The 109834-nt window shown below is 72.8% G+C and carries 79 protein-coding genes and 2 pseudogenes; 30 read left to right on the top strand and 51 right to left on the bottom strand.

Features of this window, described 5'->3' with window-relative positions; genetic code table 11:
- Positions 1 to 111 precede the first annotated feature (111 nt).
- Positions 112 to 459: a hypothetical protein gene (locus QSK20_RS24605; protein WP_285790980.1), complete on the bottom strand. Its 348-nt coding sequence runs from the start codon at positions 457 to 459 to the stop codon at positions 112 to 114.
- 240 nt (positions 460 to 699) lie between these two features.
- Between QSK20_RS24605 and QSK20_RS24600 the strand changes: the two genes are divergently transcribed.
- Positions 700 to 1434 carry a YqjF family protein gene (locus QSK20_RS24600; RefSeq protein WP_285790979.1) on the top strand — a complete coding sequence of 245 codons (735 nt, stop codon included), beginning with the start codon at positions 700 to 702 and terminating at the stop codon, positions 1432 to 1434.
- Positions 1435 to 1483: 49 nt separating this feature from the next.
- Complete coding sequence (locus QSK20_RS24595) at positions 1484 to 1789, top strand: amphi-Trp domain-containing protein (RefSeq protein WP_285790978.1); 306 nt, start codon at positions 1484 to 1486, stop codon at positions 1787 to 1789.
- A gap of 113 nt (positions 1790 to 1902) precedes the next feature.
- On the opposite strand, the gene QSK20_RS24590 is transcribed toward QSK20_RS24595, so the two are convergent.
- Together QSK20_RS24590 and QSK20_RS24585 are read right to left on the bottom strand one after the other, a co-directional pair.
- Positions 1903 to 3684: a substrate-binding and vWA domain-containing protein gene (locus QSK20_RS24590; RefSeq protein ID WP_285790977.1), complete on the bottom strand. Its 1782-nt coding sequence runs from the start codon at positions 3682 to 3684 to the stop codon at positions 1903 to 1905.
- An 88-nt stretch (positions 3685 to 3772) separates the two neighbouring features.
- Complete coding sequence (locus tag QSK20_RS24585; RefSeq protein ID WP_285790976.1) at positions 3773 to 5083, bottom strand: serine/threonine-protein kinase; 1311 nt, start codon at positions 5081 to 5083, stop codon at positions 3773 to 3775.
- 170 nt (positions 5084 to 5253) lie between these two features.
- On the opposite strand from QSK20_RS24585, the gene QSK20_RS24580 reads away from it, so the two are divergent.
- On the top strand, positions 5254 to 6042 hold the full coding sequence (locus tag QSK20_RS24580; RefSeq protein WP_285790975.1) for an SIR2 family NAD-dependent protein deacylase: 789 nt from the start codon (positions 5254 to 5256) through the stop codon (positions 6040 to 6042).
- 112 nt (positions 6043 to 6154) lie between these two features.
- On the opposite strand, the gene QSK20_RS24575 is transcribed toward QSK20_RS24580, so the two are convergent.
- From QSK20_RS24575 to QSK20_RS24510, 14 genes are all read right to left on the bottom strand, one after another.
- Positions 6155 to 7531 (bottom strand): glycosyl hydrolase family 18 protein, encoded by a 1377-nt coding sequence (locus tag QSK20_RS24575; RefSeq protein WP_285790974.1) that lies wholly within the window; start codon positions 7529 to 7531, stop codon positions 6155 to 6157.
- A gap of 149 nt (positions 7532 to 7680) precedes the next feature.
- A complete protein-coding gene (prfH, locus tag QSK20_RS24570) occupies positions 7681 to 8337 on the bottom strand; it encodes a peptide chain release factor H (RefSeq protein WP_285790973.1) in 657 nt (218 codons plus the stop codon).
- Positions 8334 to 9533 (bottom strand): RNA ligase RtcB family protein, encoded by a 1200-nt coding sequence (locus QSK20_RS24565; protein WP_285790984.1) that lies wholly within the window; start codon positions 9531 to 9533, stop codon positions 8334 to 8336. The genes prfH and QSK20_RS24565 overlap by 4 nt, the downstream gene beginning before the upstream one ends.
- A gap of 237 nt (positions 9534 to 9770) precedes the next feature.
- Positions 9771 to 10298, bottom strand: coding sequence for a P-loop NTPase family protein (locus QSK20_RS24560; RefSeq protein WP_285790972.1), 528 nt, complete (start codon positions 10296 to 10298; stop codon positions 9771 to 9773).
- Between the two features lie 79 nt (positions 10299 to 10377).
- Positions 10378 to 11202, bottom strand: coding sequence for an ABC transporter ATP-binding protein (locus tag QSK20_RS24555; protein WP_285790971.1), 825 nt, complete (start codon positions 11200 to 11202; stop codon positions 10378 to 10380).
- The gene (locus QSK20_RS24550; protein WP_285790970.1) at positions 11199 to 12320 is read right to left on the bottom strand and encodes a FecCD family ABC transporter permease; all 1122 of its coding nucleotides are present in this window, start codon (positions 12318 to 12320) and stop codon (positions 11199 to 11201) included. The genes QSK20_RS24555 and QSK20_RS24550 overlap by 4 nt, the downstream gene beginning before the upstream one ends.
- The gene (locus QSK20_RS24545) at positions 12317 to 13468 is read right to left on the bottom strand and encodes an ABC transporter substrate-binding protein (RefSeq protein ID WP_285790969.1); all 1152 of its coding nucleotides are present in this window, start codon (positions 13466 to 13468) and stop codon (positions 12317 to 12319) included. The genes QSK20_RS24550 and QSK20_RS24545 overlap by 4 nt, the downstream gene beginning before the upstream one ends.
- A 19-nt stretch (positions 13469 to 13487) precedes the next feature.
- Complete coding sequence (locus QSK20_RS24540) at positions 13488 to 14792, bottom strand: MFS transporter (protein WP_285790968.1); 1305 nt, start codon at positions 14790 to 14792, stop codon at positions 13488 to 13490.
- Entirely contained in the window at positions 14789 to 16099 is a 1311-nt protein-coding gene (locus QSK20_RS24535) for an ATP-grasp domain-containing protein (protein ID WP_285790967.1), read from the bottom strand. The genes QSK20_RS24540 and QSK20_RS24535 overlap by 4 nt, the downstream gene beginning before the upstream one ends.
- A 9-nt stretch (positions 16100 to 16108) precedes the next feature.
- A complete protein-coding gene (locus QSK20_RS24530; protein ID WP_285790966.1) occupies positions 16109 to 17407 on the bottom strand; it encodes an aminotransferase class V-fold PLP-dependent enzyme in 1299 nt (432 codons plus the stop codon).
- Positions 17407 to 18753, bottom strand: coding sequence for a pyridoxal-phosphate dependent enzyme (locus QSK20_RS24525; protein WP_285790965.1), 1347 nt, complete (start codon positions 18751 to 18753; stop codon positions 17407 to 17409). The genes QSK20_RS24530 and QSK20_RS24525 overlap by 1 nt, the downstream gene beginning before the upstream one ends.
- Positions 18750 to 20288 (bottom strand): type III PLP-dependent enzyme domain-containing protein, encoded by a 1539-nt coding sequence (locus tag QSK20_RS24520; RefSeq protein ID WP_285790964.1) that lies wholly within the window; start codon positions 20286 to 20288, stop codon positions 18750 to 18752. Before QSK20_RS24520 ends, QSK20_RS24525 begins: the two co-directional genes overlap by 4 nt.
- Positions 20289 to 20446: 158 nt before the next feature.
- Positions 20447 to 21385: an ATP-binding protein gene (locus tag QSK20_RS24515; RefSeq protein WP_285790963.1), complete on the bottom strand. Its 939-nt coding sequence runs from the start codon at positions 21383 to 21385 to the stop codon at positions 20447 to 20449.
- Between the two features lie 62 nt (positions 21386 to 21447).
- Positions 21448 to 21852 carry a Fur family transcriptional regulator gene (locus QSK20_RS24510; RefSeq protein WP_285790962.1) on the bottom strand — a complete coding sequence of 135 codons (405 nt, stop codon included), beginning with the start codon at positions 21850 to 21852 and terminating at the stop codon, positions 21448 to 21450.
- Between the two features lie 178 nt (positions 21853 to 22030).
- Between QSK20_RS24510 and QSK20_RS24505 the strand changes: the two genes are divergently transcribed.
- Positions 22031 to 22759, top strand: a complete 729-nt coding sequence (locus QSK20_RS24505; RefSeq protein WP_285790961.1) for a SanA/YdcF family protein — start codon at positions 22031 to 22033, stop codon at positions 22757 to 22759.
- 10 nt (positions 22760 to 22769) lie between these two features.
- Here the strand turns inward: QSK20_RS24505 and QSK20_RS24500 are convergent, their stop codons facing one another.
- Positions 22770 to 23534 carry a sulfite exporter TauE/SafE family protein gene (locus QSK20_RS24500; RefSeq protein WP_285790960.1) on the bottom strand — a complete coding sequence of 255 codons (765 nt, stop codon included), beginning with the start codon at positions 23532 to 23534 and terminating at the stop codon, positions 22770 to 22772.
- A gap of 182 nt (positions 23535 to 23716) precedes the next feature.
- Between QSK20_RS24500 and QSK20_RS24495 the strand changes: the two genes are divergently transcribed.
- From QSK20_RS24495 to QSK20_RS24475, 5 genes are all read left to right on the top strand, one after another.
- Entirely contained in the window at positions 23717 to 24085 is a 369-nt protein-coding gene (locus QSK20_RS24495; RefSeq protein ID WP_285790959.1) for an SCP2 sterol-binding domain-containing protein, read from the top strand.
- Complete coding sequence (locus tag QSK20_RS24490) at positions 24078 to 26165, top strand: amylo-alpha-1,6-glucosidase (RefSeq protein ID WP_285790958.1); 2088 nt, start codon at positions 24078 to 24080, stop codon at positions 26163 to 26165. Before QSK20_RS24495 ends, QSK20_RS24490 begins: the two co-directional genes overlap by 8 nt.
- A gap of 10 nt (positions 26166 to 26175) precedes the next feature.
- Positions 26176 to 26778, top strand: a complete 603-nt coding sequence (locus QSK20_RS24485; protein WP_285790957.1) for a cysteine hydrolase family protein — start codon at positions 26176 to 26178, stop codon at positions 26776 to 26778.
- Between the two features lie 196 nt (positions 26779 to 26974).
- On the top strand, positions 26975 to 28309 hold the full coding sequence (locus QSK20_RS24480) for a PP2C family protein-serine/threonine phosphatase (RefSeq protein WP_285790956.1): 1335 nt from the start codon (positions 26975 to 26977) through the stop codon (positions 28307 to 28309).
- Between the two features lie 92 nt (positions 28310 to 28401).
- Positions 28402 to 30033 carry a PP2C family protein-serine/threonine phosphatase gene (locus tag QSK20_RS24475; protein ID WP_285790955.1) on the top strand — a complete coding sequence of 544 codons (1632 nt, stop codon included), beginning with the start codon at positions 28402 to 28404 and terminating at the stop codon, positions 30031 to 30033.
- Positions 30034 to 30157: 124 nt separating this feature from the next.
- On the opposite strand, the gene QSK20_RS24470 is transcribed toward QSK20_RS24475, so the two are convergent.
- From QSK20_RS24470 to aceA, 3 genes are all read right to left on the bottom strand, one after another.
- Entirely contained in the window at positions 30158 to 31531 is a 1374-nt protein-coding gene (locus QSK20_RS24470; protein WP_285790954.1) for a glycosyltransferase family 2 protein, read from the bottom strand.
- 336 nt (positions 31532 to 31867) lie between these two features.
- Positions 31868 to 33469: a malate synthase A gene (gene aceB, locus QSK20_RS24465; protein WP_285790953.1), complete on the bottom strand. Its 1602-nt coding sequence runs from the start codon at positions 33467 to 33469 to the stop codon at positions 31868 to 31870.
- Entirely contained in the window at positions 33466 to 34737 is a 1272-nt protein-coding gene (gene aceA / locus QSK20_RS24460) for an isocitrate lyase (RefSeq protein ID WP_285790952.1), read from the bottom strand. Before aceA ends, aceB begins: the two co-directional genes overlap by 4 nt.
- A 184-nt stretch (positions 34738 to 34921) precedes the next feature.
- Here aceA and QSK20_RS24455 point away from each other — a divergent pair, with 184 nt between their 5' ends.
- Positions 34922 to 36316: a short-chain fatty acyl-CoA regulator family protein gene (locus QSK20_RS24455; protein ID WP_285790951.1), complete on the top strand. Its 1395-nt coding sequence runs from the start codon at positions 34922 to 34924 to the stop codon at positions 36314 to 36316.
- 58 nt (positions 36317 to 36374) lie between these two features.
- On the opposite strand, the gene QSK20_RS24450 is transcribed toward QSK20_RS24455, so the two are convergent.
- A complete protein-coding gene (locus QSK20_RS24450) occupies positions 36375 to 37754 on the bottom strand; it encodes a M23 family metallopeptidase (protein WP_285790950.1) in 1380 nt (459 codons plus the stop codon).
- A gap of 218 nt (positions 37755 to 37972) precedes the next feature.
- Here QSK20_RS24450 and QSK20_RS24445 point away from each other — a divergent pair, with 218 nt between their 5' ends.
- Together QSK20_RS24445 and QSK20_RS24440 are read left to right on the top strand one after the other, a co-directional pair.
- A complete protein-coding gene (locus QSK20_RS24445; RefSeq protein ID WP_285790949.1) occupies positions 37973 to 38734 on the top strand; it encodes a M23 family metallopeptidase in 762 nt (253 codons plus the stop codon).
- A gap of 198 nt (positions 38735 to 38932) precedes the next feature.
- Entirely contained in the window at positions 38933 to 41296 is a 2364-nt protein-coding gene (locus tag QSK20_RS24440; protein WP_285790948.1) for a tetratricopeptide repeat protein, read from the top strand.
- 50 nt (positions 41297 to 41346) lie between these two features.
- Here the strand turns inward: QSK20_RS24440 and QSK20_RS24435 are convergent, their stop codons facing one another.
- The 7 genes from QSK20_RS24435 to QSK20_RS24405 form a co-directional block, all read right to left on the bottom strand.
- Positions 41347 to 44580 carry a S8 family serine peptidase gene (locus QSK20_RS24435; RefSeq protein ID WP_285790947.1) on the bottom strand — a complete coding sequence of 1078 codons (3234 nt, stop codon included), beginning with the start codon at positions 44578 to 44580 and terminating at the stop codon, positions 41347 to 41349.
- A 313-nt stretch (positions 44581 to 44893) separates the two neighbouring features.
- Complete coding sequence (locus QSK20_RS24430) at positions 44894 to 46354, bottom strand: FGGY-family carbohydrate kinase (protein ID WP_285790946.1); 1461 nt, start codon at positions 46352 to 46354, stop codon at positions 44894 to 44896.
- 97 nt (positions 46355 to 46451) lie between these two features.
- Complete coding sequence (locus QSK20_RS24425; RefSeq protein ID WP_502889001.1) at positions 46452 to 48140, bottom strand: glycoside hydrolase domain-containing protein; 1689 nt, start codon at positions 48138 to 48140, stop codon at positions 46452 to 46454.
- 128 nt (positions 48141 to 48268) lie between these two features.
- Positions 48269 to 49309 (bottom strand): hypothetical protein, encoded by a 1041-nt coding sequence (locus QSK20_RS24420; RefSeq protein ID WP_285790945.1) that lies wholly within the window; start codon positions 49307 to 49309, stop codon positions 48269 to 48271.
- Complete coding sequence (locus QSK20_RS24415) at positions 49276 to 50253, bottom strand: transporter substrate-binding domain-containing protein (protein WP_285790944.1); 978 nt, start codon at positions 50251 to 50253, stop codon at positions 49276 to 49278. Before QSK20_RS24415 ends, QSK20_RS24420 begins: the two co-directional genes overlap by 34 nt.
- Positions 50254 to 50440: 187 nt before the next feature.
- Complete coding sequence (locus tag QSK20_RS24410; RefSeq protein ID WP_285790943.1) at positions 50441 to 53080, bottom strand: discoidin domain-containing protein; 2640 nt, start codon at positions 53078 to 53080, stop codon at positions 50441 to 50443.
- Between the two features lie 167 nt (positions 53081 to 53247).
- Positions 53248 to 54474 carry an ROK family transcriptional regulator gene (locus QSK20_RS24405; RefSeq protein ID WP_285790942.1) on the bottom strand — a complete coding sequence of 409 codons (1227 nt, stop codon included), beginning with the start codon at positions 54472 to 54474 and terminating at the stop codon, positions 53248 to 53250.
- Between the two features lie 260 nt (positions 54475 to 54734).
- On the opposite strand from QSK20_RS24405, the gene QSK20_RS24400 reads away from it, so the two are divergent.
- From QSK20_RS24400 to QSK20_RS24390, 3 genes are all read left to right on the top strand, one after another.
- Positions 54735 to 56030, top strand: coding sequence for an ABC transporter substrate-binding protein (locus tag QSK20_RS24400; RefSeq protein WP_285790941.1), 1296 nt, complete (start codon positions 54735 to 54737; stop codon positions 56028 to 56030).
- A gap of 62 nt (positions 56031 to 56092) precedes the next feature.
- Positions 56093 to 57049: a carbohydrate ABC transporter permease gene (locus tag QSK20_RS24395; protein WP_285790940.1), complete on the top strand. Its 957-nt coding sequence runs from the start codon at positions 56093 to 56095 to the stop codon at positions 57047 to 57049.
- The gene (locus QSK20_RS24390) at positions 57042 to 57881 is read left to right on the top strand and encodes a carbohydrate ABC transporter permease (protein ID WP_285790939.1); all 840 of its coding nucleotides are present in this window, start codon (positions 57042 to 57044) and stop codon (positions 57879 to 57881) included. Before QSK20_RS24395 ends, QSK20_RS24390 begins: the two co-directional genes overlap by 8 nt.
- Positions 57882 to 57938: 57 nt before the next feature.
- On the opposite strand, the gene QSK20_RS24385 is transcribed toward QSK20_RS24390, so the two are convergent.
- Positions 57939 to 58880 carry an NADP-dependent oxidoreductase gene (locus tag QSK20_RS24385; protein ID WP_352232312.1) on the bottom strand — a complete coding sequence of 314 codons (942 nt, stop codon included), beginning with the start codon at positions 58878 to 58880 and terminating at the stop codon, positions 57939 to 57941.
- 102 nt (positions 58881 to 58982) lie between these two features.
- Here QSK20_RS24385 and QSK20_RS24380 point away from each other — a divergent pair, with 102 nt between their 5' ends.
- Complete coding sequence (locus QSK20_RS24380) at positions 58983 to 59957, top strand: GlxA family transcriptional regulator (protein WP_285790938.1); 975 nt, start codon at positions 58983 to 58985, stop codon at positions 59955 to 59957.
- A gap of 173 nt (positions 59958 to 60130) precedes the next feature.
- Entirely contained in the window at positions 60131 to 60724 is a 594-nt protein-coding gene (locus QSK20_RS24375; RefSeq protein WP_285790937.1) for an RDD family protein, read from the top strand.
- A gap of 5 nt (positions 60725 to 60729) precedes the next feature.
- Here the strand turns inward: QSK20_RS24375 and QSK20_RS24370 are convergent, their stop codons facing one another.
- The 3 genes from QSK20_RS24370 to QSK20_RS24360 form a co-directional block, all read right to left on the bottom strand.
- The gene (locus tag QSK20_RS24370; RefSeq protein ID WP_285790936.1) at positions 60730 to 61281 is read right to left on the bottom strand and encodes a hypothetical protein; all 552 of its coding nucleotides are present in this window, start codon (positions 61279 to 61281) and stop codon (positions 60730 to 60732) included.
- 193 nt (positions 61282 to 61474) lie between these two features.
- Positions 61475 to 63004 carry a hypothetical protein gene (locus QSK20_RS24365; protein ID WP_285790935.1) on the bottom strand — a complete coding sequence of 510 codons (1530 nt, stop codon included), beginning with the start codon at positions 63002 to 63004 and terminating at the stop codon, positions 61475 to 61477.
- A gap of 141 nt (positions 63005 to 63145) precedes the next feature.
- A complete protein-coding gene (locus QSK20_RS24360) occupies positions 63146 to 63535 on the bottom strand; it encodes a hypothetical protein (RefSeq protein ID WP_285790934.1) in 390 nt (129 codons plus the stop codon).
- Positions 63536 to 63841: 306 nt separating this feature from the next.
- Between QSK20_RS24360 and QSK20_RS24355 the strand changes: the two genes are divergently transcribed.
- The gene (locus QSK20_RS24355; protein WP_285790933.1) at positions 63842 to 65563 is read left to right on the top strand and encodes a class I adenylate-forming enzyme family protein; all 1722 of its coding nucleotides are present in this window, start codon (positions 63842 to 63844) and stop codon (positions 65561 to 65563) included.
- A 99-nt stretch (positions 65564 to 65662) separates the two neighbouring features.
- Complete coding sequence (locus tag QSK20_RS24350) at positions 65663 to 67795, top strand: MMPL family transporter (protein ID WP_285790932.1); 2133 nt, start codon at positions 65663 to 65665, stop codon at positions 67793 to 67795.
- A 73-nt stretch (positions 67796 to 67868) separates the two neighbouring features.
- Here the strand turns inward: QSK20_RS24350 and QSK20_RS32175 are convergent, their stop codons facing one another.
- Positions 67869 to 70340 (bottom strand): hypothetical protein, encoded by a 2472-nt coding sequence (locus tag QSK20_RS32175; protein ID WP_352232311.1) that lies wholly within the window; start codon positions 70338 to 70340, stop codon positions 67869 to 67871.
- A 38-nt stretch (positions 70341 to 70378) separates the two neighbouring features.
- Entirely contained in the window at positions 70379 to 72022 is a 1644-nt protein-coding gene (locus QSK20_RS24340) for a fatty acyl-AMP ligase (protein WP_285790931.1), read from the bottom strand.
- Positions 72023 to 72236: 214 nt separating this feature from the next.
- Here QSK20_RS24340 and QSK20_RS24335 point away from each other — a divergent pair.
- Positions 72237 to 77807: pseudogene (locus QSK20_RS24335) on the top strand (SDR family NAD(P)-dependent oxidoreductase); the annotation flags it as partial.
- A 198-nt stretch (positions 77808 to 78005) separates the two neighbouring features.
- Positions 78006 to 78692 (top strand): annotated as a pseudogene (locus tag QSK20_RS24330) (aminoglycoside phosphotransferase family protein); the annotation flags it as partial.
- 59 nt (positions 78693 to 78751) lie between these two features.
- On the opposite strand, the gene QSK20_RS24325 reads toward QSK20_RS24330, so the two are convergent.
- From QSK20_RS24325 to QSK20_RS24315, 3 genes are read right to left on the bottom strand one after another with little or no spacing between them, the layout of a single operon-like run.
- Positions 78752 to 79222, bottom strand: a complete 471-nt coding sequence (locus tag QSK20_RS24325; RefSeq protein WP_285790929.1) for a type II toxin-antitoxin system RatA family toxin — start codon at positions 79220 to 79222, stop codon at positions 78752 to 78754.
- A 29-nt stretch (positions 79223 to 79251) separates the two neighbouring features.
- Positions 79252 to 80277: an SDR family oxidoreductase gene (locus QSK20_RS24320; RefSeq protein WP_285790928.1), complete on the bottom strand. Its 1026-nt coding sequence runs from the start codon at positions 80275 to 80277 to the stop codon at positions 79252 to 79254.
- Positions 80274 to 81518, bottom strand: a complete 1245-nt coding sequence (locus QSK20_RS24315) for an aspartate aminotransferase family protein (RefSeq protein ID WP_285790927.1) — start codon at positions 81516 to 81518, stop codon at positions 80274 to 80276. The genes QSK20_RS24320 and QSK20_RS24315 overlap by 4 nt, the downstream gene beginning before the upstream one ends.
- Positions 81519 to 81646: 128 nt before the next feature.
- Here QSK20_RS24315 and QSK20_RS24310 point away from each other — a divergent pair, with 128 nt between their 5' ends.
- Together QSK20_RS24310 and QSK20_RS24305 are read left to right on the top strand one after the other, a co-directional pair.
- Complete coding sequence (locus tag QSK20_RS24310) at positions 81647 to 82480, top strand: enoyl-CoA hydratase-related protein (RefSeq protein WP_285790926.1); 834 nt, start codon at positions 81647 to 81649, stop codon at positions 82478 to 82480.
- Positions 82481 to 82496: 16 nt separating this feature from the next.
- Positions 82497 to 82979, top strand: coding sequence for an SRPBCC family protein (locus QSK20_RS24305; protein ID WP_285790925.1), 483 nt, complete (start codon positions 82497 to 82499; stop codon positions 82977 to 82979).
- A gap of 71 nt (positions 82980 to 83050) precedes the next feature.
- Here QSK20_RS24305 and QSK20_RS24300 read toward each other — a convergent pair whose 3' ends face one another.
- Together QSK20_RS24300 and QSK20_RS24295 are read right to left on the bottom strand one after the other, a co-directional pair.
- Positions 83051 to 83815, bottom strand: coding sequence for an ABC transporter permease (locus QSK20_RS24300; protein ID WP_285790924.1), 765 nt, complete (start codon positions 83813 to 83815; stop codon positions 83051 to 83053).
- Complete coding sequence (locus QSK20_RS24295; RefSeq protein ID WP_285790923.1) at positions 83812 to 84543, bottom strand: ABC transporter ATP-binding protein; 732 nt, start codon at positions 84541 to 84543, stop codon at positions 83812 to 83814. The genes QSK20_RS24300 and QSK20_RS24295 overlap by 4 nt, the downstream gene beginning before the upstream one ends.
- A gap of 112 nt (positions 84544 to 84655) precedes the next feature.
- Here QSK20_RS24295 and QSK20_RS24290 point away from each other — a divergent pair, with 112 nt between their 5' ends.
- Positions 84656 to 85762 (top strand): sensor histidine kinase, encoded by a 1107-nt coding sequence (locus QSK20_RS24290; RefSeq protein ID WP_285790922.1) that lies wholly within the window; start codon positions 84656 to 84658, stop codon positions 85760 to 85762.
- Positions 85759 to 86403 carry a response regulator gene (locus QSK20_RS24285; RefSeq protein ID WP_285790921.1) on the top strand — a complete coding sequence of 215 codons (645 nt, stop codon included), beginning with the start codon at positions 85759 to 85761 and terminating at the stop codon, positions 86401 to 86403. Before QSK20_RS24290 ends, QSK20_RS24285 begins: the two co-directional genes overlap by 4 nt.
- Positions 86404 to 86428: 25 nt before the next feature.
- Here the strand turns inward: QSK20_RS24285 and QSK20_RS24280 are convergent, their stop codons facing one another.
- From QSK20_RS24280 to QSK20_RS24260, 5 genes are read right to left on the bottom strand one after another with little or no spacing between them, the layout of a single operon-like run.
- Positions 86429 to 87163: an ABC transporter ATP-binding protein gene (locus QSK20_RS24280; RefSeq protein ID WP_285790920.1), complete on the bottom strand. Its 735-nt coding sequence runs from the start codon at positions 87161 to 87163 to the stop codon at positions 86429 to 86431.
- Complete coding sequence (locus tag QSK20_RS24275) at positions 87153 to 87908, bottom strand: ABC transporter ATP-binding protein (protein ID WP_285790919.1); 756 nt, start codon at positions 87906 to 87908, stop codon at positions 87153 to 87155. The genes QSK20_RS24280 and QSK20_RS24275 overlap by 11 nt, the downstream gene beginning before the upstream one ends.
- Positions 87905 to 88930 (bottom strand): branched-chain amino acid ABC transporter permease, encoded by a 1026-nt coding sequence (locus tag QSK20_RS24270; RefSeq protein WP_285790918.1) that lies wholly within the window; start codon positions 88928 to 88930, stop codon positions 87905 to 87907. The genes QSK20_RS24275 and QSK20_RS24270 overlap by 4 nt, the downstream gene beginning before the upstream one ends.
- Entirely contained in the window at positions 88927 to 89796 is an 870-nt protein-coding gene (locus QSK20_RS24265; RefSeq protein WP_285790917.1) for a branched-chain amino acid ABC transporter permease, read from the bottom strand. Before QSK20_RS24265 ends, QSK20_RS24270 begins: the two co-directional genes overlap by 4 nt.
- 13 nt (positions 89797 to 89809) lie before the next feature.
- Positions 89810 to 90967: an ABC transporter substrate-binding protein gene (locus tag QSK20_RS24260; RefSeq protein WP_285790982.1), complete on the bottom strand. Its 1158-nt coding sequence runs from the start codon at positions 90965 to 90967 to the stop codon at positions 89810 to 89812.
- A 449-nt stretch (positions 90968 to 91416) separates the two neighbouring features.
- Here QSK20_RS24260 and QSK20_RS24255 point away from each other — a divergent pair, with 449 nt between their 5' ends.
- The 4 genes from QSK20_RS24255 to QSK20_RS24240 all read left to right on the top strand — a co-directional run bounded on the left by QSK20_RS24255 (position 91417) and on the right by QSK20_RS24240 (position 99106).
- Positions 91417 to 96876: an ATP-binding protein gene (locus QSK20_RS24255; RefSeq protein WP_285790916.1), complete on the top strand. Its 5460-nt coding sequence runs from the start codon at positions 91417 to 91419 to the stop codon at positions 96874 to 96876.
- Between the two features lie 138 nt (positions 96877 to 97014).
- Positions 97015 to 97293, top strand: coding sequence for a hypothetical protein (locus QSK20_RS24250; protein WP_285790915.1), 279 nt, complete (start codon positions 97015 to 97017; stop codon positions 97291 to 97293).
- Positions 97290 to 98456, top strand: a complete 1167-nt coding sequence (locus tag QSK20_RS24245; protein WP_285790914.1) for a sensor histidine kinase — start codon at positions 97290 to 97292, stop codon at positions 98454 to 98456. The genes QSK20_RS24250 and QSK20_RS24245 overlap by 4 nt, the downstream gene beginning before the upstream one ends.
- Positions 98453 to 99106 carry a response regulator transcription factor gene (locus QSK20_RS24240; RefSeq protein ID WP_285790913.1) on the top strand — a complete coding sequence of 218 codons (654 nt, stop codon included), beginning with the start codon at positions 98453 to 98455 and terminating at the stop codon, positions 99104 to 99106. Before QSK20_RS24245 ends, QSK20_RS24240 begins: the two co-directional genes overlap by 4 nt.
- Before the next feature lie 36 nt (positions 99107 to 99142).
- Here QSK20_RS24240 and menC read toward each other — a convergent pair whose 3' ends face one another.
- From menC to QSK20_RS24210, 6 genes are all read right to left on the bottom strand, one after another.
- Entirely contained in the window at positions 99143 to 100249 is a 1107-nt protein-coding gene (gene menC / locus QSK20_RS24235; RefSeq protein WP_285790912.1) for an o-succinylbenzoate synthase, read from the bottom strand.
- Entirely contained in the window at positions 100246 to 101091 is an 846-nt protein-coding gene (locus tag QSK20_RS24230; RefSeq protein ID WP_285790911.1) for a GNAT family N-acetyltransferase, read from the bottom strand. Before QSK20_RS24230 ends, menC begins: the two co-directional genes overlap by 4 nt.
- Before the next feature lie 202 nt (positions 101092 to 101293).
- On the bottom strand, positions 101294 to 102241 hold the full coding sequence (locus QSK20_RS24225) for an SCO2521 family protein (RefSeq protein WP_285790910.1): 948 nt from the start codon (positions 102239 to 102241) through the stop codon (positions 101294 to 101296).
- A complete protein-coding gene (locus QSK20_RS24220) occupies positions 102222 to 103256 on the bottom strand; it encodes an SCO2522 family protein (RefSeq protein ID WP_285790909.1) in 1035 nt (344 codons plus the stop codon). Before QSK20_RS24220 ends, QSK20_RS24225 begins: the two co-directional genes overlap by 20 nt.
- Positions 103253 to 104188, bottom strand: a complete 936-nt coding sequence (locus QSK20_RS24215) for an SCO2523 family variant P-loop protein (RefSeq protein WP_285790908.1) — start codon at positions 104186 to 104188, stop codon at positions 103253 to 103255. Before QSK20_RS24215 ends, QSK20_RS24220 begins: the two co-directional genes overlap by 4 nt.
- 1 nt (position 104189) lies before the next feature.
- A complete protein-coding gene (locus tag QSK20_RS24210; protein ID WP_285790907.1) occupies positions 104190 to 106034 on the bottom strand; it encodes an SCO2524 family protein in 1845 nt (614 codons plus the stop codon).
- A 328-nt stretch (positions 106035 to 106362) separates the two neighbouring features.
- Between QSK20_RS24210 and QSK20_RS24205 the strand changes: the two genes are divergently transcribed.
- On the top strand, positions 106363 to 109834 hold a 3472-nt coding region (locus QSK20_RS24205), incomplete at its 3' end, for a pentapeptide repeat-containing protein (RefSeq protein WP_285790906.1).

Here is a 109834-nt window from a genome sequence, read left to right as displayed (position 1 = left end):
CGATCACCGCCCACTGCCCGTCCGTCAGCGACGACTCGTACGCCGGTTTACAGACACAGCGACACAGACGTGATCTTCGCTGACACAGTCAGCGAAGATCACACCGAGGTATCACAACACTCTCTCACGCGCCAGTTCCTCCGTGACGTGCACGAAGGCGTTCAGTCGCGGGTTCACCAGCCGCAGCCGGCGCAGGTGCGCCTCGGTCAGGTCCACCGCGGAGACACGGTTCTCCTTGCGGCCGAGCAGCGCCAGCTGCTCGTAGGCAGGCAGGAACACCAGTTCGTCAGCCGCGGGTACCGCCTTCTTGACGTCGCCGTACCGGGCGAACCGCCGGAGCAGCCAGCTCCAGTTGTCGGACGGGGAAGCAGCGCCAGCCGGCTGGGAAACCAATCCCGAGCCGGCGACAGCAGCCGCCGAGGTTCCCAGCGCGATGACGCGCCTACGGTTCAACCGCATGGAGGGGTCCTCTCAGAAAAGGTACGAAGAGTGAGGCGTGGGCGGGGGTATAGCTGCTGTCCTACTCCGCCGTGAGAGGACTGTCCATGGTCGCCTCACCTGCTGGGCAGCCCCCTGGCGAGGTTCGCCGCGCGAGGCGGGCCACCGACGCCGTCAGGAAGCGTCCGGCTACGGGGCGTCACGGAGCGGGGTGACGAGGCCGCCGGCCGGTTGGCGACGACCGCACGGCACGATGGGTACGTGGACATCGAGCCGATCGCCGCCGCGCCCGGACAGGCGTTCCGCCGGACCGTCCTGCGGCAGCGGTGGCAGGACGCCACCTTCCTGCACTGGGCGGTGGCACCGGAGGTCGTCGCGCCGCTGCTGCCCGTCGGCACCCGACCGGACACCCTCGACGGGGTCACCTACGTCGGCCTGGTCGCCTTCCGGATGGTCGGGGTGGGCCTGAAACGGGGTCCGGGGGTCCCGTACCTCGGCAGCTTCCGGGAGACCAACGTCCGGCTCTACTCCGTGGACCGCACCGGCCGGCGTGCCGTGGTGTTCCTGTCCCTCGACGCGGACCGGCTGCTCCCGGTGCTGGTCGGCCGGGCGTCCCTGCGGCTGCCGTACCTGTGGTCGGCGATGCGGCTGGACCGCGACGGCGAGCGCTACACCTATCACTGCCGACGCCGGTGGCCGGGACCGGCCGGCGCGACGAGCCGGATGACGGTCCGGGTGGGCGCCCCGGTCGACGACCCGACCCCGCTGGAGCACTTCCTCACCGCCCGCTGGGCCCTGCACACGTCGGCGTACGGACGCACCCTACGGCTGCCGAACTGGCATCCCCGTTGGCCGCTGCACCGGGCGGAGCTGCTGCATCTCGACGACGAGCTGGTCACCGCCGCCGGGCTTCCGGCACCGTCCGGCCCACCGGTGAGCGTGCTCCACTCCCCCGGCGTGCCGGCGGTGTTCGGTCCACCGGTCGTCGTCCGCTGACCGGACGCCCCCTCGCCGGCCGTCACCGGTGGAGTGGGAGCATGACGGCATGGACATCTACGAGGACGCCCGGACCGTGTCCCGGGCGGATCTGGCCGCCTGGCTGCGGCAGCTCGCGAGCCAGCTGGAGACCACCGGACAGGTCTTCTACGGCGCTGCGGGCGCCATCGCCGTCGCCGACCAGGTGCGGTGCGAGCTGGAGATCGAGCAGGAGGACCAGGACGAGTTCTCCATCGAGATCGAGTTCTCCTGGGTGAACCCGAAGGCCGCTACGGCGACCGACGCCCCCGGCGTCCGGAAGACCGAGGCCGTCACGGAGGAACCCGAGTCGGCGGAGGACACGACCGGCGAGTAGCCCACGCTCCACCGTGAACCGGCACACCTGACCCCGGATCCACGGCGGCGCACCACCCTGGCCTGAGCTGATGCCCCAGGCCAGGGTGCAACGCCCCGGACGTCCGGCGGCGGTCAGAAACTGCTGACCAGCTTGACGAACGCCTCGTCGATCTTGGTGGGGTCGGTGGCGTCGAACGCCTTGCCCGACGACGCCTTGGCGATCCGGTCCAGGGTGGCGAAGTCGGAGTCCCGGTCGAAGGCGATGCAGAAGACCTTGACCGGGCGGTCCGGGTCCAGTGTGACGTCGGTGAGCAGTCGGGCCAGGTCGTTGTCCCGGTTGTACTCGTTCTTGCCGTCGGTCAGCACGACGACGGCGTTGATCCGCTCCGGGTCGTACCGGTCGACCAGGTGCCGGTGGGCGGCCCGGACCGTCGCGTAGAGCGCGGTGCTCCCCTCGACATGCAGGCCGGCGATCCGGCCGGTGATCCGTTTCTGGTCGAAGTCGCCGAGCCGGACCTCCTCCCGGTACGGGCCCTCCGGTCGCTTCGACGTCTCGGAGGAGAACGACCAGAGCCCCACCCGGTCCTCCGAGTTGAGCAGCGCGAGCCCCTTGGCCGCCGCCGCCGAGGCGACCTGGAAGCGGGTCCGGTCACCGATCGACGCCTCCATCGATCCGGAGGTGTCCAGCGCGATCAGGATGTTGGCCTTCTTGCGCAGCGTGCTCCAGCCGTCCAGCATCGCCTCGACCACCGCCGGGTCCGGCGGCGCGAAGTAGGTCAGGCCGCTGGTCGGCTCGGTGCCGACGCTGGCCAGCAACTCCTTCGGGGCCTGGCGCTCGTGGTCCCGGAAGCCGAGGCTGCCGAAGCTGCGCTGCTGGGCGTCCTCGGTCAGGAAGGCGAGGAAGTCGGCCGCCGCCACCCGCTGCCGTTCGTCGGCGGTCGGCAGCACCACGAACGGGTGGTCCAGGTTGAAGGTGCCCTCCTTCGGGTGGACGGCGACCAGCGGGACGTTCGGCCGGCGGCCCCGCGTCTCGCCCTCCTGCTTCGGGCTCAGCTCACCCTCGTTGTAGAGGTGGACCAGTTCCTCCTGCATGACGATGGCGCTCATGTCGTCCGTGCTGGCGCCCCCACCGGCCAGGTCGGCCTCGGCGAGGTCCCGCAACAGGTCCACCACGTCGTCGCTGTAGTGCGACACGTTGGCCTCGATCCGCCGGACGAACTGGGTGACCGCCGGGTTCGTCAGGTCGGACCGGGTCAGGTCGCTGGACCGTTGCACGGCGGCGTAGTAGGTGGCGATGGTCGCCGCCAGTCCCGACGTGGAGAGGTTCGGGTTGTCCTTGCCGAAGGTGAACCGTCCCCACTCCGGCTTGCCGAAGCCGGCCCATCCCTGGCGTCCGGAGAGACCGAGGACCTCCCCCCAGCCCACCGGCCCGCGCTGACGGACCAGCTCGCCCTTGGGCTTGGGCATCGCGATCACCAGCGGGCTGTTCGCAATCGACGGGTAGGTGTCCGGGGTCTGCGGTGTCCGGCCGGCGGCCTGGTCGAGCAACCGGAGCTGGCCGGTCCACAGGCTCGACGTCGGCAGCCAGACCTGCGGCACCGGCAGGTTGGTGCCGCTCCAGCCGGCGGCCAGCGCCTCGGTGGCCTTGCCCGAGGTCAGTCCGCTGACGTGCACCTGGGCGCAGCCGCCGCCGTCGAGCGACCGGTCGCCGGTGTTGTACCGCTCGGCCAGCTCGCCCAGCAGCGCCGCCTTCTCGGTGGAGGAGTTGACCTCCAGTCTGACGGTGCAGTCGCGGGAGCGCTCGGTGTCTGTCTCCTGCTGCCGGACGAGCACGAACGCCCCGGTGATGACCACTAACCCGGCGGTGACGGCGGCGGTGTACGGCAACCACTGTCGAGTGTGGGTTGGGGCCATGGGGACGTCCTCCTCGGCGGCCGGTGCGATGGCAGTCAACCTACCGGTCCGGTGCCACCCGGATGAGGCCGGAGCCGGGCCCCTCCGGTCAGGGACGGTCGGACCGGCCGCCGAGTGCCACCGCGAGCAGCATCCGGACCAGGTAGACCACCACGAAGGTGGCCGTACCGGCCGCCACGGCCGTGGTGACCTCGCTCGACGCGACGTAACCGGCGGCGCCGCCGACCGCGCCGAGGAAGATCGCGGTCGAGATGCCCCAGGCGTCGCCGGCCTCGTGACGGAGCCGCCGTCCCCAGCCGCCACCCGCCGGGGCGGGCGGGACGGATCCACCCGGTGCCGTGGAACGGTCGGACGGCACAGACCTGGCAAGGCCCGGTGCCGTGGACCGGTCGGGAGACACCGGCCGGGCCTGCACCGCCGTCCGGTCCGTCACTGCCGGTCGTGCCGGAGTGGCGGGCGGGTCGGGTTCGGAGCGGGGCAACGGCAGCGGCTGGTTCGGCGTCGGTGCCCCGGCGGTCTCGTTGCCCACCTGGAGCACGGTCTCCCGGCGGAGCGGGGCGGTGACCCTGGCGTCCTGCCCGAGCAGCCGCATCAGCACCTGCTCGGCCTCCGGCCGGTCCCCCGGCTCCTTCGCCAGGCACTGCTGGATCACCTCGTCGAGACCCGGCGGGAGCGGTGGCAGGTCGGGCGGATCGTTCAGCACCCGGTGCATCACCGCGAAGAGCGAGTCGTTGCCGAACGGCGGCCGTCCACCTGCGGCGTAGGCGATGGTGCCGGCCCAGGCGAAGACGTCGCAGGCCGGGCCGACCGGATCGTTACGGAACCGTTCCGGGGCCATGTAGGCGGTGGTGCCCATCACCCGGCTGGTCACGGTCTCGGTGACGCCCAGGGCGCGGGCGATGCCGAAGTCGATCACCCGGGGGCCGTCCGGACCGAGCACCACGTTGTCCGGCTTCAGGTCACAGTGCACCACGTCGGCACGGTGGATCGCGGCGAGCGCGGTGGCCGTGCCGATGGCGAGCCGGTGCAGCGCGTTGCCGGCGACCGGACCGTGTTCGCGTACGTGCCGGTAGAGGGTGGGGCCCTGGATGAACTCGCTGACCACGTAGGGCTGCTCACCGTCCACGTCGGCGAAGAGCACCTGCGCGGTGCAGAAGGGGGCGACCCGGCGTGCCGCCGCGATCTCCTTCATGAACTGTGACCGGATCCGGAGGTCACTCAGGTCGGCGTTGATCATCTTGACCGCCACCCGGTGGCCCTCGTCGTCCTCGCCGAGGTAGACCACGCCCTGGCCGCCCGCGCCGAGCCGGCCGAGCAGCCGGTAGGGACCGGCGGCGACCGGATCGTGCGTCCACAGCGGCGCCAGCCCCGGCACCGGCGCGTCGGCCACTCCTGTCATCGGCGGACTCCATCAGTGTCGTTTCCCGGCCACCGGACGGCGGAGGACAGGGTTATGGTGCCACGCTCCCACCCGGTCGTGGCGGACCGCCCGCCGGCCGGCGTCCCGACCGTCGAGGAGCCCCCGCCCCGGCGGGTGGAGCCCGTCCGGTCGGACGGTAGGTTCTCCGGGTGGACGGTATCCCGGTGGGCCAGCCGGTACGTGAGGCCGCGGAACTGCTCGGACGGGCCCGGCGGGTCGTGGTGTTCACCGGGGCGGGGATGTCCGCCGAGAGCGGGGTGCCCACCTTCCGCGACGCCCTCACCGGGCTGTGGCAGCGGTACGACGCCCAGGCGCTCGCCACACCGGAGGCCTTCCAGGCAGACCCCGCCCTCGTGTGGGGCTGGTACGAGTGGCGTCGGCACGCCGTACGGCAGGCCCGACCGAACCCGGGTCACCGGGCCGTGGCCGCGATCCAGGCCCACGTCCCGGGCGCTGTCCTGATCACCCAGAACGTCGACGACCTGCACGAACGCGCCGGTTCACCCGAGGCGATCCACCTGCACGGCAGCCTGTTCGCCCCGCGCTGCTCGGCCTGCGCCCACCCGGCGCCGACGCCGGACGACACGGAGGACGAGCCGGCGGACGGCCGGCGGGTGTCCCCACCGGAGTGCGCGCGCTGCGCGGCCCCGGTCCGACCCGGCGTGGTGTGGTTCGGCGAGGCACTGCCCGGTGCGGCGCTGGAAGCGGCCGTCGAGGCGGCCTCCTCGTGCGATGTGCTGGTGACCGTCGGCACGTCCGGACTGGTCTACCCGGCGGCTGAGATTCCCCAGGTGGCTGCCCGCCTCGGCGCCGCCGTGATCCAGGTCAATCCGGAGCGGACCCCGCTGGACCCGGTCGCCGAGGTCAACCTGCGCGGTCCGGCGGCAACCGTGCTCCCCGCCCTCGTCGACGCGGCGTGGGGTGACCCGGCGGGTTAGGACGGCGTGACCGGACGGCGGCTCCGTGGCCGGAGACCTGCCTGCGGTTCGCGCGAAGCGGCCATCCTGCGGCCCCGGCCGCCGACGGGGGCGGCCGGGGTCACCGGTCAGGTCAGGCCGGCAGGCGCCACACCTGGTTGGCGCCGCCGAAGCAGTCCCAGATCTGCAACCGCGTGCCGTTGGCGGAGCTGTTGTCGGTGGCGTCCAGGCACCGGTTCGACTGCGGGTTGCGCAGCGTCCCGTTGGACTGGGCCTGCCACACCTGGGCACCGGTGCCGTTGCAGTCCCAGAGTTGGATCTTCGCCCCGTTGGCGGTGGAGGCGCTGGTGACGTCGGCGCACTTGCCGAGCGCGCGCAGGGTGCCGTCGGCCCCGACGGTCCAGGTCTGCGCGGCGGTGCCGTTGCAGTCGTAGAGCTGGACGGCGGTGCCGTTCGCGGTGCCGGCGGCGGCGACGTCCACGCACTTGCCGCCGATGCCGGTGATCGGGCCGGTGCGTCCCGGCGGCGGCGTGGTGCCACCCATGACGGTGTCGTAGATCGCGCTGACCAGGGAGGTCGAGCCGGTGGTGTCCTGGGAGAGTTCCCAGTTCATCATGCCGCCGGCGTTGGCCAGCGCCCACTGGGTCTTGCGCTTGACCGTCGGGATGCCGTTGTAGCACTGCTGGGCGCCGCCGACCGTGGTGCAGTCCCGGTTGGCGTTGGCCGGGTCCATCCCGACCAACGCGGCGTAGGTGTAGTAGCCGGGCCGGCTGTAGAAGGGCACGCCGAGCACCACCTTGCTGGCCGGCAGGCCGCGCGCCTTCCACCCGTTCACCGCGTTGATCGACCAGTCGTAGTTGGCGTGCGGGCTGCCGCCGTCGTACGCCATGATGTTCAGCCAGTCGACGTGGCCGAACACCGAGGTCGGCACACCCTGCACGTAGTAGCCCTCGCTGACGACGGCGGCGGTGAGCAGTTTGCCCCGGCTGCGCAGGGCGCCGCTCAGTTGCTGCATGAGCAGGCTGTAGTTGGTGGCCGAGGCGCCGGGGTCCGGGTACTCCCAGTCCATGTCGACGCCGTCGAGGTTGTACTGGTTGACGAAGTTGACCACGGTGTTGACGAAGGTGGTGCGGGTGGCGGAGTTGGCGGCGAGCGCCTCGAAGGCCGAGTCGTCGCCGTCGTTCCAGCCGCCGATCGCGATGGACACCTTGACGTTGTTGGCGTGCCCGAGCGACACCAGGGAGGACAGTTTGCCGGGGTTCTCCACCGGGCGCAGGGTGCCGTTGCTGTTGGGCAGCACGAAGGCGTAGTTGATGTGGGTCAGCTTGCGGTACTGGACGGTGTTGACGTCGCCGCTCCAGGACGGCATGTAGCCGACGCTCTTGAAGTTGTTCGGCAGCACGACCGCCTCGGCGGCGGTCGGGGTCACGGTGAGGGTCGCGGCCGCGGTGGCGAGGGCGAGCAGACCGGCGGCCAGGGCCGACCGGCGGCGGGGACGTGGTGAGGACATCGAGGGCCTTCCCGTGGGCGGGACGCCGTGCCGTCCCGGCCGGCGCTGGACGGCCAGCCACCGGTCGGGCGTACGGGCGGGACGGGGACGGTCTTCCTCGAGGCAGCCAAATCCTAAAGAGTATTAACTATTGCCGTCAATGACACTGGTCAATGTTTGGGGCCGGTGTCGGGCCGCTCCACCCGGATCGGGTCGCCGCGAACGAGTTCGTCGTGGATGCGCCAGCGGGCGGCGGTGCCGGCCCGGCCCGCTTCCCGGTCGTCGTGCGCGATGCGCTGCCGAAGCAGCTCCAGGGCGAGACGGCGGTTCTGGCTGAACTGCCGTTCGGTATCGACCACGACGACCAGGCCCGAGGGGCGGTGGGTCGCCCGTACCGCGGTGCTGGCCTTGTTCCGGTGCTGCCCGCCGGGTCCGCCGGTGCGGCACCCGACCACGTCGACATCCGCCTCGGTGAAGGACGTACGCGGCGCGTCGACCTCGCACGGCCGGGCGACGACGTACCAGTTCTTGCGTCCGGTGTCCGCCCGGTAGGGACTCGGCGCCTGCCAGCACAGCGTTCCGGTCCACGAGCCGACGAACGGCCCGACACCGTCGCCGGAGATCCGCAGCAGGACCGACCGGTGGGTGCCGGGCCGGTCGCCGGGGACGGTCTGGACCCGACGGGTGGTCAGGCCCTGCCGGCCGGCTTCGGTCTCCAGGCGGCGGACGAGCTGGGCGACCGCCCAGGCACACTCCTGCGGTCCCCGTCCGGCGGACAGGAGCAGGTGTTCCTCGGCCGCGCCCGGCCGGACGGCCGACCCGCTCACGACCGCCCCCGACCGCGCCGGTGGTCCCGTCGCCGGTCGGGCCGGTGGTCCCGTCGCCGGTCGGGCCGGATGTCACCCCGGGGGTGGTCGGCCGTCTTGTAGGTCACCAGCGGGACCGTCGCGACCACGGGGGTGGCCAGGCCGTGTGCGGTGAGGTCGGCGATCACCTGCTCGATCCGCTTGTACGCCGTCGGAGCCTCCTCGAAGAGCAGTTGACGGTCGCCGCAGACCACCAGCGAGCCCACCGGCGTCCGGCGCAGTTCCTCGACCGTGTGCTTGGCCCGACCCCGGCGCAGGGCGTCGGCGCGGGACATCTTGCGGCCCGCGCCGTGGGCCACCGACCAGTTGGCGTCCGGCCCGGCGTGCGCGGCCACCAGGTAGGAACAGGTGCCCCGGGTGCCGGCGACCAGGACGTCCCGGCCGTCGCCCGGGGCCGCGCCCTTGCGGTGCAGGTAGACCCCGTCGCGGATCTCGACGAGGTTGTGGCACTGGTCGACGATCGGGGCGGTCGGCCGGGCGCCCAGGGCGTGCGCGACCCGGGCGGCGATCAGCCGACGGTTGACCGAACCCCAGCGCACTGCGGCGTCGTGCCGGGCCAGGTACGCGGCGGGGTCGGCGGCGGGGCCCGCCCCGTGCCGCTCGGTGTGCGCCCGCAGGATCTGCTCCCCCAGCCCCCGGGATCCGCTGTGCACGATCAGGACGACCTGGCCGGCGGCGAGCCCGAGGCGGTCGGCGTGCCCCGGGTCGAGGACGTCCCGGACCCGGGCCAGCTCGACGAAGTGGTTGCCCCGCCCCACCGTCCCCAGCCCTTCGACGTGACCGGCGGGGATGTCGCCGTCCACCACGGACCAGGCCGGGTCGTCGGCGTCCCGGTCCGGGTCCAGGGCGTGGTCGAGGTCAGGGAACCGGTTGGCGATTTGCTCGGGCACGACGCGCTTCAGGTCGACGGGGAAGACGGCGATGCCGCAGCCGATGTCGGAGCCCACCAGATGCGGATACAACACGGTCGACGCCATCGCCGCGCCGATCGGGGCACCCTTGCCGGGGTGCAGGTCCGGCATGCCGGCGACGTGGATCATGCCGTCGAAGGCCGCCACCTGGTGGCACTGCGTGACGGCGTCGGACTCGATCCAGCTCCGGGAGCCGGCGAAGACGGTGACGGTGGCGGTTCCGGTGGTCGGGACGGACGGCGGCAGGAACCCCTGCCGGGGCTGGTGCTGCGACAAGGTGACGTTCTCTCGTTCGCGAGGAGGGGGACGGACGGCACGACGGCTCCCCCGGACGGCGCGGTTCGTGCGCGGGCGGGAGCGTCGGCTCGGCGAGGTGGTGTCCGTCAGTACGTCATGCCCCCACGGTGGCGGAGCCCGGCCCGCGCGGCAACTGGTTTAGCCCGGCCGGTCGCCGCAGGTGGCGACGACCGATTCGGCCGAGGGCTACCGGGGCAGGTCGGCCAGCCAACGGTCCAGGGCCGCCGGGGAACGGAACAGCAGCACCGGCGGCCCGGACGGGTCGGCCTGCCAGGTGCGCATCCGTCGCCGCGCCCGTCCGAACGCGGCCACGTGCCAGACCAGGACGGAGTCCCGGGAGAGCACGCTGCCCAGCGACTCCCGGTTGCCGTTGCAGATCTCCTCCCCGGTGAACAGCCGACCGAGGGTGCGACGCAGCAGCCGCCAGAAGGAGAGCCAACGCGGGTAGTCCAGGCCGACGACCAGGTCGGCGCGGGCCAGCGGCACGTCCCGCCATCCGTGGTACGCCCCGTCGAGGACCCACCGGTCCCGCCGGCAGATCTCCTCGATCCGGCTGCGCTGCTGCGGGACCGGCACCTCCACCCAGCCGGGCTGCCAGAGCAGATCGTCGACCGGATACCACGGCAGCCCGAACCGGTCGGCCAGCCGGGCGGCGAGGGTGGACTTGCCGGCCCCGTACACGCCGTAGACCAGGATGCGGGCCGGTGGGCTCATCGCGGCAGCGTACGGCACCCGGGCCAGCGGCCCCGGGACGACGGACCCGGGGCCGGGCCGGCCCCGACGCGGACCCCCGTCACGGTCGGGCGGACGCGGACGGACCGTGACCGGGCGGAACCCGGTCGGTGACCGGCGCGTGCGTGCCGGCGGGGGCGACCGCGACGTCGGTGCTGGTGGTGAGCGCCCCCACCGAGGGGTACAGCATGGTCACCAGGTCGGTGGTGACGACCTCCCGGGGCGTGCCGTCGGCCAGGAGCCGTCCCTCGCGGCCCAGCGCCACCACCCGGTCGCAGAACCACAGCACGTGGTTGGGCTCGTGGGTGCAGACCAGTACCGCCCGTCCGGCGCGGGCCAGGTCGCGCACGGTGCGCCAGACCCACATCTGGTTACCGAAGTCGAGGCTGGCGGTGGGCTCGTCGAGCAGCAGCACGTCGCAGTCCTGCGCCAGGGCACGGGCGATCAGCACGAGCTGGCGTTGCCCGCCGCTGAGCGTGTGGTAGTACCGGTCCCGGTCGGTGGCCAGGCCGACCTGCTCCAGGACCCGCTCGCAGGCCTCGACGTCGCGCCGCCGGGGGCCGAACACCCCGCCGAGGTGCGGGGTACGGCCCATCAGCACCATGTCCAGCACGGTGAACGGGAACGGGTTGGTGTGCTGCTGCGGCACGTACGACACCCGGCGGGCGACCTCGGCGGGACGCAGCCGGCCCAGGTCGGTGCCGTCGAGGGTGACGCTACCGCCGTGCCGCAGGTGCCCGAGGACGCACCGGTACAGGGTGGACTTGCCGCTGCCGTTCGGGCCGAACAGCGCGCACAGTTCCCCGGCCCGCAGGTCGAGGTCGATGCCGTCGAGCACCGGCCGCTGGCCGTAGGCGAAGGTGAGGCCCCGCACCCGGAGCGTCACGACTGCGCTCCCAGGAAGGTGGACCGGGTGCGCAGCAGGTAGACCAGGTACGGCGCCCCGAGGATGGAGGTGATGATGGTGATCGGCACCTCACCGGAGTGGATGGTGCGGGCGACGACGTCGCAGACCATGACGAAGACCGCGCCCAGGGTGGCCGACAGCGGGACGACGAAGCGGTGGTCCGGTCCGACGAGCAGCCGGGCGGCGTGCGGGACGAGCAGCCCCACCCAGGCGATGATGCCGGAGACCGAGACGGCCAGCGCGGTCAGCGCGGTGGCCAGGACGATCACCCGCCGGCGCAGTGGTTCGGGGTCGACGCCGAGGGACCGCGCCTCGTCGTCGCCGAGGCTGAGGATGTTCATCCGCCAGCCGGTCCGCCAGAGCAGCAGGCACCCGAGCACCGAGGCCGGCACCACCACGGCGACGTCGCTCCAGGTGGCCCGGTAGAAGCCACCCATGATCCAGAAGACCAGGCGGCGGAGCTGCTCGTCGGTGCCGACGTACTGGAAGAGGGCGAAGACCGCGGAGAAGAACGACCCGACCACCACCCCGGCGAGGATCAGGGTGACGGTGGGGCGTTCCCCGCGTACCCGGGAGAGGCCGTAGGTCAGTCCGACCGCGACCATGCCGAAGACGAAGGCCATCACCTGCATCGACAGCGGCAGGTCCACCATGACGGACACGCCCGCGCCGAAGGCCGCGCCGGCGCTGACCCCGAGGATGAACGGCTCCACCAGGGGATTGCGGAAGGTGCCCTGGTAGGCCGCCCCGCTACAGGCGAGGGCGGCGCCGACCGCCCCGGCGAGCAGCACCCGGGTCAGCCGCATGTCCCACACCACGGAGTCGTGGAGACTGTCGGTGCCGTCGGTCAGACCGACCCGGGCGGCGAGCACGGCCAGCACGTCGCCGACCGGAATGACGTAGGCGCCGACCATGATGGAGCCCACCGCCACCACGCCGACGAGCAGGGTGGTGGCGACGAGCAGCAGGATCCGGAGGCGGTTGCTGCGGGCGGCGGTGGGGGCGACCGCGCCGTCGCGCGGCGGGACGCCGTCCCTCCCCGGCACCGGTGTCCCGGTCACCGGGGGAAGGACGGCGCGGGAGGCGGGTGGGGTCACCGGACCTCCAGGTCCCCGACGTACTTCTGCGCCTCGATGGCCTCCCGGGCGCGCTGCTCGTCCAGGCCGTAGACCTCCCGGTAGAAGGCGACCTCCTCGGCGGCGACGTCGACGTCGGCGAACCGCTCCGGGTACGCCAGCTTGGCCATCTTCAGCAATGCGATCGGGGTCTCCACGGTGGCCCGCCACTCGTCGTAGCCGAGCGCGACCAGGCGCTTGTTCTTGATGGCCCGCATCTCGGCGAGGTTGGCCCAGTTCAGGCCGGCGTGCCGGCCGGCGTGGATCAGGGCCGGGTCGAGGTAGCCCTCGTGGCCGGCGACCACCATCGCGTCCGGGTCGAGGGCGAGCAGCTTCTCCTCGGAGACGGTGACGAAGGTGCCCGGCCCGGCCACGTTGCGGGCCCCGACGACCTCGGTGAGCAGGTACGACTGGATGCTCTTCGTACCCATCACGTTGTTGATCGTGGCGAAGTACGCCACCGGGGTGCGCTCGGCCTCGGGGATGTCCCGGGTCCGGGCGGTGATCCGGTCGATGCCGGCCTGGAGCCGTCCGACGAGCTTCGCGGCCTCCGCCTGCCGGCCGAAGACCTCGCCGGTGATGGTGATGTGCTCCCAGGCGGTGCTGATGTCCGGCTCGTCGAAGTTGGACGGCGAGAGCAGGACCACCACGGGGATGCCGAGGGACTCGATCTTGTCGATCACCTCCTGGTGCAACGTCCGGTTCTCCTGGCTGGCCACCCAGGCCTCCAGGAACACCACGTCGGGCCGGAGGCCGGCCAGGCGCTCGTAGTTGACCCCGCTCCACGGGGAGCCGAGCGCCTCGGCCCGGTCGATGGCGGGCACGAGCCTGGCGCGGTAGCCCATCTTCTTCGTGGCGGTGTCGACTCCGACGAGGGTGTCCTCGACACCGAAGATCCGCATGCTCTTGGTGATCAGCCCCTCCCACTCCAACACCACGACGCGCTCCGGGTCGACCGGCACCTCGACGGTCCGTTTCCAGTGGTCGGTGATGGAGGCCGTCTTCGCCGGCCCGGCCGAGGTGGTCGCGCTGTCGGCGCCACCGCACGCGGCGAGGGTCAGGCCGAGGACGACAGCCAGCAGCCCGGCGAGGGCCGCGCGGGGGCGACGCGCGATGTTCGGGACGTTCATCGGTACCTTTCGTGGGTCATCAGGGGACCCGCAGCGGGTCGGCCGGTCGGTCGACGACGTCGCGGGGGCGGCGTGGGGCGAGCACGCCCGGCCAGGCGGCCAGGACGGCCGCGGCGGCGGCCGCCGCGGCGCAGACCAGGAAGCCGCCGACCGCGCCGGCGGGCCCGTCCACGATCGCGCCGGTCACCGCGGAGCCGAGCGCGGCCAGGGACAGGTTGACGGTGGTCAGCCAGGTGTACGCCTCGGTGAGCATCGACGCCGGGGCGATCCGGGCCATCAGTCCGGCCTGCACGGTCATCGCCGGGGCGATCACCGCCCCGCTGAGCAGCAGCACCCCGCCGAGCACGGTGCTGTTCGGCGACAGCGCCCAGGCGGCGTACCCGACCGAGAGGCCGGCCAGCAGCCAGGTCAGCTGCCGGGTCAGCGGGGTCTGCCAGTTGCGGGCGCCGTACCAGAGGCCGGCGGCGGCGCTGCCCAGGCTCCAGACGGCGATCAGCACCCCGGTGACCGCCTCGGCGCGCTCGCCGTCGTGCTCGGCGGCGAACGCGGCCACCGCGACCGGGGACGCGCCGAAGGAGAACGCGACCCCGGCGGCGCATAACAGCAGCGCCGGCATCCGGGGCGACCGCAGCGGCCCGAGCCCCCGGGTCGGGGCGCCGGTGTGCGGGCGGAGCTGCCGCAGCGCCCGGCCCCGGGCGAGCAGCGCCGTTCCGCCGCCGGCGCAGAGGGCGGCCAGGACGATCGCGGCGGCCGGGCCGGCGACGCCGGGCCGGGCGCCGGTCAGCGCGCCGAGCGGGTCGGCGACCAGCATCGCCGCGGAGAGCAGCAGCGGGCCGACCACGAAGACCAGCTCGAACAGCGTCGACTCGGCGGCCATGGCGGTGCTGCGGACGTCCTCCCGGCCGGTGCCCTCGCCGGTGAGCACGGTCCACGCCGCGCGCAGGGCGGGGCTGGTGGCCGGGAAGAGCGCCCCGGACACGGCGGCGAGGACGCAGAGCAGCGGCACCGGCTGTCGGGTCAGGGTGGCCGCCAGCAGCAGCAGTTGGGCGGTGGCGTAGGCCGCGCCGTAGACCGGCAGCACCCGGTGCGCGCCGAAGCGGTCGGCGAGCCGGCCGCCGACCGGCGCGGTGACCGCCGTGGCGAGCGAGACCGACGCCCCGACCAGGGCGGCGTCGGCGAAGGAACCGGTGGTGGTGCGGACCAGCAGGATCCAGGCGAGCACGGTGACGCCCTGGCCGAGCCGGGCCACCACCCCACCGACGAGCAGCAGCGGCGCTCCCGGCACCCGCCACAGCTGGGTATAGCGGGCCGCCACCGCGTTCACGCGGCGCTCGCGGTGGTCTCGGGCTCCAGGTCGTAGAAGCCGTACCCGTCGAGCCAGCCGACCGTGGCCAGGTCGCGTTCGACCACCTCGGCACGGGGGTGGGCGAGGACGACCATCATCGGCTCGGTGGTGTCGTCCACGGTCAACGGCAGCCGCTGGCCGGGCCGCACCCCGATCTGGATCTCGTGCAGGCTCTCCAGCTCCCGGACCCGGTCGAGCAGCGGATAGCCGCGCAGGGTCCCGGTGACCGGGGCGGTGAGGAAGGCCATCGCCACGTGCCGGCGGAGTTGCTGGGGGTCGTCCACGGCGGCCAGGAACCCGGCCGGGTCGAGGTAGGCCTGGACGGTCCGTTCGACCTGGGACTCCCCGAGGGCCAGCAGCGCCTGGGCGGCGGTGTCCGCGCCGCACAGTCGCACCCCGACCTCGACCAGGCGGGGCCCGTCGGCGGTGAGCATGATCTCGTGGTGGGCCGGGCCGTGCCGCACGTCGAGGGCGTCGAGGACCCCGGCGGCGTACCGGACGAGGGTGTCCCGCACCGGCGCGTCGGGCGCCACCAGAACCGCGCCGCTGATCCGGTCGCGGACCCCGTTGGCGGAGATCTTGGTGTACCGCCAGACGTCGGTGGCCCGGTGCCGGCCGTCGCGGCTGACCGTGTTGACCACGTACTCGGTGCCGGCGAGGTACTCCTGCGCGACCACCGCGTCGTTGGGCAGGGAGAAGATGTTGCGGGCCCCGGCCACCGCCCGGTAGGCGGCGACCGACTCGGCCGGGGTGTCGCAGAAGGCCACCCCGTCGTTGCCGGCGCTGCGCACCGGCTTGACCACCACCCGGGCGCCCAGTTCCCGGTGCCAGTCGTCCAGTTCGTCGGCATCGGTGACGAGCAGCTGGCGGGCGGTGGGCAGCCCGGCCGCCCGGACCGCGGCGATCTGGCGGTACTTGTCCCGCCGGGCCGCGCTGTGACGCGTCCCGTTGCTGGTCAGGCCGAGCGTCTCGCTCAGCCGGTCGGCCAGCTCGACGCCCAGTTCACCGCCGGTCACGACGGCGACCGGGTCGTGGTCGGCGACCGCCTTGCCGGTCGACTCGACGTCACCGGAGTGGACGATGGTGTCGACGAAGAGCGCCTCGGCGGCCGGGTCGGCGTGCCCCTGGTACACGGCGGGGATCTCCGGGGTGCTGCGCACCCGGACGACGGCGCAGCCGGCGTCGGCGAAGGCCCGGGCCAGCCGCATGGTCGGCGCGTACACGTCGACCATCACCACGGTACGGGGGCCGGTCGGCGGTGGCGGGTTCTGTACGGACGAGGTCAATGGTGCTCCTCAGTGGTAGGACGGGGTGGTCAGGGAGGTGTCGAGGCGGGCCAGCACGTCGAGGAGCCGGTCCACCTCCTCGACGGTGTTGTAGGCGTGCAGGCTGACCCGTACCGAGTTCTCCCGCTCCCCCGCCGGGCCCTGGCAGTGCGCGTTGGCGCGCACCATCAGCCCGTGGTCGGCCAGCACGAACCCGAGGTCGGCGGCGCTGATCCCGGGGTGCCGGAAGGTCACCGGACCGTGCCGGCGCTGGACGGTCGAGTCCAGGGTCAGGCTGTCCTGGCAGCCGAGGACGCGGAGGTCGCGCAACCGGCTCAGCCCGTCGGTCAGTCGGGCGCCGAGGGCCACCGTCCAGCGGGCGATCCGCGTCACGTCGGTCGCCTCGAACCAGTCCACGGCCGCCGCCAGGCTCACCGCGCCGACGGTGTGCGGGCTGCCCTGCCAGCCCCGGTGCTCGTACCGGGGGCCACGGCGGTTGCGGGCCCAGAGCACCCCGATCCCGGGCAGCGCCATCGCCTTGTGCCCGGAGAACGCCAGGAAGTCGACGTCCAGGTCGGTCACCGAGACCGGCAGGTGTCCGACGCTCTGCGCGGCGTCCAGGCAGATCACCACGTCGTCGCCGACGAGCCGGCGGATCCGGTGCACGTTCATGTCCACCCCGTACACGTGGTGGACGTGGGTGACCGCGACGAGCCGGGTCCGTTCCCCGACCAGCGGGGCGAGCGCGGCGACGTCGTAGTCGCCGGAGGGTTCGTACGGCATCTCCACCAGGCGTACGGTGACGCCACGGCGGGCCGCCGCGTCCCGGGCCTCCTGCCAGGGGACCACGTTGGCCAGGTGGTCGGCGGCGGGCACGACGATCTCGTCGCCGTCGGCCAGGGTGTCGACGAGCCAGTCCAGGGCCACCCGGCGCAGCGCCTCGGTGGTGCCGCCGACCAGGTGCACGCCCGACCGCTCCGGGTCAGGGTCGTCGATGAGGTCGCCCACCCGGTCCCGGCACCGGCGCAGCAGCGCGGTGGTCCGGTTGGCCCACCGGTAGGTGCCCCGTCCGGCGTTGGCGTTCCCGCCGGTCAGGTAGCGCTGCACGGCGTCGAGCACCAGCTGCGGCTTCTGGGCGGTGGCGGCACTGTCCAGGTACGCCTCGTCGGTGCCGGTCAGGATGGGAAACTGGGCGCGGACGGCGCGCTGCCAGTCGGCCAGGTCGGCGAGCACCCGGTCCGGGTGCCCGGCGGGCGGCGTCGCCGGGGCCGCGTCGGTGCCCACCGCAGGCGCGCCGGAGGCGCCCGGAGTGGTCGCCGGGGCGGCCATCAGGCGCGCACCAGGGGGGCGTCGGCGTCCCGCCAGGCCACCACCCCGCCGTCGAGGCTGCGGGCGTCGGTGTGGCCCATCCGGGTCAGCAGGGCCGCGTACCGGCGGGACTTCTCCCCCACCGGGCAGGCCAGCAGGACCGGCCGGCCCCGGTCGAACGGCAGGCCCCCGCGCAGCAGCTCGTCGAAGAGCTCGTCGACGATGTTGACCGAGCCCTCGATGTGCGCGGCGGTGTAGGCGAACGTGCCCCGCAGGTCGACCACGAGCGGCTGCGCCTCGGCGATCCACTGCCGGGCGGCGGCCACGTCCACGGTGCGGGCCGCGTCCGCCTCGGCGTCGGTGACCGTGGTGACGGCGCCGACCCGGGCAGGCTGGTGGAGCAGTTCCGGGCGGCGGCGACGGACGTAGCTGAGGTAGCTCTCCACCCGGTCGCAGACGATGAACACGGCGCTGCGGCGGCGGGGATCCCGCCCGGCCGCGGCCTCGGCGGCGAGCGCGGCGTCGACCCGGCGCAGGTGGCGCACCGCCCCGGTGTACGCGCCCCCGCCGGTGGGCCCGGCCAGCACCCCGCAGCGGCGGTTGAGCGTCAGCAGGCCGTCGATCGCCTCGTCGGCGGAGACCGACTCGATGGTGTCGTAGGTGTCCGGGTCGAAGAGACCCACCTCGTGGACCTCGTCGATGTTGCGGATGCCGGGGATGAAGTCGGACTTGGCGGCGACCAGGCCGACCACGGTGACCGACGGGTCGTGCTCGCGCAGCACCCGGGCCACGCCGGTGGACGATCCGGCGGTGCCCACGCAGGCGACGAAGTAGTCCGGCACGCGCCCGTCGAGATCCTTGACGATCTCCGGCCCGGTGCCGTCGACGTGCGCCTGCGTGTTGCGGGGGTTGTAGTACTGGTCGGTGTGCAGGTACGCCGAGCCCGACTCGCTGATCGTACGGTGGATCCGGGTCAACGGGTCCTCGGTGTTCGTCGGGTCGAGGCACTCGGCCTGCCCGGGCAGTTCCTCGATGGTGGCGCCGAGCAGGAGGAGCAGGTCCTTGATCTCGGGGACCTTCATCCGGTTGGTGATGCTGGTGAACGGCAGCCCGTGCATGCCGGCGATCACCGCCAGGGCCTTCGCGGTGTTGCCGCTGGAGAGTTCGACCACGGTGGCCCCGGCCTCGCGGGCCTCGGCCAGCCGGGGCGCGGCCATCGTCCAGGCGGCCCGGTCCTTGACCGAGCCGAACGGGTTGAGCAGCTCCAGCTTGGCGTAGAGGTCGACGTGGGCGAGCCCGTGCACGGCGGGGTCGATGCGGAGCAGCGGGGTGTTGCCGATGGCGTCGGTGATGGTGTCGTATCTCATGCGGCTGCGGTCTCCTGGAGGCGCGGGCCGGGGATGTTCCGGCCGGCCGTGGTGGTGGGGGTCGGCTCGTCGGTGGACGGTCCCCGCCCGGCGTCGAGGGGCCAGTACTGCTCGTCGAGGCACCAGCGCCAGGTGCCGGCGTCCGGCCAGGCGGCCACCATCCGGGCCACCGGCTGGTGCAGGGCGTGATCGGCGCTGAAGTCCATGAAGTAGCCGGCGGTGTTGACGAAGGCGAGCAGGTCACCGGTGCGGGGCAGGGTGGGCAGGAAGACCATCCGCCGGGTGATCAGGTCGGCTTCCAGACAGAGGTTGCCCAGCAGGTAGACGGGGTGGCCGTGCGGCGCGGCATCGCCGGGCGCGACCGGGTTCGCCGGCAGCAGGACCGGGTCCATCATCACGCCGTGTTCCTCGAGGCTGACGTCCCCGGCGTTGAGGTCGAGCCGGACGAGGTGACAGCCGGCGGCGGTGGGCCGCACCTCCAGCACCCGGGCGAGCACGACGCCGCACTGGTCGACCAGCGCGCGGCCCGGCTCGACCCACAGGTCGTGCAGGTGTTCCTGGAGCAGCGTGGCGAGAGTGCGTCCGCCGAGGCCGCCGGCGCCGAGCAGCTCCGCCAGGTAGCGGTGGCCGGCGGAGGGTCGGTGTGCCGGGTAGAGACCCAGCGCCCCGCGCAGCGTGCCCGCCTCGGCCCGCCATCCGTATCCGTGGCCGCCCCAGGTCAGCTCCGGGCGGCGGCCGAGCACGGCCAGGGCCAGCTCGCTGGTCCACCGCTCCCACTGCGCGCCGTCGGCGAGGTAGTCCACGCCGAAGCCGCCGCCGACGTCGACGACCCGGGGGCGCAGGCCGTGCCGGTGCGCGTCGGCGAGGACGGTCAGGCACGCCTCCAGGGCGACGGCCTTCTCGGCCAGGCCGATGGTGTCGAGGTGGTACGCGACGCCGACCAGGTCGACCGCGTCGCGCGTCTCGGCGAGGCGGGCCAGCAGCCGGTCGACCTCGGCCAGCGGGGTGCCGAACCGGCTCGGTCGGGACAGGATGGTCGCCCCGGCCGAACTGAACGCCGACAGGCGCGCCAGGACACGGACCGGTGGCAGTCCGTGCCGGCGGACGAGCGCGACGAGGTCGTCCAGTTCGGCGGGTGAGTCCAGGTTGACGGTGATGCCGCAGCGGGCGGCGAGCCACAGGAACTCGCGGGTCTTGGGGCCGGTGGCCATCACCCGCCGGGGGGTGAAGCCCGCGCCGAGCGCGTGCTGCAACTCCCCCAGGCTCGCCACGTCGATGCCGGCGGGTGTCGCCGCCAGCCGGCGCAGCAGCGCCGAGGAGCGGTTGGCCTTGTGGGCGAAGAACACCTCGCCGCGCAGGTGGTGTCGCCGGTGCACGGCGCCGAACGCCTCGACGTTGTCGGCGATCTGGTCGGGCAGCACGACGTTGAGCGGTGAGCCCAGCGCCCGGACCAGGTCGTGCAGCAGGCGCGGCTGGCCCAGCAGCTGTTCCAGTCGGCCGTCGACCCGCGGACGCAGGTACAGCGGGGAGTCCATCGGCACATCCCTCCAATCAGTACTTGAAGACGATAATCGTTATCAACACTGAGGGGAAGTCCCGAACGGAACGACACGCCCCTCCGGTGGGCGGACGCGGCACCGCCCGCCCACCGTCGCGCCTCACCGCCGACGGCGGACCCGGGCGCGCGGGAGGGTCACGCCGGCACCGGGCCGAACTGGGCGGTGACGTCGCCGTGGGCGCTGCGGACCCAGTTCTGACCGGCGAGTCGCAGGTGCAGGGCGCGCAGCAGGGCCTCCCGCCGCTCCGGCGCCATCGGACGGACCCGGGCGTGCTCGGCGACGCACGCCAGCGGGGTGACGTCGTCGAGGTCCCCGAGGCTCGGGCACGCACCGGCCTGCCGGGCCCGGCGCAGACCGGCCTGAACGGAGAGCGCCGCCAGCGGGCTGCCACCGAGTTCCCGGGCCAGGTAGTCGCGATCGGCCTCGTCGACCACCTTGTTGCCCACCACGGCCAGCAGATCCGCCACTCCGGCCGCCGCCGCCAGCTCCCGGTAGCGCCGGGCCACCGAGACCGACTCCGGGGTCGGCTCGGCGACCACCACGATCACGTCGAACTGGGCGTGCAGCGAGTTGGCGAAGGCGTCCGTCCCGGCGACCATGTCGCAGACCACCCAGTCGCCGGCGTCGAGCCGCAGGTGGGACAGCAGGTTCTCCAGGACCGCCAGGTGCCCGTGGTAGCAGCCCGCGCCGATGTCGTCGGGTTCGTACGTGCCGACGTGCAGCACGCGCGTACGCGGATCGAGCGCTGCCGCGTGGCGGACCAGGACCGGATCGTCGGCGTCCAGGGTGACCAGCCGCGAGCCGGGGCCGGGTGGAGTGGTCGGCACGAAGTGCTCGACGCCGGCCACCCTCGGGTTGCTGCCGAGCAGATGACGCCGCACCCACCGGGCGTTGTCCGGGTGGGACAGCGCGCTCTCCGGGCCGACCTCGACTCCGAGCAGGGGCGCGAGGTGCACGTTCACGTCCGCGTCGACGGCGAGCACCCGGTGCCCGGCCGCGCGCAGGTATCCCACGAAGAGGGCGGCGAGAGTGCTCTTTCCGCTCCCACCCTTCCCAGTAAAAGCGATTCTCATTTTCATTACGGTAGGCGACGCGTAACCCGGGCCACAAGGACGACGCGCCGGGCGGCGCGGCCCTATCCGGCGCAGCCGTCGCAGGTCCCCATGATCTCCAGCGTGTGGTTGACGTCGACGAACCCGTGCCGGGCGGTGGTCCGACGCATCCAGTCCTCGACGGCGGGACCGGCGATCTCCACCGTCCGGCCACAGTGCCGGCAGACGAGGTGATGGTGGTGGGTGCGACTGCACCGGCGGTAGAGCTGCTCGCCCGAGGGCAACCGCATGGTGTCCACCTCGCCGGAGTCGACGAGCGCCTGGAGCAGGCGGTAGACGGTGGTGAGGCCGATCGGGACACCCCGGTCCCGCAGCTCGGCGTGCAGCCGCTGGGCACTGCGGAAGCCGTCGGACCCGTCGAGCAGCCGGACGAGCTCCGCCCGCTGCCGGGTGTTGCGGGCAGGGCCCGGAACCGACCTCGTCGCCACTGCCGTCCTCCCCACCCGGCCGGGGCGCCCGCCCCGCGCCACCACCCGGCACCTCCGCCGCCACCCGACGACGGCTTCATGGCAATGCTAACCAATTTCATTAGCCGGTCGGTGTCCCCCCGGGAAGGACACGCCCCGCCTACGATGGGCCGGTCGACGACCGGAGAGGACAACCGGGGTGGATACGGAAGACCCCGCCGGGGCGGCACCCGCGGACACGGTGACCCATCGGCCACAGCGCCGCCTCCGGCGCCGTCGACGACTCACCCGCCTGGCCGCCGCCGGCGTCTCGGCGCTGCTCCTCGCCAGCGCCCCCTGGGCGTGGACGAAGGTCGCCGCACACGGCCACGTGCACCCCGAGGCCACCGCTCCCGCCGTGGACGTCGTCATCGTCCTCGGCACCGGGGTGGCCCCGGACCGACACCAACCGGGCGAACGGCTGGCCGGCCGCCTCCAGACCGCCGCCGCGCTCGTCCGCGCCGGACGCGCCCACGTCGTCCTCGTGTCCGGCGACGGCAACGGCGCGTCGGGCGACGAGCCGGCGGTGATGACGTCGTACCTGGCCGGACTCGGCGTGGATCCGCGGCGGGTGGTGGCCGACCCGTTCGGGCTGGACACCTACGACACCTGCGCCCGAGCACGTCAGGTGTACGGGGTGACCCGGGCGCTGATCGTCACCCAGTCCTACCACCTGTCGCGGGCCGTGACACTGTGCCGGCACCTCGGCGTCGACGTCGACGGAGTGCCCGCCCGCTGCGCCGGATGCCCGCCCACCCTGCTCGCCGGCAAGGCGGTCCGCGACTACCTCGCCAGCCCCAAGGCGGCGTGGGACGCGGCCCGCCGCAGACCCCCGGCGGTGCCCTCACCCGAGAACCCGGGCGTCCGGGACGCGCTTCGCGGCACCTGACCGCCGGCGGTCACGGCCGCCGGAGCGCCTGCCAGAGCAGCACCAACCCGAAGGACGTCCCGAACACGACGATGAACACCCTGGTGATCTTTTCCGGGAGCTTCCGGACGAGCCGCGCACCGGCGTAGCCGCCCACGATCGTGGCCGGCGCCAGCACCGCCACCGCCGACCACTCGACGTGCCCGAGGAGGACGAACAACACCACGGCGGTGAAGGACACGGCGGCCAGGAGCAGGTTCTTGACGGCGACAGTCCGGGCGAGCGCCTCGTCCTGGAGAAAGGCCAGGCTCGCGAGCAGGACGATGCCGAAGCTGGCCCCGACGTAACCGCCGTACACCCCGCCCACGGCGACGAGCGCCTGCCGGGCCGCCGGATGCCGGCGGCGGCGACCGGCCGTGCGCGCCACCCACCCCGTCAGCCGGTTCCGCAGCGCGAAGACGGCCGAGGCGGCGAGGACGAGGAACGGCACGATCAGGTCGAAGACACGGGTCGGGGTCAGCAGGAGCAGCACCGACCCGACGACGCCGCCGAACAGCGCCGCCGGCAGGATACGGACGGCCTCCCGCCGAGCCGGCAGGTCCCGGTAGCCACCCACGACGCTCGCCACGTTCCCGGGGAACACGGCGACCGTGTTGGTCATTTTGGCGGCCAGCGGCGGTATCCCCACCCCGATCAGCGCCGAGAAGGCGACCAGGGAGCCGCCACCGGCGAACGCGTTGAGAGCCCCCGTGAGGAGACCGGCGGCGAGAAGCAGCGTGGCCTGGATGGGATCCATCAGGTGCCAGGCTAGTGCCGCCGACTACTCGCCGTGACGGTGTCCGGGCGGACCGCCGACCGGGCGCGGCCGGAAGGGCGGGCCGCCGACGGCCGGCAGGCCCGGCGCGGAGAAGTTCACCTCCTCCGGGTGAGGCGGAGACGGCTCGTCCGGGCGCAGAGTGGCCCTGAGGAGGGTTCGCCATGGCTGACGCCACCCGGGATTTCTTCCACAGCCTGGCCCGCCGGGGACACGATCCCCGGCTGAAGGCGATCGGCGCGGGCAGTGTCCGCTTCGACGTCAGCCGGGGCGGGCAGGTCGACCACTGGCTGGTCCGCATCGGCGACGGCGACGTCACCGTCTCCGAGGAGTCGACCGGAGGGGACGCCGTCGTCCGGGCCGACCGGGCGGTCTTCGACCGCATCGCCAGCGGGGAGGCGTACTTCCTGACCACCGTCCTGCGCGGCGAGGCGACCGTGGAGGGCACTCCCCGCATCTTCGCGGTGATCCGCCGGCTGTTTCCGCCGCCGCCCGCGTCGGGGGCACGACGGCGAGGAGGCGACGGTGCCTGAGGAGCACATCGGCATCCTGGACGGCACGACCTTCCTGGTGTGTGACCAGGCGGGCGACATCCTGGCCTCGCCCGACGAGCCGGTCGGCCTGTTCGCCCACGACACCCGGCTGCTGTCGAAGTGGGTGCTCACGGTCGACGGCCGGCGGCTCAGCACCCTCTCCGTCGACGACATCCACTACTTCGAGAACAAGTTCTACCTGGTCCCGGGCCACCAGGACGTCTACGTCAACAGCACCCTGTCGGTGGTGCGCCGGCACACGCTGAGCACCGGACTCCAGGAGGACCTGACCATCATCAACCACGGCGCGCACCCGGTCGACCTCACCGTCCGGGTCGACGTGGACGCCGACTTCGCCGACCTCTTCCAGGTCAAGGACGCGACGCCGCAGCGGAAGGGACGCCACTACCGTCGGGTCGACGACGAGCGGCTCGTCCTCGGCTACGAACGGGAACGGTTCCGGCGGGAGACGATCGTCTCGGTCACGAGCCCGGCGAGCCTGGACGAGGCCGGGGTGACCCTGAAGGTCCGGATCGAACCGCACAGCACGTGGCACACCCGGCTCACCGCCCTGCCCGACCTCCCCGTACCGAGAGGCCTGGACCGGCTGGTCATCCCGGGTCGTCTGGCACGGGATCCGGTGGACAAGGAACAACGGCTCATGGAGTGGCTCGGCCAGGCGCCACGGCTGCAGTCGGACTGGGAGCCCCTCAACGAGACGTACCGGCAGAGCCTGATCGACCTGGCCGCGCTGCGCTTCAGTCCCTTCCTCGCCGAGGACAAGAGCGTGCCCGCCGCCGGTCTGCCCTGGTTCATGAGCCTCTTCGGGCGGGACAGCATCCTCACCAGCCTCCAGGCGCTACCGTTCGCCCCCGACCTCGCCGCCACCACCCTGAAGGTGCTCGCCTTCCGGCAGGGCAGCCGGGTCGACGACTTCCGGGAGGAGCAACCCGGGCGGATCCTGCACGAGATGCGCTACGGCGAACTGACCGCCTTCGACGAGACCCCGCACAGCCCCTACTTCGGCAGCGCGGACGCCACTCCCCTCTTCCTCGTGCTGCTCGACGAGTACGAGCGGTGGACCGGCGACGTCGACCTCGTCCGCTCCGTCGAACAGGAGGCCCGGGCGGCGATCGACTGGATCGACGACTACGCCGACCTGACCGGCCGTGGCTACGTCGCCTACGAGCGGCGCAACACCGAGAACGGACTGGAGAACCAGTGCTGGAAGGACTCGTGGGACGGCATCTGCCACCGCGACGGCCGGCTGCCCGGCTTCCCCCGGGCGACCTGCGAGTTGCAGGGGTACGCGTACGACGCGAAGCGGCGCACCGCCCGGCTGGCCCGACGCCTGTGGGGCGACCCCGCCTACGCCAACCGGCTGGAACGGGAGGCAGCCGAACTCAAACAGCGCTTCAACCGTGACTTCTGGGTCGCCGACGGCGAGTACATGGCCCTCGCGCTCGACGGCGACGGCCGTCAGGTGGACGCCCTGTCGTCGAACATCGGACACCTGCTGTGGAGCGGCATCGTCGAGGAACAGAAGGTCCCCGCCCTGGTCCGCCACCTGATGTCCCCCGCCCTCTTCAGCGGCTGGGGGGTCCGCACCCTGGCCGAGGACCAGGGCCGCTACAACCCGATCGGCTACCACGTGGGAACCATCTGGCCGTTCGACAACTCGTTCATCGCCTGGGGCCTTCGGCGTTACGGGTACGCCGACGAGGCGGCGCGGATCGCCGCCGGAATCCTCGACGCGGCGACCTTCTACGACGGCCGGCTGCCCGAGGCATTCGCGGGATACAGCCGGAGCAGCACCAAGTACCCGGTCAACTACCCCACCGCGTGCAGCCCGCAGGCGTGGTCCGCCGGGGCGACGCTGCTGCTCCTGCGGACCATGCTCGGCCTCCGGCCGGTGGGCGAGGATCTCGTGATCAGACCGGCACTTCCAGCTAACCTCGCTTACATGGCCCTGCTCGACATACCCGGACGATGGGGACGCCTCGACGCCTTCGGGAGGGGTTCGGCCGCGTCGGAGGGGCGACGGTACCAGGCGGCGCCCCATCAGATCTCCGCTCCGTGACGGAGGGACCATGCCCGATTTCGATCCCGCCCGCACCGCCGTCGTCAACGTCCACTGGCAGCGCGAGGTCGTCAGCCCGGACGGGACGTTCGGCCCCCTCTTCGCCGAACAGGTCATCCGGCACCGCGTCGCGTCGTACGCCGCCCGGCTCGTCGCGGCGACCCGGTCCCGGGGCAGCCTGATCGTCTACACCCAGACGGTCCACCGACCCGGCTACCCCGACCTGATCGCCAACACCCCCCTCTTCGCGATGATCGCCCAACACCAGGCCTTCCTCGGCGGCACCCCGCAGGCCCAGATCATCGACGAACTCGCACCCGAGCCGGAGGACGTGCTCATCCACCAGGTCCGGCTCAGCGGCTTCTTCGGCACCGAGCTGGACACGGTCCTCCGGAGCAGGGGCATGCAGACGCTCCTGTTCACGGGCGTGGCCACCAACCTCGCGGTGACCCACACCGTGTTCGACGCGATCAACCTCGGGTACCAACCGGTGATCGTCTCCGACGCGTGCACCGCCGCGACCGACCAGGCGCACCAGGCGAGCCTGGAGACCCTGGGCCTGCTCTGCCCGGTGCTCGCCACCGAGGACGTCCTCCGCCACCTGCCGGACTGACACGTCGCCACCTGCGCCGACCCGACGTCCGCACGGCCCGGCAACCACAGCGTCACCCCCGGTGGCAATCCGGAGCGCAGTTGCCGGGTGACAAGTACTGCGGTCAGAATGGCCAGGTGTCAGCGGCCGGAGCGAGTGGGAACACGTCTGCGCGGCGGTCTGCGCCCGGGCGAGACCGGCGCGTCGGCCGGTCACGGTGACCCCACCCACGAGACCACAACCCAGGCAACCGGACCGCCCGCTCCTGCCGGCCGCCGTCTCCGACCCCGCCCGGCTGGCCGCCGTGCGGCGCACCGGCCTGCTGGACACCGGCCCGGAGGAGCCCTTCGACCGGCTGACCCGACTGGCGGCGTCCCTGCTCGGCACACCGTTCGTCTTCGTGACCGTCGTCGACGCCACCCGCTCCTTCTGGAAGAGCTCCGCCGAGGTCGACGACGTCGCCCCGGAGAAGCGGCAGACCCCCGTCGAGCAGTCGTTCTGCCGGTACGTCATCGGTGCCGACGCGGAACTGGTCGTCACCGACGCCCGCACCGACCCGCGCACCCACGACAACCCGTCCGTCGAGCTGACCGGCGTCGCGGCCTGGGCCGGTTTCCCGGTGCGCTCGGTCGACGGCCACGTGCTCGGCACCTTCTCCGCCATGGACACGGCGCCCCGGGAATGGACCCCCCGCGACATCGAGGTGCTGCGCACCCTGTCCCACGCGGCCACCGGTGAGATAGCGCTCCGCGAGGCCCTGCACGAGGCACGGGCCGCCACCCGACGCGCCGAGCTCGCCGCCGTGCAGGCCTCCACGCTCGCGCGCACCCTCCAGGAGAGCCTCCTGCCCGCCCGCCTCCCCCAGATCCCCGGCGTGCGGGTCGCCGCCCGGTACCGTCGCGGCGACGGCGGCGACGAGGTCCTCGGCGACTTCTACGACGTGTTCCCCTCCACCCGCAGCACCTGGGCCGCAGTCGTCGGCGACGTCTCCGGAAAGGGCCCCCAGGCCGCGAAGACGACCGCGCTGGCCCGCTACACGCTCCGCGCCGCCGCGGCCCGCAGTTCCATCCCGAGCCACAACCTCGCCACCCTCAACACCGCGCTGCGGGAGTGGTACACCGACGACAGCCAGTACCTGACCGCCGTCTACGCCACCGTGCGCGTCAACGACACCGGCGTCAACGTCCAGGTCAGCTGCGGCGGTCACGACCCGGCTCTGGTCCGCCGCGCCGACGGCACCGTCGAGACCCTCGGCCGGTACGGACTCATCCTCGGCTGGCTGCCCCAGCCGCTGCTCCGCGACCAACGCGTCCAACTGCACCCGGGCGACAGCCTGCTGCTCTACACCGACGGTGTCACCGAGGCCCGCCGCCCCACCGACCGCGCGCTGTTCGGCATCGACCGGCTCCGTCAGGTCCTCGCCGACACGACCGCCGACGACGCCGACCAGCTCGCCGCCGCGGTCGAGACGGCGGTACTCGACTTCACCGGGCACCGTCCCGGCGACGACACGGCGATCCTCGCCCTGCACGTCCCGGCCCCGCCGGACTGATCCCCGTCGCCCCGGCAGGCGGTCTGACCTGCGCATACGGCGATCACCGGTGCGATCCGGCGACGGTCCACCAGCAGGGCTATCGTCGGCCCGTGGACGAACTCTTCGCCGCGGCGGGATCGCTGCGGTCGGCCTACGCGCGGGTCGACTGGGCAGCGACCCCGCTCGGCCCGGTGCCCGGCTGGAGCCGGACGCTGCGCGCCGCCGTCGACATCACCCTGCACACCCGGTTCCCGGTGACCCTGTTCTGGGGTCAGGAGTTCGTCATGCTGTACAACGAGGCCTACGTCGACCTGATCGGGAACAAGCACCCGACGGCCCTCGGGGCGTCGGCGGCCCGGGTGTTCCCGGAGATCTGGGACGAGATCGGGCCGATGCTGGCGTCGGTCCGCGCGACCCAGCGGGCGACCTGGACCCGGAACATGCGGCTCCTGATGGACCGGCACGGCTACCCGGAGGAGTGCTTCTTCACCTTCTCCTACTCCGCCGTCCTCGGGTCCGGCGGGCAGGTCGAGGGTGTCGTCGACATCGCGGCGGAGACCACGGAGCAGGTGCTGTCCCAGCGGCGGCTGATCCTGCTCGCCGAACTCACCGACGCGCTCGGGGAGCTGGACGAGCCCGACCAGATCCTCGACCGGACGGTGACCGTGCTCCGCCGGGATCCCCACGACCTGCCGGACGTGGACGTCCTCCTGCCCCGCGCGACCGGCAGGCCGTCGCCGGTCGTGCCGCCGGCCATGTTCGACGCGGGCGACGTCGTGGTCGACGACTCGGCCGGGATCGCGGTGGTCTGGGTTCGGCTGCCCGACGCGTCCGGGACCGGCGACGACGCGGTGCTCGTGGCGCAGTTGAGTCAGCACCTCCCGGTCGACGAGAGTTACGTGCGGTTCGTCCGGCTGGTCGGCGCGGCGGTCACGCAGGCGCTGCACCGGGCGCAGACCCGCCAGGCCGAACGCCGGGTGGCGAGCCTGGAGCGGGAGCTGTCCGAGAAGCTGCAACGCAGCCTGCTGACCCCGCCCGCCCAACGCGAGGGCCTGGAGGTGGCCGTGCGGTACCGGCCGGCGACCGAGCGGGCCCGCCTCGGCGGCGACTGGTACGACTCCTTCCTGCAACCCGACGGATCTCTCGCCCTGGTCATCGGCGACGTCGCCGGCCACGACCGGCAGGCCGCCGCGACCATGGCACAGATCCGGAACCTGCTGCGCGGGGTGGCATACGGCACGCGGGAGTCCCCGGCCGCCGTGCTGGCCGATCTCGACACGGCGATGAGCGGCCTGCGCGTCGACGCCTTCGCCACGGCGATCCTGGCCCGCGTCACGCGGGACGATCCGCAGAACCGACCCGGCCAGCACGTCCTGGTCTGGGCCAACGCCGGCCACCTGCCACCCGTGCTGGTCGCTCCCGACGGAACCGCCGGCCTGCTCCAGGCGCCGCCGGAGATGCTGCTCGGCATGGACGGCGGCGTCGTGCGTCGCGACCACCGCGTCACCCTCGCCCCGGGCAGCACGGTCGTCCTCTACACCGACGGCCTGATCGAGCGGCGCGGCAGCGTCCTGGACGAGGGCCTCGCCCATCTGGTCGGTGCCCTCGCCAACCGGCACGGGATGACCGCCGAGCAGGTGTGCGACCACCTGCTCGGTCGTTACCCGGCCAGCGGCGAGGACGACGTCGCCCTGGTCGTGCTGCGGGTTCCGCCGGCACCGGCCGCCGAATCGCACCGCTGACGCACGGGTCGCCGGCCGGGCCGGTGGTGACGGGTGTGCTGCCGGCGCGATGACGGGCCGCACACCCCGTAGAGCATCCTAGGCAGCTAGCTGGCATGCGGTCCGCAGGCCGGCGGTTGTCTGCTCAGAACCGTCGGCGGCGTCGCGACCCGGCGGCACGCAGGTGCAGCGCCCAGCACCCGCCGGGCCGCTCGGCCTCCAGCACGCCGACCTCGAAACTGTGCCGGAGCGCCCGCGCCAGGTACCGCACCTGCTCCGGACCGGGCGGCGGCCCGGCCGAGAGGTGCGTGTCCGTGCCGACCAGGTAGACCTCCGCTCCCAGGCGGACCGACGAGCCCACGAACGAACAGAGTTCCTGCCAGTGCAGGTAACGCCAGAAGTCGACGCTGACGACGGCGTCCAGACTGCCCGGCGTGATCGGCGGGTCGATCCCGACGAGGTGGTAGTTGCGTCCTCCGGCCGGAACGCCGTAGTCGAACGTCACGGTCCGGTCCCCGAGAGGCACCTCGGCGCTGCCCGTGCCGATCCACAGCACCCGCGACCCGGGCAGCCGGTCCCGCAGCCACCGCCACGCGGGCGCGACCCGGCACGCCTGCCGGTCCACGCAGTCCGCGATGGCCTCCCGGTACCGGGCGAGGATCTCCGCCGAGTAGATCGTGTCGACGATGCCGACGAACTCCCAGTCGATGGTCGGGTACTTGGCCAGCACCATCTTGCGGTTGCCGGTGTAGTCCTGGAGGTTCTGCAGCATGTTGCGGTAGTGCGGCAGGTGGTAGACCAACGCGTCGGGGTCGTAGCGGAACGCCCGGTTCTCCGGCCCGAGGTGACGGTCGATCCGGTAGAACAGCTCGGTGTCCTCCCACCCCCAGCGGGTGCCGAAGTCCTCGTCGAACCCGCCGACCGCGGTCACCACCTCGCGGGGCGCGGAGACGTTGTGGCCGTGGGCGAACATCCACATGGCACCCAGCCAGTGGTCGCCTGTCGGCATCCCGTTGGGAAAACGCGTGTCGCCCCCGTCGTCGGCGCGCACCTCCGAATCCGGTGTGACCGCCCCACCGGCGAGGACCGCGTCGAGGTGCCGCCGGCCGAGTTCGTTGCGTCGGCCGATCAGCACGCGGGGCGTGTCGGAGGCGGCGTGGAAGGCCACGTGTCGTTCGAGGAGGGTCGGGGTCGCGTACGAGTCACTGTCGAGGAACAGGATGGTGTCCGCGGTGGCACGCCGGATTCCCTCGTTGCGCGCCACGGACCGTCCACCACGGGCCGGAAGCGCGACCATCTGGAGATCGAGGGACTTGCCGTGGTCCGCCACGGCGGTGTAGTCCTCGGCCCCCTCGGCGCCGCCGTCGCGCACCACGATCACCTCGAACCGGTCGGCCGGTAGTGACTGTCGGCTCAGCGAACCCAGTGTCAGTTCGAGGCTCTGGGCGTCCTTGAAGGTCGGTATGACGACGCTGAGCGATGGCGCGTGCCCGCCGGTCTGCGACGTCGGGGTAACCATGATGTGCGGTTTCCTTCCAGCTCGTTGGTGCCGGCGTTGGCCGTCGTCCCGCCGGCGACGAACCGACCCCCTGCCCCGGTCGGTGTCGCGCCGGAGGCGGGAGGTGGGCCCGGCAGGGCTGGCTCGGTGGGGGTTGCGGTCCCTCCGGGTCGAGCTGACGTCCTTTGTGCGCGGTCGTACGGCGGCAATCTAGCTACCCACTCCGACGAGATGAAATTCCTTCATTTGAATCTTGGCGAAAACTTGACCTGCCGAGGCGCGGTCGGGCCGCCGCCGCAGACGCGGAGCCGGGGAGGGCTGATGCCCTCCCCGGCTCCGTGTGGGTCGTGGTCGCGGTCAGGCACCGCTCCGGTGGGACGGCCCGAGGTGCCGGGCGTACGCGTCGGTGGTGAAGAAGGCCGGCAGGTCCTCGCCGAGCGCGGTGTCCTCGATGATCCGCGCCGCCGCCTCGGCTCGCTCCCGCCCGTCGCCGTCCCGTCCCTCGACCAGCGCGGCCAGCTCCTCGGTGAGGATCGACCGGACCAGGTCCCCGGTGACGCAGCCGCCGTCGGCCAGCGGCGTACCGTGGTGCACCCACTGCCACACCTGGCAGCGCGCGATCTCGGCGGTCGCCGCGTCCTCCATCAGGTTCCACAGTGCCACTGCGCCGGTGCCGCCGAGCCAGGCGTCGACGTACCGCAGCGCCACCGCGACGTTGGACCGCAGCCCGGCGGCGGTGACCTGGCCCGGGGTCTTGTCGACGGCGAGCAGGTCGGCCGTGGTGACCTGCACGTCCTCGCGGCTGCGGTCCAGCTGGTGCGGGCGGTCGCCCAGTACCGCGTCGAACACGTCACGGCAGACCCCGACCAGGCCCGGATGGGCCACCCAGGAGCCGTCGAACCCGCCGTCGGCCTCGCGCTGCTTGTCGGCCCGCACCCGGGTCAGAGCGGTCTCGTTGACCGCCGGGTCACGGCTCGGGATGAACGCGGCCATCCCACCGATGGCGTGCGCGCCCCGCTTGTGGCAGGTCCGCACCAGCAGTTCGGTGTACGCGCGCATGAACGGCACGGTCATGGTGACCTCGGACCGGTCCGGCAGGACGAAGTCCGGCCACTGCCCGAAGTTCTTGATCACGCTGAAGATGTAGTCCCATCGTCCGGCGTTGAGTCCCGCCGAGTGCTCGCGCAGCTCGTACAGGATCTCCTCCATCTCGAACGCGGCGGTGATCGTCTCGATCAGGGTGGTGGCCCGGATCGTCCCGACCGGCAGGCCCAGGTAGTGCTGGGCGAAGACGAAGACGTCGTTCCAGAGCCGCGCCTCCCGATGGGTCTCCAGCTTCGGCAGGTAGAAGTACGGGCCGGCTCCGGCGTCGAGCTGCCGGCGCGCACAGTGGAAGAGGTAGAGCCCGAAGTCGACCAGGCTGGCCGAGACCGGCCGCCCGTCGACCGCGATCCCCTTCTCCACGAGGTGCCAGCCACGCGGCCGGACCACGATGGTCGCCAGCTCCGCGCCGAGGGCGTACCGCTTGCCGCGCGCGTCGGTGAAGTCGATCCGCCGGTCGAGGGCGTCGATCAGGCTGAGCTGGCCGCCGATGACGTTGTCCCAGGTGGGGGCGGTGGCGTCCTCGAAGTCGGCAAGCCACACCCGGGCCCCGGAGTTCAGCGCGTTGACGGTCATCTTGCGGTCGGTCGGCCCGGTGATCTCCACCCGGCGGTCGACCAGCCCCGGGGCGGGTGGGGCCACCCGCCAGGCGGGGTCGGCGCGAATGTGCGCGGTCTCCGGGAGGAAGTCCGGCAGCTGGCCGGTGGCGTAGCGGGCCCGACGGGCCCGGCGGGTGTCCAGCAGCGCCACCCGGCGGGCGGCGAACTCGCTGTCCAACGCGACCAGGAACTCCAGCGCCTCGGCGGTGAGGACCTCGGCGAAGCGGTCCGCCAGCGGACCGATGATCTCGTATCTCACGCGAACTGCTCCTCTTCGGTGGAGCCGCGCAGGGCGGTGGTCTCGGCGGCCGGGTTGAGCACGGTGCTGATCAGGTCGAAGTAGCCGGTGCCCACCTCACGCTGGTGCTTGACCGCGGTGTAGCCGGCCGCCTCGGCGGCGAACTCCCGCTCCTGGAGCCCGACGTAGGCGGGCATGCCGTCGGCGGCGTAGCCGCGTGCCAGGTCGAACATCGAGTAGTTCAGCGCGTGGAAGCCGGCCAGGGTGATGAACTGGAACTTGTAGCCCATGTGCCCGAGCTCCCGCTGGAACTTGGCGATGGTCGCGTCGTCGAGGTGCTTGCGCCAGTTGAACGACGGCGAGCAGTTGTAGGCGAGCAGCTGGTCCGGGTACTGCTCCTTGATCGCCTCGGCGAAGCGGCGGGCGACCTCCAGGTCCGGGGTGCTGGTCTCCATCCAGAGCAGGTCGGCGTGCGGGGCGTACGCCAGGCCCCGGGCGACACACGGCTCGATGCCGTTGCGGACCCGGTAGAAGCCCTCGGCGGTCCGGTCGCCGGTGACGAAGGGGCGGTCCCGCTCGTCCACGTCGGTGGTGAGCAGCGTGGCGGCCTGCGCGTCGGTTCGGGCGATGACGACGGTCGGCACCCCGGCGACGTCGGCGGCGAGCCGCGCCGCCTCCAGGGTGCGGATGTGCTGCCCGGTGGGGACGAGCACCTTGCCGCCGAGGTGGCCGCACTTCTTCTCGGCGGCAAGCTGGTCCTCCCAGTGCACGCCGGCGGCGCCGGCGGCGATCATCGCGGTCATCAACTCGTACGCGTTGAGCGGACCGCCGAAGCCGGCCTCGGCGTCGGCGACGACGGGCGCCAGCCAGTCGGTTCCGGCGGGGTCCCCCTCGGCGGTGGTGATCTGGGCGGCGCGGAGCAGGGCGTTGTTGATCCGTCGCACCACCGCCGGCACCGAGTTGGCCGGGTAGAGGCTCTGGTCGGGGTAGGTGTGTCCGGCGAGGTTGGCGTCCGCCGCCACCTGCCAGCCGGAGAGGTAGATGGCCTTCAGGCCGGCCCGGACCATCTGCACCGCCTGGTTGCCGGTGAGCGCGCCGAGCGCGTGGACGTAGTCCTCGCGGTGCAGCAGGCGCCACAGGCGGTCCGCGCCGTGCCGGGCCAGGGTGTGCTCCTCCTGGATCGCGCCGCGCAGCCGGACCACGTCCTCGGCGCGGTAACTGCGCCGCACTCCCTGCCAGCGCGGGTCGTTCTCCCATTCGTGGCGCAACTGCTCGACTGCCGTCTGCATGGTCCTCGCTCCCCTCGGGTGCCGGTGTGTCGGTGTGCCGCCCACGGTCACACGGGTCCGGCGAGCGGGTCGAGGGACGGAAGAAGCCAATTATTGAAAAGTCCGAACGCCCTTTTGCCAAGTTGCGAAGGCTCCTCTTTACAGCAGTGTTAATGTCGACGGACCAGGCGCGACGTAGGGGGAGGTGAGGGCGATCACCAAGACCTTCGGCGGCGCCCGGCTGCGGCGGATGCGCCAGGACCGCGCACTGAGTCAGGCGGATCTCGCCCGGCTGCTGAACATCTCGCCGAGCTACCTCAACCAGATCGAGCACGACTCCCGGCCGCTGACCGTCCCGGTGCTGATGCGCATCACCGAGGTCTTCGGCGTCGATCCGACCGTCTTCGCCCCGCACGACACGCCCCGGCTGGTCGCCGGGCTGCGGGAGGCGCTGGGCGACCGCGTCGGTATCGCCGACCTCACCGAGCTGGCCAACCGGCTGCCCGAGGCGGCCGAGGCGGTGCTCGAACTGCACCGCCGCCACCAGCAACTCGACGAGCAGCTCGCCGAGCTGGTCGGCGACCGGGACCTGGTCGGCCGCAGCCCGCACGACCAGGTCACCGAGTTCTTCTACCGACGGCAGAACTACGTACCCGACCTGGACGAGGCGGCGGAGCAGCTGGCCGCGCGGATCGGGCTGCGCCGGGGCGAGGTCCGCGCCGTCCTGCGGGACCGGCTGGCGCAGCGGCACGGGATCCGGATCTCCCGCGAGGAGGCCGGCCAACTCGGCGGTGAACTGCACCGCTACCGACCGCAGACCCAGACCCTGCACCTGTCCACGTCGCTGCGCGGCGGGCAGGAGGCCATGCGGATGGCCGCGCAGATCGCGCTGCTGGAGTACGCCGACGTGATCGACGAGATCGTCGAGGAGGAGCGGTTCGAGGACACCCAGACCCAGATCCTCACCCGGGTCGGCCTGGCGAACTACTTCGCCGCGGCGCTGATCCTGCCGTACGGCCAGTTCCTGGCCGCCGCCGAACGCCGCCGGTACGACATCGACCTGCTCACCGAGCACTTCGCGATGGGGTGGGAGACGGTCTGCCACCGGCTGAGCACGTTGCAGCGGCCCCGGGCCCGGGGCGTGCCGTTCTCGTTCGTCCGGGTCGACCGGGCCGGCAACATGTCGAAACGGCAGTCCGCCACCGGCTTCCCGTTCTCCCGCACCGGCGGCACCTGTCCGCTGTGGAACGTCTACGAGGCGTTCAGCTCACCGGGCCGGGTGGTCACCCAGGTCGCCGCCATGCCGGACGGGCAGCGCTACCTGTGGATCGCCCGCACGATCACCCGTCACCACGGCGGCTACGGCCAACCCGGCAAGGTCTACGCGATCGGGTTGGGGTGCGAGATCCGGCATGCCGGCCGGCTGGTCTACTCGGCCGGGATGGACCTGCACGCCGCCGAGGCCGCGACACCGATCGGGCCGGGCTGCAAGACCTGCGAGCGGATGAGCTGCCCCCAGCGGGCCGCGCCGCCGATCAGCCGGCGGCTCGACCTGGACGAGAACCGCAGCACCTTCATCCCGTATCCGCTGCGGGACTGAGCGGGCGGCGACCAGGCGGGCGGGGGTCGTGCGCCGGCCCCCGCCCGCCGTCGGCCCGTCAGGCGGTGTAGAGGATCTTCACCCCGCCCAGCGTCAGCGCCGAGACCGTCGTGCCGCGTACGCCGGAGTTGAGGTTGCGCCAGCCGTTGTCGCTGGCCGCCTCGTGCACCGAACCACCGACCACGGTGTAGACGTGCTTCACACCGTTCACGTTGATCGCCGCCAACGCCGAACCACTCACCCCGGAAATCCCCGAGTTCAGATTCCGCCAGCCGTTGGCACTGTGGGCCTCGTGCACCCAACCACCGACCACCGTGTACACGTACTTCACACCGTTCACGACGATCGCCGCCAACGCCGAGTTGCTCACCCCGGAAATCCCCGAGTTCAGATTCCGCCAGCCGTTCGCACTGTGGGCCTCATGCACCACACCACCAACCACCGTGTACACGTACTTCACACCGTTCACGACGATCGCCGCCAACGCCGAGTTGCTCACCCCGGAAATGCCGGAATTCAGATTCCGCCAGCCATTCGCGCTCGACGCCTCGTGCACCACACCACCGACCACCGTGTACACGTACTTCACACCGTTCACCACGATCGCCGCCAACGCCGAGTTGCTCACCCCGGAGATGCCGGTCCAGAGATTGCGCCAACCGGTGTTGCTGGCCGCCTCGTACACCCGGCCGTCCCGCACCGTGTAGACGATCTTCACGCCGTCGAGTTCGATCGCGGCGGTGGCCGAGCCGACGACCGGCCCGACCGCGCCGCTCACCGGCAGCGCCCGCCAGCCGGCGTTGCTGGCCGCCTCCCACACCTGCCGGGCCGCCGAACCACAGTTGTTGCTGACCACGCTGCGGGGAGCCGAGACGGGCCCGGAGACGTAGAGCGGTCCGGTGTGCGGGCTCCCGTCCGAGGTGATGCCGGAGGGGACTCCGTTGAACCACGCCTCGGTCTTGACCCCGTCCCGGGTCTGCTCGTAGTGCAGGTGCGGGCCGGTGGAGTTGCCGGTGCTGCCGACCCGGCCGATCTGCTGGCCGGTGGCGACCCACTGGCCGGCCCGCACCGGCGGCGTCTCGATCATGTGCATGTAGGCCGTCCGCCAACCGGCCCCGTGGTCGAGGACGACGTACCAGCCCCCGCCGTTGCCCCAGCCGGCGAAGGCCACCGTGCCGCTGTACGAGGCGAGGATCGGTCGACCGCTGCTGGCGCCACCGTTCCAGGTCATGTCGATGTCGTAGTCGTCGTGGCCGTAGTAGGTGGCCAACCGCCACGACTCCCCGCAGGGGAACGGCAGTTGGAAGTCCGGCCGTGGGCCCGCCGCCTGGGCCGGCGTGCCGAACGCGGCCGGGCCGACCGCGGGCACCACCGGCACCGCCACGACGGCGAGCGCCAGGCCCGCCACCGCGAGGACACGGGCAACGATGCTCCTCATGGAGCTCCCTTCCGGGCTGGTCAGAGAGATCGAGACAGATGCCGACCATACCGCCGGACGATCATCGTGGATATCGACGACCTTCCCGGTGGCCCGGTCGATCCGACCGTTGACCATGGCGCATCCACTGCTGTACATATGGATCGACCTTGGTGCCGTCTCGCCGCAGGGTCCCCGATGGACACCCGTGACCCGACGACGGGGAGGTATGGCAGTCGATGTCGACGGATGACGCACAGCCGGAACGGGACGACGACGGACGCCCACCGACCGTGGGCCGCCGCGAGCTGCTGCTCGGGACGGCGGCGGTGGCCGGCGGCGCCGCGTTCGGCCTGCTCCCGGCGGCCCCCGCGCTGGCTGCGCCGGTGATCTACAACCCGTTCGGCGGCTACCCGATCACCGACGACTGGCAGGAGCACCTCGCCCGTGGCTCGGCCGGCGGGATCGACTTCGCGATGCCGGTCGGCACGAACCTGCCGGCCTGCGGAGCCGGGACGATCTCGAACATCCCGAACAACGGCACGGGCGGCCACACCGTCACGATCCACCACGCCGACGGATACCGCAGCCAGTATCTGCACCTGTCCCAGTTCCTGCTGGCCAACGGTGCCTCGGTGACGTCGGGGACCATCGTCGGCCGGTCCGGCGGCGCGGCCGGCGCTCCCGGCTCCGGCTCCTCCACCGGTCCACACCTGCACTGGCACATGATCGATCCGGCGGGTCGCCGGATCAACCCGCTGACCTACGTCAACCCGACGGACCCGCCGCCGTTCAACCCCTGGAAGGACACCATGAGGTTGATCCAGTCCACCAACCGGGGCATCGCCCTGGTCGGCCCCGGCTACTTCCGGCAGCTGCGCACCGACGAGGAGGTGCACGCCGCGGTGGCGCTGGTGGGCAACCCCCTGGTCGGCAACGACCGGCAGTTCGACCTGTGGCGCAGCATCGCCTACGACGGTCAGGTCAAGGCCCCGTCCTGAGCCCGGCACCGCCGGCGCCGACGCCCGGCCCCGGCGTGCCGCCGAGCACGCCGAGCCGGCCGGAGAAGTCGCCGATTACCTGCTCGTCTCAGGTGACGTGCGGCGCGGGCGGCATGGCATGATCGGGCACGTGCCGCAGATCATCGACTCGTCCCGCACGGAGCGCCGTGCCCACGAGGCGCTCCTGCTGCCCGTCTGATGGGCTCCCCCGGCGGTGGCCCACCGCCCGACACCGCCGGGGAGGCGACGCCACACCACCCGGCCCCGCCGGTCCGGCCCGACCCTCCGGCCGCCGAGCCGAACCGGTTCGGCCTGCTGCTGCGCCGACACCGCACCGACACCGGCCTGACCATCGAGGAGTTGGCCGCCGCGTCGCGGATCAGCGTCCGGGCGATCAGCGACATGGAACGTGGGCGCAGCCGGGTGCCGCAGCGCCGTACCGTCGAGGCGCTCGTCCGGGCGCTGGACCTGCCGGACGGCGCGGCCACCGCGCTGCGGGAGACGGCCCGTGCCGGCCGGCGCGTCACCCGGACGGCCCCGACGATGGCCCCGCCCCGGAGCGTCGCCGACTTCACCGGCCGGCACGACGAACTGCGCTGGTTGGGTGATCTCGTCGCCCGCAGCGCCGAACCGCCCGACCGGCCGGGCACTCCGGTGGTGGCGGTCGTGTCCGGGCCACCCGGTCTGGGCAAGACGGCGCTCATGGTGCAGGCCGCGGCCCGGTACGCCGAGTCGTTCCCCGACGGTGTGCTCTTCGTCGACCTGCGCGGCCTCGACGCCGACCCGCCCCGCCCGGACGACCTGCTGCTCCGGCTGCTGACCACGCTCGGCGTGGAGGAGGCCGGGGTGCCGGGCGACGAACACGCGCGCAGCGCCCGGTACCGGGCGCTGCTGCGGGACCGGCGCATCCTGCTGCTGCTCGACAACGCCGCCGACGAGGCACAGGTCCGCCCGCTGCTGCCGGGCGCCGGCGGCACGATGACGATCGTCACCAGCCGGCGGGCCCTGGCCGGCCTGGAGGCGGTCGAGCGGCTCACCCTGCCCACCCTCACCGGGGGTGAGGCGGTCGCCCTGCTGCACCGGATCATCGGGCCGGACCGCGCCGCCGCCGAGCCGGACGCCACGCTGCTCGGCCTCGTACGGGCCTGCGGTCATCTGCCGCTGGCGCTGCGGATCGCCGGCAACCGCCTGCTCAGCCGTCCGGACTGGAGCGTGGCGTACCTGTTGCGCCGGCTGGCCGACCAGGACGACCGACTCGACCTGCTGGTCGCCGGGGACCTCCAGATCGCGGCCCCGTTCATGCTCTCCTACCGGCAGTTGTCCGTCGCCGCCGCCCGGACGTTCCGGCGGTTGTCCCTGGTCCCCGGCCCGGACGCCGGCCTGGACCTGGCCGCGCAGGCGGCCGGCCTGGGCGTCCGGGAGACCGAGACGGCCCTGGAGGAACTGGCCGAACTCGGGCTGCTCCAGCCGGCCACCGACGGCCGCTACCGGTTCCACGACCTGATGCGGCTCTTCGCCCGGGCCCGGCTGGCCGCCGAGGAGAGCGCGCAGGCACGACGGGACAGCGAGGACCGCGTGGTCACCTGGCTGCTCGACACCGCGGTGGCCGCCGGGCGGTGGTTCGAGCCGGGCCACTCCGGCGGGACCGGTCACGGCCCCGCCTCGGCCGAGGAGGCCGGCCGCTGGATCGAACAGGAGAGCCGGAACTGGCTCGGCGCGCTGCGGACGGCCTTCGCGGCGGGTCGGCACGCCGAGGTGACGGCCGTCGCCGACGCCATGCACTGGTTCTCCGACCGGTGGACGCACTGGCGCAACTGGCTGGAGGTGTACCAGATGTCGGCGGCCTCGGCCGAGGCGCTCGGCGACCCTCGCGGCCAGGCCGTCCACCTGAACTACGTGTCGTGGGCGTACAGCACCTGCGCGATGCGTCCCGACCTGGCCGAGGCGCCGGCGCGGGAGGCGCTGCGCCTGGCCACCGCCGTGGCCGACCTCGACCAGCAGGGCTGGGCGTGGACCTACCTCGGCACTGCGGCCAGACGTCGGGGCGACGCCACCGAGGCGCAGGCGGCGGCCGGGCGGGCGCTGCCGTTCCTGGACGCCGCCGGCGACCGGGACGGGTACGCGCAGGCGCTGTCGCTGCTGGCCGGCAGCCTCGCCCAGGCCGGCCGGCACCGGGAGGCCATCACGCACTACCGGCGGCTGGAGGCGCTGCTGACCGATCCGGACCGGGCGCCGTCCCCGCAGGTCGGTGACCTGACCGCCGGCCACCTGCACCTGAACGTCGGGCTGAGCCTGCTGGCGCTGCGCCGCTGGGCCGCCGCCGCGACCAGTCTCCGGGTGGCGCTGCCGCTGCTGCAACGGGCCGGGGTGCGGCAGAGCGAGGCCCGGTGCCGGTACGGGCTGGGTGGCGCGCTCGCCCGGCTGGGCCGGGTGGACGAGGCGCGCGGCGAGCTGCGGCGCGCCCTCCGCATCGCCCGGCAGGTCGGGTCGACGGACCTGGTGGACCAGGCCCTCGGCCGGCTCGCGGAACTCGGCTCACCGACCGGTCGCCGGGTCTCCTGAGGCACCCGGGGCCGGGCGGTTCGCGCCCGGCCCCGGGTGCCCCACACCGGTCACCTGACCTGGTAGGCCCGGTAGACGGTGGTGGTGACGGTGTTCCCCGCGCTGTCGACGGCGGTGGCGCGCAGCGACACGAACCCGGAGCTGTCCCCCGGATGCCGCACGGTGGCGGAGTACGTCCCGTGCTTCTCCGTCGTCCGCGCCGCCGTCCAGGTGCGGCCGTCGTCGAACGACACCGACACCGTCGCCGAGGTCACCCGCCCCGCGGTCGCCTGCTGGGCGAACGTCAGCGGGATGGTCAGCCGGCTGCCCGCCCGGACGCTGTTGTCCAGCGCCAGCGCCGGCTGGAACCCGATCGACGTGAGCGGCAGCGCGCCCTGCTGCGCGGCGGAGGTGGTGAAGGTCCACTCCGTCTCCAGCCGCCGGGACAGCCGGTACGGCTCGGGCAGGTCGAACGCGTACCGCATGCGGTAGGTGGTCGGTTCCGGGGCCACCTGCCACGAGCCGTACAGGTAGGTGTGCTCGCCGACCAGCCGGTCGCCCTGGTGCAGGGTGAACCGGTGGTTGGTCATCGAGTACGGCAGACCCACGTGGCCGGCGCCGTCGGTGTAGCCGGTGAGCGCGGCCTGGATCGTGTCGCCCTGCCGCGCGACCGCCGGCGAGCTGCCGTTCTGCGGGGTCAGGGTGGTGTTGAGCGCCGTGCCGTTCCAGCGTTCGACGTAGCGGCGGCCGGGCCGGTAGGTGACCGGCTCGGTGGTCGCCAGGTTGAGGATCAACAGGCCGCCGTCGACGGTCTCCTCCTGGACGTCGGTCAGCCAGGCCACGTCACCGTTGTAGTACTCGGTGCGGCGTCCCGGCGTCGCCACCGCCGGCAGTTGACTGGTCAGCATGAGCCCGGCACTGGAGTCCGGATCGGGGCTGCCGTTGACGCGCCACGCCGCCACGCCGGTCGCGTTCTGCGCGTACTCGGCCTGCACGGTGGCCAGGTCCTTCCGCGAGACGTGCTTCACCAGGCCGGTGACGAAGGATCCCCGGATGCGCCAGCCCAGCTGGTAGACGTCGGGGGCACTGTCCCGGCGGGCGGGGCCCTGGAAGACCGCGTGCACCTGGGTGGTCACGCCGGGCAGGTCGGTGGGGCCGACGTCGGCGGTGCGGATCTTGTCCAGCTCGCCGGTGACACCGGCGTACGTGACCAGCCGGTCGCCGCCGCGCAGCACCATGACCGACGCGTCCTGCGCCCGCGCCCGGCGGTCCGGGACGGTGATGTCGAGCGGTCGCGCCTTCCGCGCGTCGAGCACCACCTTCCGGTCGGTGTCGGCGACGAGACGGTTGTCGGTCAGCAGGGAGACCGTGCCGTCGGCCTCCTCGATGTACGCGGACAGCCGCCAGGAGCTGTTCAGCGGCACCCGCAGCGACGCGCTCGACGTGTAGAACGTGTGGCTGGCGTAGTTCTGCGGGTCGGGGTTGACCAGCTCGACCAGCACCGTGGCGGGGGCGCCGCCGTCCCGGCCGATGGTGTCGATGGTGAGACCCGCCGCCGGTTCCTCGTGGTAGACGCTGAACGGCGTCCGGAGGGTGACGTCACCGGCGGTGGCCACCAGTCGCCCGCTGTAGAGGCCGTACGAGGTGCTCGCCCGCTCGTCCACGACGACCTGGACGGTCGCGGTGCCGCGGGCCGGCACGGTCAGGGTGTTCGCGCTCAGCGTCAGCAGGCCCTGCGGCGCGGTGCCGTCGAGGGCCAGGTCGAACGTCACCGGCCGGTCGCCCCGGTTGTGGTAGGTCATGGTGCGCGCGGTGGGGGCCTCGGTGTGCGGCCATTCGAGCACCCCGAGGCTGAGCGACGCCGGGCTGACGGTGACCGGCTGGCGCAGCGCCTTGGCCACGTCGACGGTTCCGGTTCCCTGCGCGAAGACGTCGTACGCCGGGTTCGGCGCCGCCGAGGCCATCAGCGCCTCCTTGAGCTGCGTGGCCTTCCAGTCCGGGTGGGCCTGGGTCAGCAGGGCGGCGGCGCCGGCCACGTGCGGGGCGGCCATGGAGGTGCCGGTGGCGGCGAAGTACGGCCCGGTCGGCAGGTGGCCGAGGGCGCTCGGCGAACGTGCGGCGGTGATCTCGGTGCCCGGCCCGGCGATGTCCGGCTTGATGCCGTAGTCGCCGATCCGGGGTCCGCGCAGCGACGACCAGTTCAGCTCCCCGGCCCGGTCGACGTTCGCCACCGACAGCGCCGCGTCCGCCGTGGACGGCGAACCGACCCGGAACTGCCAGCCGTTGTAGTTGCCGGCCGCGACGACGAAGAGGGTGCCGTACTCGGCGGTGAGGTCGTTGACCGCCTGCTCCAGCGGGTCGACGCCGATGGCGTCCTGGCCGCCCAGGCTCATGTTGACGATGGTCGCGCCGGACTCGGCCGCCCACTGCATGGCGGCGAGGATCGCCGAGTCGGAGCAGTTGCCCCGGCCCTCGACGTTCCAGCACACCTTGCCGTCGAGCAGGGTCGCGCCGGGAGCCACCCCCTTGTGCCTGCCACCGGACGCGGCACCGCTGCCGGCGATCGTCGACGACACGTGGGTGCCGTGCCCGTTGAGGTCCAGGGCGGTCTCGATCTCGGGGACGAAGTTGCGCCGCGCCACCACCTTCCCGGCGAGGTCGGGGTGACTGTCGTCGATGCCGCTGTCGAGCACCGCGACCTTCACCCCGGTGCCGTCGTACCCGGCCGCCCAGGCCGCCGGAGCGCCGGTCATCGGCACGCTGGTCTCCAGCTTGGACTCGCGGACGCCGTCGGCCCAGACCTTGCCGCGGGTCAGCGACGTGCGGGTGGTCTGCCAGGTCTCCGCCAGGTCGGCCAGCGGCACCCGGGTGGCGAACCCGTCGACCGCCTCCAGTTCCGGTCCGGTGTCCAGGCCGCGCACGGCGGTCGCGTCGGAGACCACCAGGGGCAGGTACGACAGCTCGTCGAAGCCGAACTCGAGCAGGGCGGTGACGTTGAACAGCCGCTCGTCGAGCCGGTCGGCCTTCAGCAGGGGGATCGCGTCGGACGGGATGACGTAGTCGGCCCGGTCCCGCTGGAGGCGGACGAAGTGGACACCGTCGCGGGGGGCGACGGTCACCTCCCGGCCGCGTACGGTGACCCGGTCACCGGTGAACAGGGTGAGCCTCCGGGCGGGCTCCGCCTCACCGACGGTGGGAGCCGACGGGGCCGGCGTGGGTTGGGCGGTGGCGGGGGTGACTCCGACCAGCAGAGTCGCCAGCGTGGCGCCGAGCGCGCCGTACGCCAGAAGACGGCGTTGTCGCATGAGGGGGTCGTCTCCACTTCGGATGGGTCGATCGGCGTCACTGCGCGATCGGGGTACGGGTGATCGGAATCAGGTCACCCGCACGTTTCGTAGCGGCGGCGAGAGGGTGCCGCAATGGTTTCGCGGGCCGGGGCGATCATCGGGAGCGACGACGTCTCCGCAGCTCAGCGCCATCATCCCGGGAGCTGCTTGTGACGTTCACCATGCCCGGGAGCGCGTCTTCCGCACGAGGTTCTGCCGGTCGTTCTGCCGGACCGGCCGTTCAGGAACGCCGAGGCCCGCAGCCCGCGACGTCGCATGTGAACGCGTTTCGTCAGCTGCCGGGCGGGGTGGGGGTGGTGACCAGCGGCAGGAACAGGGACCGGTACGCCGTCTCCCACGCCGGGTCGGGCGGGGTGGCGGGCCGGGGCGGTGGTGGGGCGGGGGTGCGGTCCTCGACGCCGATCGCCCGGCCGGCGAGTTGCGCGGCGCCGAGCACGGCGGACCGGTGCTCGGGCAGCACCACGACGGGCACCGGCATGACCGCGGCCTTGATCCGCATCCAGGCGGGGTTGGCGGTGGGACCGCCGAAGACCGCCACCGTCTCGGGCCGCTGGCCGCTGATCGTGGCCTGGCTCTCCAGCATCCAGCGCACCTGCATGCAGAGCCCTTCGAGGACCGCGCGGCCGACGTCGGCGAGGCGGTGCTCCGGCCGGACGCCGTGGAACGACAGGGTGCGGTGCGGGTCCGGCTGTGGGCTGGCCCGCCCGTGCAGGTACGGCTGCACGACGATGCCGGTGGGTCCGGGGTCGGTGGTGGCGCCGAGAAGGTCGGTGAACCAGCGGTACCGGTCCGGGCAGCCGGGCGGCGCGAAGCGCTCCAGCCACCAGTCGACGAGGCCGCCGCTGCTGGACAGACCGCTGACGAGGCAGTACGACCGGCCGTCGAGAAAGGGGCCGACCGAGATTCCGGTGGGTTCGGCGGGCATCGCCGGCACCGCCGCGACCGGGGTGAGCACCGCCTCGGCGGTGCCCATCGAGTCCGCTGTCCGGCCCGGCCCCCGGACCCCGGCGGCCCAGGCGGCGGCGAGGTGGTCGTGGCCGGCGAGGACGACCGGGGTGCCGGCCGGCAGACCGGTGCGGGTCGCCGTCGCGCGCGTGACCCGCCCGGCGACCCGGTCGGTGGCGACCACCGGAGGCAGTTGGTCGGGCCGCAGTCCGGCCAGGTCGAGCAGGTCCGGCGCGTACGCCATGGCGCGGATGTCGAAGGCGCCGGTGCGGCCGGCCAGGGTGGGGCTGGTGGCGAGGGTGCCGGTGAGGGCGGCCAGCACCAGGTCCGCGCTGCTCGCCCAGCGCGCCATCCGCCGGGTCCGCTCCGGCTCGTGGTGGCGTAGCCAGATCCAGCGGGCCAGCGGCAGCTTCGCGCTCGGGTGCAGGCCGGTCGCGGCGAAGAACGACGCCCGGCCGACCGTCTCGCCGATCTGGTCGGCCTCCCGGTGGGCGCGGCGGTCCCGCCAGTGCAGCAGGTCGCCGACCGGGTCGCCGTCGGCGTCCAGCGGCACGCCGGTCTCCGCCATGCTCGACAATCCGACGGCCAGCGGCGGCGCCGGCGCGGCCGAGACGCACTCGGCGAGCAGCCGCAGCGCGGTGTCCCGCAGCCCGTCGGCGTCGGACGGGGTGGCCGCCTGACGCTGCGCCACGGGGGTGCCGTCCGGCCGGTAGATCCCGGCCTTGGTGTGCGTGGTGCCGATGTCCACTCCGGCCAGCAGTGTCGGCCCGTCCGCTCCCCCTGCCATCGGTGTCACTCTGCGGGTGTGCGCGAAGGTTGTCAATCGTCCTGGCCGGGGCGGGCGGACGGTGGGCGGCGGCCCTGGAGACCGCCGCCCACCCGGCTCAGACCCGGCTGATCCGGACCGCGTCGGCGACGACGTAGCCGGTGCCGCTGGTCCACCGGCTCACGCCCACCTTGTCGCCGTCGCCCCCGGCCAGCGTGAACACGCCGAGCGAGACCCACCGGCCGCCGTTGACCCGTTGGTCGACCCGGACGGTCTGGTTGCCGGTGGTGGTGGACACGACGTACGGGGTCGACCCGTTGTAGCCGGCTGCGGCGGGGTACCAGACCGAGACCTCGTAGGCGCCGGTCGCCGGCAGGTTCGCCTTGTACCAGGCGACGTCGCTCGCGGCGACCGGGTCGGCGAAGCGGTAGTCGGGGCCGGTCCGCTGGCTGGAGTAGCTGGAGGTTCCCCAGTTCGCGCTCGCCGTGAACCGTCCCGGGGTGGTGTTGTCGACCGTGACGGTGAAGTCCTGCGGCGGCTGCGGGACGGTGGTCGAGACGTCGAGGTAGTCCCGGTCGATGTAGATCCGCACGCCGCCCCAGGTCTCGTAGGTGTCCCCGGTGTACTGGTGGATGCGCTGGCGGCCGGCGTAGTAGCCGTCCGGGCAGTAGTCACCGGCGTCGGTGTCCGCCACCCCGTTCCACCAGGCGAAGAAGAGGTGGTCGACGCGGGTGTACCGGGAGTCGTGGTACGCGCCGCACAGGTCCCGGACGCCGGAGGAGCCACTGGAGTACATGCCCGAGAGGTAGCCGAGCGCGTGCAGCCGCTCGGTCCAGCCGGACAGGTACGAGAGCACCGCCGCCCTGCAGGATTCCGTCGACGGATAGTGCTCGATGTCGTTGTAGATCACGCTGCCGGCGAGGATGCCCAGCGACTTGGCCGCGTTCACCGCGCTGGTCGCCCGGGTCGCCCCCTGGGACCGGGCGGTGGCCGGGTCGTAGGACATCTTCGGCGTACGGGTGCCGCACGGCGCCTGGTTGTCGAGCTCGATCGGGATCAGGTGCCAGCCCCGGTTGATCTGGTTGGTCACCCAGGTCGAGGTCAGGTTGGCCTGGGTGCAGGACCGGCTGGCGCCGCTGATGTAGATGCCGACCGCACGGTACGGCGAGCTGGCCCGCCAGGCGTCCATCGTCGACTGGGACGGGGCGGTGCACGTGTCGAAGCCCTTGCCGGTGTACGTGCCGGGCTGGGGCGGGAGCGCGGCCGGCGTCACCGTGCCGGCTGCGCGGGCGACGCGGACGCCGTCCGGGGAGAACGGGACGGCGCCCCGGCCGAGGCGGGCGGAGGCCAGGATCCGCCGGACCGTCGACTCGGTGTCCGGCGTGTGCTCGGCCGTGACGAGCACGCCCGCGTCGCGGACCGCCACCTGGATCGAGCCGTCGCGGGAGGGCGCCGTGTCGGCGGTCGCCCGGCCCCGCTCGGTGACCGTGGTGTCGGTGGTGATCCGGGCGGCGGTGACCGCGTCGACCGGCTCGATGACCAGTCCCGCCGTCCGCCCGACCAGGCCCGGCGGGCACCAGGGTTCGTCCCCGGGACGGCCCAGGTAGACCGTTGGCCGGTCGAACCGGACACAGGCGTGCGGGTCCTCGGCCAGGTCGACGACCCGCCAGTCGGCGGGCACCGTCACCCGGTAGCCGTGGTAGCTGACGGTCCGGTCGTCCGGGGACGCCGCCCAGGTCGGGGTCACCGCCCCCGCCGAGCCGACGACGAGCGCCGCGAGGCCCGCCATGATCGTTCTCAACCTCATCGGAGCCTCACTCAAAGAAAGTTTGCGGAGCGGAGAGCAATCCTGCAAGATTCCTACCACCCGTCGGCAGCAATATCCATAGATTCGATTCTATGGTTTTGGGCTTACGGCCAGGGGCGGACTGGTTGTCAGGGGACCTGGGCGGGGCGTCCCTGGCACCGGGGGTCGGTGGGCAACGGCTCCGGGGCCGGGACGAGCCACTCCAACGCGGTCCGCTCGACATGCCAACCACGGACGTCGACCCGGCTGGTCGGGACCTGCTCCGGCTCCGGACACAGCACCCGGGAGACCACCTGGTCGTTCCGCACGAAGTGGACCGTCCCCCGCCCGTCAAGCAGGGTGGTCATCCGGTCGTCGGTGCTGATCAGGTGGCCGCGCAGCACCACCGGGCGGGTGTCCGGCCGGGGGTCGGGGTCCACCTCGACGGCCTGGACGGGCAGGATCGGCGCGCGCAGGAAGATCGCGCCCACGACGACCGGCGCGACCAGGGCACCGGCGAAAGCCACCCAGTGGGTCACCAGCCGCGCCGACCTCGGCGGCACCGGACCGGTGAGGAACACGGCGGACGCGGGTGGCAGGAGCAGCAGCAGCGTTGTGACGCCCTCGCCCGCGCCGACGGCGGCGGCGATGCCGGGGGCCAGCCAGACGTACGCCGCCAGGGCCGACCCGACCGGCAGCGCGACGCCGGCGACGACGCGGGCGGCACGGTTGCCCGGGTACCGCTGGCGGACCACCAGGCCGACGATCGCCACGGTCAGCATCAGCAGGGTGGGCAGGAAACGCAGTTGCCAGGTGAGCACGGCCAGCCCGACGGCCAGGGCGACCACCCAGTCCGGCATCCACCGGGTGATCCTCGCCAGCAGCGAGGCGCTCTGGTCGGTGGTCGCGCTCACCGTGAGGAGAGCGCCCAGCATCCGCAGCACGAGGATCACCGCCGGCACCACCCAGACCAGGGTGATGAGCAGCGCGCTGGTCAGCCCGAGCGGACTGATGTGCTGGACCACCAGCAGCATCGTGGAGAGGTTCTGCCGGCTGAGGTACCACACCCGCAGGACGAGCAGCAGCAGCGGGAAGGCCGGCAGCAGGGTGAGCAGCCACTGCTGCTGGGCGCGGACCGGGGCGGAGGTCTCCTCGCTCATGGCGTCCGCGCCGGCCACTCCCAGGGCCACCGCCGCACGTCCACCCGCCGGGCGTCCGGCTGCCGGTCCACGGCCACCTGCTGCGGCAGGGAGTCGGGCTGCGCCGAACGCAGGTGCTCGTCGAACGCGTCCTCCCACCGCTGGTCGGTCGGATCGTGTCGAGAGTCGTAGAGGGACAGGTTGACCAGGTCACGCAGGGCGGTGTTGCCGCCGGTGTTGATCCCCCAACGCTCCTGGTGGTCCTGGCCGATGTCGTGCATCTTCAGCCGCCCGCGATACTGCTTCACGAACCCGGCCAGCAGCGCGGCGTCCTGTGTCACGGCCTCCACCCGACCCGCCAGCAGATCCTCGATGCACTCGCTGGTCCGCAGCCGGGTGACCTGCTCCACGCCGGCGTCCTTGGCCGGGTCCTCGGAGGTCGAGGTGGAGATGCTGCACACCTTTCGTCCGCGCAGGTCGGCGTAGGTGTTGACGCGGCCGTGATCGTGTCGGGTCACCACCGACTGGTCGGTCAGCAGGTAGGGCACCGAGAACGTCACCTCGGGCAGATCCTCACGCTCCCTGGTGATGCTGTAGCTGGCCACCACGAGGTCCACCGTGACGAACTGGTTGTCCGAAGACCGGGCCTGCATCTTGTTCCGGTCCTCGCTCTCGATCGGTAACAGCCGCACCTCGGAGCGCCGGAAGCCGAGGTCTGCGGCCACCATGTAGGCGATCTCGATGTCGAAGCCGGAGAAGACACCGGTTCTGGTGTCGAGCAGGCTGACGCCGGGGTTGTCGTCGTGGACGCCGATCAGCAGCTCCTGTTTCCCGATCAGCCCGGCTTTCTCCCGCAGGTCGTCCTCGGACGGCGGCCCGGCGCGGACCACGACCGCGTACCCGACCGCGACGACCGCCGCCAGGAGCACCACCACGGCGGCGAGCCGCACCACGCCCGTCCAGAGCCTCGTTCGCGCCTCCGGCCGCTGGTCCACCTGATCACCGGTCCTTCGAGTCCGGTCGCCCACTGCGGTCGCAGCGGCATCGGGCAAGCCACCGGACCAGTCTCACGCCAGGGCTCCGTCCTGGGCGCACAGGTGTCGGCAACCCGTCTTGTCCCGGCGCGGCCCGGCGGCGGGTGGTCCGGTCGGGATCGGGCCCGACCGGACCACCGGTACGTGACTACGGGTAGTTCGTCAGGTAGACCACCTGGTTGGCGGTGTTGGCGGTGCCGCCGGTGGTGTTGACGACCCGGTTGATGGTGCCGACCCCGCCGAGGGAGACGGTGACCATGTTGGTGAAGCGGACGTTCGGGTTGTTCGGCACCTCGATGGCCCGGTCCGCGACCACCGACGGGTTGACGTTGAAGTAGCAGTAGCTGCCCAGCCCCCACGCCTGGTGACTGGTGACCTGGTCGGCCACCTTGTAGGCGGCGTAGCCCCGGGTCGCCCCGTTCATCCAGGCGGCCTGGTTCGGCGGGTCGTACGGCATCTCGTTCTGGTAGAAGTACGTCCGGCCGCCGTTGCCGTTCCAGACGGTCTGGTACTTCTGGTAATGCTCGACGAAGAGGCCGTACGTGGTCACGTCGTCGCCGTTGACGGTCAGGCCGGTGTCGGCGGTGTTCACCGTCCACCCGACCCCGTCGCCGTGGTCGGCGCGCCACAGCCACATGTGGTCGCCGATGACGTCGTCGCTGTTGATGGTCAGGGTGTTGGTGGCCCGGCCGACGCCCGGTCCGCCGATGCGGAAGAAGACGTCGTGCAGCGAGACCGGGTTGGCCGCGTGGTCGGCCGACGAGCCGGGCGGGCCGACCTCCATGAGCACCGGCGAGGTGGTCTGTCCGGCCTCGAACATGATGCCGGCCACCTTCACCCCGTCGACGTCGGCGACCCGCATCGCGACGGTGCCGTTGTCGGCCTGGATGGTGGCCAGACCGAGACCGAGGATCACCGTGTCGGCGCGGTCGACCCGGATCGGTTCGGTGACGTGGTGCACGCCGGGGGTGAAGAGCAGGTGCCGGCCCTGGGCGAGCGCGGCGTTGACGGTGGCCGCGCTGGTGCCCGGTCGGACCACGTAGAACTGGCTCAGCGAGATCGACGAGCCGGCCGGGGCCCTGCCGTACCAGCTGGTGCCGGTGGAGTTGGTGCGCAGCGCCGGGACGAACACCCGGTACTCGCCGGTGCCGTCGACGTAGAGGAACGGCTTCTCGCGGATCTTCGGCGTCTGGGCGATGACCGTGTGCGAGGGGTTGGGGAAGTGCGGCGGGGGCGCGCCGGCCACCCCCTGGAAGACCATGTTCCACACCGAGCCGGTCCAGCCGTTGCCGAACTCGCTGTTGCGCGAGTACCACTGCTGCTGGGAGCCGGAGACGACCAGGCCGTCGATGCGGGTGTCCGCCATCAGGCCGCCACTGGACCAGCCGTCACCGCCGTTCCAGAGCTGGATCTGGTTCTGCGCCCCACGCAGGTGCATCCGGCGGTACGGGGCGGCCTGGGAGACCGCCCAGCGTTCGACGAGCACCCCGGCGGGCAGCGTCACCGACAGGTTCTCCGCCGCGCGCCAGAAGTTCTGCGTCGCGTTGCCGCCGAACCAGTCCGCCTCGACCCGGACGTGGCCGTTGAGGTTGACGTCGTCGGGGCTCAGGCCGAGGCCGGCGACCTGGGTGAAGAAGCCGAGGTTGACGTCGGCGGTGTAGCTGCCGGGCTTGAACAGCACGGCGTACCGCTGTGGGCCGAACTGGTTGGTCTCCTGCTGGTCGAAGAGGCTGTCCAGCCGGCTCTGGATGGTGGCGGTCGGCGTGGACGGGTCGAAGACGTAGGTGTTCGGACCGAGGTTCGGGTTGCGCGGGTCGGTGGGCTCCACCGGGTCCACGGTGCCACCGTCGGTGGTGTTGACCTGGAACTCCCACAGGGAGTAGCCGTAGCCGGTGGACCGCGCCGTGCCGTACATCCGCACGTACCGGCCGGTGCCGGTGACCGCGAGGGTCTGCGTGCCGCCGGTGCCGGCGGTGGTGCTCCACACCGTCCGCCAGGCGCTGCCGTCGTCGGAAGCCTGGATCTGGAACGCCCGCGCGTACGCGGCCTCCCAGCTGAGCACCACCCGGCAGAGGGCGCGGACGCCGCCCAGGTCGACGCGGAGCCACTGCGGGTCGGCGGCGGCGCTGGCCCACCGGGTGCCGGGGTCGCCGTCCACGGCCGCCGAGGCGGGCAGGCCGCCACTCTCCACCGAGGACGCGGTGGCCGGACGGCCCTGGGCGGCGTTGGTGGCGCCACAGGTGGGTGCCGCGCCGGTCTCGCCGTAGACCTGGAACTCCCACAGCGAGTAGCCGTAGCCGGTGGCCCGGGCGGTGCCGTACATCCGCACGTACCGACCGCTGCCGGTGACCGGCACGGTCTGCGTGCCGCCGGTGCCGGCGGTGGTGCTCCACACGGTGCGCCACGTGCTGCCGTCGTCGGAGGTCTGGATCTGGAACGCCCGCGCGTGCGCGCCCTCCCAGGCCAGGGTGACCTGGCTGAGGGTGGCCCGGACGCCCAGGTCGACCTGGAGCCACTGGGGGTCGCTGAAGGCACTCGACCAGCGGGTGCCGGTGTCGCCGTCGACGGCCGCTCCGGCGGGGGTGCCGGCGTTCTCGGTGGACGAGGCGGTGGCCGGTCGCCCCTGGGACAGCAGCACCGGCGCGGCCTGCGCCGGCGGGGTCAGGGCGGTCGGGGTCAGGGCGGTCGGGGTCAGGGCCGCGACGAGCGCGACGACCAGGCCGAGGAGGATACGCGGCCGGGGCCGCCGGGCGGTTCGAGAGCGTACGGGACGAGCGCGAGTTGTCATCACTTCGCCTGTCGGTAGAGGGCTGCGGACGCCGGCGCGACGGGGCGCGGGGACGGCCGGGGTGTCGGGATGGGTCCCGCCGGGGTGGCACGTGGCCGGGGAGCGCTCTCTGGTGAGTGTCACGGCGACGGGACACCGGAGTCAAGACATCGATCTTTGTCAATGTTTTATTTCCGACGTCGCCGCTCGGAACGGGCGGGACGCACCCCACCGGCGGCGAGGAGCCGGGCGATCGGCAGGGTGGCCGCGCCGAGCGCCACCGCGTCCACACCGAGGCGGCACAGCTCGATCGACGCCTGCTCGTACGGCTGGCGCAGCGCCTGCCGGCCGGCCGCCTCGCGCACGGCGGGCAGCAGGTCGCCGAGCGCCATGGCCGCCCAGCCGCCCAGCACCACCCGCTCGGGGTTGAACAGGTTGATCAGGTTGGCCACCCCGGCACCGAGATAGCCGGCCGTCTCGTCGAGCACCCGGCGGGCGGTGGCCGACCCGGCGGCCGCCTCGACCAGGGCGGCGAGCTGGGACTCCTCGTCCGAGCCCGGCACCGCCCGGCCACCCAGGGCCTCCCGGTACCGGTCGAGGACCGCTTCCGCGCCCACGTACGCCTCCAGGCAGCCCCGGGCCCCGCACCGGCAGGCCCGGCCCCCGTAGACCAACGTGGTGTGTCCCCACTCCCCCGCGCTGCTGGACGCCCCCCGGTAGGCGGCCCCGTCGGTCACCACGGCCGCCCCCACGCCGGACCCGACCAGGGCGAAGACGGCGTGCCGCGCGCCCCGGCCGGCACCGAACCACATCTCGGCCTGGCCGAGGGTGTTCGCGCCGTTGTCGATGTGCAACGGCAGGTCGGTGCCGGTGCGGATGAGCCGCTCCAACGGCACCCGACCCCAGCCGAGGGCCTGGGCGTGCACCACCGCCTCGGCGCCCTGCTCCACCACGCCGGAGACGCCGACGCCGACCCCGAGCACGTCGGCCGGGGCGACCCGGGCCCGGGCGGTGACCGTGTCGATCCCGGCCAGCACGTGCCCGGCGACCGCCGACGGCTCGGTGCGCGCCGGGTCCAGCGGGTACTCCACGCTGGACAGCAGGGTCATCGCGAAGTCGAACAGCTCGACCCGGATCCGGGTCTCGCCGACGTCCACGCCCACGACGAAGGCGTACCGGGGCGCGACCCGCAGCATCATGCCCGGCCGGCCGCCGTCCGACTCGGCCGCGCCGGCCTCGGCGACGAGCCCCTCGGCGATCAGGTCGGCCACCACGTTGCTGACGGCGGGCTGACTGAGACCGGTGCTGCGCATCAGGTGCTGGCGGGTCAACGGACCGTCGAGGAAGAGCCTGGACAACAACGCCGACCGGTTCCGCAGCCGGACGGTCCGGTTCGTCGCTCGCGCCAGCTCCACACGCCACCTCGATCCCCGGGCCGCCCGGGGCGACGGCACGGCCCCGCACTTGACGCCCCATGCATCGAACTACTTTAATGGCAACATTCATTAAGTAGTGATGCAACTACCCTGCGGCACCGCGCCACGCCGCCCGGCACCACGCGCACCGCCGACCCCACGCACCACGCGCCCCGGCAGCACCGCCCCGGGCCCCACCGCCGTCCGACCCCTCCGCGCCACCGGGGCCGGCGCCCCACCTCGCACCGGAAGGGCCGATCGTGTCGAGACGTCTCCTCGCGACACTCGCCGCCGCCGTCCTCGTGGCCGCCCCGCTGACCGCCTGCGGCGGCTCGGACGACCCCGGCGGGTCCGGCAAGACCCTCACCTACTGGGCCAGCAACCAGGGCGCCAGCCTGGAAGCCGACAAGAAGATCCTCCAGCCCGAGCTGGACCGGTTCGAACAGCAGACCGGCATCAAGGTCACCGTCGAGGTGGTGCCCTGGTCGGATTTGCTCAACCGGCTGCTGACCGCCGCCACCTCCGGACAGGGCCCGGACGTGGTCAACATCGGTAACACCTGGTCGGCGTCGTTGCAGGCGACCGGCGCGCTGGTCGAGTTCGACGACGCCACCCTGGACCGGATCGGGGGTCGGGACCGGTTCGTCCCGGCCGCGCTGGCCGCCGCCGGCGCTCCCGGCAAACCCCCCGCCGCGGTGCCGCTCTACAGCCTCGCCTACGCCCTGTACTACAACAAGAAGGCGTTCGCCGACGCCGGGATCACCGCCCCGCCGACCACCTGGGAGCAGGTTGCCGACGTCGGCCGACGGCTGACCGGCGGCGGCCGGTGGGGCCTCGCCGTCGAAGGGGCCAACCCGTCGGAGAACGCGCACCACGCCTTCACCTTCAGCCAGCAGTACGGCGGCGAGTGGTTCGACTCCGCCGGCAAGCCGACCTTCGACACGCCGCAGAACGTCGCCGCGGTGAAACGGTACGTCGACCTGATGGCCGCCGACCGGATCGTCAACCCGAGCAACGCGGAGTACGCGCAGAACCAGTCGGTCTCCGACTTCGCCAACGGCCGGGCGGCGATGCTGCTCTGGCAGGCCGCCGGCGCGAACCTGACGTCGCAGAACATGGCCGCCGACGCGTACGGCGTGGCGCCGGTGCCGTTCCTCGCCACCCCGCCGCCCGGCGGCAGGAAGGTCAACAGCATGGTCGCCGGGATCAACATGGCGGTGTTCAAGCACACCCGGAACCGGGACGCCGCGCTGGAGTTCGTCAAGTACATGACCAGCGACGCCACGCAGGTGACGCTCAACCGGACGTACGGCTCCCTGCCGCCGGTGACGTCGGTCGCCACCGACCCCGCGTTCGCCGCCGGAGAGCAGACGGTGCTCCGGGAGACCCTCGCCACCACCGCGGCCCCGCTGCCGCAGGTGCCCGACGAGAGCACGTTCGAGACGCTGGTCGGCACCGCCATCAAGGAGCTCTTCGCCGACGCGGCCCGGGGCAGGCCGGTCACCGAGGAGAGCGTCCGGCAGAAGCTCGGCACGGCCCAGCAGCAGATGCGCTGACCGGTTGGCCGGTGGCCGTCGGCGGGACGTCCCCCGACGGCCACCGGAGCGAGAGGACCCCGATGGCAACCCGCACCGCCCACGACGTCCCCGCACCGCCCCGCTCCGGGGCCACCCGTCCCCGACGTCCGCTCCTGCCGTACCTGCTGCTCGCCCCGGCGATCGTGCTGGAACTGGCGATCCACGTGGTGCCGATGCTGGTCGGCGCCGGGATGAGCCTGCTGGAGCTGACCCAGTTCCACATCCGCGACTGGTCCACGGCCCCGTTCGTCGGATGGGACAACTACCGCCTGGTGCTCGACGTCGACTCCGCCGCCGGGGCCGCGCTGCTGCGCTCTTTCCGGGTGACCCTGGTCTTCACGGTCGCCTCGGTCGGGATCTCCTGGATGCTCGGCACCACCGCCGCCGTCCTGCTGCACCGTCCGTTCCGGGGCCGGGGACTGCTGCGCGCGCTCTTCCTCACCCCGTACGCCCTGCCGGTCTACACCGCGGTGATCACCTGGAGCTTCCTGTTCCAGCGGGACACCGGTCTGGTCAACCACGTCCTGGTCGACCAGCTGCACCTGCTCGGCGACCGGCCGTTCTGGCTGATCGGGGAGAACAGCTTCGTCGCGCTGCTGGTCGTGTCGGTCTGGCGGACCTGGCCGTTCGCCTTCCTGTGCGTCATGGCGGGCCTGCAGAACATTCCCCACGACCTGTACGAGGCCGCCGCCATGGACGGCGCGGGCTTCTGGCGGCGGCTGCGCTCGGTGACGCTGCCCATGCTGCGCCCGGTCAACCTGGTCCTGCTGCTGGTGCTCTTCCTGTGGACCTTCAACGACTTCAACACCCCGTACGTCCTCTTCGGCGGCTCCGCGCCCGAGCAGGCCGACCTGATCTCCATCCACATCTACCGCAGCTCGTTCGAGACCTGGGACTTCGGCTCCGGCTCGGCGATGTCGGTGGCGCTGCTGCTGTTCCTGCTCCTGGTCACCGCCGGGTACCTGCTGCTCACCAACCGCCGGAGGAACGATGCGTGAGACCGTCGCCGAGCGCTGGTCCCGTCGGGTCGTGCTGACCCTGCTCGCGGTCTTCGTGCTCGTCCCGCTCTACGTGATGGTCAGCTCGTCGCTCAAGCCGCTGTCGGACGTGCAGAGCGCGTTCACCTGGTGGCCGCGCCGGCCGACCGCGCAGGCGTTCGTGGACATGTGGTCGACCGTGCCGCTGGGCCGCTACCTGGTCAACAGCCTGGTCGTCTCCTCGGTGGCGGCGGTCTTCTCGGTCACCGTGGCGATCTTCGCGGCGTTCGCGGTCAGCCGCTACCGGTTCCGGGGCCGGGGGCTGTTCTCGGTGACCGTACTCTCCACCCAGATGTTCCCCGGCATCCTGTTCCTCCTGCCGCTCTTCCTGATCTACGTCAACCTGGGCAACGCCACCGGCGTGCAGCTGTACGCCAGCCGGACCGGTCTGATCGTCACGTACCTCACCTTCTCGCTGCCGTTCTCGATCTGGATGCTGGTCGGCTACTTCGACTCCATCCCGCGCGGCCTGGACGAGGCCGCGCAGGTCGACGGCGCGGGGCCGCTGCGCACCCTGTTCCAGGTGGTGCTGCCGGCGGCGGTGCCCGGGGTGGTCGCGGTCGGCGTGTACGCGTTCATGACCGCCTGGGGCGAGGTGCTCTTCGCCTCGGTGATGACCGACGAGTCCAGCCGCACCCTGGCCGTCGGCCTCCAGGGCTACTCCACCCAGTTCAACGTCTACTGGAACCAGGTCATGGCGGCCTCGCTGGTGGTCAGCGTCCCGGTCGTGGCCGGCTTCCTGGCGTTGCAGCGCTACTTCGTCGCCGGCCTCACCGCCGGCGCGGTCAAGTGACCCGTCCGCCCGGTCGGCCGCCGCTCCTCCGTCGCGAGGAACGGCGACCGGTCCCGGTCAGTCGACGACGGTAAGGACGATCTTGCCGGTCGTCCGGCCGGTCTGGGCGATCTCGTGGGCCCGGGCGACCTGGTCGAGCGGGAGCACCTCGGCGACCTCGGGGCGCAACTGCCCGGCTTCGACGAGCGCCGCGATCGCCCTCATCCCCGCGTGGTCGGGCTCGACGATCGTGAAGCCGGCCCGTACGCCCAGGTCGCGCGCCTCCACCGCCAGACGGGCCTCGGCCGGGGAGGCGAGCGACACCACGATGCCGCCGGGGCGCAGGGTCCGCAGAGAGCGCGGCCCGTAGTCGCCCCCGACGGTGTCGATCACGATGTCGACGTCGCCCACCGTTGAGGCGAAGTCGACCCGGGTGTAGTCGACGACCTCGTCGGCGCCGAGGCCGCGCACGAAGGCGTGCTTGGCCGCGCGGGCGGTGCCGACGACGTGGGCGCCGTGCGCCTTGGCGATCTGGACGGCGAGGTGACCGACGCCGCCGGCAGCGGCATGGACCAGCACCCGCTGACCGGGGCGTACCCCGGCGGTGTCGACCAACGACTGGTACGCGGTGAGCGCCGCGAGCGGGAGCGCGGCGGCCTCCACGTGGGAGAGCGCCGCAGGTTTGCGGGCCAGGTGCCGCGCCGGGGAGGTCACGTACTCCGCGTACGTGCCCGCCGGTTGCGGCAGCCGGGGCATGCCGAACACCTCGTCGCCCGGGCGGAACATCGTGACGCCGAGCCCGACCGCCTCGACGACGCCGGACACGTCCCAGCCCAGCCGGACCGGCGTCTCGCCGAGCAGCCCGCCGGTGGCCCGGTGCCACAGGTCGGTCGGGTTGACACCGGCGGCGTGGACACGGACGAGGACCTCGGAGATCCCGGGTTCCGGGCGGTCCACCTCGACCACCCGCAACACCTCGGGTCCGCCGAGCGAGTCCTGGCTGACAGCACGCATGATCATTTCTTTGCTCCGTACGGTCGGTGACTGACGCCCGACCAACACTGCGGGAGGCGGAACCACCCGACGAGTGGCCAGATCGCCAACATGTGCAAGGATCTGGCCATGCATCGCGTCGTCGTCCTGGCCCTGGAGGGTGTCTACCCGTTCGAACTGAGCATCCCGGTCCGGATCTTCGGCACCGCGACGGGCGCGGACGGCGCGCCGCTCTACGAGGTGGTCACGTGCAGCCTCGACCGTGGCCCGGTCCGGACCAGCGCGGACTTCGCCCTGGCCGTGGAGCACGGCGCCGAGGCGATCGACACGGCGGACACCCTGGTGATCCCGCCGTTCGTCTGCGGGCCGACCGAGGACCGGAGCTGGCTCCCCGACGAGTTGGCCGAGGCGCTCGCCCGACTCCGGCCGGGTGCCCGGATCGTGTCGATCTGCACCGCGTCGTACGTCCTCGCCGCCGCAGGTCTGCTCGACGGCCGCGCGGCGACCACCCACTGGAACGAGGCCGACCGTTTCCAACGGATGTTCCCGCAGGTCAAGCTCGACCCGGACGTGCTGTTCGTCGACGACGGGGACGTGCTCACGGCAGCGGGGGTGGCGGCCGGACTCGACCTGTGCATGCACCTCGTACGCCGCGACCACGGCAGCGAGGTCGCCAACCGGGTCGCCCGCCGATGCGTCATCCCGCCCTGGCGCGAGGGCGGTCAGGCGCAGTTCATCGAACGTCCGGTGCCCGAGCCCTCGGCGGCCACCACGTCCACGACCCGCGACTGGGCACTCGGTCAGCTCCATCGGCCACTCCCCCTGTCCGAGCTGGCCGGTCACGCCCGGATGAGTGTGCGGACGTTCTCCCGGCGCTTCCGGGACGAGGTCGGCATGACCCCCGGCCAGTGGTTGACCCAGCAACGCGTCGAACACGCCCGTCGACTGCTGGAGTCGACCGACCTGCCGGTCGACCGCGTCGCCGGCGAGGCGGGGTTCGGAACGGCCGCCTCGTTGCGCCAACACCTGACCGCCGCGATCGGCGTGCCGCCGACGGCCTACCGTCACACGTTCCGCGCCGGTCGCCCGGCGACGGCCGGCTAACCGCGCTGACCGACCCTCCCGGTCGCCGGACCGGGGCCGCGCCCCGGGCCACCCCGGAACCTCGTCGCGCTCCACGCCGGGGCGCACGACACACCGACGCCGAGGCCGGGCCCATGGCAAGCACCGGCGTTGTACCGTCCAGTCCGCCAGTCGAGAAGACCGGGAAGGGCACCATGAGCAACTCCACACCGCTGTCCGTCACCTCGCTGATCGACAGCGTGACCGGGCGACCGGTACGTCGGCACCCGGACACCGGCGTCCGGTACGTCCGCAAGGCCGGCTGGCCGCACTTCTGGGGCCGGACCCTGGACGCTCTCGTGGTGATGGTGGTGGCCGGGGTCCTGATGGGCGCGGTCCACGCGGCCAACCAGGACTTCGCGCTCGGCACGTTGGGCTCGGCGATGTCCGCCAGCACCGGCGTGTACGTCGCCGTCATGGCCGCCGTCTGGTTCGTGGTGGTCGTCGCGTACGGCATGGTCTGGGGCACGGTCGGCAGCCTCGGCGACCTCGTCGCCGGCATGCGCTCGGTCAGGATCTCCGACGGGAGGCGATCCGGCGCCTGGCGGGGAGGATGGCGGGCCTTCTGGTGGTCCTTCGCCCCGTTCTACCTGTTGGTGGCCATCGCCGCCGCCTTCGAGGGCAGCGGCGGGGACACCTTCGACTCCAGGTACACCGCCGTCGACCTGCGTTCCGGCCTCGCCCGGGGCCACGATCCCGTTCCCGACGCGACGGCGCCCCGCCCGGCTGCGCCGGCCCGGATGGCCTGAGCCGGTCAGGGCTGCCCGTCCACGACCTCCCCGGTGATGACACCGGAACGCTGCGCGACGGCCGCGCTGATCGGGGCCAGCGCCGGAAGCTGGAGGCCCTGCGGGCCGAAGATCAGCCAGGCGACGGCCACCGCGTACCACGGCGCCGCCGGCCCGTGCAGCATCAACGGGTTGCCCTCCTCGTAGCGGAGGATGAACGACCACTGGGTCAGGTCGGCGGTGAGCTCGACCACCCCGTTGTGCCAGAAGCTCAGCAGGGTGCCCTGGTAGTCCCCGAGCAGCCGCTGGTTGGTCAGGATCATCCGCACCTGCGCCTGGTCCCGCCACTGCGCCGCCGCCATCGCCTGGGCCCGGCTGCGGGCACTGGCGTTGCTGATCGCGTCACCCGCCATGCCGGCCAACACGAAACCCGTCGGCCCGAACCAGAAACTGTTGCTCTCCCGGTACTGGACGGTGGTGCCGTAGAAGCGGGCGTACCCCAGCGCCGTGTCACTGAAGATCGCCTCGTCCGGGCCGAGCCGCAGACCGCTGGGGGGGCAGGGCGACCAGTTGCCCACCGCGGGCCAGGTGCCCGTACAGCTGGCACGCGCTGTTCCAGCCGTCGCGCAGCACGGCGTCGAAGGCGGCGGCCGAGTCTCTGCGGTTCACGTGCGCTCCCTCCGGCTCTCCCCTGCGGGCTCGTGGCGACCGGCGCGGGCTTCAGCATAATGGCGCGCGGATCCACGGTGGACGCGGTGCGGAGCCCCGGAATCAGCGCTCCTGGAGGCGGCGGTTGACCTCTTCGGCGAGTCGCCGGTTGAGTTCGGCCAACTGCTCGTCGGTGTACCGGGTCAGGTCGACCGGGCCGGTGCCGCCGTCCGCCGGCGGCTCCTGTTGCTTCTCCTGCTCCCGACGTTGCAGTTCCCGCTCCTCCGGCGAACCGGGGGCGGCGTACGCACAGCGCACCAGCGTGCCGTCGGCGTTCTTCAGGCAGGTCGCCTCGCGGCCGTTGACCTGGCCCCGGCCCTCCACCCGGTAGCGGATGCTCTGCTCGCTGCCGAGCGTGGCCGTCCACGTGGTGCCACCGGTGGGCACCACCTCGAACACCTGGTCGTCGTTCCAGCAGCAGACGTCGCGGTACTCCGCCTTGATCAGGGCGGCGAGCGCCTGCGGTGACGACCAGGTCGGGCTGAGCCGGTGCACGGTCAGCGGGGCGAGACCGGTGCCGGCGTGCCGGGTCGGCACCACCGACACCGCCACCACGGAACTGGCCTCACCCTGTGGGGTGAGCGGGGTGACGTACCCGCTGCGGGCGCTGCCGTCGCGGTAGCGCAGGGTGAACTCCGACTCGTTGCCCTCGTTGGCCCCGTCCTCGGAGGCGTCCCAGCCGCTGCGCTCGAACCACCAGTCGGCGAAGCCGCCCACCGCGGCGGTGCCCTCCCGCTGTCGGGCGGCGAGACTGATCGGATAGGACGGTCCGGGCACCTCCGTGGTGGCATCGGTGACGGTGACCTTCCCGGTCGTGCCGTCGTACAGCGCCACGCCGGCCGGCCGCTCCGCCACCACCAGGATTCCGGTCTGCCGCTTCAGGGGCACCACCACGACCGGGGTGTCGCCCTGGCAGTGCACGTAGGCGTCCTCCTCGGAGAACCGCGCCCAGCGCCGCTCGGCGGCGATCTTCCGGCCCAGGTTGTGGGTGAACCAGCCACCGATCCGCGCCGACGCCGACTCGTCGAACCGGCACCGCTGCTGCGCCCGGCTGTTGCCGCCGAGCGGCACCTCCTGCACCAGGCCGACCTCGTAACCGGTCAGCCAACCGCGCCGCTCCACCAGGACGGCGAAGCGGTCGGAGTCGGGCAGGTAGCTGACGTCGCTGATCTCCCCGGTCACGTCGCCCAGGTTGGGCGCCGCCTGCGCCTCGCCGACCACGTACGGCGCGCGCGGGGTCAGCTCCGGCACCGGATCGGTCACCACCCGCATGGTGGTCGCGTACGCCCGGTCCTGGAGGTACTCGCCGTAGACCAGCCCGAGCGCGCCGAGACCCAGCCCGACGGCGACGCCCAGCCAGCCGAGGACGGCGCTGCCGCCGACCGGACCCCGACCGCCACGTCGACGGGTGAGCAGCCGCGCCAGGGTCGGCGCTCCACCGAGGAGGGCCGCCAGGGCCGCCGCCAGCAGCCACGGCAGGAGTTTGCGCAGTTCCCAGACGAGGACGGTGGTGGCGTACGAGGCGTACCAGCCGAGTGCGCCGAGCAGGAGGAGCAGGAGAACCGGTGTACCGACCCGCAGCCCCCGACCCATCGACATTCCTCCCTACGGATCCGACCGGGTCCGATCCTAGTCCGGACGGTCGAGTCCACGGTCGAGGACGCCGCGCCGTACCGCCACCGTCGCTCGTCGAGCGGAGCCACACCCGTCGTGGCCCTGCCGGCGGTATTCGGGTCAGCAGCTGACCGAGGCCGGGGAGTACGCGACGAGCGTGTCGACGCTGGCCTTCGCCCGGCAGTGTCCACGCTCGGCGGGGTCCATGAAGTAGGCGGTGGCGGCCGTACCGTCGGCGGCCTGCTGGAGGTGGTAGAGCGCCTCCGGCTCCTCCTGGTAGGGGCCGGCGGGGGTCACCGCCCGTTCGAGGGTGATGTCGATCGGGCCGCGGCATCCACCGGAGAGCTTGGCGAAGGCGGTCTGCATCCCGATCGAGTAGTAGAGGTTGGTGACCGTCAACGAGCACGACGTGCTCTGTTCCGGCGCCACGGCGGCCGCCGTGGCCGGGGTCGCCGTGGCGATCAGACCCCCGGCGAGCAGGGCCGCACTGGCGAAACTGCGGATACGCATGGTTCGTCCTCCCGTGTGGAGCACCCGTAGGAAAGTTTTACCGGCACCAGGATCCTGGCAAAGAAATGCCGGACAGGGAAGCCCTCGGCGGAGGGACGACCGGCACGACGACCGGGACCGTCAGCCGGCGGGCCAGCACGCCACATTGGTCGATCGGCCCGGAGATCGGACGGGTCAGAACCAGATCGTCACCCGTCCAGACATGGCCTACGCAGAACGATGTCGATATGGTTAGCGATCATCTTCCGGCCGGCGAGAGTCGATCGCCGGCCGGCCTCCCCACCCCCGAGAACGGAGGACCCGCTCGTGGCTCCACCCGCCGACACGACGGCCGCCGAAGACGTCGAGCCGCAGCGGCCCATCCCGCGGTTCCTGACCGAGTTCACCCCCACCCGGTTCCGCCGCCGGCTCAGTCCGTTCTCGCGCGTACCGAAGCACTCGAAGATGGGCGAGACCTGGCACGTGGCGGCGCGGACCGCCCCGGACGAACTGGTCATCGTGGACCGCCCGGCGGACATCGACCCCGACGGCCCCGAGATCCGGACCTACACCCAGTGGGCGGAGCTGGTCGACCGGGCCGCCGCCTGGCTGCACCAGGCCGGTGTCCGGCCGTGGGACCGGGTGGCCGTCCTCAAGGCGAACCACCTGGACATCGTCGTCCTCGGGTGCGCCATCGCCCGGATCGGCGCGATCCCCTGCATGTTCTCCGGCTCCTACGGTCCGGAGGCGATGATCCCCATGTTGGAGCGGCTGGAGCGGCCGTTCCTGCTGACCGACCGGAAGCACCTCGACAAGTGCGGCATCACCCCGCAGGTGGTGGCGGACCTCACCGTCAGGACGATCAGCGTGGACGCGGTCGAGGACCGGCCGGACGTGCTGCGACTGGACGACTTCAAGGACGCGCCGCCGGTCCAGCCGAACATGCGTGAGTTCGCCGAGCCGGTGGTCATCACCCACACCTCCGGCACCACCGGCGTGCCGAAGCTGGTCATGCACTCCGCCGAGTCGATCTACGCGATGGCGATCGTGGAGACGGAGCGGTGGCCCCGGTTCGGGCTGCGGCGCGACGACACCGTGGCGTTCTGCGACCCGTACACGCACGAGCGGCTCACCACGATGCAGCTGGCGATGGCCGCCGTCGGCCCGCGCATCATCTACCTCTCCGACCCGCTCTCCCCCCGGGTCCGGGAACTGCTGGCGGAACACAAGCCGACCCTGGTCGAGGCGCTGCCGAACATCTACCTCGCGTGGGAGCCGCTGGCCCGCGACCCCGCCGGCCTGTTCAGCAACGTCCGCGAGTACGTCAACTCCTTCGACGCCATCCACACCCGCACCATCCGGACCTTCATGGCGGCCACGAAGCGCCGGTTCCCGATCTGGGTCCAGTCCTGGAGCCAGAGCGAGAACGGCGCGCTCTGCATCCGGCCGTTCTTCCGGTTCGTGGTGCGACGCAAGGGGCACCGCCCGCCGCCCACCCAGCTGATCGGCTGGCCCATCCCGTTCCACGCGAAGATGCGGGCGGTGAACCCGGAGACCGGCCAGGAGGTCCCGCGCGGGCAGGTCGGCATGATCGAGATCGACCAGCCCGGACGGTGCCTCGCCTACGTCGGCGAGCAGGACCGGCACGACCTGAAGTGCACCGGCCGCTGGTGGAGCACCGGCGACCTCGGCATCATCAACAAGTGGGGCGCCGTCCGGATCGTGGACCGGGAGATCGACCGGATCCCCAACGGCAGCGCGATCGAGTTCGAGGACCTGATCCTCGACCGGATCGACTACACCACCGAGGTGGTCGTCCTCCCGGTCGCCGGTGGCCTGCCGGTGCCGGTGGTGAGCACCACGGACGACGTACCCCTGGACAAGGGCGACTGGGCGCGGGCGGTCGCCGACCTCGCCCCGATGGCCGACCCCATCCAGATCAGGTGGGACGAGTTCCCGCGCACCGGCACCTGGAAGATCCGTCGGGTGGCGCTGCGGGAACAACTGCTCGACGGCGCCAAGGCGATCGGCATCGGACGCTGGACCTGACCGGCCTGATCCGCTGACCGCGCCCCTGCGGCGCCGTCCCGTCCGGACGGTGCCGCAGGGGCCGCGGAGCACCGCCGGTCGAACGAAGGGAAGACTGCGATGTTGGACGTCCTCGGCCGGCTCACGCACCGGGTCCGCTGGTGGGTGATCGCCGGGGCCGTGGTGTTCCTCGCCGCGGCCGGCGCCTGGGGCGCCAACGCCTTCGACGACCTGGCCGCCGGTGGCTTCACCTACGCGGCGAGCGAGAGCTCCCGGGCCGAGGAGGTCGAGCGGGACCGGCTCGGGCGCAACGACGCGGACGTCGTCGTGCTCTTCGGCCACGACCGGTGGACGGTCGACGAACCCGCCTACCGCGACGCCGCCCGTCAGGTCCTCGACCGGCTCCCGGCCGAGCGGATCGAGGGCGTCACCGACTACTGGCGGACCAACGCGTCCGCCCTGGTCAGCACCGACCGGCGGGAGACCTTCGCGGCGGTGCAGATCGCCGGCGCCACCGAGAACGACCGGCTCACCAACTACCTGGCCGTGAAGGACAGCCTCACCAGTCCGGACCTCGACGTCACGGTCGGCGGTCCGCTGGCGCTGGTCGACGACGTCAACACGCAGAGCAAGGCGGACCTGACCCGCGCCGAGGCGTTGGCCCTGCCCATCCTGTTCCTGCTGCTCGTCCTCATCTTCCGCAACGTGCTGGCGGCGCTGCTGCCGGTGCTGGTCGGGGTGCTGGCGATCGTGGGCTCGTTGGCCGGCCTCCGACTGCTGGCGCAGTTCACCGACGTCTCGATCTTCGCCGTCAACGTGGTCACCCTGCTCGGCCTGGGGCTGGCCGTCGACTACAGCCTCTTCATGGTCAGCCGGTTCCGGGAGGAACTCGGCGCGGGCCACCCGGTGCCGCAGGCGCTGCGGCGCACCATGGTCACCGCCGGCCGGACGATCGTCGTGTCCGCGGTGACCGTCGCGCTCGCCCTGGCCAGCCTGGCCGTCTTCCCCCAGGTGTTCCTGCGGTCCATCGCCGTCGGCGGGGTCGCGGCCGTGCTGCTGGCCGGCTTCTTCTCGTTGACCGTGATGGCCGCGATGCTCGCCCTGCTCGGTCCCCGCCTGCGGGAACGGCGACGTCGGCCGGGCGGCGCCGACCCGGACTCCGGCGCGTGGGCCCGCATCGCCCGGACGGTGATGCGCCGCCCCGTCCTGGTCGGTGGCGCGGTCATCGCCGTGCTGGTTCTTCTCGGCCTGCCGTTCCTGCGCATCTCCTACGGCTGGCTGGACACCCGGGTCCTGCCCGCCACGGCGGAGAGCCGGCAGGTCCAGGACACCCTGACGGCGTCGTTCCCGGAGAGCGTGACCCGGCCGATCGACGCCGTCGTCACGCTGGACGGCCCGGCGGCCGAGCCCGCCGGGCGGGCGGAACTCGCCGCCTACGTGGACCGGGTGGCCGCGCTGCCCGACGTACGGCACGCGGACGTCACCGGCCTCTCCGGCGACACCGCGCGGGTCACCGTACGGTTCGACGCGGAGCCGATCTCCGCGCAGGGACGGGAACTGGTCGACGCGGTACGCGCCGTGGCACCGCCCTCCGGCGGCACGGTGCTGGTCGGGGGCGACGCCGCCGGCTTCGCCGACCTGATGGACATGCTCGTCGAGCGACTGCCGTGGATGGCGCTGCTGGTGCTGGTCACCACGTTCGTGCTGCTGTTCTTCTCGTTCGGCTCGCTGGTGCTGCCGGTCAAGGCGATCCTGATGAACGTGCTGAGCCTGACCGCCGCGTTCGGCGCGGTGGTGTGGATCTTCCAGGACGGCCACCTCGACGGACTGCTCCGCTTCACCTCCACCGGCAACATCGACGTGGTGCAACCGATCCTGATCTTCGCGGTCGCGTTCGGGCTGTCCATGGACTACGAGGTGTTCCTGCTCTCCCGCATCCGCGAGCACTACGACCTGGTCGGCGACAACACCGAGGCGGTCGCCGTCGGCCTGCAACGCTCGGGCCGGATCATCACCAGCGCGGCTCTGCTCCTCGTGGTGGTGATCGTGTCGTTCGCGACGTCGAGCGTGCTGGTCGTGAAGATCATCGGCGTCGGACTGGCCATCGCCGTCGTCGTCGACGCCACCATCGTGCGGGCGCTGCTGATGCCCGCCACCATGCGGCTGCTCGGCCGGCTCAACTGGTGGGTGCCGGGGCCCCTGCGACCGCTCTACAGCCGGTGGGGGATCCGCGAGGGCCGCCCGGCCGACTGACCAGTGGTCCCTCTCCCCCGCCGTGCGGGGTGCGGACGGGTCGACACGACACCGGCCCGCCCGCACCGACCGGTCAGAAGATCAGCGCCCGGCCGAGACCCATGTCGGTGAGCCGGGTGGAGTGCACCGTGCTGGTGACCTCCAGGGCCTTCTGGATCCGCTCCTCCGGGGTGGTGTCCACCAGCCGGCGGCCGTCCCAGACCTCGTAGTCACCGATCGTCGCCACGTGCGGCGCGATGCCCTCCTGGAACCAGTTCTCCCAGCGGTTGAGCTGGTCGGCCACGGGCAGCTGCTCCCACAGCCGCATACCGCCCCGGATCAGCTCGACGAGTCGTTCCTTCTCGTCGGGGTGCCGTTGCAGGTGCTCACGGATGATCGAGGTGCCGACGGCCAGGTGGCGCACCTCGTCGATGCCGGCGCCCTTCTCCATGTCCGCCATCCGGGGATCGAGGGGTCGCCACTTGCGCTCGCTGAGTTCGAACGACGGGGCAAGGAACCCCTCCACCAGGATCGTCAGCAGCACCACGCCACCGACGAAGTCCCGTTGGTCCCGCACGATCGGCATCCCGAGCTCCTCCAGCGGGTCGAGGATGCCCGCCTGGTCGGCCGCGGTCTGCTGCGCGATGACGTCCGCGACGTCCCGCTCGTCGACGCCGAGGTTCCGCAGGTGGTTCCGGAAGATCATGGCGTGCCGGGTCTCGTCCATCAGCTGGGTGGCGTAGAACTCCATCGTCGTGGAGTCCGGCGCGCACGCCACGATGTAACCGATCGCGCGGGCGGCCCGTTCCTCGGCCAGCGCCCGGAACGCGACCTCCTGGACCAGCGCGTCCCGCAGCGGTCCCGGCTCCCGCAGGAAGTCCGGGGTCACCAGCCCCGGCGCGTACCCGACGACGTTGCCGCGCAGCGTCCGCTCCGGGACGTTGGCGAACCAGTACCGCAGGTCGCAGTCGCGTGCGGTGAGCCGGAGCCCCTCCGCCCCGTCGAACAGGGAGGTCGCGTTGTCCCAGTCGGCGGCGTCGTCCGCCGTCATCGTCGACCGGCCGGCGACGCGGGGCGTCTCGGGAGGGGCGACGACGTACGGGGCCGCGGGCCGGGCGAGCGACGCGGGCTTGACGGTCGGGGCGGATCCGCTCGGGGCGGGGGCCGGCGGCCCGGGGACCGGAGCCGACCCTGCGGCGGGAGCCGTCGCGGCGACGGTGGGTGTGGTCCCGTTCGCCGCCGGGACGGGGTCCGGCACGGCGGCGGTCGGCGTCGGGGCGGCCGGTGTGGTGGCGGTCGGCGCGGCGGCCGTCGACGCCGGGGCCGGCGTGGCGGCGGTCGGCGCGGCGACCGGCGGCGCGGGGTTGCCCGGCGGGGCCGGTGCGGGCTGCGGCGGCGGGGCCGGCGTGGCGGCGGTCGGCGCGGCGTCGGACATCAGGAACGGACCACTCCCGTCGAGGTAGTCGACCATCGCCGCGGCGATGCTGGCCCGCGACGGCGGGTGGAACGCGACGCACTGGCACGCCGCGATCAGGTACGCCACGTCGGGCGAACCGATGAACGACATCCCGCCGAGCATCTCGACCGCCTGCCGGGCGGCGTCGGCGATGGCGTCCTGCGCGCCGTAGCGGGCCATCAGCACGCGGGCCAGCGCGTCGTTGTCCGTCTCGCCGGCCATCATGGCGCGGGCCGCGCCCTCGAGCAGCTGTGTCGCCGTCTCCATCCGGGTGCCCAGGGCGGCCCGGTCGGTGATCGCGGCCCGGCGGGCGGCCAGGGCGCGTTCCACAAGCGCGCTCGCCATGCCCAGGTACGAGGCGGTGATGAGCAGCTCGAACCAGATGAACCCGGTGGTCTGGAGGTCGTCGAGCATCCCGTCCGGACCGTTCTCGGTCGGGATGACCAGCTCCTCCTCGATGTAGACGTCGGCCAGCCGGACCTCGTCGCTCTCCGCGCCGGCCAGCACGCTGCTGCCCCAGAACGGGTGCCGCGTGATGCCGCGCAGCGTGGCCGGCATGAGCAGGAACGCGGTCTGCTGCCCGCCGTCCGAGGACGGCACCGCCACGCTGGCCGTGAGCAGGTCCATCGAGTGGCTCAGGCTGCACGGCTTCTTCGACCCGTTGATCCGGTAACCGCCCGGGGCCGGGGTGGCCGTCATCGTCGGGGCGAGGATCCCCTGGGCCGGACGCCCCTCGGCGAACCCGGAGGAGACGAGCAGGTTACGGCTGGTGATCGCCTCCAGCAGGGCCCACTCCATGCCGGAGTTCTTGATGCTCTCGGCGAAGGTGAACAGCGTCGCCACCGAGAAGTGGTGCATCGTGGTCCCCACCGCCAGCGACGGCGCGTGCGCGCCGATCGCCCGCATGACCCGTACCGCGTCCAGCGGGGTGGCGCCGAGCCCGCCGTAGTCCTTCGGGATCACCAGGCCGGGGCCCCCGCTGGCCCGGAACACCGGCAGCGTGGCGCCGCCGGACGACTCCCGCTGCTCGAAGGGGAGCGCCGACAGCCCGTCGATCAGCCCCGGCAGGTAGGACTCGCACAGGGCGCGCGCCTGGTCAAGTGAACGCATCGGGGTTCCTCCAGCGGCGGGACGGTCGGTGGTGGTGGTCAGCCCGGGACGAGCGCGCGGGCCGCCGCACGACGCAGCTTGCCGGACGGGGTCTTCGGGAGGGAGCCCGGCGGCAGGACGACGACCGACGCGGGACGGGCGTCGATCTCGGCGACGACCCGGTGGACGACCGCGTCACGCAGCGCCTTCTCGCTGGCCGGGTCACCGGCGAGCCGCGACTCGACAAGCACCGCGAACGACTCCCGTGCCACGCCGTCGCCAGCCATCAGCCGCACCGCCGCGACGTTGCCGTCCCGGACGCCGTCGACCGAGGCGGCCGCGCGTTCGATGTCGGTGGGGTAGATGTTCCGGCCCCCCATGATGATGACGTCCTTCTCGCGCCCGCAGACGACGATCTGGCCGTCGACCAGGTAGCCCTCGTCGCCGATGTCCAGCCAGCCGTCGTCGTCCAGGGCGGCGACCGGCCCCTGTTCGGTGAGGTAACCCCGGGTCACCGACTCCCCGCGCAGTTGCAGCCGGCCGACCTCACGGTCGCCCAGCTCGGCGCCGGAGTCGTCGACCACGCGGACGGCGACGCTTCCGAAGGCGACCCCGAGCAGCGGCAGCCGGCGCACCCCGGTCCGCTGGCCGTCGGGCACCGGCACCGCCCGCCGGTTCTTCTCCAGTTCCAGAGCGTCGACGGTGTCGAGGAGCATCGGGTCGGACAGATCCGACAGCGAGATCACCAGGGCGCTCTCCGCCGCGCCGTAGCAGCAGTTGATCGCCTCGGGCCGCAGGCCGAACCGGGCTCCCGCCGCGACGAACGCCTCCACCGTCGACGGGTCGATCGGCTCCGCGCCGTTGCACGCGGACTTCATCCGGGACAGGTCGAGCGAACCGGCTTCGATGCGGGCGAGCTGCCGGGTCAGGATCGCGTACGCGAAGTTCGGGGCCGCCGTGATCGTGCCGCCGTACCGGCTCATCAGCTCGGCCCACACCAGCGGACGGCCGAGGAACTCGGCGGGAGTGACGCTGACCAGTTCGGCGCCGCTGAACATCGGGAGCAGCAGGCAGCCGACCATACCCATGTCGTGGAAGAGCGGCAGCCAGCTGACCACCACGTCGGAGTCGCCGCACTCCAGGCGCGCCACACTGTCCACGAGGTTCGCACACAGGTTGCGGTGGGTGATCTGGACGGCCTTCGGCTCGGCGGTCGAGCCACTGGTCAACTGGAGCAGCGCGGTGTCGTCCTCGGCGGCTGGCACGACGGTGAACTCCCGGTCGCTGTCCAGGTCGGCGATGATCCGGTGGGCGATGCCCTGCTCGCGAAGCACCCCGGCCATCGCCTCGAACGGCGCGCCCACCAGCACCAGACGCGCGTCGATCATGCGGAGGACACGCAGCGTGTCGTCCCGCCAGACGGCCAGGTCGGTGCGCGCGGTGGGCTGGTGCAACATGGTCACGCTGCCGCCGGCCAACCAGACACCCTGGACGACCTGTGCGACCTGACCGGGGTCGCCGGCCAGGACCGCGACCGCCTCACGGGCCCGGAGTCCACTCTCGACCAGGGCCGCCGCGGTGCGTCGGGCGGCGGCGTGCAGGTCGCCCCAGCTCCGCCGCACCGGGTCGGTGGGAGCGCCGGTGACCATGCCACGCGTCGAGCGGGCGGCGGTGCCGACGACGGTGTCGACGAAACGACTCATGACAGTCGCGCCTGGATCATGGGCCACAGGATAGGACAGCCGTACCGACGGTGACCATAGGCGACCGAGGCGGGATTCCCGGCGGCCGTATGTTGTGCCGATCGCCGCCCCCGATGGAGGATGGGCGCCACTCGGTGGGCGGGTCGCCGAGGCGTGGTGGGTGACGTGCGCGGAAAGGCGGCGACCGGTGGGGGACCCCGAGAAGCAGTGGTGGTTGGACGTCGTTCGCACCGAGGCGGCCGCGGTACTGGGTCGCCCGCGTGACGACGTTCCGCCCGACGGGGCGTTCGCCGACATGGGCTTCGACTCGCTGAGCGCGCTCGAACTCACCGAGCGGCTGGCCGACGCGAGCGGACTGCCGCTCTCCGGCACGCTCGCCTTCGACCACCCCAACCCCGCGGCGCTCGCCGCCTACCTGGCGGAGCAGGCCGGACCGGCCGGACCCACCACCACCGTCGCGGTCCGTCCGTCCGGTGGAGAGGCGGTCGCCACCGGCGATCCCATCGCGATCGTGGCGATGGCCTGCCGCTTCCCGGGCGGAGTGTCCACTCCGGACGCGTTCTGGGCCGACCTGGTCGACGGGCGGGACCGGATCGGCCCGTTCCCCACCGACCGGGGCTGGGATCCGGACCTGTTCCACCCCGACCCGGACCAGCCCGGCTCCACGTACGCCCGACACGGCGGTTTCCTCTACGACGCGGGTGACTTCGACGCCGGATTCTTCGGGCTGTCGCCCCGGGAGGCGCTGGCCACCGACCCGCAGCAGCGGCTGATGCTGGAGATCTCCTGGGAGGCGCTGGAGCGGGCCGGGATCGACCCGCGCGCGCTGCGGGGCAGTCGCACCGGCGTGTTCACCGGGGTCATCGGCAACGACTACGCGCCGCCCCTCGGGGCCGTCCCGCCGGACGTCGGCGGCTTCCTGCTCGCCGGCAACGCGTCGAGCGTCGTCTCCGGACGGGTGTCGTACACGCTGGGCCTGGAGGGGCCGTCGCTGTCGGTGGACACGGCCTGTTCGTCGTCGCTGGTCGCCCTGCACCTGGCGGCCCGGTCGCTGCGTGCCGGGGAGTGCGCCCTCGCGCTGGCCGGTGGGGTGACCGTGCTCGGGACACCGTTGGTCTTCACCGAGTTCAGCCGCCAGCGCGGCCTCTCCCCCGACGGACGGTGCCGGTCGTTCGCGGCGGCGGCCGACGGGACCGGGTGGGCCGAGGGCGCCGGGGTGCTGGTCCTCGAACGTCTCGCCGACGCCCGCCGGAACGGTCGGCGCGTCCTGGCGGTCCTGCGGGGCAGCGCGGTCAACTCCGACGGGGCGTCCAACGGACTGACCGCGCCGAACGGCCCGTCGCAGCAGCGACTGATCGCCGACGCCCTCGCCGACGCGCGACTCGCGCCCTCCGACGTGGACGCGGTCGAGGGGCACGGCACCGGAACGCGGCTCGGCGACCCGATCGAGGCCAAGGCGTTGCTCGCCGCGTACGGCGCCGGACGGCAAGACCCGCTCTGGCTCGGGTCGGTCAAGTCCAACATCGGTCACACCCAGGCGGCGGCCGGCGTGGCCGGCGTGATCAAGATGGTGCTCGCGCTGCGGCACGGGCGGCTGCCCCGCACGCTGCACGTCGACGAGCCGACCCCGTTCGTGGACTGGTCGGCCGGCCCGCTGCGCCTGCTCACCGAGGAGCAGCCCTGGCCGGGCGGGACCGCGCCGCGCCGTGCGGCGGTCTCCTCCTTCGGGATCAGCGGCACCAACGCCCACGTGATCCTGGAGGAGACGCCGGACGAGCCTGGACCGACCGGCGGCACGACGACGGCCGGGCCGCTGGTGCTCTCCGCGCGGACCGAGGCCGCCCTCCACGAGCAGGCCGGGCGGTTCGACGCCCTGCTCGACGACCGGCCGGACCTGCCGTTCGGCGCGGTGGCGGCGGCCGCCGCCGCGCGTACCCGGTTCGAGCGACGGGCCGTCGTGTCCGACCGTGACGGCCTCGCCGCGCTCGCCGCCGGACGGGACGCCCCGACAGTGGTCACCGGCACGGCCGCCGAGGGCAGGCTGGCCCTGGTCTTCTCCGGGCAGGGGTCGCAGCGGGCGGCGACGGGACGGGACCTGGCCGCGGCCGAACCACGGTTCGCGGCGGCTCTCGACGAGGTCTGCGCCGCGCTGGACCGGCACCTGGACCGTCCGGTCCGGACCGTCCTCGACGACGCGGACCTGCTGGACCGGACCGGGTACACCCAGCCGGCCCTGTTCGCCGTGGAGGTGGCGCTGTACCGCCTGCTGCGGCACTGGGGGGTCCGGCCGGACGTCGTCCTCGGCCACTCGGTCGGCGAGATCACCGCCGCGCACGTGGCGGGCGCGTTGTCGCTGGACGAGGCCGCCCGGCTGGTCGTCGCGCGTGGCCGGATGATGCAGGAACTGCCCGCCGGCGGCGCGATGGTCGCGATCCAGGCCACCCCGGACGAGGTCGAGCCGCTGATCGCCGACCCGGCGGCGCGGGTCGGTCTCGCCGCCGTCAACGGCCCGGCCTCGGTCGTGGTCGCCGGCCCGCAGGACGCGGTCCAGGCGGTCGCCGACGCGTTCGCCGCCCGGGGCCGCAAGACCACCCGCCTGCGGGTCAGCCACGCGTTCCACTCGCCGCTGATGGACCCGATGCTGGCGGAGTTCGGCGCGCTGGAGGCGCAGCTCACCCACGCGCCGCTGGAGATCGCCCTGGTCGCCAACGAGACGGGGCAGACGGTCGACGCGATCGCCCCGGGGCACTGGAGCCGGCACGTACGGCAACCGGTGCGGTTCGCCGAGAGCGTGCGACGGCTCCGCGACCAGGGGGTGACCCGGTTCCTGGAGGTCGGTCCCGGGGGCGTGCTCTCCGCCATGGTCCTCGACTGCGTCGACGACCTGGACGCCGCCGACCCCACCGGCGGCCGGACGGTCGCCGTGCCGCTGCTGCGCGCCGGACGCGACGAGGCGGACTCGGCGCGGGAGGCGCTGGCCCGCCTCTTCGTCGCGGGCGTCGACGTCGACTGGACCACGGTGGTCGGCGGGACCGGACCGCACGTGGAGCTGCCCACCTATCCGTTCCAACGTCGGCGGTACTGGCTGACGCCGTCGGTCCGGCCGTTGCTCGGGGAACCGGTCGAGGTGCCGGCGGCGTCGGGCCGTGGCGGGCTGCTGCTGACCGGTGAGCTGTCGGTCGCCGCGCAGCCGTGGCTCGCCGACCACCGGATCGGTGGCGCCGTCGTCGTGCCGGGCGCGCTGCTGGCGGAGCTGGCGGCGCGGGCCGGCGACCACGCCGGATGTCCCGAGGTGGTCGAGCTGCTGTTGCAGACCCCGCTGGTGCTCCCGGAGACCGGCGTCGTCGAGACCCGGGTGGTCCTCGCCGAGCCGGAGGTCGGCGGGACGCGTCCGCTGACGATCCACGCGCGCCACCCCGACGGGCCGTGGACCCCGCACGCGACCGGCGCGGTCGCGCCGGTGCGGACCAGTGACGCCACCCGGCTGAGGATCTGGCCGCCGCCGGGCGCGACACCGCTGGACACGGCGGGCCTCTACGACCGCCTGCGCGCCGCCGGCTACGACTACGGTCCGGTCTTCCAGGGGCTCGGACGGGCGTGGCGGCGGGGCGACGAGGTCTTCGCCGACGTGACGCTGCCCGCCGGGGCGGCCGGCACGGACGGGTTCCTGCTGCACCCGGCCCTGCTCGACGCGTCGCTGCACGCGCTCGGCCTGGTCGGCGACGCCGACCCGGAGGGCGGGATCGCGCTGCCGTTCACGTGGACCGGCCTTCAGCTCCACGCCCACGGCGCCTCGACGTTGCGGGTCCGGCTGACCCGCGTGGCGGACGGCGTCGACGTCGTCCTCGCCGACGCCGCCGGCGCGCCGGTCGCCTCGGTCCGGCAGGTCGCCCTGCGGCCCGTCGCCACCGACCAGCTTCCCGGCGGGCCGGCCGCGCCGGGCGGATCGTACGAGCTGCGGTGGGTGCCGGTGGACCCGCCCCGGTCCGGGGCCACGGTGGTGTGGCTCGACGACCTGGCGGCGTCCGACCCGGTCCCCGACGTGGTCTTCGCCGAACTCCCGGCCGGTGGCGACGACCCGCACGCCGTGGTTCCGGCCGCGCTGCGCCTGGTCCACCGCTGGTTGGCCGAGCCCCGGTACGCCACGGCCCGGTTGGCGGTGGTGACCCGGGGCGCGGTCGGTGACCCCCCGCGTGACCTGGCCCAGGCGGCGGCGTGGGGGCTGCTGCGGTCGGCGCAGTCCGAGCATCCCGGGCGGTTCGTCCTGGTGGACCTGGACGACGCGCCACAGTCACGGTCGGCGTTGGCCACGGCGGGCGTCAGCGGTGAGCCGCAGGTCGCCGTCGACGCGGGGAACCTGCTGGCGCCCCGGCTCCACCGGGCGGTCGGGGCCGCGTCCGGCGCCCCGGAAGCACCCGCCCCCCGCCCGTGGAACCCGGACGGCACGGTCCTGCTCACCGGCGCGACCGGTGCCCTCGGTCACCTCGTGGCACGGCACCTGGTCGAGCGGGGCCGGGCCCGGCACCTGCTGCTCACCTCCCGGCGCGGGCCGGACGCCCCCGGCACCGCCGACCTGGTCCGCGAGCTGGAGAAGGCGGGCGCCGAGTCGGTACGCGTCGTCGCGTGCGACGTCGCCGACCCGACCGCCCTGGCCGAGGTGCTCGGATCGGTGCCCGCCGCGCATCCGCTCACCGCGGTGCTGCACCTGGCCGGGGTGCTCGACGACGGCGTCGTCGAGGCGCAGACGGCCCAGCGGGTGGCCGCGGTGCTGCGCCCGAAGGCGGACGGCGCACGGCACCTGCACGAGCAGACCCGGGAGCGCGACCTCGCGGCGTTCGTGCTGTTCTCCTCCGCCGCCGGGCTGCTCGGGTCGCCGGGACAGTCGGGTTACGCGGCGGCCAACGCCTATCTCGACGCCCTCGCGCAGCACCGGCGCGCGAGCGGGTTGCCGGCGCAGTCGCTGGCGTGGGGTCTGTGGGAACTGCCGGCCGGCATGGCCGAGCAGGTGAGCGCCGCCGGGTTGCGCCGGATGCGGGAGATCGGGCTGGCGCCGCTGTCGGCGGAGCGCGGGTTGGACCTGCTGGAGGACGCGCTCGACTCGGACGCGGCGACGCGGGTCCTCGCCGAGGTCGACGCCGCGCTGCTGGGCCGGCACGACCGGCGGGCGGTTCCGGCCGTACTGCACGCTCTGCTCGCCACGGACGCGCGCGGCTCCGGCGTCGCCGCTCCGGCACCGGCCACCGGACCGGTCGGGCCCGACATCGCCGGTGGACCCGGGTCGACCGACGGCGGCGGGGCCCGTCCGGGTGGCGCGGACCTTGCCCGTACCCTGCCCGGACTTCCCCCCGCCGAACAGGACCGGGTGTTGCGGGAGATGGTGCTCGCCGAGATCGCCCGGGTCCTCGGCCACGCGTCCGGCGACGAGCTGGACGGCTCGCGGTCGCTGACCGACCTCGGGTTCGACTCGCTGACCGCCGTGGAGCTGCGCAACCGCCTGGCCACCGCGACCGGGCTCACCCTGCCGGCCACGCTGGTCCTCGACTATCCGAACGTGCGCGAGCTGGTCGGGTACCTGCGGGGCGAGCTGATGCCCGAGCGGGCGACCACGGCGCTCGGGGTGCTCGAGGACCTGACCCGGCTGGAGTCCGACCTGGCGAGTCTCACCCTGGACGCGGTGGCCCGCAAGCGGCTCGCCGACGCCATCGGTCGCCTCATGTCGAGCGTGGACGCCGGTTCGGACAAGGTCGACGCGACGGGGGACGACTTCTTCGACCTTCTGGACTAGTGCCTCGTCACGCAGCCGCAAACGGGTGTTCGGCGCGGATCGCCCGCCCCGACACCAACTGGGTGTCCGAGGCTTCGCGGCTGCCTGAGGTGCAGTCCGCTCGGCGTGTCGTACATCTGAGCTGCCACAACTGCGTGCGGTAGCGGATGTCCGCTCACCCGCCGACCGGCTTCGCCACGGAGATCGCGGCGCGTTCCGGCGCCGGCGGTCCTCGGGCTGGACACCGGCGCCAGCGGCACCGGAGCACGGTCGGTGCTCGAGACCGCGGTGCCCGGCCGGAGCACGATTCCGGTCGAGCCGACACCGGAACGGCTCCGCGCTCTGGGCGCGGCCGCCGCCATGCTCCACGCCGTCGACGCCGTGCCCGCACCGGACCTGCCGGTACGCACCCGCCCGATCCCGGCCAGCGACTTTCCCCGGCAACGCCGACTCGGAACCGACCGGACCACACCACTGCTGCGGGCCGTCCACGCGCACCTGCGCCGGCTTCCGGTGCTTACGGGCAGGCAGGTGCTCGTCCACGGTGACCTCTGGCAGGGCAACTTGCTGTGGGACGGTGACACGCTCACCGGCATCGTCGACTGGGACATGGCCGGGGTCGGCCACCACGGTGTCGACCTGTCCTCGCTCCGCCCGGACGCGGCGCTCAGGTTCGGCGGCGACGCCGCGGATCAGGTGCTGGCCGGATGGGAACAGGCGACGGGGGAACCCGCGCGGGACCTCGCCTTCTGGGACGCGACCGCCGCGCTCAACATGCCGGGAGACCTGGCCGTGTTCGCCCCCGCCATCCACGACCAGGGCCGAGGGGACCTCAGCCCCGCCACCCTGAACGAGCGCCGCGACACGTTTCTCCGTCACGCGCTCGGTCGGCTTCGACAGCCCTGACGTCCGGCGCAGCACCCTCGTGGCGGGCGGCAGGGGGACCTGACGGACCGGTGACCGGCTCAGGCCACCGGGGCGGCCTCCACCGCGTGGACCTCGATCCCGGAGCCGAACAGCCCGAGCAGGATGTCCCGGACCGCGTCGCGCAGGGCCGCGCACGCCACCGGGTCGATCAGGCTGGCCAGGGAGGCGATGCCGAGGTCGAACCGGGACGCGAACTCCACCCGCACGTCGTCGCCGACCTCGACGACCAGCCAGGAGCCGGTGAACATGGCGAAGTCGCCGGTCAACTGGTCGAAGGCGATCCGGCGTGCGACCGGGTCGATCTCGTCACGTTCGGTCCAGACCAGGATGCCCTTGCGGAAGTTCACCTCCCAGGTGGACTCCACCTCGGTCGGGCTGACCTGGGTCACCCCGACCGTCCGTACCGTGTCGGTGAAGTTCGGGTAGGCGGCGAAGTCGGCCAGCCGGTCGAACGACTCCTTGGCATCCGCCCCGGGCAGCAGCGCGTGCACGACGACCGAGCACTCCATCAGACGGTCTCCTCAGCTCGGGTTGAAGATCATGACTGCAACCCCTGGACAAGATGGTGCAGGGACACCCGCCACGCGTCCTCGACCTCGGCGGCGGTCATCGCGGGCGGCCCGTGGGGGATCGTCCCGAACGACGTCGGCAGCAGCTCCGGAATGATCACCAGTCCGCAGACCGCCACCACGCCGTCCAACCGGGCCAGGTCCTCGGCGGCGAGGACGTCGGCGAACGCGGGACGCACCAGGCGGTCCACGATCGACGGGTCCGCGAGCCGGGGCGTGGGCATGTCGATCCCGCTGTCCCGGCCGACCTCGGTGACCAGGTCGAGGTAACGCTCCACCGGCATGCCGGCGGGCCCGGCGGTCAACCAGTACTCGCCGTCGCGCAGGCCGGCGTCGATGACCGCGCGGATGCCCCGGGCGACCATGTCCTGCGGCACGAGGTCGAAGAAGGTGCCGGGGTGCGCGGGAATGAACGGAAGCTTCCCGGTCAGCAGGTACTCGGCGAGCTGGTGGACGCCCTGCTTCTGCCGGATCACCCCGGTGCGGGAGTCGCCCATGACGATCGCCGGACGGACGATCACCGCGTCGATGCCGCTGTCGCGGACCATCCGCTCGCCGAGGTACTTCGACGTCACGTACTCGTCCGTCCGGGCGGCGGTCTTCTCCGTGCCCAGCCGGCCGCCGCCACCGGTCCGGCCGTGCCGGGACACGTAGGCGGTGCTGACGTGGACCAGGACGGCGTCCGCCTCGGCGGCGAACTCGATCACCCGGCCGAGGCCCTCGATGTTGAGCCGGTCGACCTCGGCCTGGTCGGCGGAGAAGTTGACGATGGCGGCCGAGTGGACCACCACGTCGACCTCCGCGCACAACTCCCGGTAGGCACGGCGGTCGAGCCCCAACGACGGGGCGTGCAGGTCCAGCCGGACGACCCGGTCCGAGCCGGCCGGCAGACGCCGGAACACCCCGGCGATCACGTCGTGCCCGGCCAGCTCGGACAGCACGGCGGTGCCCACGACGCCGCTCGCGCCGGTGACCAGGACGGTGCGTCTGGTCATGCCGTGGGACCGGTCGTCACGGCGGGGAAACGTGCGGCCAGGGCGGCACAGGCACGCGCGAACGAGGCGACCAGCCGGGCCTCCTCGGCCGGCGTCATGGTCGCCGGCGGGGTCAGCCGGAGCACCGGGTGCGCGTTCATCGAGTGGTTCACCACCACGTCGTTGTCGAGCAGGTCCATCAGGAACTCCGCCGCGTGGTGACCGGCCCGGAACTCGACGCCGATGAGCAGCCCGACGCCACGGACCTCGGCCACCAGGTGTCCGATCACGCCCACCGCCTCGGTCAACGCCGCCAGCAGCCGCGCCCCCAGGGCGCCCGCGCGGTCGACCAGGCCCTCGTCCCGGATCACCTCGACCGTCGCGCGGACGGCGGCCATCGCGATGGGCGCCGCGGAGAAGGTGGACGTGTGCAGGTAGGGGTCCTTGTCGAGCGGCGCGAAGGCCTGCCTGGTCGCCAGGGTCGCCGCGACCGGCACCAGGCCTCCGCTGAGCGCCTTGCCGACCAGCAGGATGTCCGGCCGCACCCCGTCGCGGTCCGCTCCCCACCAGGTCCCGAGGCGTCCGAGGCCGGTCATCACCTCGTCGAGGACCAGCATCGCGCCCCGGTCGCGGCAGAGCTCCTCGACCGCCTTGAGGTAGCCGGGCTCCGGGATGATCACCCCGCCCTCGCTCTGCACCGGCTCCACGACCACGCAGACGTCCCGGTCGACGACGGCGGCCAGCTCGTCCAGGTCACCGAAGCGGACGTGGACGACCTCCGGCAACAGTGGACGGAAGGGGTCCTGGTAGAGCGACCGGGCGGTGAGCGAGAGCGCTCCGGTGGTCTTGCCGTGGTAACCGCTGTGCATGGAGACCAGCCGGTGCCGCCCGTTCGCTCGGGCGATCTTGATGGCGGTCTCCACCGCCTCCGCGCCCGAGGTGGAGAAGTGCACCTTGTCCAGACCCTCCGGCGCCACCGAGGTCAACGCCGCAGCGGCCCGCGCCGCGGGCTCGTTCAGCAGCACCCGGGTGGAGAGCGCCTGGCGGTCGATCTGCTCGTGCACGGCCGCGCGTACGGCCGGGTGGCCGGCACCGACGAGGAACACGCCGTAGCCGGCGCAGTTCAGCAGCTGGCGACCGTCGGCGGTGTGCACGACCGCGCCCGTGGCGCCGACTTCCAGCGGCGTGTTGAGCATGGCCGCGACCCGCCCCTGCCCCTCACCCAGGTGCCGGCGGTACAGGTCGAAGACATCGGAGGACACCGCGGAAGTGTGCCCGACGGGCGACAACCGATCAAGGGCGAGCCGGACGACGCTCGCATCCGGACGGTCAGTCGGGCCGGGGAGACGGAGGATTGCTGCGCAAACTGAAGTTGATCTAAGGTGCCCACGTGGACGCGTATCGCGAGATCACCTATGCCGTTGCCGACCAGACCGTCACGATCTCGCTCAACCGTCCGGAGGAGCGCAACGGCTACACCGTGCGGATGGCCGACGAGCTCGCCCACGCGTTCGACCGCGCCGACTCCGACGACGACGTGCGGGTGGTCATCCTGACCGGAGCGGGCGAGCACTTCTGCGCCGGGCTGGACCTGTCCACGTCGGAGCTGGACACGCCCGACGATCCCGACGCCGCCTGGGCGGAGCCCGCCGGCCGCTGCTCGATGCGGATCTTCGAGATGAACAAGCCGGTCATCGCCGCGATCCGGGGCGCGGCCGTCGGCGCCGGCGCGACCATCATCCTGCCGGCCGACTACCGCCTCGCGGCCACCGACGCGCGGTTCGGGTACGTGTTCAGCCGGCGCGGCATCTACGCCGAGGGCGCGTCCGCCTGGTTCCTCCCCCGCCTGGTCGGGATGGGGACCGCTCTGGACTGGATGGTCAGCGGGCGGGCCTTCGACGCCGCCGAGGCGCTCTCCGCCGGCCTGGTGCACAGTGTCCACGAACCGGAGCACCTCCTCGACAAGGCGCACCAGCTCGCCCGGACCCTCATCGCCACGACCGCGCCGGTGTCGGTGGCGGTCATCCGGCAGATGCTCTACCGGATGAGCGCGCATGACTCGCCGTACCCGGCCCACCGCCTGGACTCCCGGCTCTCGGCCGACGCGGTGGACAGTCCCGACGCCCAGGAGGGCTTCGCCTCCTTCCGGCAGCGGCGCAGCCCCGCGTTCCCCGGCCGGGTCGGCAAGGACCTTCCCGGCTACCTTCCCTGGCTCGGCGAGTGACCCCTATGCTGGCCCGGTGACGCCGCAGTCGACCGGGGCGGGCCCGGAGATCACCGAACGGATCACCGTGGCGGCGCCGGCCCGGACGGTGTACGCCGCCGTCGCCGACGTCCGACGGATGGCCCGGTGGAGCCCGGAGTGCTTCGCGGTCTGGGTCACCCGACGCGACAGTGGACGCCCGGAGCGCTTCGTCGGCTGGAACCGTCGCGGCCCGTTCCTCTGGTTCACCACCTGCCGGGTCGTCACCGCCACGCCGGGCGAGGAGTTCGCCTTCGACGTCACCACGTTCGGCCAGCCGGTGGCCCGCTGGGGATACCGCTTCGCGGAGACCGGCGCCGGCACCGACGTGACCGAGTACTGGCAGGACCGCCGCAACGGCGCGGCACGCCTGCTCGGTCGGGTCTTCACCGGCCGGGCCGCGACCGAACGTCCGGTGGTCAACCGGGACGGTATGCGGGAGACGCTGCGCCGGTTGAAGCGGGAGTTGGAAGCCGCCTGAGGCGTCCCGGCCACCCGGGTTCCGGCGCGGTCACTGCCAGTGGAAGACCGGCCGCCCGGGTTCCGGCGCGGTCACTGCCAGCGGAAGAGCAGCGCGGCCACGACCGTACCGCCGACCGCCGTGACCGCCAGGCCGACCAGGTTCGACGCGTCCACGGACGCGCCGGCCCAGGCGGCGGAGAGCGCCTCGACCGTCGCGCCGAACGGCAGCCACGAGCCGACCCGCGCCACCGGGTCCGGTAGGGCGGCGGTGCCGCCGAACAGCCCGCCGACCGCCCCGAGCGCGAAGAAGGCGATCAGGCCGATCGCGACGGCGGAGTTCGGCGACGGCGCCAGCGAGGCGACGATCATGCCCGCGCCGTACATCGCGGCGACCGCGAGCCCGGCGACGCCGAACGCGACGCCCACGTCCACCGGCGGGCGGGCCCCGAAGGCGGACACGGCGACGGCGAGGGCCACCCCGATGCCGAGGACGGCCTGCGCCAGGCTCACCACCATCTGCGCCACCAGCACCATCACCGGCGAGGCCGGAGTGACCGCGAGCCGGCGCAGGATGCCGGTGCGGCGGTAGTAGGCCAGGAAGCTCGGCATGTTGATCAGACCGATCGAGGCCAGCACGATCGTGAAGACCAGCGGCAGCACGTGGACGTCCAGCGCCGAGCGGCCGGCGACGACCTCCTGGTCACCGGCGGCCGAGGCGTTCATCACCATGATCAGTAGCGGCAGGACGATCGGCACGACCAGGCCGGCGGTGTCCCGGACGACCATCCTCGCCTCGCACCGGACGAGGGTCAGCCAGGACCGGGGGCCCGGACGCCGGGTGGTCACCCCGGTCATGCGACGTCCTCCCCCACGAGTTCCCGGCCGGTGAGGGCGACGAACGCCTCCTCCAGGTTCCCGACGCCGGCCCGGGCGACCAGGCCCGTCGGGGTGTCCAGGGCCACGATCCGGCCGCCGTCGAGGAGCGCGACCCGGTCACAGAGCCGCTCTACCTCGTCCATCGCGTGGCTCACCAGCAGCACGGTCTCGTCGCGCAGTTCCTCGATGCCCGCCCACACGCGTCGCCTGGCCCGCGGGTCGAGCCCGGTGGTGAGTTCGTCGAGGATCACCACGCGCGGGCGACCGACCAGGGCGAGGGCGATGGAGAGCCGCTGCTGCTGGCCACCGGAGAGCTTCTCGAAGCGCGTCCGGGCCTGCCCGCCCAGCTCGACCAGGTCGAGCAGCTCGGCAACCGGGCGGGGGTTCGGGTAGAAACTGCGGTAGAGGCCGACGAGTTCGACGACGGTCAGCGCGTGGTGCAGGTACGCCTGCTGCAACTGCACGCCGAGCACCTGACGCAGGGCCGCCCGGTCGCGGAGCGGATCGAGGCCGAGCACCCTGACCCGTCCCCGGTCCGGGATCCGCAGGCCGGCGATCATCTCGATCGTCGTGGTCTTCCCGGCCCCGTTCGCCCCGAGGACGCCCAGCACCTCACCGGTCGCCACCTGGAAGCTGACGTCCTCGACCGCGACGACGTGGCCGTACCGCTTGTGCAGGTGTTCGACCTGAATGGCGGGTTCCTTCATGGCTGCCATGCTGGTCGCCACACCCGGTCCGCCGCCTGTGCCACAGGTCAGTCGGGCCGACCATGACTTCCGGCACCCCTGGACCGGCCGGCCCGGCCGCTAGATTGGCGGCATGCGCCGGATCGGGCCCGACGAGTGGTCGGGCCTCGCAATGCTCATCGTGTGCCTGGGCGCCGGGTCACCCGTGCCGCTCGGCCTGGTCACGCCGGCCGTGCCGGTGCCGCTCTGGGTCGTCCTGTTCCTGACGTCGATGGTGGCGGCCGTCGCCGCCGTGGCGGAGGTGGGTCCGCTGGCCGCCCGCCGGGCCGCCTACGCCGTGGCCGTCGTCGCCGGCTGGGCCGTCGTGGTGACCGCCCCGCAGGCCGGGCTGCTGCCGGTCCTGCTGGTCGTGCTCGCCGCGCTCGGCGCGGAGGTGGTCCGGCCGCCGGTCGATCTCGCGGTGGTCGCGCTGAACACCGGCGTGATCGCCCTCGCCGCGCACCGGAACCACGGGGACGGCGTCGAGCTGGTCATGATGGCCGCGTTCTACGCGCTGATCCAGCTCGCGACGCTGTTCAGCCTGACCGCGATCCGCCGGGAACGACGCCTGCGCCGCGAACTGGCCCGGGCGCACGTCGACCTCCAGGCGGCGAGCGTGCTGCTGGCCGGCTCGGCGCGCGCGGCGGAACGCCTGCGCATCTCCCGGGAGCTGCACGACCTCATCGGTCACCAGCTCACCGTCCTCACCCTGGAACTGGAGACCGCCCGGCACCGCCGGGGCGAGGCGGCACGGGAGCACGTCGAGCGGGCCAACCGGGTGGCCCGCGGCGTGCTCGCCGACGTCCGCGTCACCGTCGGCGCGCTGCGCGCCGGGCCCGCCACCGACCTGGCCGAGGCGCTCCGCGAGGTCGGCCGCGACGTCCCGGGGCTGGACGTCGTGGTCGAGGTGGGCGACGACGTCGAGGCGGACGAGGAGCAGACCGCCGCGCTCGTCCGGGCCGTGCAGGAGATCGTGACGAACACGCTGCGGCACGCCGGAGCGGACGAGCTGCGGGTCGGCGTGGCACGGGACGGCGACACGATCCGGCTGACCGCGACCGACGACGGCCGGGGCGCGGCCGAGGTGGTCCCCGGCAACGGGCTGCGCGGCATCGCCGAACGGTTCGCGGCGCTCGGCGGCGACGTCGGGTACGACGGCACGTCGGGCTTCCGGTTGACCGCCCGGATGCCGGTCCGATGACCCGGGTGGTGGTGGTCGACGACCAGACGCTGATCCGGCAGGGCATCCGTGGCCTGCTGGCCGTGGCCGGCATCGAGGTGGTGGGCGAGGCGGACGACGGGGCGGCGGCGCTGGACGTCGTCGCCGACACGCGGCCCGACGTCGTCCTGCTCGACCTGCGCATGCCGCACCGGGACGGCATCTGGGCGCTGCGGCAGCTGCGCGACCGCGGGCTGGACGTCCCCGTGCTCGTGCTCACCACCTTCGACGACGACACCCTCGTCCTCGACGCGCTGCGCGCCGGGGCCCGCGGCTACCTGCTCAAGGACGTCACGCTGGAGCAGCTGACCCGGGCCGTCAAGACCCTCGCCGCCGGCGGGACGCTCGTCGCCGCGTCGATCACCGACCGGCTGCTGCGTGCCATCCGCTCCGCGCCGCCACCGGTCGGGGTCGACCCGACCCGCCCGCAGGCGCTGACCGAACGCGAGGTGGAGGTGCTGCGGCTGGTGGCCGAGGGGTACACCAACCGGGAGATCGCCGGCGTGCTGTTCCTCGCCGAGGGCACGGTCAAGAACCACGTGTCGGCGATCCTGCTCAAGCTCGGCGCGCGGGACCGCACCAACGCGGTGCTGCGGGCCCTGCACGAGGGCGTGCTGCGGTGAGGGGCGGGCGACCGGTCGGGACGGGTCAGGCGGGCAGGCCCAGGTAGGCGCGTCGGACCTCGGGGTCGTCGAGCATGCCCGGCCCGGTTCCCGACCTCGCGACCCGGCCGAGCTCGACCACGAGGCCACGGTCGGCGACCGTCAGCGCCTGCACCGCGTTCTGCTCGACCAGCAGCACGCCCACCTGCTGCGTGGCCAGCGTGTGGAGCGCGGCGAAGACGCGGTGCCGCATCCGGGGGGACAGCCCCAGTGACGGTTCGTCGATGAGCACCACCTTCGGGTCGAGCATCAGCGCCATCGCCATCTCCAGGAGCTGCTGCTCGCCGCCGGAGAGGTTGCCGGCCGCCTGGCCGCGTCGGTCGCCGAGCACCGGAAAGGTCTGGTACGCCCGGTCGATCCCGGCCGCGACCGCGCCCCGGGGCAGCGTGTAGCCGCCCATCCGCAGGTTCTCCTCGACGCTCATCCGGGGGAAGTTGCACCGCCCCTGCGGCACGAGGACGACGCCCCGGGCCAACCGGGCCCGGGTGGAGTCGCGGCTCACCTCGACGCCGTCGACCCGGATCGAGCCGGACCGGGTGCCCACCATGCCGAACACCGTCTTCAGCAGGGTGGACTTGCCGGCCCCGTTCGCGCCGATGACGCACACCGTCTCGCCCCGGCGCACGTCCAGGTCGATGCCGCGGAGGATCTCGACGTCCTGGTAGCCGGCGTGCACGTCACGCAGGGCCAGCACCGGGGTCCCGGAGGGGTCAGCCGCCAAGGTACGCCTCCTGGACGTCGTCGCGGGCGATGACCTCGCCGGGTCTCCCCTGCGCGAGGGTGCGACCCTGGTCGAGCACGACCACCCGGTGGCAGAGGCCGACCACCAGTTCGATGTTGTGCTCGACCAGGAGCACGGTGGTGCCGGCGGCGTTCAGGTCCCGGATCCGGTCCCGGATCACGTTCCCGATGGTCGGGTTGACCGCCGCCACCGGCTCGTCGAGCAGCAGGACCCGGGGCGGCAGCACACAGGCCGCGGCGAACTCGATCAGCTTGCGCTGCCCGTAGGAGACCTGTCCGGCGGGGTGGTGGGCGACCGGGCCGAGGGCGAAGGTGTCGATGAGCTCGTCGAGCCGGGCGCGCAGCGCGCGGTCCTCCCGGTCGGGTCGGACCAGGTCGGCCAGCCGCCGGGAACGGGGCCGGCGACCGAGGGCGGCCACCCGGAGGTTGTGCCGGACGGTCAGCGACTCGAACGTGCGGACCTGCTGGAACGTCCGGACCAGCCCGTGGTGGGCCAGCCGGTCGGGTCGCCATCCGGTGACGTCGCGGCCGTCGAGTTCGACCGTGCCGGTGTCGGGCCGCTGGAGGCCGGTGACGCAGTCGATCGCGGTGGTCTTGCCCGATCCGTTGGGGCCGATGAGGCCGACGATCTCACCGGCGGGAACCGCGATCGACACGTCGTCCAGGGCCCGCACCCCGGCGTACGCCTTGCCGAGCCCGCGTACCGCCAGTTCCCCGCCGCTCACCGGGTCGCCTCCTCGCGCGGCGGCGGTGGGGCCGTCGCCGGTGGTGGCGGGGGCGGTGGTGGAGGCTGCCGGAGTCGGCCGGCCGCCTGGAACACCCGTTCCAGGCCGTCCGGGACGGCGATGACCACCCCGAGCAGGACCAGCCCGTAGATGACCATCCGCCACTCCTCGGCGAGGTGCAGCAGTTGCGGCAGCACGGTGAAGAGCAGGGCCGCCGACACCACGCCGCGCAGGCTGCCCCGGCCACCGACGAACACCATGATCAGCAGCGCGGTCAGGTAGGACATGTCCAGGTTCTCCGGGCACACCACCGACTGGAAGTAGGCGTTGAAGACGCCCACCGTCGCCGACAGCGCGGCCGAGAGGCCGAACGCGGTGAGCCGGAACGCGGTCGGCGACAGGCCCCGGGCGGCGGCCAGCACCGGATCGTCCCGGACCGCCGTGAGGGCGAGGCCGAGCCGGCTGCGGGAGACGCCGAAGGCGACGCCGACGGTGAGCGCCGCCAGGGCCAGCACGACGTAGTACTGCCCGGCCAGCGAGGTGAGTCCGACGCCGAACAGGGTCAGCGCCGGCACGCCGGTGGTGCAGAGCGGGCCGCCGGTGAGGCCGACCCAGTTCTTGGCGAGCAGCACCGCGATGGTCGCGAAGCCGAGGGTGGCGATCGCGAAGGCGTGCAACGACAGCCGGAACGACGGGACGCCGATGGCCAGGGCCACGCCGACGGCGGCCAACGCGGCCACGACCAGGGTCGCCCCGAACGACCAGCCGTGCCGGGTGCTCAGGATCGCCGCCACGTACGAGCCGAAGCCGAAGAAGACCGGCTGGCACAGGCTGAGCGCGCCGATCCGGCCGACCACCAGGTCGAAGGAGACCGCCAGGGCGACGAACATGAGGGCGGTGATCGCGGTGGAGAGGTAATACGGCACCGGGAGGACCAGCGGCAGCACGGCCGCGAAGACCGCCCCGAGCGACCAGACCACCGGTTCGACGCGGAGCCCTCCGGACCTGCCGGTCTCCCTCACGCGCGCACCACCCGTCCGAACAGCCCGTGCGGGCGGACCAGCAGCACCACGATCATGACGGAGAAGACGATCACGTCGGCGTACGCGCTGGAGACGTAGCCGATGGCCAGGGCCTCGCTGACGCCGAGGACGAAGCCGCCGATCACCGCGCCGGTGACGTTGCCGAAGCCGCCGATGATGACGGCGGCGAACGCCTTGACGGCCAGCAGCGTCCCCATCGTCGGCGAGGCGCTGTACAGCGGCGTGATGGTGGCCGCGGCGACACCGGCCAGGGCGGCGGCGGTCGCCACCGTCACCAACCCGATCCGCGCGGCCGGCAGACCCACCACGACGGCCGCCTCACGGTTCTGCGCGAGCGCCCGCATCGCCCGCCCGGTCCGGGTGTGGCGCAGGAACACCACGAGCGCGCCGAAGGTGGCCGCGGTGGCTCCGAGCACGACCAGCCGTTGCACCGCGACGGGGGTTCCGGCGAGGTCCACGGTGCGCAGGCTCTGCTCGCTGTAGGCGGTCTTGGGCAGCGAGCCCTCGACCACGATCGCCAGGTTGACCAGGACGATCGACACGGCGAGCGTGGCGACGAGCTGGACCTGCCAGCCCCGGTGCAGGATCCGGTGCACCACGGCCAGGTAGAACCCGATCCCGACGACCACCATCCCGACGACCGTGGCGAGCGCGGCGACCGGGTACGGCAGGCCCAGGTACGCGGAGCCCGCGTACAGCAGGTAGGCGCCGACCATCACCAGCTCGCCGTGGGCGAAGTTGACGATCTCCAGGACGCCGAAGACGAGCGCCAGCCCGGCCGCCACGAGGGCGTACTGGGAGCCGAGCGTCAGACCGTTGACGAGCTGGTCGAGGAGTCCGCCCACCTGGCCGCGCCGTTCACTTGCCCGTGTCGACGACGTCGAGGACCCTGATCTTCCCGCCCTCGATCCGGAGAATGAACATGTTCGGGTGGGCCTGGTGGTGCTCGTCGAACCTGATCGGCCCGATGCCGGTGGTGAAGTCCACCTTCTTCAGCCCGGCCAGGATGCCCGCCCGGTCGGTCCCGCCGTGCCGGACCGCCTCGGCGAGGGTCAGCATCCCGTAGTACGCCAGCGCGGCGTTGTACGGCGGCACGTCCTGGCCGTACCGGGCCCGGTAGCCGTCGAGCAGCGGGCGTTGCGCCTCGGAGGCCGTCCAGTAGGTGGCCTCCTGGACGCCCTCGGCCAGGGCGGGGTCACCGGTGAGCCGGATCCCCTCGGCGGTGGCGCACCCGCCGCGCCCGTACACCGGGACCGTCATGCCCGTCTCGCGCATCTGGCGCAGCATCTGGGCGCAGTCGGGCGGTTCGGCGAAGGTGACGAACGCGTCCGGGTTCGCGGCGCGGACCTTCGCCAGTTGGGCCCGCAGGTCGCTGGCGCCGAGGTCGTAGAACTCGGTGGCGACGAGTTCCACGCCCGCCTCGGGCAGCAGCTTCCGGTAGAGGTCGGCCGCGCCGCGACCGAAGTCGTTGTTGGCGGCCAGGATGGCGACGCGTTTGCGGCCGGCGTCGGCGATGTACCGGGTCCAGTACCTGCCCATGATCGAGTCGTCGATGTTCATGCGCCACATGTACGGGTTGCCGCCCACGCCGGACTGCTCGCTGATCTTGGCGTTGGTGGAACCGAAGGTCATCGCCGGGGTCTTGCTCCTGGCCAGCGTCGGCATGCCGCCGAGGGTGCCGGAGGAGCAGGGCGACCCGAGGATGGCGTCCACCCGGTCGACGTCGGCCAGTCGGCGGAAGGCGGCGGCACCACCCTGGGGCGAGCACTCGTCGTCGGCGGTGACCAGTTGGAAGGTGACCTCGGGCATGCTCCGCCCGAGGTGCTCGATGGCCAGTTCGATGCCCTTCTCGGCATCCTGGCCGTAGTAGGCCGACTTCCCGCTGAACGCGGCGGAGAGGCCGACCCTGACGGTCCTGCCGTCGTCCTCCGTTCCGGCCGGCGCGCAGGCACCGGCGCCACCGGTCAGCGCCAGGAGGGCCACGAGAGGCACCACGCGGAGGGTCGGCGGTCTCATACTGGGCACGCATTGACGTTAGTGGATCGATCAGGTGGGGACAAGGATGCCTGCACGTACCCGCGCGGCCCGGCGGAAGCCGGGCCCCGGCGCGACCTGCGCCCGGCGCCCCGGCGGACCGGCGTCCCTCGAGCACCCTTCGAGCCAGGAGGCGGATCGTCAGGGTCGTGGACCGGACCGCGAACGCCCCGCGCCTCCCGTACGGACCCCCGCCGGGAAGCGCGTCAGACACCCTGGCGCACCGCCCGGCCGACCAGCGGGCACCGACCGACGGCAGACACGAGTGCCCGTCAGATGACCCCCGATGTCTAAGCTGGGGGAGTTTCAACTCGGGCGCAGGAGACGAGAGGCGGTTGCTGCGCAGGGTTGGCGAGTCAATACTATGAGCGACGAAAGTCGATGTAAAGGTGCCGATTCGCCCAACGGGCGCTGAGAAGGAGTTCGGTCGGATGTTCAGTCGTGTCGCCATCGTCAACCGCGGCGAGGCCGCAATGCGGCTCATCCATGCCGTACGGGATATCGCCGCGGAGACCGGAACACGGATCGAGACCGTCGCCCTGTACACCGACGTCGACCGGACGGCCACCTTCGTCCGCGAGGCGGACCTGTCCTACGACCTCGGGCCGGCCGCCGCGCGGCCGTACCTCAACCTGGAGGTGCTGGAGCGCGCGCTGCGGGAGTCCGGGGCGGACGCCGCGTGGGTCGGCTGGGGCTTCGTCGCGGAGGACCCGGCGTTCGCGGAGCTGTGCGAGCGGATCGGCGTCACCTTCGTCGGCCCCAGTCCGGACGCCATGCGCAAGCTCGGCGACAAGATCGGCGCGAAGCTGATCGCCGAGGAGGTCGGCGTGCCGGTCGCGCCGTGGAGCCGTGGCGCGGTCGAGACCCTCGACGCCGCCCTGGCGGCGGCGGCCGGGATCGGCTACCCGCTGATGCTCAAGGCGACCGCGGGCGGCGGCGGGCGCGGCATCCGCGTCATCACCAACGAGGCCGAACTGGCCGACGCCTACGAGCGGACCAGCCAGGAGGCCGCGCGGGCGTTCGGCAGCGGCGTCGTGTTCCTGGAGCGCCTGGTCACCGGCGCCCGGCACGTCGAGGTCCAGGTGATCGCCGACGGCGAGGGCACCGCGTGGGCGCTCGGCGTCCGCGACTGCTCGGTGCAGCGGCGCAACCAGAAGGTCATCGAGGAGTCGGCGTCGCCGGTGCTCAGCCCGGCGCAGGCGGCCGAACTGAAGGCGTCGGCCGAGCGGCTGGCCGTCGCGGTCGGCTACCGGGGCGCGGCCACCGTCGAGTTCCTCTACCACCCCGGCGACCAGCTCTTCGCGTTCCTCGAGGTCAACACCCGCCTCCAGGTCGAGCACCCGATCACCGAGGCCACCACCGGGTTCGACCTGGTCAAGGCGCAGCTGCACGTGGCCTCGGGCGGACGCCTCGTCGGCCAGCCGCCGGCGGAGCGCGGGCACGCCATCGAGGCCCGGCTCAACGCCGAGGACCCCGACCGTGACTTCGCGCCCTCCCCCGGCCGCATCGCGCGGCTGGACCTGCCCGCCGGACCGGGCATCCGGGTCGACACCGGCGTCAGCGAGGGCGACACCATCCCCGCCGACTTCGACTCGATGATCGCGAAGATCATCGCCTACGGCCGCGACCGGGACGAGGCGCTCGGCCGGCTGCGTCGCGCGATGGCGCAGACGACGGTGATCATCGAGGGCGGCGCCACGAACAAGAGCTTCGTGCTCGACCTGCTCGACCAGCCCGAGGTGATCGACGCCAGCGCGGACACCGGCTGGATCGACCGGGTCCGGGGCGAGGGCCGGCTCGTCTCGCACCGGCACTCCGCCGTCGCGCTGGCCGCCGCCGCCATCGAGGCGTACGAGGAGGAGGAACGCGCCGAGCGCGAGCGGCTGCTCTCCACCGCCTTCGGCGGACGCCCGCAGGTGCAGCACGAGAGCGGCCGGCCGCTGGACCTCAAGCTGCGCGGCGTCGGCTACCGCGTACGCGTCGCGCGGGTCGGCGCGCACCGGTTCCGGGTCGGCATCGAAGCGGGTGACGACGCCCGCACCGCCGACGTCGAACTGGACCGCTTCGACCGGCACACCGGGCAGATCGTCGTCAACGGCGTCCGGTACCGCCTGCTCACCGGCACGCACGGGCCGGTCCACCTGGTCGAGGTGGACGGCGTGACGCACCGGGTCAGCCGGGACGAGGGCGGCGTCGTGCGGTCGCCCTCCCCCGCGCTGGTCGTCGCCACGCCGCTGAAGGTCGGCGCCGAGGTCGAGGCGGGCGCGCCGGTGCTGGTGCTGGAGAGCATGAAGATGGAGACGGTGCTGCGGGCGCCGTTCAAGGCGCGACTGAAGGAATGCGTCGTCTCCGTGGGCAGCCAGGTGGAGGCCGGTGCGCCGCTGGTGCGACTGGAGCCCATCGCCGACGACGAGGCCGAGGACACCTCGGCCACCGAGTCCGTCGAACTGGACCTGCCCGCCGCGCCGGGGTCGCTTCCCGCCCGGGCCCGCACCACGCGCGGCCAGGAGGACCTTCGCAGCCTGCTGCTGGGCTTCGACGTCGACCCGCACGACGAACGCCGGGTGCTCGACGACTACCTCGCCGCCCGCCGGACGGCCATCGCGGACGGGCACCGGCCGCTGGCCGAGGAACTCGAACTCGTCGACGTCTTCGCCGACCTGGCCGAGCTGAGCCGTAACCGGCCGAGCGGCGAGGACGGCGGCGGCGACGGCCACGTGCACAGCGCCCGCGAGTACTTCCACACCTACCTCCAGTGCCTCGACGTCGAACGGGCCGCGCTGCCGCAGGCGTTCCAGGCCAAGCTCGCCAAGGCGCTCGGGCACTACGGTGTCACCGACCTGGAGCGCTCCCCCGAGCTCGAAGCCGCCGTGTTCCGGATCTTCCTCGCCCAGCAGCGGTCGTCCGTCGACGCCATGGTCGTCACGGCGTTGCTGCGCGCGTGGCTCCAGGAGTCCCCGCCGGACGAGGCGCAGCGGGAGCCGGCCGGTCTCGTGCTGGAACGGCTGGTGGCCGCGACGCAGGTCCGCTTCCCCGTGATCGCCGACCTGGCCCGCGGCGTGGTGTTCTCCTGGTTCGCCCAGCCGCTGCTTCGCCGCAACCGTGCCCGGGTCTACGCCAACGTCCGCAAGCACCTGAGCCACCTGGACGCGCACCCGGACGCGCCGGACCGCGCCGAGCGGATCGCCGACATGGTCCGCAGCACCGAACCGCTGGTGCGCCTGCTCGGGCAGCGGCTGGGCCGCGCCGACCTGGACAACGTGGTGATGCTGGAGGTGCTGACCCGGCGGTACTACGGCAACAAGGGGCTGCTCGGCGTCCGCACCAGCGAGAACGCGGGCTGCACGTTCGTGGTCGCCAAGCGGGCGGACTCGTGCGTGGTCTCCGCCGCGGTCGGTTTCGACGCGCTGGGCGACGCGTTGCGCGGGCTCGCCGAGCTGGCCAGCGGCGAGGGCGCCATCGACGCCGACATCTACCTCGCCTGGGAGAACCAGCCGGAGGACTCCGCCGCGATGGCGGCGGCGCTCCAGGAGGTCGTCAGCGCGTACCCGTTGCCGGGCGAGGTCAGCCGGCTCACCACGACGGTGGCCGGTCGCAGCGGCGCGGTGATGCACCACCACTTCACGTTCCGCCCGTCGACCGCCGGGATGACCGAGGAGCGGCTGGTCCGGGGCCTGCACCCGTACATCGCCCAGCGGATGCAGCTGGAGCGGCTGAGCAAGTTCGACCTCACCCGACTGCCGTCCTCGGACGAGGAGGTCTACCTCTTCCAGTGCGTGGCCCGGGAGAACCCGTCGGACGACCGCCTCGTCGCGTTCGCGCAGGTGCGCGACCTGACCGCGTTGCGGGACCACGACGGCCGGCTGGTCGCGCTGCCGACGGCCGAGGACACCATCGCCGCCTGTCTCGACTCGATCCGCCGCGAGCGGTCCCGGCGGCCGTCGACGAAGCGGGTCAACACCAACCGGGTCGTGGTCTACGTCTGGCCGCCGAGCGACCTCACCCGGGCGGAGCTGGAGATGATCGCCGGGCGCGTGCTGCCGACGACGGCCGGCGCCGGGCTGGAGGAGATCCTGTTCATCGGGCGGCAGCGGGACCGGGAGACCGGTGAGCTGGCCAAGGTAGCGGTGCGGGTCTCCTTCGACGCCGCCGGGGGCACCGAGCTGACCATCGGCGAGCCGTCCGACGAGCCGGTCGAGCCGCTGGACAGCTACCGGCAGAAGGTGCTCCGGGCGGCCAGCCGCAACACGGTGTACCCGTACGAGCTGACCGGCCTGCTCGGCGACTTCGTCGAGCACGACCTCGACGAGCAGCACGCGCTGGTGCCCGTCGCGCGGCCGAAGGGACGCAACAGCGCCGCGATCGTGGCCGGTGTGGTCACCACGCCGACCGCGCGGCACCCGCAGGGCGTCACCCGGGTCGTGCTGCTCGGCGACCCGACGAAGTCGCTCGGCGCGCTCTCCGAGCCGGAGTGCCGCCGCGTGATCGCCGCGCTGGACCTGGCCGAGCGGATGCGGGTGCCGCTGGAGTGGTACGCGCTCTCCGCCGGAGCCCGGATCTCGATGGAGTCCGGCACGGAGAACATGGACTGGGTGGCCGGGGCGCTCAAGCGGATCGTCGAGTTCACCCAGGACGGCGGCGAGATCAACATCGTGGTCGCGGGCATCACCGTCGGCGCGCAGCCGTACTGGAACGCCGAGGCGACGATGCTGATGCACACCAAGGGCGTCCTGGTGATGACGCCGGACTCGGCGATGGTGCTCACCGGCAAGCAGTCGCTGGACTTCTCCGGTGGCGTGTCGGCCGAGGACAACTTCGGCATCGGCGGCTACGACCGGGTGATGGGACCGAACGGGCAGGCGCAGTACTGGGCGCCGAACCTGGCCGCCGCGCGGGACGTGCTGATGCTGCACTACGACCACACGTACGTCGCCCCCGGCGAGCAGACGCCCCGGCGGGCGACCACGACCGACCCGGTCGACCGGGACGTCTCCGACTTCCCGCACGCGGTGGAGGGCAGCGACTTCACCACCGTCGGCGAGATCTTCTCGGCGGAGGCGAACCCGGACCGCAAGAAGCCGTTCGACATCCGTACCGTGATGCGGGCGCTCTCCGACCAGGACCACCCGGTGCTGGAGCGCTGGGCGGGCATGGCCGACGCGGAGACCGCGGTGGTGCAGGACGTCCACCTCGGCGGCATGCCGGTGTGCCTGCTCGGCATCGAGTCCCGGTCGGTGCCGCGGCGGGGCTTCCCGCCCACCGACGGCCCGGACACCTACACCGCGGGCACCCTCTTCCCGCGCTCGTCGAAGAAGGCCGCGCGGGCGATCAACGCGGCCAGCGGGAACCGGCCGCTGGTGGTGCTGGCGAACCTGTCGGGCTTCGACGGCTCGCCGGAGTCGATGCGGAAGTTGCAGCTGGAGTACGGCGCCGAGATCGGCCGCGCGATCGTGAACTTCCAGGGGCCGATCGTGTTCTGCGTGATCTCGCGCTACCACGGCGGCGCGTTCGTGGTGTTCTCCAAGGCGCTGAACCCGAACATGACCGTGCTCGCGCTGGAGGGCTCGTTCGCCTCGGTGCTCGGCGGCGCCCCCGCCGCCGCGGTGGTGTTCTCCGGCGAGGTCAACGCGCGTACGGCGGCCGACCCCCGGGTGCGGGACCTGGAGGCCCGCGTCGCGACCACCTCCGGCACCGACCGCGCCACGGTGACCGCCGAACTCGACGAGCTCCGCTCGGCGGTCCGCGCGGAGAAGCTCGGCGAGGTGGCGGCGGAGTTCGACCGGGTGCACAACATCCAGCGCGCGGTCGAGGTCGGCTCGGTCGACGCCGTCATCCGGGCCGCCGAACTCCGTCCGCGCATCATCGAGGCCATCGAGGCCCGCCTGGCGTAGTTCCGCGTCCGACCGATGCTCAGGGCCCGCCCACGGCGGGCCCTGAGCGCTTTCCCGGGGCTCCTCCGGACGGCTCCACCCTGATCTCCACCCGCCGATGGTGCCGGTCCACCCGCTCCCGCTCGTAGCGTGCCGGTCATGACCGAACGGAACCGCAGTACGGAGAGCCGGGACGACCGTCGCGTCACCGTTGCCCGTACCGCGAACTATCTGCTGACCGGCGACCGCAACGGCAGCCGGGGCACCCGGCTGGTCGGTGCCGTCATCGACCGGGTGCTCGAACGGGAGGGGGGCAGGATGACCGGCCGTGTGGTGGTGGCGATCCTGGTGGTGCTCGGACTGGTGGGACTCGCGTTCGTCGCCTACCGTCTGCTGGTGCTCGACCTGATTCTGACCCTGGTACGGGAGCGCGATTGACCCTGGGCACGGGGCTGCGCCGGCTGGTCCGCCGGGGCGTACGGCTGCTGCGGGCCGACGACCCGGAGACCGGCTGGCTGATCCGGATCGTGATCAGCGCGCTGCTGGTCTGGGCGCTGCTGTACCTCACCCCGGCGGACGCCGTGGTGCGGGCGGTGCTCGTCGCCAGTCTCGCCGGCTGGTTCCTCTTCGTGGCCGGCGACGTCCGGTGGCCCCGGCTCGCCCGCGCCGGTCTGGCCCTCGCGACCCTGCTGCCGGCCACCGTCGCGGGCGTGCCGGAGAACGCCTCGGCACCGCTGTTCCTCTACGCCGCGCTGTTCACCTTCGTGCTGCTGCCACGAACGCCGATGTGGGCCATCCTGGTCCTCACCGGCACGGTCATCGCGGTCCTGCTGGCCGGCTTCTGGCTCGCCGGGCGTGGGACGACGGCGATGCTCACCCAGCCCACGCTGGTCATCATCCTGGTCCTGTTCAACCTGCACCGACGGGAGTACCGGTTGCGAGCCGAACAGACCGCGCTGCTGCTGGAGCAGACCTCGCGGACCCAACAGGCCCAGGCCCGGGCGGCGGCCCTGGACGAGCGGGCCCGCATCGCCCGGGAGCTGCACGACGTGCTGGCCCACTCGCTGGGGGCGCTCGGGGTGCAGTTGGAGGTCGCCGAGGCCCAACTGACCGAGAAGGGCGACGTCCCGGCCGCCGCCGCCCGGATCCGCCGGGCCCGCCGGCTGGCCGTCGACGGGCTGGTGGAGGCCCGCTCGGCGGTCGCGGCGCTACGGGCCGACGTGCCACCGCTGTCCCGCGCGCTCGGCGACCTCGTCGCCGGCCACCGGGCGGACCACACGACCACGGTCACCCTGCGCACCGAGGGCAGCCCCCGGGGCCTGCCCTCCGGGGCCGAGGTGTCGTTGCTGCGGACCGCGCGCGAGGCGCTGACCAACGCGGCCCGGCACGCGCCGGGCGCACCGGTCGCCGTCACCCTCGACTACCGCGGACCGACGGTCCGGCTCACCGTGGACAACCCGACCCCGGCCCGGCCCGTCGGCGACGGTGCGGGCGGGTACGGGCTGACCGGGGCCAGGGAACGGATCGCGCTCGTCGGTGGCACCCTGGAGGCGGGCGTCGTCGACGGCGCGTGGCGAGTCACCGCGGAGGTGCCGGCATGACCGAGGGGCCGCTGCGGGTGCTGGTCGTCGACGACCAGCAACTCGTCCGGGAGGGGCTGACCGCCCTGCTGGAACTCACCGACGGGGTCACCGTCGTCGGGGCGGCCGGCGACGGCGCGCGGGCGCTCGACCTCGTCGCCGACCGGAAACCGGACGTCGTCCTGATGGACCTGCGGATGCCCGTCCTCGACGGGGTGCGGGCGACCGGCCTGATCCGGGAGCGGTTCCCCGACGTCGCGGTGGTGGTGCTGACCACGTACGCCGACGAGGAGTCGATCGCCGGGGCGCTCGCGGCCGGGGCCTGCGGCTACCTGACCAAGGACGCCGGCCGGGCCGAGATCGGCATGGCGCTGCGGGCGGCGGTCACCGGGCACGCCGTGTTCGACCCGGTGGTGTCCGCCCGACTCGTCGACGCGATGGTCCGGCCGGCGCAGCCGCCGACGCGGGACCGGCTGCCGGACGGGCTGACCCAGCGTGAGGCGGAGGTGCTCGGCCAACTGGCCCAGGGCCGGACCAACGCCGAGATCGCGGCGGCTCTCTTCGTCGCCGAGACGACCGTCAAGACCCACATCAACAACGCGTTCGCGAAGATCGGCGCCCGGAACCGCGTCGAGGCGGCCCGCTACGCGACCCGGCACCGGCTCGGCTGACGGCGGGACGCGGCGGGGAGTCCCGCTCCGATCGGGTCAGAGGTCGATTCCCTCGGTGCGTACGGACGCCTCCTCCAGTGCGGACTCGTCCGGTTCCACTCCGATCCCCGGTCCGGTCGGCACCTCGATCCAGCCGTCCCGCATGACGACCGGCGGGGTGATGTCCCGGGCGAAGAAGCGGTCCGACGCCGAAACGTCGCCGACCAGGGTGAAGTTCGGTAGGGCCGCCAGCGCGACGTTGGCGGCCCGGCCGATTCCGGTCTCCACCATGCCACCGACCCACACCGGGACGCCGTGCGCGGCGCAGACGTCGTGGATCCGCCGGGCCTGGAGATACCCGCCGACCCGGCCGGGCTTGATGTTGATGATGGCCGCCGCCCCCGACTCGATGGCCTCGACGGCGCGCACGGGAGAGGTGACCGACTCGTCCAGGCAGATCGGCGTGCGCAGTCGGCGGGCCAGTGCGGCGTGACCGCGCAGGTCGTCCTCGGCCAGTGGCTGTTCGATCATCAGCAGGTCGAACGGGTCGAGTTTGGCGAGGTGGGCGGCGTCGGTCACGGTGTACGCCCCGTTGGCGTCCACCTGCACGGCCACCCCGTCACCAACGTGCTCGCGGACGGCGCGGACCGGGGCCACGTCCCACCCCGGCTGGATCTTCAGTTTGATGCGCTGGTATCCGGCGGCCAGGTAGCCGTCGACCGCGTCGAGCAGCTCCGCGATCGACGACATGATGCCGACGGACACGCCGGCGGGCACCGCCGGCCGGACGGCGCCGAGGTACTCGGCCAGCGACATGTGCGCCTGCCGGAGCTGGGCATCGAGGATGGCGATCTCCAGAGCCGCCTTCGCCATCGGGTGCCCCTTGACCGTGGTGAGGGCGTGTCCGACCGTCGCCGCGGTGACGGTCGGCAGGGCACCGACGGCGGGTATGAGGAACCGGACCAACGCGTCGGCGGCACCGTCGACGTACTCGGCCGAGTAGTCCGGCTGCGGCATGGCGACGCACTCACCCCAGCCCACGGCGTCCGGCGTGACCGCCTTCACCAGGAGCGCCTCGCGGTCGTACTCCGTGCCGAACGACGTCTGGAACGGTGCCACCAGCGGCAGCCGCACCCAGTGCAGCTCGATCCGGGTGAGTTTCACGGCTCGTACGACGGGGTCGTGGCGGCCGGCAGCAGAACGTACTCGTGGTTCCTGGTCATGCCCACCACCCGGTAGTCGTCGGCGAACAGCGCCAGGAAGCGGTCCCGTACCGCGTACCGCTCGCGCTGCGCCCGTTCGTGGTCGTTCTTCCTGAGGGTCTCGATGTCGTCCGGCACCACGATCAGCTCCGCGCCGGGCACCGCGCCACGGGCGTGCCGCCGCATCGCCCCGGGCTCGCCGGTCATGGCCTGCTCGACCCACTCGGCACGGAGGTCCCACTCGACCAGGAGCCGGTCGGTGCGTTCGTTGGTGTTGACACCGTCGTCGAGCCGCCCGTAGAAGTCCGGCCGGTAGGCGGTGATCGCGGCGCCGAGCTTGCAGAGGTTGAAGTATCCGTTGCGGCAGACCAGTGGATCGTACGTCCAGGTGATGGTGCCGACGCCGCGTTCCAGCGCCCATCGCCGTTGATGCCGTTTGAGCGCGAGCCCGGTGCCCCGGTTGCGGTCCGGCTGGTGCACCCCGGTGATGTAGGAGTGCAGATGGTCCGGGCGGCCGGTCCGCGCGCCGAACATCCCCACGGTGCAGCCGATCAGGCGTCCGTCGCGATACGCGCCCACGACGTAGTTGCCGGAGTGGGACAGGGTCCGGAGCAGGCTGACCGTGATCAACTCGCTGCGCTCGGCATCGGTCCTGGCTCCCCAGACCGTCCACAGCAGCGCGGCAGCGGCCTCGATCTGGTCTCCGGTGTGCAGCGGGACGATCGTCGGGCCGGCCTCTGCCGAGGCGGTGTCCGGATCGCCTGGCATGCCGGTCGCGTCGGCTGCGGCTTGCCGCTCGGCCACGGCACCTTCGGTCTGTACCACCGCTACCTACCGTTCTCATGCGCGAAAAACGCGGCACGCAGTCCCTGATCAGCCTGGAGACATAACCACAAGCTAACGCCTGCGTAGCATTTGCCGCAAATATCCGAAACGGCTTTACGTTACCCAGGGCGGCGTACAAAATAACCTACTCGGCGAGAGCCCCGGCAGTCCGGTGCGATCACTAGCGAAAGAGCGGGACGGCCTCCACCGGACGGGGAACGAGTGCGGCCGCCATGGCGATCTGGTCACGGATCCGTCGCACCGACGCGTCCCACTGTCGGGACAGCCCGGGCCGGCCGTCCAACCCCTCCCACACCGACAGCGCGAACCCGCCCAGACGGGCCGCCGGCATCCACAGGTGCAGCAGATGATCGACCGCCGGTCGCAGCCGGTGGATGATCTGCACCGGCTCGTCGACACCGATCCGACTCTGCTCGACTACCGACAGCAACGCGGTCAGCAGCCAGTCGTGCAGCGCCAGATCCTCGCACAGGTCGACGATGTCGGCCACCGCCACCGGCCCCAGCAGCAGCCGCACGGTCCGCAGGCCGTCCTCGTGGACGGCGAACCGGACCCGCACCCCCTGGGCCTCCTCGTCGGTCATCGCGGCCCAGCGGAGCACCGTGCGGCGCGCCCGTACCGGCGGGCGCCGGTCCAGCAGCGACGAGCCCTGCACCTCGGCGAGGAGGCGGTTGCACAGCGCGCCCATACCCATGGTGGACGACGACCGGTCCGCAGCGAGGTGGGCGGCGGCCGTCCCGGGCAGGTCGGTCCGGCCGAGGGCCTCCACGACGCCCGGCCGCGCCAGGTAGTGCGACCAGGCCCGCCGGTGCCCACCCCCGACCGGCTCCACCCGCGTCACGGCGGAACCCTGCAACACCCGCCCGCCGGTGAGGCAGACCCGCCCCATGAGCGTGCCCACGCCGCGCACCCGGGCACCCGACCGGGCGGCGAGCCGACAGTCCACCCCGGTAAAGGTGTGCGGGCTGACCGCGTAGCCGATCGGACGCTCGGAGACGCGCACCCGTTCGCCGGCCAGCAGCGCCAGCACGCCTTCGGCCAGCTCGCGCGGCACGCTGCCGGAGTGCCGCAGGGCTGCGGTCTGCACCTCACCCAGGACCAGCACCACGCACCGGTCCGGTGTCCACGAACAGGTACTCGATCCGGTCGACCACCGAGGGCGCCAGGACGAGCCCCTCGTCGGCGGCGCGCGCCTCGATCTGAGCGAGCACGGCGGGGTCTACCGCCACCTGCTGCAGTATCGTGCGGACGGCGTTCTCGACCGGCAGGAACAGCGGGGCACAGATGGTCGTGGCCCGGTAGGCGTTGAACGGTGCCGCCCGTTCGTCGAGCCGCAGCACCGGGGGCAGTCGGTGCCAGTCGTCCGGCAGTTCGTCCGGCAGCGGCCTCGGCACCGCGACGCGGCGACCCTTGTCCCGCAGGACGCCGAGCCGCAGCAGTTGCCAGACGGCGGCCAACATCGCGCAGGACCACAGGCGGCCTCGATCGTCGTCCCGCCACAGTTCGATGTCGGCGAAGACGGAGTGGTTGACGGCCGCGTTCTCGGCGGGCGGCAGCCAGGCGGCTGGTTGCTTCATCGCCTCGTGACGATCCGTGGCCGGCGAGCGCTGCCCGTTGCACAACCACCCGGTGTGACGGACCGGTGGGCGGGCCCCGGTGGTGTCCGGCGGCGGATCCTCCACGATCCGGGCCTCGACCAGCTCGGCCAACGACAGGCCGACCGGTTCGCCCTCCGTCGGCTCCGCCGGGTCGGCGTCGGCCGGCTCCGCCGGGCCGGCGCATCCGGACTCCCGGGCGAGGTAATCGATGCCCAGGCCCGCCTCCCGGGCCGCTCCGAGCAATTTCGGAATAAGCGTTCGGGGCGTTTCAGGCGTGCCGAAGTAATCGTCGATCAGCACGCAGGTGCTGATTCGCGCGGCCCTCGCCCGGACCGTGTCCTGGCAGGCCGACCGGGCGGTCGCGGCCCACCTCGCGATGTCCCGGAAATGGTCGACGAAGAACCCGGCATCCTGGCCGAGATCCGGAGAATAGAAATGACCGAGTTCGATCGAGAGGTGAGCCAGCGGAACGGACTCCACCCGCGCGTCGGCGGTCGACTCGAAGAACTCGGCGTCGGCCCTCATGTGGCGGCCCACATCTCGTCGTCCACAAGGCTGCGGGCGAGATCGTCGAACGCCGCCACCGTCGCCAGGTTGGCGATGTCCCGGGCGACGACGTCGTTGTCCGAGAGAAGTTGCTCGCGCCACTGCAGCACCGGGTCGAGCGGCACCGAACCGAGCAGCGCCAGCCGGCCGACCCGATGGCGGGCGGCGAGCCGGCGCAGGTCCTGGTCGCAGTCACGCAGCCACGCGACCTGCGCGGGCCGCAGTCCGCGCAGCTCGGCCGAGTCGGGGTCGACCACCGCCGTCCGGACGAACCGGATCGACGCGGCCAGCAGGTCCCGGTCGTGGCCGGCACGCTCACCGACGTCGAGGATGCCGTCCTTGCCGTAGACGAGGCCGGCGGCGGCCGGAATGTGCTGCCGGGTCCAGCGGTGGAAGACCAGCCAACGGGCGACCACACCGTGCAGCGCCGGGTCCGCCGTCGCCTCCAGCACCAGCTGGGTCGCGTACGACCGGCCGGCGCTGAGGTCGACCAGGCACATGTCGAACTCCTCGTCGAGCGCGAGAAGCAGCCGGACGCACCGACGGAGGGCCTCCTTGTCCGGACGGAACTCGCCGCCGTCCTGGTCGCCGGGGAAGAGCATGAGCTGACCGGAACCGGGCGGGCGGTGACGCAGGCTGGCCCGGGCCGACCGGTTCCAGACGTCGATGCGGCGGGGTTCCTCCACCGCCGCGTGCGGGTCCTGCTCCATCAGGTACGAGTGCAGCCCGCCGCCTTCCCGCACGCCCCGGGTGGCGTCGACGATCTGGAAGATGGATCCGGCCGTGGGCGACCCGAAGTCGAAGTCGAGGTAGCAGACCTCGGCACCCGCGAGAGCGCTGCGGTACACGACGTTGCAGCTCGTGACCGACCTTCCGGTGCCGCCCTTGTCGGACGCCGCGAAGACCAGCACGCTAGTCCCCCACCTCTGACTCCCGGGCCGCGGCGAGCTTGTCCAGCTCGCGTAGGACGTCCAGGATCAGGGCGGCGGCCGTGCCGGGCCGGGTCGGCAGCAACCGGCGCGCTCGCCGGAGACCGATCGCCTGTCTGCTCAGGCTGTCCCGCAGCGCCGGACCGCCCTCTCCCGAGCCGCGCAGCTGCTCCTCGTCGAAGACGTCCTCGGCCTCGACGAGGAGTTCGGAGGCGACGTCGGACAGCACCAGGCCGGGCGGCGGCTCACCCCGGATCAGGTCCGCCGCCGTGCCCATGCACTGCACGACGCGGGTGGTGTGGTACCAGCTGGGCGCGCCGCGGTGGGGCAGCGTCGGGTACACGTTCGAGGCCTCGTCCCAGAGGCCGGTGCCCCGGCCGTCACGCAGCCGGCGCTGTTCCAGGTGTCGCCACGCCTCGTCGGCGAGGCGCAGCAGCCGGGCCCGGAGCCGGTGGTCGTTGACCTGGGCCGCGACGGCCAGCGCCCGGCCGAGCAGCAGGGTCCCCAGCTCGCCCAGCCGCCAGCCGAGGGGCGGCACGTCCGGTCCCACGAGTTCGCTGCCGTTCAGGGCGACCCAGGTGCCGGGGTGGTGCAGCTTCAGGGCGGGATCGTCGGCGAGCGGCCGACGCCGGATCCGCCCCCGGTCGGCCAGGTCCTCCAGGACCCGTGCGATCCGGGCCAGGTCGGAGTCGGGGGCGCCCCGGTCGACGAGCGCGTGGCGCACGAGGGAGACGACCAGGAGGCTGTAGTAGTCGCTCTCCTCATCGTCCGTCGTCCGCCACGGCAGGTCCTCGACCGGCCACCGGTCCTCGCCGAGGGTGGCGATCGTGGACCAGTACCGCTGGGCCAGATCCCACTGCAGGTTGAGGACCCGGGCGAGCGACTGCTGTTCCTCGTCCAGCAGGCCCTTGAGCCGGGTGTCCCGGGAGAAGAGGTCACGGATGCCGTCCACCGCCACCACGGTGAAGTAGAGGTACGGGGCCGGCTCGGCGAGCCCGGGCTGGGCGTACACGGTCGTCGGCGTCTTGACCGGCGCGGCGTCCCGGACGATGCCCCACGACCAGCCGCACTCGAACAGGAGGTCGCGGTTCTCGAGCAGGGCGTCCACCTCCTCGGCGGAGGAACCCAGCTCACGGAGGCCGGCCATGACGTCGCCCAGCGAGTTCCGGATCCGGGCGACCAGCTCGGCCGAGTAGCCGTCCTCCGGGTTGACGGTCTCGCACAGGGCCCGCCCTTCGCGGCTGTCGCCCCGGAAGACGCTGAGCGTGAAACTGCGCTGGAGCCCGGCCATCGCGGCGGTGAGCCGCCGCTGCGCGGCGATCTCGACCCGGTCGATCTCCTCCCGGTGGGACGGACGTCGGACCTGCCGCCGGTAGCCGCGGACGAACCCGATGGCGGCCGTGGTGAGCACGACCGACGTGGCGTACGAGTCGACCACCTCCAGTGCCCGCTGCTCGGCGGTGGGTTCCCGCTCCTCCCCGGGCGCGGTGCTGAGGTAGCTCCCGCCGGAGAACTCCGGCAGCCCGGTCTCGGGGTCGGTGTAGTCCTGCAGGTACTCCCCGATGAGCCGGACGACCCGCTGCGGGATCTCCACGGCGCTGCCGAACGGGGCCAGCGCGGCGCAGACATCGGGTTTGGTCTCGTCCGGACGGTCGAAACGGATGCCGGGCAGCTTCGTCGGCGGCAGCAGGAGACAGAGCAGCAACTCGGCGTCGCTGATGGAGTTACGACCGGACCGGTCACCCCAGGCGAATTCCTGCCCCGAGCCGCACCACCTGGATATCGCCTTCCAGACCGACAACAATTCCTGGCGCGGTTGGAGTCTCATTGATCGGCAACCACCGTTCATTCATGATGGGCGACTCGTCAGGCAGCCTCGTCCATGCGCGGCCGATCTCTGGAACGGACCTTCCCCTGCGCCGAAGCATATCCCGGCCACCACTTGATCAACAGATGAGAAATTGTGGACAAGTGACACCTAAGACGCATAGCGGAATGTCCACATTATGGATCATCGCCAATTGGTAGGCTCGGTGTCGCCCATGGTCGGCTAAGAGTGCTTCCGGACGCGTCCTGTCGCGTCCGGCCGCCTGTCGGCGGCTGGCGGGAGGACTCCTGGAAGTGGGGGGGCACCGGTTTACACCACGTCGCCGATCATGATTCTGCACTGCCGGGACCTCCTGGCCACGATGCGCTCCCGTCAGGCCGGGACGCGGTCCGCGCACGAGATGACCGACACCCTGCTCGACCAATTGGACAGCGCCGGCGCGCCCCACCCCCCGGACCTGGTGATGATCGCCGGCAATCTCGCCGAACGGGCGACCTCCGCGGAATACGAAATCGTGCACCAGATCCTGGGCGCCCTGCGGGACGCGCTCGAAATCGATCATCAAAGAATCGTGCTGGTCCCGGGCAGCAGCGACGTCAACCGCCTCAAGTGCCACGCCTACTTCCTCCAGTGCGCCGCCGACGAGGAACGGCCGACGCCGCCGTACTGGGAGAAGTGGCAGCCTTTCGCCACGATGATCCGCCGGTTCCACGGCGCGGAACTTCCCCGGGACCAACCCTGGACCCTCACCGAATACCCCGACCTGAAGGTCGTCGTCGCCGGATTCAACTCCACGATGGCCCAGACCCACCTGCCGCAGGACGAGTACGGCCACCTGGGCGCGGAGCAGATCGACTGGTTCGCCGACCACCTGTCGGCGCCGGCCCGGCGCGACTGGCTACGGATCGGCGTGCTGCACCACCGGCCGGACGGCGCGGCCGGAACCGGTCGACTCTCCGACGCCGACCGCTTCGCCGACGCACTGGGCGCGCACCTGGACCTGGTGCTGCACGGTCAGCCGGACGAGCCCGCCACCGCCCTGCTCCGGCCCGGTGGCGTACCGGTGATCAGCGGAGGGATCGACGGCTGGCAACTCGTCGAGGCGCAGCCGGATCACCTACGGGTACACACGCTGCCCCGCGGTCCGCACCCGACCGGCGTCACCCCTGCGGTCCCACTGCCCTACCCGCCCCCACGCCGGTCGGCGCTCCGCTCCCCTCGACCGGACCCACCGGCGGCGCTGCGCCGGCTGGCGGACCAGGTCGCCGAGGTGTCCCGCCTGCGCCACCCGGACGCCGACGTCACGCTGGTCCGGCAACCGGACTCGACGCGGGTCGCCTACCTGCGTGTCTCGCCCGGCTCCGCGCACAGCGACCGGGGCCCGTCGGAACAGCACCCGATCGGCGTGTGCGCCGCCACCCCGACCCGGGACGACGTCGGGTGGTTCGCCGACGTGCTGGCCCGATTCCGGTCCGGCACCGCCAGCCGGACGGCCAGCCTGGTGCACGTCGGCGCGGTGCCGGACCGGGGGCTCCGCGAATGGGCGCGGGGGCGGGGCGTCGCGCTCGTCACCTTCTCCGACTTCCAACTCGGACCCGACCTCGACCGGTTCACCGAGCGCCAGGCCGCCGTGCTGGACAGCGACCCCGTCTATCCGTCCGCCGCGTACGTCCCGCAGCGCTACACGGAGTTCCTGCCCGGAGCACCGGCACTGTCCGAGGCACCGCCGGCCACGGATCTGCTCGCGTGGCTGCGCGACTGGGTCGACGCGCCCCGTGGGCGGCTGGTGGTGGTGCTGGGCACGTTCGGGCACGGCAAGACCTTCCTCCTGCGCGAACTGGCCCGCCGGATGCACGACGACGGCTGCCGGACGGTGCCGGTCCTGATCGACCTGCGCGGCTTCGAGAAGGCGTACAGCCTGGACGAACTCGTCGCCGTCCAGCTCTCCCGCCACGGCCAGCGGCAGATCGACCTCGACGCGTTCCGGTACCTGCGGCGCGAGGGTCGGGTGGCGCTGCTCTTCGACGGCTTCGACGAGCTGGCCACCCGGGTCAGCTACGACCGGGCCACCAACCACCTGGACACCATCGTGCAGGCCGCCGAGGAACGGGCCAAGGTCATCGTGACCAGCCGGGACCAGCACTTCCTCACCGACGCCGACGTGCTCTCCGCGCTCGGGGCCCAGCTCGGCGCCAACCGGCGGGTCGTCCGCCTGGCCGACTTCGACGACGACCAGATCCTCACCTACCTCACCCACCAGCTGCGCGACCCGGTCAGCGCCCGGCACCGCCTCGGCCTGCTCCGCGACGTCAAGGACCTGCTCGGGTTGTCGCGCAACCCGCGGATGCTCGGGTTCATCACCGAACTGGGTGAGGAGCCGTTGCAGATCGCCGGCGATGCCGGGAACCGGATCACCGCCGCCGACCTCTACCGGCAGGTGCTCGGCCGGTGGCTGGCCTACGAGACCGGTCGGCTCGGTCGGCTCGGTCCGCTCGCCCCCAGCGAGGCGGACCTGTGGGAGGCGGTCACCCATCTGGCGCTCCGGTTGTGGGACTCCCCCGACGACAGCCTCAGCCTGGACGACCTCGGGGCCGCCGCGGCCACGCTGTCCCAGCTCACCGCCACCGCGGTCGGGGCGACCGCCGCCCTGGAGCCCCAGGAGAGCGCCCACCTGCTCGGGTCCAGCACGCTGCTGGTCCGGTACGGCGAGCGACGGTTCACCTTCGTCCACCACTCGGTACGCGAGTGGCTCATCGCCAACTACCTCGCCGGTCAGCTCACGGCCGGCGGTGGTGCCGCCCCCGGGCTGGTCGGACGGTTCATGCCCCCACTCATGATCGACTTCCTGGTCGGTCTGGCCGGCCGCGACGTCATGCGCGAGTGGGCGGAGCAGACCCTGGCCGGCCGGACCACCGCGCGCGGGGTGGGACGCAACGCGGTCGAGGTCCTCCGGCACCTGCGGGTGGCCACCTCGTCGCCACTGCACATGCCCGGCTTCGACCTGCGCGGCGAGGACTTCTCCGCCCGGTTCCTGGCGGGCGCCGACCTCACCGGCGCCGACCTGACCGGCGCCCGGCTGGTCGGCGCGAACCTGACCGGGGCCAACCTCACCGAGGCCAACCTCACCGGAGCCCGTCTGGACCGGGCGGCGCTGCGCGACGCCGACCTGACCGAGGCCGACCTGACCGGCGCGAGGATGCTCGGCACGGACCTGACCGGCGCGGTGTTGACCAACGCGCGGCTGCGCCGGGCCGCGCTGGTGGCGACCACCGGGGCCAGCGGCGAGGCGCTGCACGGCGTCGACACGCTCGGCGCCGCATTGCCCGACTGCGCCGCCGCCGAGCCGCAGATCGCCTCCTCCGCCGTCGTGCACGCGGTCGCGGTGGCCTTCGGGGTGCGGCTGCTGGCCGGTGGCGGCGAGGACGGCGTCGTCCGGGTGTGGGACGCCAGCAACGGGACCCCGCTGCGGGTGCTGACCGGGCACACCGGGACGGTGCGGGCCGTCGCCTACCCGGCCGACGGCCGGCACCTGGCCAGCGCCGGTGACGACGAGACCATCCGGATCTGGGACACCACCACCGGCCGCACCGTCCACACCCTCACCGGACACACCGGCCGGATCCGCACCCTCGCCTACAGCCCACACGGCCGGCACCTGGCCAGCGCGGGCGACGACGAGACCATCCGGATCTGGGACACCACCACCGGCCGCACCGTCCACACCCTCACCGGACACACCGGCCGGATCCGCACCCTCGCCTACAGCCCACACGGCCGGCACCTGGCCAGCGCGGGCGACG

Source organism: Micromonospora sp. NBRC 101691, assembly GCF_030269285.1.
Taxonomy (GTDB): Bacteria; Actinomycetota; Actinomycetes; order Mycobacteriales; family Micromonosporaceae; genus Micromonospora; species Micromonospora echinospora.
The sequence above is the reverse complement of the archived record's forward strand: the minus strand, read 5'-3'. Positions and strand labels throughout refer to the sequence as shown.

What these genes read in the sequence shown, in the direction of transcription:
- QSK20_RS24605 (WP_285790980.1), bottom strand. Translation starts at nt 459, where the DNA reads ATGCGGTTGAACCGTAGGCGCGTCATCGCGCTGGGAACCTCGGCGGCT.
- QSK20_RS24595 (WP_285790978.1), top strand. Translation starts at nt 1,484, where the DNA reads ATGGACATCTACGAGGACGCCCGGACCGTGTCCCGGGCGGATCTGGCC.
- QSK20_RS24590 (WP_285790977.1), bottom strand. Translation starts at nt 3,684, where the DNA reads ATGGCCCCAACCCACACTCGACAGTGGTTGCCGTACACCGCCGCCGTC.
- QSK20_RS24585 (WP_285790976.1), bottom strand. Translation starts at nt 5,083, where the DNA reads ATGACAGGAGTGGCCGACGCGCCGGTGCCGGGGCTGGCGCCGCTGTGG.
- QSK20_RS24575 (WP_285790974.1), bottom strand. Translation starts at nt 7,531, where the DNA reads ATGTCCTCACCACGTCCCCGCCGCCGGTCGGCCCTGGCCGCCGGTCTG.
- QSK20_RS24560 (WP_285790972.1), bottom strand. Translation starts at nt 10,298, where the DNA reads ATGAGCCCACCGGCCCGCATCCTGGTCTACGGCGTGTACGGGGCCGGC.
- QSK20_RS24545 (WP_285790969.1), bottom strand. Translation starts at nt 13,468, where the DNA reads ATGAACGTCCCGAACATCGCGCGTCGCCCCCGCGCGGCCCTCGCCGGG.
- QSK20_RS24530 (WP_285790966.1), bottom strand. Translation starts at nt 17,407, where the DNA reads ATGGCCGCCCCGGCGACCACTCCGGGCGCCTCCGGCGCGCCTGCGGTG.
- QSK20_RS24525 (WP_285790965.1), bottom strand. Translation starts at nt 18,753, where the DNA reads ATGAGATACGACACCATCACCGACGCCATCGGCAACACCCCGCTGCTC.
- QSK20_RS24520 (WP_285790964.1), bottom strand. Translation starts at nt 20,288, where the DNA reads ATGGACTCCCCGCTGTACCTGCGTCCGCGGGTCGACGGCCGACTGGAA.
- QSK20_RS24515 (WP_285790963.1), bottom strand. Translation starts at nt 21,385, where the DNA reads ATGAGAATCGCTTTTACTGGGAAGGGTGGGAGCGGAAAGAGCACTCTC.
- QSK20_RS24500 (WP_285790960.1), bottom strand. Translation starts at nt 23,534, where the DNA reads ATGGATCCCATCCAGGCCACGCTGCTTCTCGCCGCCGGTCTCCTCACG.
- QSK20_RS24495 (WP_285790959.1), top strand. Translation starts at nt 23,717, where the DNA reads ATGGCTGACGCCACCCGGGATTTCTTCCACAGCCTGGCCCGCCGGGGA.
- QSK20_RS24485 (WP_285790957.1), top strand. Translation starts at nt 26,176, where the DNA reads ATGCCCGATTTCGATCCCGCCCGCACCGCCGTCGTCAACGTCCACTGG.
- QSK20_RS24470 (WP_285790954.1), bottom strand. Translation starts at nt 31,531, where the DNA reads ATGGTTACCCCGACGTCGCAGACCGGCGGGCACGCGCCATCGCTCAGC.
- aceA (WP_285790952.1), bottom strand. Translation starts at nt 34,737, where the DNA reads ATGCAGACGGCAGTCGAGCAGTTGCGCCACGAATGGGAGAACGACCCG.
- QSK20_RS24450 (WP_285790950.1), bottom strand. Translation starts at nt 37,754, where the DNA reads ATGAGGAGCATCGTTGCCCGTGTCCTCGCGGTGGCGGGCCTGGCGCTC.
- QSK20_RS24445 (WP_285790949.1), top strand. Translation starts at nt 37,973, where the DNA reads ATGTCGACGGATGACGCACAGCCGGAACGGGACGACGACGGACGCCCA.
- QSK20_RS24440 (WP_285790948.1), top strand. Translation starts at nt 38,933, where the DNA reads ATGGGCTCCCCCGGCGGTGGCCCACCGCCCGACACCGCCGGGGAGGCG.
- QSK20_RS24435 (WP_285790947.1), bottom strand. Translation starts at nt 44,580, where the DNA reads ATGCGACAACGCCGTCTTCTGGCGTACGGCGCGCTCGGCGCCACGCTG.
- QSK20_RS24430 (WP_285790946.1), bottom strand. Translation starts at nt 46,354, where the DNA reads ATGGCAGGGGGAGCGGACGGGCCGACACTGCTGGCCGGAGTGGACATC.
- QSK20_RS24425 (WP_502889001.1), bottom strand. Translation starts at nt 48,140, where the DNA reads ATGAGGTTGAGAACGATCATGGCGGGCCTCGCGGCGCTCGTCGTCGGC.
- QSK20_RS24410 (WP_285790943.1), bottom strand. Translation starts at nt 53,080, where the DNA reads ATGACAACTCGCGCTCGTCCCGTACGCTCTCGAACCGCCCGGCGGCCC.
- QSK20_RS24395 (WP_285790940.1), top strand. Translation starts at nt 56,093, where the DNA reads ATGGCAACCCGCACCGCCCACGACGTCCCCGCACCGCCCCGCTCCGGG.
- QSK20_RS24390 (WP_285790939.1), top strand. Translation starts at nt 57,042, where the DNA reads ATGCGTGAGACCGTCGCCGAGCGCTGGTCCCGTCGGGTCGTGCTGACC.
- QSK20_RS24385 (WP_352232312.1), bottom strand. Translation starts at nt 58,880, where the DNA reads ATGATCATGCGTGCTGTCAGCCAGGACTCGCTCGGCGGACCCGAGGTG.
- QSK20_RS24380 (WP_285790938.1), top strand. Translation starts at nt 58,983, where the DNA reads ATGCATCGCGTCGTCGTCCTGGCCCTGGAGGGTGTCTACCCGTTCGAA.
- QSK20_RS24375 (WP_285790937.1), top strand. Translation starts at nt 60,131, where the DNA reads ATGAGCAACTCCACACCGCTGTCCGTCACCTCGCTGATCGACAGCGTG.
- QSK20_RS24365 (WP_285790935.1), bottom strand. Translation starts at nt 63,004, where the DNA reads ATGGGTCGGGGGCTGCGGGTCGGTACACCGGTTCTCCTGCTCCTCCTG.
- QSK20_RS24360 (WP_285790934.1), bottom strand. Translation starts at nt 63,535, where the DNA reads ATGCGTATCCGCAGTTTCGCCAGTGCGGCCCTGCTCGCCGGGGGTCTG.
- QSK20_RS24350 (WP_285790932.1), top strand. Translation starts at nt 65,663, where the DNA reads ATGTTGGACGTCCTCGGCCGGCTCACGCACCGGGTCCGCTGGTGGGTG.
- QSK20_RS32175 (WP_352232311.1), bottom strand. Translation starts at nt 70,340, where the DNA reads ATGCGTTCACTTGACCAGGCGCGCGCCCTGTGCGAGTCCTACCTGCCG.
- QSK20_RS24340 (WP_285790931.1), bottom strand. Translation starts at nt 72,022, where the DNA reads ATGAGTCGTTTCGTCGACACCGTCGTCGGCACCGCCGCCCGCTCGACG.
- QSK20_RS24325 (WP_285790929.1), bottom strand. Translation starts at nt 79,222, where the DNA reads ATGGAGTGCTCGGTCGTCGTGCACGCGCTGCTGCCCGGGGCGGATGCC.
- QSK20_RS24320 (WP_285790928.1), bottom strand. Translation starts at nt 80,277, where the DNA reads ATGACCAGACGCACCGTCCTGGTCACCGGCGCGAGCGGCGTCGTGGGC.
- QSK20_RS24300 (WP_285790924.1), bottom strand. Translation starts at nt 83,815, where the DNA reads ATGACCGGGGTGACCACCCGGCGTCCGGGCCCCCGGTCCTGGCTGACC.
- QSK20_RS24295 (WP_285790923.1), bottom strand. Translation starts at nt 84,543, where the DNA reads ATGAAGGAACCCGCCATTCAGGTCGAACACCTGCACAAGCGGTACGGC.
- QSK20_RS24290 (WP_285790922.1), top strand. Translation starts at nt 84,656, where the DNA reads ATGCGCCGGATCGGGCCCGACGAGTGGTCGGGCCTCGCAATGCTCATC.
- QSK20_RS24285 (WP_285790921.1), top strand. Translation starts at nt 85,759, where the DNA reads ATGACCCGGGTGGTGGTGGTCGACGACCAGACGCTGATCCGGCAGGGC.
- QSK20_RS24260 (WP_285790982.1), bottom strand. Translation starts at nt 90,967, where the DNA reads ATGAGACCGCCGACCCTCCGCGTGGTGCCTCTCGTGGCCCTCCTGGCG.
- QSK20_RS24255 (WP_285790916.1), top strand. Translation starts at nt 91,417, where the DNA reads ATGTTCAGTCGTGTCGCCATCGTCAACCGCGGCGAGGCCGCAATGCGG.
- QSK20_RS24250 (WP_285790915.1), top strand. Translation starts at nt 97,015, where the DNA reads ATGACCGAACGGAACCGCAGTACGGAGAGCCGGGACGACCGTCGCGTC.
- QSK20_RS24240 (WP_285790913.1), top strand. Translation starts at nt 98,453, where the DNA reads ATGACCGAGGGGCCGCTGCGGGTGCTGGTCGTCGACGACCAGCAACTC.
- QSK20_RS24220 (WP_285790909.1), bottom strand. Translation starts at nt 103,256, where the DNA reads ATGAGGGCCGACGCCGAGTTCTTCGAGTCGACCGCCGACGCGCGGGTG.
- QSK20_RS24210 (WP_285790907.1), bottom strand. Translation starts at nt 106,034, where the DNA reads ATGAGACTCCAACCGCGCCAGGAATTGTTGTCGGTCTGGAAGGCGATA.